We start from the raw sequence: 85,985 nt of genomic DNA, 5'->3' as shown, positions 1-85,985 counted from the left end.
GATTTGAAGCCGTCCGTGCCTTGCAGGTACGCCTGCACCACTTTGATCTTGAATTGCTCTTCGTACTTCGCCATGTAAAAACCCCCGAAGGTTGGATCAATGTCCAACTTTCGGGGGTCAGTTCAGTAGGGAGCGTTTTTTTTGGGCGAAGCGGCCAGGCTGCGGGCAGCGTCGGGCGCGGTCTCGCGCATGACATGCTCGCGTCGCGCGCGCCACGGTATTATCGGGGATCCGTTTGTTTGTCCTTTCCAGCCGAGTCCACCGATGCCCGCTGCCCAATTGCGTTTTGGCCTGGCCGCCAATCGTTTGCACCATGAAACCCCCGACGCTGCCCTGTTCACCTGGCTGCGTGCGTGTTCGTCCACCATCCGCGAGCTGGGCGTGCAGTTGCACACGGTGGGGCGCACCCATGATGCGATCGTGCGCGAAGGCATGCTGCAGGGTTATCCCGGTCTGATCCGTTACCCGTACGGCCGCGAGGGCGGTCTGATGAAGCTGGTGGCGCGCGTGACCGAAGGTCGTGACGGCCAGGCGCCGTTTGATGGCGCGATCTACCTGATCGATCCCGTTGACCCGTCGTCGATTTTTCCCGAAGCGCTGGCGCTCAAGCGGCAGTGCATTACGCACGGCCGTCCGTTCATTTCGACGCTGGCGGGTGCCATCGAATGGATGGAGGTCGAACGCATACACGCCGGGCTGGCGCCGGATGCGTCCGCGTCGCGCCATTTCAATTTCTCGGGTCAGACGCTGGCGATGATCGCCCACGACGCGCTCAAGGACGAGATGGTGGCGTTTGCCAGCGAGCATTTCGATGTGCTGTCGCGCTTTGCCCGGCGCGTGGCCACCGGCACGACCGGCGGCCGGCTGAATGAGCTGGCGTGGTCACGCGGCTGGCCCAAGGACTCGCCGTGGGTGCATCGCTACCTGAGCGGTCCCCTGGGCGGCGATGCGCAGATTGCGGAGCTGGTGCTTGAGCACCAATGCCAGCGCGTCATCTTCTTTGAAGACCCCCACGTCGCACGCCAGCACGAGGCCGATATCCAGCTGCTGGAACGGGCGGTGCGCGTCGTCACCGAGTCCGCCACCTGCGCCACGTCGCCCACGGTCGCGCGCCGCTGGGCGCAAGCGGTCGAAAAGCGGATCGTCTGAGCGCTACGCGCGCGCCGCGGCAGGCCCCGCGTCGGTGATGATGCGGGCGACGCGGTCCGCGACGGCTGCCGCCGCCAGCGACAGCGGCAGCACGTCGGAACGGCACAGGAATACCGGGCGGGTCAGACGGGGCCGGCTGATCCGCCGCAATTGCACGAGGCCGCGCTCGGCCTCCTGGCGTACGGCTTCAAACGACAGGATCGTATGGGCGACCCCGACCTGCGCCAGCTCGATCAGCTGCGGGATGGCGTTGGCTTCGGCAATGACGCGGAATTCAACCTGTTCGCGCTGCTGATATTGATCCAGTAAGCGTCGCAGGCTGTGCGGATTGCCCGGCAGCACCAAAGGCAACGCGGACAGGGCGCGCAGGCTGATGGTCGGCAGCGCAGCCAGCTCTGCTGATGCGCGTTTGCCGTGTTTGCCGCGTTTTGCCAGGGGCGGTGATACGACCACCAGCTCCTCGTCGATCAGATGCTGGAAACGCAGATCGACGGACGCTTCATCGCTGAATGTCAGTCCCAGATCGGCATGGCCCGAGCTCACGAAGCCGGGGATGTAGCCCGTGCTGGACTCGATGATCTTCAAGTAGACGCCCGGCCAGTGGGCGAGGCTGAACCGCAGTAGCGGCACCGTCAGCAGCTTGGCCATGGACATCGACATGGCCAGCGACACCGTGCCACGCGGCGCGTTGAGGTCTTCACGCACATCGGCACGCGCCGCGTCGATGCGGCCGAGGATTTCACGCGCATGCGCCAACAGGCGCGTGCCCGCCGCGGTGGGCGTGACGCCGCGGGCGCTGCGTTGCAGCAGGACGACGCCCAGGTCTTCTTCAAGATTGCGGATCTGCAAACTGAGCGCAGGCTGGGCCACATGCAGCGCCGTGGCGGCGCGGCTGATCGAACCCGTTGACACCACCGCGACAAAGCATTGCATCGCGCGTATGGACATGGACATGAAGGATCCCAAAAAACGGCGGGCCATCATTTTTTTGTTATGGCCCGCATATTTAAACGGTACTTCTAATATAGCAATCCGCTTCCGATAATGGGCGTCATCCAAGAAGAACCACAGGAGACATCATGACGCTCAACAAACTGTTTGCCGCCTGCCTCGCTTGTTCGGCGCTGTCCGCGCCCGCGTTTGCGGAAGCGTGGCCCTCCAAGCCCATCACGCTGGTGGTGCCGTTTTCAGCGGGCGGGCCAACGGATTTCATCGCGCGTCTGGTGGCCGAGCCGCTGGCGCGTGAACTGGGCCAGCAGGTCATCGTGCAGAACAAGCCGGGCGCGAGCGGAAACGTGGGCTACCAGAGCGTGCTCAATGGTCCGGCCGATGGCTACACGCTGATGCACAACACGGTGGCCATGCAGGCCATCAATCCGCTGATGTATCCCAGCGCCAAGATGCATCCGCTGAAGGATTATGTGCCGGTCGGCACGACGGGCGCGATGCCGAACCTGCTGGTGGTGAACCCCGAGCGCACGCCCGTCAACACGCTGGCCGAGCTGGTCGAGCGCGGGCGCAGCGCGCCGCACGGCCTGAGCTACGCGACGTTCGGTCCTGGCAGCTCGCCGCACGTGTACGGCGCGTCGCTGCAGAAGCTGGCCAATTTTCAGGCTGTGGGTGTGGCCTACAAGGGCAGCGCCAATGCCGTGACCGATGTGATCGGCGGGCAGGTCGACTTTCTGTTCGACAGCATGTCCACCAGCATCGGGCAGGTGCAAGGCGGCCGGTTGAAGGCGCTGGCCATTACGTCCGCCGAACGATCGCCGTTGCTGCCGAACGTGCCCACCTTGAAGGAAGCGGGCTACCCCAGTCTGGATTTGAAGTTCTGGTTCGCGTTGCAGACGCCCGCCGGCACGCCAGACGACGTCGTGCAGAAGCTGCGCGCCGCGGTCGCCAAGGTGGTGGGCAGCGACGCGTACCGCAAAGCGATGCAGGAGCGCGGGGCCGAGGCCTTTCAGGTGGCGCCGGCCAAGCTGGATGACTTCTTCAAGCAGGAAACCGCGCAGTGGACGCAGGCCGCGAACACCATTGGGCTGAAGGCGGAACAGTGAACACGGCAGGCGGGCATCGCATGACTCCATTGAAGAACATCACGGTCCTGGACCTGAGCAAGGTGCTTGCGGGGCCGCTGTGCGGGCAGTATCTGGGCGAGCTTGGCGCGCGCGTGATCAAGGTCGAACCGGTGGGCACCGGCGACGATACGCGGGCGTGGTTGCCGCAGGATGCGGGCCAATCCGCGACCTTTCTGGCCGTCAATCACAACAAGCGCAGCCTGGCGGTGGACTTGAAGTCCGAGGCGGGGCGGGCGGTGGTGCATCGCCTGGCCGCGCAGGCCGACGTCGTGCTGCAGGGATTTGGCGGCAAGACCGCCGCGCGGCTGGGCGTGGATTACGAGACGCTGGCTGGCATCAACCCGCGCCTCGTGTATTGCGAGATCTCGGGCTATGGCCGTGAAGGCCCGATGGGCGAGGAGCCCGGCTACGACGTCATGCTGCAAGCCTTCAGCGGCATGATCAGCACGATGGGCGATCCGGGCGGCAATTTTGCGCGTGCCAGCTTTTCGCCCGTGGATCTGGGCACCGGTTCGTTTGCGCTGAGCGGGATTCTGGCGGCGCTGCTGGAGCGCGGCCAGACGGGCAAGGGGCAGTATCTGGACGTGTCGCTGCTGGATACGTCGTTGGGCCTGATGTCCTACATGGCGCAGAACTATTGGCGCACGGGCAAGGTGCCCCGCCGTATGGGCACCGGGCATCCGGCCATGTGTCCTTACCAGGCCTTTCGCGCATCCGATGGCGATCTGATGCTGGGGGTGGGCAACGACGCGCAGTGGCGGCGTTTCTGCGCGGCGGCGGGGCTGCAGGATTATGTGGATGCGCCGGCGTTTGCGACCAATGCCGAACGTGTCCGCAACTTTGATGCGACGGTTGCCCTGGTGCAGTCGTGCATCGAGACGCGCACGGTGGCGCAATGGCTCGACTTGCTCAAGCCGGCGGGCATTGCCTGTTCCGCCATTCACACGTTGGACCAGGCGCTGGCGCATCCGCAGGTCGCGACGCGTGAGTTGATCGTGACGAGCCAGCATCCGGTCCTGGGCGAGGTGCGCAACGTAGGCCTGCCCGTGCGATTCGGACGGCAGCCGCGCGTCGCTGCGCGGCCCGCGCCGATGCTGGGCGAGCACAGCCGCGAGATCCTTGCGGAACTGGGCTTTGACGCATCGGAGGTCGCAGCGATGCTGGCAACCGGCAGCGTGCAGCAACACACCGGCCACGGAGATGCAAAATGAGTCCTTTGCTTTATGAAGTCCGCGACAGCATTGCGGAAATTCATCTGTGCCATGCGCCCGTCAACGCGCTGGACGTGGGCGTGCTGGACGCGCTGATCGGCGCGCTGGACGAGGCAGATGCGGATCCGTCCGTGCGCGCGGTGCTGCTGGCGAGCGGTCTGCCGGGCCGATTTTGCGCGGGGCTGGATATGAAGCAGCTGCTGCAAAGCACGCCCGCGCGCGTGCGCGAGTTGTTGACGCGGCTCTACATCAAGCTGTATGACGCGCAGTTCAATCTGACCAAGCCGTCGATATCCGTCGTGTCGGGCGCGGTGCGCGGCGGCGGCATGACGGTCGCGATTTCCAGCGACATGATTGTGGCGGCCGACACCGCGACATTCGGTTATCCGGAGATCGACGTGGGTGTGCTGCCCGCCATTCATTACGTGCATCTGCCGGCCATCGTGGGCAAGCACCGGGCGTTCGATCTGCTGTTCACCGGCCGCACCTTCGACGCGCACGAGGCGCACGCGATGGGTTTGGCGACGCGCGTGGCGCCGGAGGCCGAGCTGCTGGATCAAGCGCGCGCGCTGGCGCGGTCGCTGGCCGCCAAGCCCCCGGAAGTCCTGGCGATGGGACGGCGCGCATTCGTGTACAGCAACGACAACGAGTACCGGCGCCGGGTCGCGACGGCGGTGGAGGTGTTCTGCAACGCCGCTGCCACGCCGGAGGCGCACGAAGGCTTGAGCGCCTTCGTGCAGAAGCGCGCGCCCGACTGGGCCAGCGTCGCCGAGGCGCGCTAGCGCTACTGGCCGGTGAAACGGGGAGGGCGCTTTTCGCGGAACGCCGCGACGCCCTCCGCGAAGTCCGCCCGCGCGGCCGACTGCAGAAAGCGTGCGGTCTCTTCGGCAAGCTGCGTTTCCAGCGGCGCGTGCGCGGCACTGCGCAGCAATGCCTTGGCGCCTGCAATGCCGTGCGGTGCGTGGCGGGCGAAATCCTGCGCATAAGCCTGCGCCGCAGCCGCCAGTTCACCGGCCGGCGCGGTGCGCGTGATGATGCCCCACTCCTGCGCCTCGTCAGCGGTGAACGCGTCGTGCCGCAACAGAAGATCAAGCGCGCGCTTGGGACCGGCGGCGCGGATGAGGCCATGCGTCATGCCGGCATCGGGCGTGGCGCCGAGCTTCAGGTAGGCCGTCATGAAGCGTGCGCCGGCTTCGGCGATGGCCAGATCGCAAGCCAGCACCAGCGACAGGCCCGCGCCCGCTGCCACGCCGTGCACCTGCGCGAGCCAGACCTTGTCCATGCGCGGAATGCGCGCGACGAAATCATTGAGTGGCGTGAAGAGATCCGACAGCGTGGCGCGCACCGTTGCCGTGTCGCCCGTGAACATGCTGATGTCGCCGCCCGCGCAGAAGGCCTTGCCCACGCCGCGCAACAGCACGACCTTCACGGCGTCGCGCGTTTCGAGCCACTGCGCGGCCCGCAGCAGGTCGCGGGCCATGGCGACATCGATGGCGTTGAGCGCGTCCGCCCGGTTCAGCGTCAGAGTGGCGAGGGCGCCGTCGGTCTCCAGCAACAGCGTCTGGAACTCCGGTAGTTCCTGGGTCATGGCGAGTCTCCGTTGTCGGGTAAATACCAACTGTCGATCAAAAAACCGCGATGCTATGGTCTGAACCGAGCGCTTGCTTGGTTGGGGTTCGAGCTCGCTTAGCGTAACGCATAGAACGATTTTCCGGCGCTGTACTGGCGAAGGTAAAGACAGGTTCGTTGCATCACCTGCCTCGCAGGGTCGCCAGGTTCACCGTCGTAAAAAATGCCCGCCTCAGGCGGCAAAAAACTTCGCATCAAAAGCGGGGAGACGAATGGTGGATCAGTCCGACAGGCCTGCGTTGCTGGAGGCCGAGGGGGTGACGCTGGCGTTCGGCGGGGTGAAGGCGCTCACCAATGTGGGCTTTCGCGTCGCGCCCGGCTCCATCACCACGGTCATCGGCCCGAACGGCGCCGGCAAGACCTCGCTGTTCAACACGATCTCCGGGTTCTACAAACCGGCCGCCGGACGCATCCGCTTCGAGGGCCGCGACATCACGCGCGTGCATGCGCCGGAACGCGCCAGGCTTGGGCTGGCGCGCAGCTTCCAGAACATTGCGTTGTTCCGCGGCATGACGGTGCTGGACAACATCAAGCTGGGCCGCCACGCGCATCTGCGCACCAACGTGCTGGATGCGCTGTTCTACCTGGGCCGCGCGCGCCGCGAGGAAATGGCGCTGCGGGCGGACATCGAAGAACGCATCATCGACTTCCTGGAGATCGACCATATCCGCCACGCGCCGGTCGCGGCGCTGTCGTATGGGCTGCAAAAGCGGGTGGAGCTGGCGCGGGCGCTGGCGATGCAGCCGAAGGTGCTGATGCTGGACGAGCCGGTTGCCGGCATGAACCGCGAAGAGACGGACGACATGGCGCGCTTTATCCTGGATGCGCGCTCTGAATGGGGCGTGACCGTGCTGATGGTGGAGCACGACATGGGCATGGTGATGGACCTGTCGGATCACGTCGTGGTGCTGAACTTTGGGCAGGTGATCGCCCATGGCTCGCCGGCAGAGGTGCAGGCCAATCCCGAGGTCATCAAGGCGTATCTGGGCGCGGGCGACGTGGGCGATCTGCGCCGGCGGTTGCGGGAGGCGGCCTGATGGACTGGCTGTTCCTGCTGGAGGTGTCGCTGGCCGGGCTGGGCAGCGGCGGCCTGTATGCCCTGGCCGCGCTGGCGTTCGTGATCGTGTACAAGGCGACCCGCGTGGTCAACATCGCCATCGGCGAGTTCCTGATGCTGGGCGCCTACGTGTTCTATGCGTTTGCGACGGGCATGGAGTGGCCGATCTGGCTGGCCATCGTCGGCGCGGTCGTCGTGTCCGGCGCGCTGGGCGCCGTTGTCGAGCGCTTGACGATACGGCCGATGCTGGGCGAATCGCCGATCTCCGTCTTCATGATCACTGTGGGCCTCGCGTCGATTCTGGTCGGCGCGGTCGAACTCATCTGGACGGCCGATCAGCGGCGCCTGCCGGAGTTCATGCCGCGCGCGCCCGTCATGGTGGGCGAGGCGTTCGTGGCGCCCAAAGTGTTCTACGGCTTCTGGGTGGCGGTGGTGCTGGCGCTGCTGGTGCTGGTGGTGTTCCGCTACTGGCGCGGCGGCGTGGCCCTGCGCGCGACCGCGTCGGATCAGGGCGCGGCGTATGCGATGGGCATCAACGTGCCGCGCGTGTTTTCGCTGGCGTGGGTGACGGCGGGCGCCATTGCCGCGGTGTCAGGCGTGATCGTGGGCGCGATCGGCGGCATTTCGTCGTCGATGGGCGTGTTCGGGCTGTCGGTGCTGGTGGTCGTGATCGTGGGCGGTTTGGACAGCGTTGCCGGCGCGCTGGTTGGCGGCATCTTCATCGGCCTGCTGGAAGCGTGGGCCGGCGCGTATCTGGGGGGCGAGTACAAGCTGCTGGCCACGTTCGTTGTGCTGGTGGTCGTGCTGATGGCCAGGCCCTATGGCTTGTTCGGCACCCGTGAAATCGAGAGGCTTTGATCCATGCGCATCGCGACCGCCAAGCAGACTTACCTGGCCGACGAGGCGCTTGTCGACACGCGCACGCAGCGCGTGTGGCTTGCGCTGCTGGCGGCCTCGCTGGTGCTGTTTCCCTTTGTGGCGAACGCCTATTGGCTGTATCTGGCGTGCCTGGTCGCCATCAACATCGCCAGCGCGACGGGGCTGAACATCCTGACCGGCTACACCGGGCTGGTCAGCCTGGGGCAGGCGGCTTTCATGGGCCTGGGCGCGTACACCGTGGGGGTGATGGAGCTGCACCTGAGCACGCCGGTTCTCGTCAACCTGCTGGCCGGCGGCATCGTGGCAATGCTGGGCGGGCTGCTGGTCGGCATACCCTCGTTGCGGGTGAAAGGACTGTACCTGGCGATTTCCACGATCGCCGCGTCCTTCATCGCGCATTTCATCTTTGCAAACTGGCAATTCACCGGCGGCACAAGCGGCCTGCAGGTGCCGCCGGCGCGCGTCCTGGGCATGGACCTGGACACCTCGTTCAAGATCTACTGGCTGATCGTGCCGGTGACCGTGCTGATGGTGCTGGGCGCGGCCAATCTGTTCCGCACGCGCATCGGCCGGGCGTTCATCGCGATCCGCGACCGCGACATTTCCGCCGAGGTGCTGGGCATCCGGCTCTTGCGCTACAAGCTGCTGTCCTTCGGACTGTCTTCGTTCTACGCCGGCGTGGCGGGCGGTTTGTGGGCGTACTTTTTCCGCGTGGTCACGCCCGAGAGCTTTCCGCTCATCATGTCGATCTTCTTTCTGGCGGCCATCATCGTGGGCGGCATGGGCTCGATTCTGGGATCCATCCTGGGCGCCATCTTCATGACGATGGTGCCCGAGTTCCTGAAGCTGGTTGTCGGCTGGCTGCCGGTGGGCGGCGACGCACTGCGGCTGATATCGCCGGTGCGCACCATTGTTTTCGGCCTGCTGATCGTGGGCTTCCTGATCTTCGAGCCGCACGGGCTCGCGGAAATCTGGCGGCGCGTGCGCCGATTCTTTCACCTATGGCCATTTCGCACGTAGCGCGATGCGTGCGGCGTGACGGCGGCCACCTATAAGACCCAGGAGACAAACCATGAAGCGCATCCGGATAGGCAGCGGTTTATCGAGATTGTTGGCCCCATTGGGCCTGGCGGCGGCACTGACGGCGGCGCCCGCCGCGCAGGCGGCCGAGGATCTGGTGCTGGGCGGCTCGATCCCGCTGAGCGGCGTGTTCGCCTTTGCGGGGCAGGGCATCCACGCCGGGATCACGGATTACGTGAAGATCATCAACGACCAGGGCGGCATCAAGGGCCGCAAGCTGCGTTACGTGCCGGAGGACACCGCGTACAAGGTGGACGCGTCAGTGGCGGCGTTCAAGAAGATCACCAGCCAGAACAAGGTCAATTTCTATTACGGCGATTCGACGGGCTTTTCCAAGACCATCAACGCCGAGCTGAACCGAACGGGCGACATCCTGATGACGGGCGCGTCGTTTGCGACCGAACTGAATGACCCGGCCAAGTATCCCGCCCAGTTCATGCTGGGGCCGGATTACACCGAGATGTTCGGCATCCTGCTGCGCTACATCGCCAAGGAGCAGCCGGGCGCCAAGGTGGCGTTCGTGTATTCGGACACGGAGTTCGGCCGCGACCCGATCGCCAGTTCGCGTGCGGTGGCCGAGAAACTGGGCCTGAAGGTGGCGACCGAAATCATGACGCCGCCAGGCAGCGTGGACGTGTCGACAGAAGTCATCAAGCTGCGCCGCGCGGATCCGGACTTCACCATCTTCCATGGCTACGTGCTGGCGCCGATCCCCGAGTTCGTGGGGCAGGGCAAGCGCATGGGGCTGAAGACGCGCTACATGGGCACATTCTGGACGATGGACAACTCGACCGTGATGCAGATGGGCGAGGATGCCGAGGGCTTCATGGGTGTGATGCCGTACCGCTACTACTACGATCAGGCGGCCGACGCGCCGATGCTCAAGAAGATCCGCGAGATGCGGCCCCAGTACCAGAGCACGGGCTACATGCAGGGGTTCCTGGCAGCCATGCTGTTTTCCGAGGTCGCCAAGCGCACGCTGGACGCCGGCAAGGAACTGACCGCGGCCAACATGAAGGCGTCGCTGGATGGCATCAAGGACTTCGATACGGGCGGGCTGATCGGCGTGCCGATCACCATCAAGGGCAACTCGATACCCGTGGGCCGGATCTATCGCGCGGACGTCAAGCAGAAGCAGATGGTGCCGGCGTCCGACTGGATCGTGCTCAAGTGAGGCTGCCGTGAATCCGGGGCATGACGCGCGGGGGCCAGAGGTGCGAGCGGGCGTGACCACTACGGCGCCGCCCAAGGCGGTGCTCGACATCAACAACATCGAGGTCGTCTACAACAAGGCGGTGCAGGTGCTGCGCGGCTTGTCCCTGTCGGTGCCGGCCGGCAGCATCGTGGCGCTTCTGGGCAGCAACGGGGCCGGCAAATCGACCACGCTCAAGGCCGTGTCGGGACTGCTGGACCTGGAGGACGGCGAGCTGGTGCGGGGCCATATCGTGTTCGGCGGCGGCGATACGGCGGGCATCAAGCCGCAGAACCTGGTGCGATCGGGCCTGGCGCACGTGATGGAAGGCCGGCGCGTGTTCGAGGACCTGACGGTGGAAGAGAACCTGGTGGCGGCGACGTATGCGCTGACCGGACGGAAGGCGGCACGCGCGGACTTCGATCTGGTCTACGGTTATTTCCCGCGGCTGTTCGAGCGGCGGCGCGGGCTAGCCGGTTACCTGTCCGGCGGCGAGCAGCAGATGCTGGCGATCGGTCGCGCGCTGATCGCCCAGCCCACGCTGATGCTGCTGGACGAGCCGTCGCTGGGACTGTCGCCGATGCTGGTCGAAAGCATCTTTTCGATCATCGCGCGCATCAATAGCGAACAGGGGGTGTCGATGCTGCTGGTGGAGCAGAACGCGTCCGTGGCGCTGGCAGTGGCGCATTACGGCTACATCATGGAGACCGGCAAGGTGGTGATCGACGGTTCCGCGGACAAGCTGGCGGCGGACCCCGACGTGCGCGAATTCTATCTGGGCATCGGCGGCTCGGGCGAGGCTCGGGGCTTTCGCGACATCAAGCACTACAAGCGCCGCAAGCGCTGGCTGTCATGAAGGACGCGCATACCGATCCGGGCGGCTGGCCGCCGTTGACGCTGCCGCAGATGCTGCGCGAGCAGGCGCGCCGGCAGCCGTCCGCCGTCGCGATCCGGCAGAAGGACTTCGGCATCTGGAAGCCCATGACGTGGGATCAGTACTGGCAGCGCGCCTGCCGCGTCGGCCTGGGACTGCGCGCGCTGGGGCTTAGCGTGGGCGGGCGGGTTGCTATCGTCTCGGACAACCGGGTGGAATGGCTGCTGACGCAGATGGGCGCCTGCGCGGCCGGCGGTGTGGCGGTCGGGGTCTATTCCACCAGCCCGGCCGAGGAAATGGGCTACGTGCTGGCGCATGCGGATGTGGAACTGGTGGTGTGCGAAGACCAGGAGCAGACGGACAAGGTGCTGCAGGTGGCGGACAGGCTGCCGCATCTGCGCCGCATTGTGGTGATCGAAACGAAGGGCCTGCGATCGTATGCCGACGCGGATCGGGCGCGCATTGTGACCTTTGCCGAGGTCGAGGCCGATGGCGGCCAGCGCGAGGCGGTGGAACTGACCGCGCTGAACACGATGCTGGACGGACAGCAACTGGACGACACCGGGTTGATGATCTACACGTCCGGTTCGACCGGCAAACCGAAGGGCGCGATGCTGAGCTATCGCAACATGCGCGGCGTGGCGCCCGGCATTGCCGATCGCCTGTCGATGGATGCGTCCAGCGTGCACCTGTCGTACCTGCCGCTGTGTCACGTCGCCGAGCAGATGTTGTCCACGTTCGTGCCCATCTATTTGGGTTCGCAGGTGAATTTTGGCGAGTCGCTGCGCACCGTGCAGGAAGACCTGCGCGAAGTCGCGCCGACGATTTTTCTGGGTGTGCCGCGCATCTGGGAAAAGCTGCACGCCGCAATATCGATCAAGATGCAGGAGGCCGGACCGGTGCAGCGGTGGCTGTACGCCCGTGCGCTGGCGCAGTGCGCGCCGTTCCTGGAAAAGTCCCCCGCGCAGTACCAGCTGGGCGAACGGCTGACGCACTGGCTGTGGTATTGGCTGGTGCTGCGCGCCTTGCAGAACTTCATCGGGCTGCGGCGCGTGCGGGTGGCGATGACGGGCGCCGCGCCGATCCCGCCGGACGTCGTGCGCTACTTTCGGACGCTGGGCGTGCCGCTGGTCGAGGTGTACGGCCTGACGGAGTCGACCGGGATGATCTTTGGCCAGCATCCGGACCGCGTGAAAGTGGGCACGGTGGGCGAGCCGATCCTCGGCGTGGAATGGCGCATCGGTGAGGCCGCTGAACTCCTGGTGCGCGGCGACATGGTGTTCCAGGGTTATTACAAGAACCCTGAAGCGACGGCCGACACCGTGCGCGACGGCTGGTTGCACACGGGCGATGTCGTGGCCGAGGAGGCCGGGCGCGTGCGCATCGTGGACCGGCTCAAGGACATCATGATCACCGCGGGCGGCAAAAACCTGACGCCGTCCGAAATCGAGAACGCGGTCAAGGGCAGCCCGTACGTCAAGGAGTGCATCGTCATCGCCGACGGCAGGAAGTACGTGTCTGCGCTGATCCAGCTGGAGTTCGACACGGTCGGCAAATGGGCCGAATCGCGGCGCATCGCATTCACGCATTTCCGGTCGCTGGCCGAATGCCCGCAAGTGCGCGAGCTGGTGCAGCAGGAGGTCGCGCGGGCCAACGCCGGGTTGGCGCCGGTGTCGCAGATCAAGCGTTTTCATCTGTTGACCAAGGAACTGGACCACGACGACGGCGAGGTGACGGCGACGATGAAGGTGCGGCGCGCTAGCATCTACCGCGCGTACGCCAACGAAATTGAAACGCTCTACGTTGAGGAGACGACGGCATGAACCAAGCCGTGATCCTGGAAGCCGTGCGCACGCCGTTCGGGCGGCGCGGCGGATGGTGGGCGCAGACGCGGCCGGACGCGCTGCTGGCCGAGACCGTGCAGGGACTGCTGGCGCGCGCGGCGCTGCCCGGCGACAAGGTCGAGGACCTGATCGCCGGCTGCGTCAGCCAGGCGGGTGAGCAGGGCGCAAACATCGGGCGGCTGGCGGCCATGTTGGCCGGGCTGCCGGAGAGCGTGCCGGGCGTGGCGCTCAACCGTATGTGCGGGTCCAGCCAGCAGGCCGTGCATTTCGGTGCGCAGGCCATCGCTGCGGGCGACATGCGCTACGTGGTCGCGGGCGGCGTCGAGAGTATGAGCCGCGTGCCCATGTTCCTGGACGTGACGCTGGGCCAGACGGAATTCCGGGGCTTTGAATCGCTGAACCCGGCGCTGCTGGCGCGATATCCGCTGATCCATCAGATCGAGAGCGCGGAGCGCATTGCCAGCCATTGGGGGCTGTCGCAGGCCGAGATGGATCAGTGGGCGCGGGAGAGCCACGCGCGGGCCTGGGCGGCGGCCAGCGCCGGACTTCATGCGGAGTTGCTGCCCGGCACACCGGCGTTGCGCGACGAGGGCATCCGCGAGACCACGGACGCGGCCCGCATGGCGGCCATGGCGCCGGCGTTGCGGCCGCCGGGCCAGGGCGGCGTCACCGCGGCCAATGCGAGCCAGCTCGCCGACGGCGCGGCGGCGGTGCTGCTGGCTGACAAGGATACGGCCCTGGCCGACGGCTTGCGGCCGCGGGCGCGATTCCTGGCGCGGGTGGTGGTGGGGTCGGATCCCGTGATGCAGCTGACGGGTGTGATCCCGGCGGCGCGGCAGGCGCTGTCGCGCGCGGGCCTGGCGCTGGAGGACATCGACTGGATCGAGATCAACGAGGCCTTTGCGAGCGTGGTGCTGGCCTGGCAGCGCGACATGGGCGCGGACCTGGCGCGTGTGAACCCGTGGGGCGGCGCGATCGCGCATGGCCATCCGCTGGGCGCCACGGGCGCGGGCCTGATGGCCAAGATGCTGGCGGGACTGGAGGCGACCGAAGGCGAGCTGGGCATGCAGCTCATGTGCATCGGCCACGGCATGGCGACCGCGACCATCATCCAGAGGGTTTGAGGCGCCATGGACAAGACCGGGACCGCCGCGCCGCGGGATGATGGCGCGGAGACCGAGCGGCGGCGGGAACTGGTCCTGGCCGCCGGCCGGCTCTTCAGCAAGCATGGCTACGAGCGCACGACGGTGCGCGAACTGGCCAAGGCCGTGGGGCTGCAATCGGGCAGCCTGTTCCATCACTTTCGTAGCAAGGAGGAGATCCTGGTCGCCGTCATGAACAACGGCATCCAGGAAGTGATCGACCTCGGCGGCAAGGCGCTGGCCAGCTATGTTGAGCCGGAGGACCGCCTGGCGGCGCTATTCCGCGTGCACATGTGGAGCATGCTGCACGGCGCGGGCGGGGACGCGATGAACGCACTGGTGTACGAATGGCGCAGCCTGTCCGCGCCCAGTCAGGCGGCCGTGAAGGGGCTGAGCGATCGCTACGAGGCGATGTGGCAGTCGGTGGTCGCGGGGGCGGTGGAGGCGGGATTGCTGCAGGGGGACGCACGCGTCATCAAGCGATGCGTGCTGGGCGCAATGAACTTGACGGTGCAGTGGTACAAGCCGGGCGGCCGGCTGGCGCCCGCCGCGTTCATCGACGCCATGCTGCAGGCGTCATTGCCGGCGTTGCCGGCGGGTGCGGGCAGGTGGCCGGTAGACCCTAACCCCGCCGTTTGAGGAATGCGCCGACGGCGCACGCCACCGACAAGGCCAGCAGCGAGGCCGCAACCGGCAGCAGGAAATCGGCTTCGCCGTGATAGCCGCCGCCGGTGACGCCGCCTGCCACGCCGCCCATCCAGAGCAAGGCGGTCAGAATGGCCGCGATCAGCGAGATGGCGGTGGCGACGCACAGGACGATGAATACCGGCCGCCGCGCGGGGATGGTCCGGTAGGGCGCGCCCGGCTGGATGCGGCGGGGTTGCTTGATCCAGTAGGCCAGCCCCGCCACGACCAGCAGCAGCATCAGGATCTTGAAGATCATGATGCGCTCCGGGGATCAGTCTTCACGGCGCAGGTGCGGGAAGAGGATGACGTCGCGGATGCTGGGGCTGTCGGTCAGCAGCATGACCAGGCGGTCGATGCCGATACCGCAACCGCCCGTCGGGGGCATGCCGTATTCCAGGGCGCGGATGTAGTCCGCGTCATAGAACATGGCTTCCTCGTCGCCGGCGTCCTTGGCTTCGACCTGCGAGCGGAAGCGTTCGGCCTGGTCTTCGGGGTCGTTCAACTCCGAGAAGCCGTTGGCGATTTCGCGGCCGGTCATGAAGAGTTCGAAGCGCTCGGTGATGCCTTCGCGGGTATCGGAGGCGCGCGCCAGCGGCGAGACTTCGACCGGGTAGTCGATGATGTAGGTGGGGTTCCAGAGCTTGGCTTCGGCGGTCTCTTCGAACAGCGCCAGTTGCAGCGCGCCCAGCCCGGCGCGCGACAGCACGGGGCCGTCGGCGTCCGCGCCCAGCTTCTTCAGTTCGGCGCGCACGAACGCCGGGTCATCCAGCTGGGCCTGCGTGTAGCCGTCGGCGTACTTGAGGATGGCTTCGCAGATGGTCAGGCGGTCGAAGGGCTTGGACAGGTCAAGCTCGCGTTCCTGGTAGGTCAGGACGGCGCTGCCGCTGGCCGAGATGGCGGCCTGGCGGATCAGTTCTTCGGTGAAGTCCATGAGCCAGCGGTAGTCCGCGAAGGCTGCGTAGAACTCCATCATCGTGAATTCGGGGTTGTGACGCGGGCTGACGCCTTCGTTGCGGAAGTTGCGGTTGACTTCGAACACGCGTTCAAAGCCGCCGACGATCAGGCGCTTGAGGTAGAGCTCGGGCGCGATGCGCAGGAACATTTCCATGTCCAGCGCATTGTGGTGCGTGACGAAGGGCTTGGCCGCCGCGCCGCCCGGGATCGGGTGCAGCATGGGCGTTTCGACTTCGAGGAAGCCCGCGTTCAGCATGAACTGGCGGATGCTGCCCACGGCCTTGCTGCGCGCTTCAAACGTGCGGCGCGTGGCGTCGGTCATGATGAGGTCGACATAGCGCTGGCGGTAGCGCAGTTCCTGGTCGGCAACGCCGTGGAACTTGTCGGGCAGGGGGCGCAGCGACTTGGACAGGAGGCGCGCGGACGCGGCGTGCACCGACAGTTCACCCTTGTTGGTCTTGAAGACCGACCCTTCGATCGCGATGATGTCGCCGATGTCCCATTGCTTGAACGCGGCGTAGACGTCTTCGCCGAGCGTGCCGCGGTCCAGGTAGATCTGGATGCGGCCGGTGCTGTCCTGCAGCGTGGCGAAGCTGGCCTTGCCCATGACGCGCTTGAGCATCATGCGGCCGGCGACCTTGACGGTGACGGCGGCGGCGGCCAGGGCTTCCTGCTCCTCGCCGTCGTACTTGTCATGCAAGGCCGCGGCGCGGGCGTCCGGGACGAAATCGTTGGGGTACGCGACCCCGGTTTCGCGCAGTTTGGCCAGCTTGGCGCGCCGTTCGGCGATCAAGCGGTTTTCATCCTGGGCGGGAGCCGGAGTGGTCGAGTGGTCGGTCATGGTCGGGGGATCAGTCGTAATTGCGGATGTCGTCGATTTCGGTCGTGCCGAAATCTTCGCGATCCAGGTAGGCGAGGATGCGGGAGGCTACGTTGGCGGGCGAGGACAGCTTGCCGGTGGCATGGAAGTCCTGGAACTTGGCCAGCGCGGGGAAGCTTTCGACGGAGCTGGCACGGATGGCGGCCTGCATGTCGGTGTCGACGATGCCGGGGGCCAGCGCGACGATGCGCGCGCCGTCGGCGCCTTGTTCCTGCTTGACGACGCGGGCGTGCATGTCGAGCGCGGCCTTGGTGGCGCAGTACACGCCCCATCCCGCGTTCGGGTTGCGGCCCGCGCCGGAGGAGATGTTCAGCACGCGGCGGTCGGCCTTGATGTCGGCCACGGCAGCGAGGAAGCGCGCCGTGAGCAGCATGACGGCGGTGACGTTCAGGTTGAAGGCGGCGGTGATGGCCGCGCCGTCGGTGAGTTCGTCGGTGCGCGCCACGGGATGCACCGTGCCCGCGTTGTTGATCAGGAGATAGCGCTTGGCGTCGCGCGGGAGCGCGGCGCAGATGCGTTCAGCCGCGGATTCGGCCGCTTTCAGGTCCGAGAGGTCCACGGACAGTTGTTCCAGCTGCACATCCTGCGAGCGCGCGTGGGCGGCGAGCTCGGGGTCTTCGCGGCGCGCCAGCGTGATGAGGCGGGTGCCGGGTTTGACCAGGCCGCGCGCCATGGCGGCGCCGATGCCGCGCGAAGCGCCGGTGAGAATTGCAATGGTGTCGGACATTCGTGGACCTCTGGGTGCGTGAAAGCGGGAAGAATCGCGGAACTTAGACGTTTTGCTTCAGGCTGGCCTGGATGAAGGGATCCAGGTCGCCGTCCAGCACCTTCTGCGTGTTGGAGATTTCGACGTTCGTGCGCAGGTCCTTGATGCGGCTTTGGTCCAGCACGTACGAACGGATCTGATGGCCCCAGCCCACGTCGGTCTTGGAGTCTTCCAGCTTCTGCTGCTCGGCCATGCGGTTGCGCATTTCCAGTTCGTAGAGCTTGGACTTCAGCATCTGCATGGCTTCGGCGCGGTTGCGGTGCTGCGAACGGTCGTTCTGGCACTGCACGACGATGCCGGTGGGGATGTGCGTCAGACGCACGGCCGAGTCGGTCTTGTTGATGTGCTGGCCGCCCGCGCCCGAGGCGCGGTAGGTGTCGACGCGCAGGTCGGCGGGGTTCACTTCGACTTCGAAGGAATCGTCGACTTCCGGGTACACGAAAACGCTGGCGAACGACGTGTGGCGGCCGCCCGAGGAGTCGAAGGGGCTCTTGCGGACCAGGCGGTGCACGCCGGTTTCGGTGCGCAGGTAGCCGAAGGCGTAGTCGCCTTCGATCTTGATCGTGGCCGACTTGATGCCCGCGACTTCACCGTCGGATTCTTCAAGGATCTCGGCCTTGAAGCCCTTGCGTTCAGCGTACTTGAGGTACTGGCGCAGCAGCATCGACGCCCAGTCCTGCGCTTCCGTGCCGCCCGCGCCCGCCTGGATGTCCAGGAAGCAGTTCAGGGGATCGGCCGGATTGGAGAACATGCGGCGGAATTCCAGGGCTTCGAGCTTTTCCTGGAAGGCGTTGGCGTCCAGTTCGATCGCTTCGAGGGTGTCGCCGTCATCGTCGGCGGCGGCCATTTCGAAGAGTTCCTGGGAATCGGCCACGCCGGCGCCCAGGCTCGTCAGTGTTTCCACCACGTCCTCGAGCGATTTCTTTTCACGGCCCAGGTCCTGGGCGTGCTTGGGGTCGTTCCAGACGGCCGGGTCTTCGAGCTCGGCGTTTACGACCTGGAGGCGTTCAGCTTTGGCATCGTAGTCAAAGATACCTCCGTAGAGCCTGTTCGCGCTCCGCGTAGTCGGCGAGGCGGGCTGCGAGCTGGTTCTGACGTTCGGCTTCCATGATTGATCCTGTGATGACTTTTGTGCGAAACCTGGCATTTTACCGTGGTTGGACCGACTGCGCGGGCGCACGGCGGCAGACGGGGGACGGGCCTGATTTCGGCCGCCCGGCGGCGCGGTTCCAAGTTGTTCAGTTTTTTGTCAACCCGACGGCTCTAGCCTTGGCGGGTGGCTGCGATGTCCCCGTTTGGGACCGCCGACCCCGAAAACGCCGGCCCCGCGCCGGCCTATCCCGCCAGAGGAATGGAGACAGAGATGGAAAACACGATGACCCCCGGGGTCTCGCCGGCGCTTGACGCCAGCGAAGAGGACCGGATCTACCGCAAGGTGGGCTGGCGGCTGGTGCCGCTGTTGGTGGTCTGCTATGTGGTGGCGTACCTGGACCGCGTCAACGTGGGGTTCGCCAAGCTGCAGATGTTGCAGGAATTGCAGTTCAGCGAGACGGTGTACGGGCTGGGCGCCGGGATATTCTTCATCGGCTATTTCATCTTCGAGATTCCCAGCAACATCATCCTGCACAAGGTGGGGGCGCGGATCTGGATCGCCCGGATCATGATCACGTGGGGCATTATTTCGGCCTGCATGATGTTCGTGACCAGCGTGCATATGTTCTATCTGCTGCGCTTTCTGCTGGGCGCGGCCGAGGCCGGGTTCTTTCCCGGCATCATCCTGTATCTCACCTATTGGTATCCGGCTGCCCGGCGCGGCCGCATCACCACGTTCTTCATGACCGCGGTGCCCATGTCCGGCCTGATCGGCGGCCCGATTTCGGGATGGATCATGGCGACCTTCCACGGTGACCACGGCCTGTCGGGCTGGCAATGGCTGTTCCTGCTGGAGGGGATTCCGTCGGTGGTGATCGGCGTGCTGGTGCTGATCTATCTGGACGACCGCATCAACAAGGCCAAGTGGCTGACGGCCAATGAAAAGGCCGTGCTGATCCGCAATATCGCGGCCGAGGAACAGCAGAAGGAGGATCCGCCGATCCGCGCCGCGCTGACCAAGCCACGCGTGTGGGCGATGGCGCTGATCTATTTTTCGTTCGTGATGGGCCTGTACGGCGTCGGGTTCTGGATGCCGAGCCTCATCAAGAACACCGGGGTGCAGAGCCCGCTGGCGATTGGCCTGCTGACGGCGGTGCCCAACCTGTTCGCCGTGATCGGCATGATCCTGATCTCGCGCAATTCCGACCGGCAGCGCGAGCGCCGCTGGCACGTGGCCTTGCCTGCGCTGTTCGGCGCGGTGGGGCTGTTCCTGTCGGCGGTGTGGAGCGGTAATACCGTGCTGGCGATTCTGGCGCTGACGGTGGCCAATATCGGCATCTGCACGGTGCTGCCGCTGTTCTGGAGCCTGCCGACGGCGCTCCTGGGCGGCACGGCCGCCGCCGCGGGGATTGCGCTGATCAATTCGGTGGGGAACCTGGCCGGCTTTGTCAGCCCGTATCTGGTGGGCTGGCTGAAGGATATGACCGGGACGACGAACACCGGGCTGTACATGCTGGCCGGCTGCCTGGTGGTGGGTGCGCTGGTGGCGCTGGCGCAGCCGGCGAAGCTGGTGAATAAGTAACGTTGCGGGTGGACGGTGTCTGGTGGGTGTCAGACACCGTTGCGCATTATCCGGCGTGTTCGATCACCAGCTGCACCGACACCATCCCGTTCCACACGTTCTGTTCCAGGCGGTACGCCGCCTGGATGTGTTCCGGCAGGGATTGGTCGTGGCCGAACCAGATGGCGTCGAAGCGTTGGTGGCCGCGTTCCAGCGACAGTTTCAGGTGCTTTTCGCCGACCAGACGCTGGTTGCGAACTACGAATTCGTCCAGGAACAGGGGGGCGGCAAAGCCCGCGCCCCAGACCTGCTGCTGCAGCATGCCGGCCACGTCGGCGTTGGCGTAGCCCGTTTCCAGCGAGCCGTCGGTTTCGATGACGGGCTCGAAGGAATCGCGTCCGGTCAGCTCGCGCACGGCGGCGTCGAAGGCGGGGGCGAAGGCAGGGAAATCGGACTTGCCCAGCGTCAGGCCGGCCGCCATCGCGTGGCCGCCGAACTTGCGGATCAGGTTGGGATGGCGCTTGGACACGAGGTCCAGCGCATCGCGCAGGTGCACGTCCGGGATCGATCGGCCGGAGCCGCGAATCTCGTCGTCGCCGGCCGGCGCGAAGGCGAGGGTGGGGCGCCAGAATTTCTCTTTCAGGCGTGAGGCGACCAGCCCCACGACGCCCTGGTGCCAGCCCGGGTCGAACACGCAGACGGTGGCGCCGGCGGTGGCATCGGGCGCTTCCATGGCGGCCAGCGCCTGCTCGCGCATCTCGGCTTCGATCGTGCGGCGTTCGCGGTTGATGTTGTCCAGCTCGCGCGCCATCTCCAGCGCCTGTGCCTCGTCGTCGGTGGTCAGGCAGGCGATGCCCAGGCTCATGTCGGCCAAGCGGCCCGCGGCGTTGATGCGCGGTCCGAGCGCAAAGCCCAGGTCGAAGCCATTGGCGCTGCGCGGTTCGCGGCCGGCGACGGCAAAGAGCGCGCGCAGCCCGGGTTGCAGACGGCCGCTGCGCATGCGCTGCAGGCCCTGCGTGACCAGGAGGCGATTGTTGGCGTCCAGTTTGACGACGTCGGCCACCGTGCCCAGCGCAACCAGGTCGGACAGCGCGTCCAGGCGCGGTCCGCCGTCCGGCGCGTAGACGCCGCGGCGGCGCAGTTCGGCGCGAAGCGCCAGCATCATGTAGAAGATGACGCCCACGCCGGCCAGGTTCTTGGACGGAAAGCCGCAGCCGGGCTGGTTGGGGTTCACGATGGCCAGCGCGTCCGGCAGGGTGTCGCCGGGCAGGTGGTGGTCGGTGATGACCACGCCGATGCCGGCGTCATTGGCCGCGGCCACGCCGTCGACGCTGGCGATGCCGTTGTCGACCGTGATGATGATGTCGGGCTTGCCCGCGCGGTGGCGGCAGGCCAGTTCGACCACGGCCGGGGAAAGGCCGTACCCGGTCTCGAAACGATTAGGCACCAGGAAGTCGACGTCGGCGCCCATCGCGGACAGCGCGCGCAGGCCGACGGCGCAGGCGGTGGCGCCGTCGCAATCGTAGTCGGCCACGATCAGCAGCTTTTTGCCGGCCTGGATGGCGTCGGCCAGGACGGCGGCCGCGTGGGCCGAATGGGTCAATCCAGCCGGCGGCAGCAAGGACGGCCAGGCGAGGCGGGTCTGGTCCGGATGCGTCACGCCGCGCGCGGCCCACAGACGGGCCAGCAGGGGGTGAATGCCGGAGGATTCGAGGACGTGGCAGGCGGCCAGATCGGCCGGACGGATGGTTAAGCGGGGTGAGACCACCAGGCGCTCCAGTTCTTCTTGGGCGCGGGCAGCAAGCCAAGCAGGCCCCCGCGCGGTTTCAGGTCAAGGGCGACTTTGCGGTCATCGCCCAGCAGCAGCAGTTGCACCGGCGTGGCGGGCAGGCCTTTGGCGGCGGCCAGCGGACGCAGATGCTGCGTATCGAGTTCGGTCAGCGCGTCGAGCCACGCGGCCCAGTCGCCGGCGCGTTGCGGCGCGTCCAGTTGCGTCAAGACTTGCGCCGGGCCGGCGGGCGCCGCCGTCCAGGGCGTGCCGCCGCCATACAGCCACAGCGCGTTGACGGGCGGCAGGCCGCGGGCGGCCCGGACGTCGTTGACCGGGTGTTCGTGCCACGCCATCTGGATTTCGTTCAGCAGGCGCCGCCACGGGCGCGTTTCGGCATCCTGGCGCCACCAGTCGTTCAGGCGCTTTCCGGCTACGGCCAACGGACTGGCGGTCTGGGGGCGCAGGTCCGCCGGCAGGCGCAGGCGCCAGCGCTGCGGCGACAGCGGCTCGACCGAGAATCCGGTGCCTTCGAAGATAGGGCGCGCAGTGTCGAGCAGGGCGGCCGTTTCCGATTCGGTCAGGTCCATCGAATCCGGATCCAGCAGCGACGCCTGATCCGCGCCCAGCGCGAGATGGACCAGTTCGCATAGCCAGACGGGTTCGTCAGCCTGTGTGTGGGATTGTTGCCCGGCCAGCAGCGGGCCGAGCCCGGCGCTTTGCAGCAGGCCAGGTTCGGGCGCATACCCGGCGCGCTCCAGCTGCCACGATTCGAAGGCGGTGCAACCGTGGGCGCGCAGGTCGTAGGCCTGGGGACGAGCGGTCGCAGCCTGTAGCCAGCCGTGCAGGGTGGGCGCGCGCTCGGGCATAAGCTTGGCCAGCTCGGCGGCGACGGGAAGGGCGGGCAAGGCGCCCGGAATGACGATCAGCATGGCGGCGATTGTAGTCCGCGCCGGGATGGGGAACTTAGCGTCGCGGCCAACTGCCATACGTTGTCACGCCTGGTCTAGGATCCGCACATCCGCGGGGCGATTTACGGGCGGTTAATGCAATAATGCGCACGTGCTGAAAATACCCTACGAACTATGGATCGGCGCCCGCTATGCGGGGCTTGCCCGGATCCGCCAGCGACGCGGCCGCCGCGATCGCTTCATCTCCTTCATCGCCGCCAGTTCCATGGCGGGCATCGCGCTGGGCGTCGCCGCCCTGATCGTGGTGCTGTCCGTGATGAACGGGTTCCAGAAAGAAGTGCGCGACCGCATGTTGTCGGTGCTGCCGCACATCGAACTCTATCTTCCCGGCGCATCCCCCGAACGGGTGCTTGAGCAGTGGCAGCAGTTCGCCACCGCCGCCGAGCGCAATCCCGAAGTCAAGGCCGGCGCGCCCTTCGTGGCGGCGCAGGGCATGCTGGTCCGGGGGCAGGCGCTGCGCGGTGTGCAGGTGCGGGGCATCGACCCTGCCACCGAGGGCAACGTGTCGGACCTGCCGCGCCAGATGGTGTCGGGCAAGCTGACCGACCTGAAACCCGGCGGCTTCGGCGTCGTGCTGGGCAACGAGCTGGCCGACGGCATGGGCGTCAAAGTCGGCGACACGTTGCTGATGATGGCGCCGCAGGGCTCGATCAGCCCGGCCGGGTTTGCCCCGCGCATGCGCCAGTTCACCGTGGTGGGCGTGTTCTCGTCGGGCCACTACGAATACGATTCTTCGCTGGCGTTCGTGGACAACGAAGATGCGGCGCGCGTCTTCCGCGAAAGCGGCACCGCCGGCGTGCGTCTGCGCATTGCCGACATGCAAAAAGCCCCCGAAGTGGCGGCCGAACTGCGCAACGTCCTGCCGCCGTATGTCATGGCCAGCGACTGGTCGCGCAACAACCGCACGTGGTTCGCCGCGGTCCAGACCGAAAAGCGCATGATGTTCCTGATTCTGGCGCTGATCGTGGCCGTGGCGGCGTTCAACCTGCTGTCCTCGCTGGTCATGGCCGTCAAGGACAAGCAATCCGACATCGCCATCCTGCGCACGCTGGGCGCGGGTCCCGGCGAAGTGGCCCGCATCTTCCTGGTGCAAGGCGCGCTGATCGGCGTGATCGGCACCTTGCTGGGCGTGGCCGGCGGCATTGCCATTGCGTACAACGTGGACGTGATCGTGCCGTTCATCGAACGCATGCTGGGCGTGCATTTCCTGCCGCGCGAAATCTACTTCATCAGCGCGCTGCCGTCCGATCCGCAAGTGGGCGACATCGTCACCATCGGCGTGACCTCGCTGGTGCTGTCGCTGCTGGCGACCTTGTATCCGAGCTGGCGCGCCTCGCGCCTGCAACCCGCACAGGTGCTGCGCCATGATTGATACCCCGACGCAGAAACCGCAGGCCGGCACGACGCCGGCGCTGCAGGCCGAAAACATCGTCAAGGTCTACGACGAAGGCCCCGCCCGGATCGAAGTGCTCAGCAATGTCAGCCTGTCCGTCGCGCGCGGCGAGATGGTCGCCATCGTGGGCGCGTCGGGGTCCGGCAAAAGCACCTTGCTGCACATTCTGGGGCTGCTCGACGTCCCGACCAGCGGCTCGGTATCGGTTGATGGCCAGGTGGGCATCGGGCTGTCCGAGTCCAAGAAAAGCGCGGTGCGCAACCGCAGCCTGGGCTTCGTCTACCAGTTCCACCACCTGCTGGCCGAGTTTTCGGCGCTGGACAACGTGGCGATGCCGCTGATCGTGCGCCGCGAGAACCGCGACAAAGCCCGCGAGGCGGCACGAGAAGTGCTCGGATTGGTCGGCCTTTCCGCCCGGGAAGGGCACTTTCCCGGCCAATTGTCCGGCGGCGAACGGCAGCGCGTGGCGCTGGCGCGCGCGCTGGTGACTCGGCCGGTGTGCGTGCTGGCGGACGAGCCTACGGGCAACCTGGACCGGCACACTGCCCACAACATGTTCGAACTGCTGACGCGGGTGAACCAGGAGTCGGGCACGGCATTTGCGATCGTCACCCACGATCCCGAGCTTGCCGCCCGCGCCGACCGTCAGTTGCTGATGGAAAACGGCCGCCTGGTGTCAGGCTAGCCCGGTCCGCAGCGAAAGCCGTCAGCGCGGGTCCGCGCGACGGCCGCGGGGCGGATAATCCGCATAAGGAGGACACGCCCATGCTCATCGACACCCATTGCCATCTGGACGCCGCTGAATTCGATGCCGATCGCACCGAGGTCGCGGACCACGCCGCCCATGCGGACGTCCAGGCCATCGTGATCCCTGCCATCGAGCGGGCCAACTTCGCGGTCGTACGCGACCTGGCCGCCAGCATCGCCGGCGGCGCGTATGCGCTGGGCATCCACCCGCTGTACGTCGCGCGCGCCGACGACGGCGATCTGGACGTGCTGCGACAGACCATCAAGGAATCCCTGGGCGATCCGCGCTTTGTCGCCATCGGCGAAATCGGGCTGGACTTCTTCGTGCCGGAGATCGCGTCCGGCCCGCCGCGCGAACGCCAGGAACGGTTCTACGCTGCGCAACTGGACATGGCCGTCGAGTTTGGCCTGCCCGTGCTGCTACACGTGCGTAAATCCCAGGACATCTTGCTGAAGTACCTGCGCCGCCATCCGCGCATCGGCGGCATCGCGCACGCGTTCAATGGCAGCGCGCAGCAGGCGCAGGCCTTCATCGACCATGGCTTTGCGCTGGGAATGGGCGGCGCGATGACGTTCGAGCGGGCGCTGCAGATTCGCCGCCACGCGGTGGATGTCGGGCTGGAGCATCTGGTGCTGGAGACCGACGCGCCGGACATTCCGCCCGCCTGGCTGCATGAACCCGATCGGCGCAATCGTCCCGGCGAACTGGCGCGCATTGCGCAGGTGCTGGCGGATCTGCGCGGCATCACGCCGGCGCAGGTGGCGCACGCCACCACCGCGAACGCGATGCGGGTGTTGCCGAGGTTGCCGGCAGCGATACTGGCCGACGCGGATTGACCAGTCGGAATTCGTGGCATTGAGTTCGGGTTATGGGAACACCGTCATCACGTTCTGATGCGGCACGCCGTTCGTGGCGTCACCCCGCAGCAGGGCGCGCCGCGGTGGCCGATAGCAGCGGCAGGTCCATGCGCACGCTCAAGCCATGCGGGGCGACGTTGCGGGCCGATATCGATCCTTTGTGCGCGGCGATCGCGGCCTGCGCGATGGAAAGACCCAGTCCCGCGCCGCCGCCTGGCGTGTTGGCGGCGCTGGCAGAGCCCGCGCGATAGAACGGTTCAAATAGCGACGCCAGCTCCTGCGTGGCGACACCCGGGCCGCGGTCTTCGATCTCCAGGCTGGCTTCGCTGGCGCTGGTCAGAAGCCGCACACGGATGACGCTGTGCGCAGGCGCAAAGCGCAGGGCGTTGCGCAGCACGTTTTCGATGGCGCTGGCCAGGCTGGCGCGGTCGCCGGCGATGAGGATCGGCGCGGGCGTGTCCCAATCGATCTGCAGATGCCGCCCCTCGGCCTCATAGCGCGCATCATCCACGACGCCGGCCACCACGTCCGACAGGTCCAGCGGATCGGTCGGCACGGGCAACGCACCCACGCGGGCAAGCCGCAGCGTGTTGCCCACCAGGGCGTCCAGCCGCTCGCATTCGCGTTCGATGCGGTCAAGCTGCAGATCCCGGCGTTCGTCGTTGCGCCGCGCCAGTTCGGAAGCCAGGCGCAGGCGCGCAAGCGGTGACCGGAGTTCATGCGCCACGTTGTGCAGCAGTTGTTCGCGCGTATCGACCAGCGCTTTCAGACGCACGGCCATCGCGTTGAAGTCGCGCGCCAGCAGGCCAAGTTCGTCCTGGCGCGTGGCGAGCTTCGGCGGTGTTTGTGTATCCAGTTGCCCAGCCGCCAAGGCGTGCGTAGTCTCGCGCAATTGCGCCAGCGGCGCGGTGATGTGGCGCGTCAATGCCCAGCAGAAGGGCGCAGTCACCGCCAGCGCGAACAGCAGCAGCGCCAGCGCAACGGGCGACAGCGCCAGCACCTCCCAGCGCGACGAGTCGAACGGCAGGAACAGCATCAGCAGTTCCGAGCCGTCCGGCAGGACCAGGATCTGCGGCTCCCACCACGACACGCGTTCACCTGCGGGATCCGCCGGCACATAGTCGGACTGCGGCGACCGGTCAGGCGCGGCGCGGTACGCCACCAGCCAGTCATACAGACGCGTGGGCAGGCGCCGGCCCAGGATGTCCTGGTCCTGCGGGTCCATGACATAGATCTTCAGCGCCGAGTAGTTGTCGTCCATGGCGCGGACCCAACGTTCCAGGCCTTCCGCGCCCTGCGTGCGCGCAACCTGCGCGGCGTCGCGCGTGAGGTTGCCGGGATTCAGGCCATCCAGCGAATTGAAGCGGTACCAGGCCACCGACGCCGTCAGCACCATGCCGCAGACCAGGATGACCGCCATGGCGCCCCAGAACGTCAGGAACGCGCGCCAGAAGAGCGAACGGGCGGGCAGCAACGTCATCACGCAGCGCCCGCCAGCACGTAGCCCAAGCCGCGCAGATTGCGGATGGACAGCGTGTCGGCGTGTTGATCCAGGCGCAGCTTCTTGCGCAGGCTGCTGATGTGCGTGTCGATGCTGCGGTCGTAGCGGTCGGGGGCTCGGCCCAGCGCGTACAGGCCGATCTGGTCGCGCGCGATCACCTGGCCGGGCGTGCGCATCAGGATTTCCAGGATGCGCTGTTCGGCGCCGGTCAGCATCACTTCGTCGGCGCCCATGCGCGCGCGGCCGGTGGCCGGGTCCAGCGACAGGGCGCCCAGGCTCAGCGAAGGACTGGCAGGGACGGGCGTTTCTTCAAAGCGGCGCAGCACGGCCGTGACGCGGGCCTTGAGTTCACGCGGGCTGAAGGGCTTGGCCAGGTAATCGTCGGCGCCGAACTCCAGACCCAGCACGCGGTCGGTCTCGCCGCCGTGCGCGGTGAACATGATGACCGGGCGGCGAGAGCGCTGGCGATAGTGCTTGAGCAGGTCCAGCCCATTGCCGTCGGGCAGCATCAGATCAAGCAGCACCAGGTCGAAATCGTCCTGCGCCAGCAAGGACAAGCCTTGCGAGCCGGTATGCGCCAGCGTCAGCTGGCATTGATGGGGTTCCAGGTATTCGCGCAGCATCTGCGCCAGCTCGACGTCGTCGTCGATCAGCAGGATGCGGCGCGCCACCGCTGAATGAGTGAAAGGCATGCGTGTTGGGCGTCGAGCATCCGGCAGTTTGGCCGAACGCTGCGCGCCGGAGTGTCAAGAAATGCAAAGAAGATAAAAGTTGCGGAAAGCGTGTTGCGGCGTGCTGCAAGCCCCAATTCTAATATGAGAATGGTTTTCATTAATAAGTGGGAGCCGGGTAGTGCGGCGCGTGGGGCGCAGTGCAAACCGGGGACGGGAGAAGTTGGAATCATGAGCAGGAAAGATCTGGCCGCCGGCCAGCGCATCGCCGCGTCGCGCACGCAACTGGCCGCCGCCTTGTGCGCCGCGGGTTTTGGCCTGGGGCCGTCCGCCGTCTGGGCGCAGGCCGCGGACGCCACCACGACGATGGACACGGTGGTCGTTACGGCCAGCGGTTTCGAGCAACGCGTCCAGGATGCGCCGGCCTCGATCAGCGTCATCACGCGTGAAGATCTGGACAAGAAGTTCTACCGCGACTTGAACGACGCGCTGGTGGAAGTGCCGGGTGTCATCGTCACGGGCGGTGGCGATCGCCAGGACATCAGCCTGCGCGGCATGGGGCCGAAGTACACGCTGATCCTGATCGACGGCAAGCGCCAGAGCTCGCGCGAAACCCGCACCAACTCGGACTCCACGGGCGTGGAGGGCGGCTGGACGCCGCCGCTGTCGGCCATCGAGCGCATTGAGGTGGTGCGCGGTCCGATGTCGTCGCTGTACGGGTCTGACGCCATGGGCGGGGTGATCAACATCATCACGCGCAAAGTCCCCGACGAATGGCACGGCGAAATCCGCATGGATACGACGATCCAGGAGAGCAGCAAGTCAGGCGACATCTACCAGGGCAACTTCTACTTGGCCGGCCCGATCAAGAACGACCTGCTGGGCCTGCAGATCTACGGCCAGGCCACGCAGCGCGACGAAGACAACATCTATAACGGCTACCGCAAGCGCAACGCCGAAAGCGTGACCGCCAAGCTGGCGCTTACGCCCAACCGCGATCACGACATCGTGCTGGAAGCGACCACGATGCGCCAGAAGTTCCAGGACACCCTGGGCAAGACGGTCGAGCCGCTGCCGCCTGGCACGGCCTGCCCGCGCACGGGCTGCCCCGCGTCGTCCGAAACCGATTACCGCAGCAGCAAGTGGGCGTTGTCGCACACCGGCCGCTGGGGTTGGGGCGTGTCCGACAGCTATGTGCAGCAGGAAGAGTTCGACAACCGCTCTCGCCAGATGAAGATCAAGAATCTGGACCTGCAGACCAGCTGGTCGCTGCCGCTGGGTTCGCACATGCTGACGCTGGGCGGCAGCTATTTGAACCAGCGCCTGCATGACCAGAACGGCAACCAGTTGGAGGGCGGCCCCAACAAGGTGGAACGGTATCAATGGGCCTTGTTTGCCGAAGACGAATGGCGCCTGACCGAAAGCTTTGCCGTCACGACCGGCCTGCGCATGGACGAGGACGAGAATTTCGGCAGCCACTTCAGCCCCCGCCTGTACGGCGTGTGGCACATGGCCGAACGCTGGACCCTGAAGGGCGGCGTGTCCACCGGCTTCCGTGCGCCGGACCTGCGCCAGACCGTGGCCGGCTGGGGCCAGACCAGCCGCGGCGGGAACATGTACGGCAACCCGGACCTGACGCCCGAAAAGTCGGTGACGCAGGAAATCGGCCTGCTGTATGACGACGGCGAAGGCATGAGCGCCGGCGTCACGCTGTTCAACAACGACTTCAAGGACAAGATCACCCGCGTGGCTTGCCCCTTGTCGCAGTGCACGGACGGTCCCAATCAATTCGGTTCGGACCCCACCACGTACATGAACGTGGACAAGGCCGTGTCGCGCGGCGTGGAAGCCAGCCTGAAGCTGCCGCTGGCCGCCGACTGGTCGATGACCAGCAGCTATACGTTCACGAAGTCCGAGCAGGAGTCCGGCCAGTACAAGGGCGAGCCGCTGAATCAGTTGCCCAAGCATCTGTTCACGACCACGGTCAATTGGCAGCCGTCCGACGCGCTGCAGGCGTGGGCGCGCGTGAACTTCCGCGGCCGCGAAAGCCAGCCCACCACGGGCCCGTCGTCGGACGCGCTGGTCGCGCCGTCCTACACGTTCGTGGACCTGGGCGGTTCGTACGCCGTCAACAAGACCGTGTCGGTGTATGCCGGCATCTACAACCTGTTCGACAAGCAGGTCGCCTACGACGACTTCGGCTATGTCGAAGACGGCCGCCGTTACTGGCTGGGCGTGGGCGTGAAGTTCTGAATTATGACGGGGCGCCGTTGGCGCCCCAATACAGAGAGGTTTGCATGAACAATGGAAAACAGGCGGGCGCCGCCCGCCGCTGGGCAACCCGGGCCGGCGTGGCGCTGGCACTGAGCGCCGCGGCCGCCGTGAGCGCCGCGCAGTCCACCACGCCGGTCAAGCACGCACGCGGCGAAACCGCCGTGCCGGCCAATCCGTCCAAGACGATCGTGCTGGATCTGGCCGTGCTGGACACCCTGCACACGCTCGGCGTGGACCCCATCGGCGTGCCCAGCGCCGCCAAGCTGCCGCCGCAGCTCAGCCAGTTCGCCGACAAGCGGTATCTGAAGGCGGGCACGATGTTCGAGCCCAACTACGAAGTCATCCACGCCGCTGCGCCGCAAGTCATCTTCGTGGCCGGCCGCTCCGCGCCCAAGTACGACGAGCTGTCCAAGATTGCGCCGACCGTGGATTTGACGGTAGACGCCAAGGATCTGGTCGGCAGCGTCCGGCGCAACACCGAAACGCTGGCCGCGCTGTACGGCAAAGAAGGCGTGGCCAAGGAGAAGCTGGCCGCGCTGGACGCGTCCATCGCGTCGCTGAAAGGCAAGGCCGCCAACGCCGGCACCGCGTTGATCGTGCTGACGACCGGAGGCAAGATGAGCGCCTACGGCCCGGGCTCGCGCTTTGGCGTGATCCACGACGCCTTCGGCGTGAAGCCCGCAGCGACGGGCCTGAACGTGTCCAACCACGGCCAGGCGATTTCGTTCGAGTTCATTGCCCAGACCGATCCGGACTGGCTGTTCGTGATCGACCGCGACGCCGCCATCGGCCGTGAAGGCGTGTCGGCGCAGCGCATGCTGGACAACGAACTGGTGCGTCCCACCAAGGCGTGGAAGAACCAGCGCGTGGTCTACCTGAACGGCTTCAACTGGTATCTGCTCGGCAGCGCGGGCCTGACGGCCATGCACCAGAACGTGGATCAGATCGCCGCGGCGTTGTCGCAAGGAAAGTAAGCAGCATGCAAGACGGGAAGGGCTGCCGGTGAACTGGCGGCGCGCAATCAGCGGGTGGGGTGGTCTGACGGCCGTGGTGGTGGTGTTGCTGCTGTTGTGCGTGGCCAGCATCAGCCTGGGCGCGGGCCAGATGCATTGGGCCGCGCTATGGAACGGCGGCGAAGAGGGCGAGCGCGCGTGGCGGTTGCTGCTGGTCAGCCGCGTCCCGCGCACCCTTGCCCTGCTGCTGGCAGGCACGGCGCTGGCCGTCGCCGGTCTCATCATGCAGATGCTGGTGCGCAACCGGTTTGTTGAGCCCACGACGGCCGGCACCGTCGAATCCGCCACTCTCGGCATCCTGGTCGTCACCTTGCTGGCGCCCGATACGTCCGTGATCGGCAAGATGCTGACGGCTACGGGTTTTGCGCTGGCGGGCACCTTGCTGTTTCTGGCGCTATTGCGCCGCGTGCCGCTGCGCACGCCATTCATCGTGCCGCTGATCGGATTGATCCTGAGCGGCGTGATCCAGGCGGTCACCACCTTCATGGCTTACCGCTTCGACCTGTTGCAGTCCCTGCATGCGTGGACCACCGGCGACTTCTCCGGCGTGCTGCGCGGCAGGTATGAACTGCTGTGGATCGGCTTTGCGCTGGCGTGCGCCGCGTATGCCGCCGCCGACCGTTATACGGTGGCGGGCATGGGCCGCGAGTTCGCGTCCAACCTGGGACTGAACCATGCGCGGCTGACGCTGGTCGGCCTGTTGATCGTTTCCGCCATCTCGGCTGTCGTTGTCGTAACGGCAGGCAGCATTCCGTTCCTGGGCCTCATCGTGCCCAATGCCGTCAGCCTGGTGCTGGGCGACAACATGCGACGCGCCATTCCTTGGGTGGCATTGCTGGGCGGCGTGTTCGTGCTGGCCTGCGACATCATCGGCCGGCTGGTCATCCACCCTTACGAGATTCCCATCGGCACCGTGGTGGGCGTGCTGGGCAGCATCCTGTTCCTGTGGCTGCTGCGCACGCGGAGGAACCGCCTTGGCTGAAATCGCCTCGACTTCCCGCATAGCTCCGCGCCCGCCGCAGACATGGCGTCTTACCGCGCTGGGCGCCGGTGCGCTGCTCTGCATCGTTGCCTTCATGACGCTGGGCGCAAATGGCCAGTGGTCGTTCGTCATTCCCTTTCGCGGCGGCAAGCTGCTGGCCATGCTGCTGGTGGCGTATGCGGTGGCGGTGTCGTCCGTGCTGTTTCAGACCATCACGCATAACCGCATCCTTACGCCCGCCATCATGGGCTTCGACGCCCTATACCTGCTGATCCAGGCCGTGGTGGTGTTCGGCTTCGGGCAGGCGGCGGCGACTGCCAATCATCCAGTCGCCGCATTCCTGCTGGAAGTGTGCGCGATGACGGCGTTCGCGTGCCTGCTGTTCCGCTGGCTGTTCTCCGACGCTGTGCGCAGCCTGCATTTGATGATGCTGGTGGGCATCATCTTCGGACTGCTGTTTCGCAGCCTGTCCAGCTTCGTGGTGCGGCTGATCGATCCGAATGAATTCCTGGTGCTGCAGGACCGCATGTTCGCCAGTTTCAATTCGGTGCGCGTGGAGTTGCTGCCAATCGCTTTCGGGGCGGTCTGCGCCGCGTCGCTTTTCGTCTGGCGCATGCGACGGCGCTACGACGTGCTGGCGCTGGGGCGCGATATGGCATTGAACCTGGGCGTGAACTATCGCCGCACGCTGATGGTGACCCTGGCGGCGATCGCGGTGCTGGTGTCCGTCTCGACGGCGCTGGTCGGTCCCGTGACGTTCTTTGGTCTGCTGGTCAGCAACCTGGCGTACCAAGCCATGGGATCGGACAGGCATCGGTACACGGTGCCGGCCGCGACGCTGCTCAGCGTCATCTTCCTGGTGGGCGGCCAGACGCTGTTGGAGCGCGTGCTGGGGCTGAACACCACGGTCAGCGTGGTGATTGAATTCGTGGGCGGCGTGATGTTTCTCGTCCTGATCTTGCGCAGGGGGCGCCGATGATAGAAATCCAGAACGTCAGCAAGCAGTACGGCGACAGCGTCGTGATCGACGATGTCAGCCTGGACCTGCCGGCCGGCGGCGTCACCGCCATCATCGGGCCGAACGGGGCGGGCAAGTCGACATTGCTGTCCATGGTGAGCCGGCTGCTGCCGATGAGCGCGGGCCGCGTGCTGGTGGAAGGCCTGGACGTCACGCGCGCCGACAGCCGGGAACTGGCGCGGCGCCTGGCCATCCTGCGCCAGGATAACCACCTGCCGCTGCGGCTGACGGTGAAAGACCTGGTGGCGTTTGGCCGCTACCCGCACACGGGCGGGCGGCTGACGATGGATGACAAGGTCCACATCGATCAGGCCATTGCGTACCTGAACCTGGAGCCGCTCGCGGACCGCTATCTGGACGAGATGTCCGGCGGCCAGCGCCAGCGCGCGTTCGTGGCGATGGTGCTGTGCCAGGACACGCGCTACGTGCTGCTGGACGAGCCCTTGAACAGCCTGGACATGAAGCATGCCGTCGCCATGATGGGCACCTTGCGGCGCGCGGCTGATGAACTGGGCAAGACGGTGGTGCTGGTGCTGCACGACATCAACTTTGCGTCCAGCTACGCGGACCGCATCGTGGCAATGCGGCAGGGGCGGATCGCCCGGCACGGCACGCCGGCGGAATTGATCCGGCCCGACGTGCTGAGCGATCTGTACGAACTGCCGATCGACGTGCATGAGATCGGCGGCAAGCGCATCTGCGTGTACTACCGCTGAGGCGGGGCGCCCCACTGCAGGGCGCCCGCCGGATCGAACCGCTTACTGCGTCAGATCGATCGCGTAACGCGACAGCTGCGTCACGGGATCGGGCGTGGCGTCAAACACCGACACGTTGGTCACGTCATGCGCCGTGGCCATCGCCAGCGTGCCCGGCACCGACGAAAACACCACCGGTCCGGCCAGCGAACTGACCTGCGCGAAACGCCAGCTGCGGTCCAGGCCGTAGGTGGCCAGGTCGAGCGTGGGGTTCTTCTTGATGTAGCTGATCAACACGTCGCGGCTGGCGTCCGGCGCCTGCAGCACGATGTCGCCCTTGCCACCGGCCAGACCGGGGAAGTCGCCGCCACCGCTGGCGCGGTAGTTGTTGGTCACCACCAGGAATTGCGCATTCAGATCCAGCGGTGCGCCGTTGTACGTCAGCGCCGTGATGCGCGAGCCCTTCGGCTTGGTCACGTCGATTTCATACTGCAGCGCATTGCCGGCCGCATACAGCACGTCGAAGTTGAACGTCGGAAAGCCGGTGTCGATCAGATCCTGCGGCGCGACCTGTGCGGGGTCGATCTGCTTGAACTGCTCGGCCGTCTTTTCCAGCCATTGGCGCACGATGTCGCCGCTGACCCGCACGACTTGCAGCGTGTTGGGGTACAGGTACAGGTCGGCCGCGTTGTTGATCGCGACGTTGCCTTGCTTCACATACGTGAAGTCGCCGGGACCGTTGCGCCCGCCCTTGAACGGCGCGGCGGCCGACAGGATCGGCAGACCGGCGTACGACGGGCTGTTTTTCGCGATGTAGTCCGTCAGGTAATCGATCTGCGCCATGTTCACGATCTGCAGCGCGGACACGTCGCCGGCCAACGCGTAGTACGTGGCCATGTCGAACTGGCTCTGGCCGATCGGCGTCTTCACGTAGTCGATCGTCGCGGCGTGCTCGGCTTGAACCAGCTGCTGTGCGGCCGCGTCGGGCGCCACGTAGGTCGCCGGCGTGGATCCGCTTTGCGCGGTCAGGCGCGTGGAGATGCGCTGCACCTGCGTCGCCTCCTTCTGCACCTTCCAGCCCTGGTCATACGCGAGCTTCAGCGTGATCTGGCCGAGGTTGTTGCCCCACTGGCCGGCCTGCACTGTCGGCACGCCATTGATCAGGCCCTTTGCCAGCTCGACACCGGGTTGCCCCGCGAACTGCGATTTCTCGTTCGTGTCGGGGAACAGCAGATGCTGGTGGCCCGTGATGAGCGCGTCGATGCCGGGCACCTGGCTGAGATACCCCGCGCCGTTCTCCATGTCGGGGCTGTAGGGCGTGGCCAGGTCGATGCCGCCGTGCGCCAGCGCCACCACCAGGTCCGCGCCCGCGGCCTTCATTTCCGGCACGTAGCGCGCCGCGGTCTCCTTCCAGCCCGTGACTTCCACGTGGCCTTCCAGATTCGCCTTGTCCCACTGCATGATGGGCGGCGGGGCGAAGCCGATCACGCCCACCTTGAGCGGCACGTCGATGGACTTGCCCGCGCTGTCGGTGGCGGTGAAGGTCTTTTCCAGCAGTACATAAGGTGTGAAGATCGGCTGCTTGGAGGCCGCCGAGACGACGTTGGCCGACACGAACGGGAACGCCGGCGCCGCGCAATCCTTGGCGCCCGCCGGGTTGGTCTGCGCCGTGCCCTTGGTGATGCCGGCCAGCCCGAAGTCCACATTGGTGATCTGCGATAAATAGGGCAGGCCGTAGTTGAACTCGTGATTGCCCATCGTGGCCGCGTCGTACGACAGCAGCTTCATCTGCTTGTAGATCGCGATCATGTCGGAACACTGCACCGGCGACACCAGCGCCTGGTAGTCCGACAGCGCCGTGCCCTGCACCGTGTCGCCGTTGTCCAGCAGCAGCGTATTCGGATACTGCTTGCGCGCATTGGCGATCAGCGTGGCCGTGCGGTCCATGCCGTAGCTCTTGTCTTCGGCAAGCTTGTAGTAGTCGTAACCCAGCACATTGGCGTGCAGGTCGGTCGTGCCCAGGATCGCGAGGTCCAGCGTCGTGCCTTGGGGCACGCTGGCCTGCGGCGGGGTCTCGGGCGCGGTGGTGTCGTCGTCATCGTCATCGCCGCCGCAGGCGGACAGGCCGGCCACCAGCGCAAAGCTGGCGGTCACTGCAAAGATCTTGCGTAGGTTTGGCTTCACCGTCTTTCCTCCGTGTTGAAGGGAGGAATTTTGGGGACGGTGTGTGACCTACCCGTGACATGCACGGGGTCAAATCAACGAAGCGGGGATTCGCGAGTCAGGCAATCCGCGTCCAGCGCCGCCAGCGCATCCAGGAACCGCCAGGCGAAAGAACCCGGCCCGTCGGCGTGCACCGCGGCGCGGTCGCCCGCGATGCCAAAGCACGACAGGGCGGCCACCGCCGCCACATAGGGATCGTCCTTCGATACGGCGGCAAAGGCCCCGACCACGGCGCTGAGCGCGCAGCCGGTGGCCGTCACGCGGGGCATCAGCGGCGAACCGCCCGCAATGCGCACCGCGCGCGTGCCGTCCGTGACGTAATCGACTTCGCCGGTGACCGCCACCACGGTCTTGCGGCGCGCGGCGATGTCGTAGGCTGACTGCTCGGCCTGCGCCACGGCGTCGCGGGCGTCCACGCCCTTGCCGGCGCTGTGGCCGCCGGCCAAGGCGATGATCTCGGATGCGTTGCCCCGGATGATGGCGGGTTCAAGGTCCAGCAGTTGTTGGATGGCATCGCGGCGAAAGGCGGTGGCGTGATGCGCCACGGGATCCAGGATCCAGGGGGTGCCGGCTTCTGCCGCGGCTTTCGCGGTCAACAGCATGCTGCGCAGCCAAGGCGAAGACAGCGTGCCGATGTTGATGACCACCGCGCCGGCAAAGCGGGCGAACTCGGGCGCCTCTTCCTCGGCATGCACCATGGCAGGCGACGCGCCGATGGCGAGCACCGCATTGGCCGCGTAGTTCATGGAGACGAAATTGGTCAGGCACTGCACCAGCGGCGCGTCGCGGCGGACGGCGGTGACAAGGTCCTGAGACTGGTGGGCGAGGGAATGCAGGTCGGGATGCGTCATGCCGGGCGGTCCTGGGGCGTGGGACGCGCATGCGGAGGCACACGCACCATCCCTACGCCAGCGTTATCTGGATCAGGTTCGACGGGTCGCCGTGCATCGCCTGCCATGGTGATGGCAGGCCAACGGATTCTCAGCTTCTTGGCGAAGCTCCCCGGGTGGATGGCGTATGTTCCCGGCGGAACCGGGGAGGTGTCAAGCGGCCAATTCGTGGCGGATCGCTTTGCATACTCAATTTGAGGTATTGGCGGGTGCTATGCCTGGTTCACAATCATTGACCCGCGTCTGATCGCCTTGATGAACGCACACGCGACGGTATCGGCGGGGCGCCATGACTCCCTATGCAAGCAGGTGACCGCCATGCTGAGTGCAGAACAACTCCAACGCATTTTTCCCAACTGCAAAGCCCCCGCTGCGTGGGCCGACGCATTGGCTCCCGCATTTCAGAAATACGAAATCGAAACGCCGGATCGCATCGCCAGCTTTCTGGCACAAACGGGGTATGAGTCGGGCCAGTACAACCGGATCGAGGAAAACCTCAATTACTCAACTGCCGCGCGGTTGACCAAGGTGTGGCCAAAGCGATTTCCCGATGAGGCGTCGGCCATACCGTATGTGAACAATCCGCAAGGACTGGCGAATCTGGTGTATGCGAACCGGATGGGCAATGGCGATGCGCAAAGCAACGACGGCTTCCGGTATCGGGGCAGGGGCATCATCCAGCTGACGGGGCGCAGCAATTACGACTCGGCCGGCGACGCCATGGGTGTCAATTTGCTTGAAACGCCCGAGTTACTGTCCGATCCGAGATGGGCTGCGCTGAGCGCCGGGTGGTATTGGCAGTCTCGCGGGCTGAATGAGTTGGCGGACGACCGTACGCATGACGATGACCTGGAGGATTTCGCCAGGATCACACGGCGGATCAATGGCGGGCTGGTGGGTCTGAAGGATCGTTTTGCGTTGTTCAAGCAGGTTTATGCCGAGCTGATGCGGTGAAGGCGCAGGTCCGCGTCGGAGCTTCGGATAGCCTTGTTCGGCGGCAGTCGGCACATCCGGAATCGTCAGATCGCGAGTGGCCAGCGTGACTAGGGTTTGCGAACGCATTGAAGAAACTGCACGTCATGCGCCGGCGCATTATTAGTCCGGCATGCTTACGCAGCCGAAGCCATGCAATACAACGCCCGCCCGGCGCAGGGTGCGACGGGCGGGCGGTTTCAATACCACGCGTATTGCAGCTTGAAGTGCTTACGTCGCGGCGCGGAAACGATTGCGCAGATCACGGATCTGGTCGTGGTTGCGCAGCACGCCCTGATATTGGCGTTCGACAACCGCGCGCACGTTGTCAGGCAGCGTTTCCTTGAGCGCCTTTTCGTAGTCCGCCTTGGCCACGTCCTCGCCTTTCTCGCATTCCTCGAGCAGCGTCAGGTCGGTGCGGCTGGATACCGCCGCCTTGATGTTGGTCCAGCCACGATGCATGGCGCCGGCCACCGTGCCGCTGTCCTCGGGCTCGCCGCCCAGTTGGGTCACCAGGGTTTGCAACTCCGTGGCGCCGGCCGCGCAGTCGCGCGAACGGTTGCGGAACAGCTCCTGCATCTCGGGCGCCTTGGCGTCTTCAGCGGCCGCGGCAAAGCCCTTTTCGCCGTTCTTCGACGTCTCGATCAGATTGTTCAGCACCTTGATTACATGTTCAGCCATGTTGGTCTCCTTGGTTTGGAAGGAACAGGCGGCGCAGGCCGCCTGGGAATTGGAGACTCAGCAAGTGGCGTGCCTGGGTGGGGTTGCGGATCAATCAGCGGGGTAAGGGTCTCGGCGCAGGCCTTGCGGTCAGCCGGGGTGGACAAACGCGTTCACTGCGCGATCAGCTGCGTTTCTGTCCCCCTAAGCTGTGGGCTTTCGGGAGGCCGACATCAACGGGCGATCAGTCTGTCTGGCATTCGTGGCGGGCGCTGCGTGGGTGCAGATTCTGCCTGCCCTGCCGCCGGCGTACGCGATGTGGATCCTCGCATGCGGTTGTGCAGGGGCGCTCTGGTTCACGTCGGGGGCGACGCGTCCCCTCGCGGCGACCGGGGCAGCGGTGATGGCGGGGTTGTTGGCGGGCGTGCTGAATGCCGCGCTGCAAGCACAGCATCGCCTTGACGATGCGCTGGCGGACGTTCACCAAAACGAGGTGTCGCGTCTAGTCTTGCGCGTGGTGGCGTTGCCGGACGGCGACGCGCAGCGTCAGCGCTTTCTGGCCGAACTGGCTGAGCCGGCACGATCGGGCATCCCGAATCGGATCCAGGTCACCTGGCAGGCGGGCGCCGGCGCCAACCAACGTGTGCCGCAGGTGCTGCCGGGGCAGGTCTGGCGGATGGCGCTGGTGCTGCGCAGACCGCATGGCCTGCTCAACCCGGCCGGACCCGACACGGAAGGGCGCATGTTTGCCAGCGGCGTGCGGGCAACCGGCACCGTGCGTGGACAACCTGTGTTGCTGGACGACCGGCCATGGGCGTCGCCCGGCATCGCAATTGAACGTGCGCGGCATCACGTGCGCGAAGGCATGCGTGCGGCGCTGGGCGCACATCGTTATGCGCCGGTGCTGATTGCATTGGCGATTGGCGATCAGGCTGGTGTGTCGCGCGACGACTGGCGGATATTCAACCGCAGCGGCATCACGCATCTCGTGTCGATCAGCGGCATGCATGTGACATCGATTGCGGGCATTGGCGGTCTGCTTGCGTCGGCGCTGTGGCGACGCTTGCGCTGGCGGGGAGTGGGAATGGCGGAGCGCATGCCGGCCCGCATCGCCGGCGGGGCGGTGGCCGCGTTGGTTGCGCTGTTGTATTGCCTGCTTGCGGGGTGGGGCGTGCCGGCGCGCCGCACGTTCTTCATGTTGCTAGTGGTGCTTGCGGCGGCGTTGTCTCGGCTGCCGTTGTCGGGCGATCGTGTGCTGGCGTGTGCAGCGGCAGCCGTCGTGGCGCTGGACCCGTGGGCGCCAATGGCAGCGGGCTTCTGGTTGTCGTTCGGCGCGGTGGCGGTGCTCTTGCGCATCGCAGCCGCGCCGATTGATGTCGACGCCGGCTGGCGCGCGCGCTGCGCGACGCGGCTGGGGCAGGCCGTGCGCGTGCAATTGCTGGTGACGATTGGGCTGATGCCGTTGCTGGCATATCTGGTGCATCAGGTGTCGCTGGGCTCGCCTTTGGCCAATGCCGTGGCCATACCCGTTGTGACCTTTATCGTGACGCCGCTGGCGTTGCTGTGCGCGGCGCTGTCGTGCCTGCCGGGTGCCGAGACGTTGGCGGCGTGGGCAGGGCAGGCAGGACTGCACACTTTCGACCTCACCATGGTGCCTGTGGCATGGGTGGGCAACGCAAGCTGGGCCAGCGTGCCGGTTGCGGCGGCTGGTTGGATGTGGCTGCTGCTGGCGGTCGCGGGCATGGCGTGGGCGTTGCAGGCACGCGGGTGGCCGGGGCGTCATCTGGGATGGGTCTGCATGTTGCCGTTGCTGTTCTGGCGGCCGGACAAGCCCGAACCCGGCTACTGGCGCATGAGCGCGATGGACGTGGGGCAGGGCAGCGCGATCCTGGTGGAGACGGCCAGCCAGTCGTTGTTGTTTGACGCCGGGCCGCGCAGCTATGGCGGCAGCGATGCGGGCGAACGGGTGGTCGCGCCATTCCTGCAGTCCCGGGGGATCGGACGGCTGGATGTGCTGGTGCTGTCGCACGCGGATATGGATCATGTTGGCGGCACGCGTGCGGTGCTGGCGGCGGTGCCGGTAGCGCGAAGTTATACGTCTTTCGATCTGCCGGCCTACGCGCGGCGGGACGCCCGCATGTGGCCGGACGTGGGCAACGCGCAGCCGGTCTTGCCCGATGAGATGGTGCGGTGCGAACGGGGAGGGAGCTGGGAGGCCGATGGGGTGATATTCACCTTCCTGCATCCGGGGCCGTCAGAACGCACAGGAAAGGCGGATGACCGCAATGCCGACAGTTGCGTGCTGCGCGTGGACGGCAAGGAGCATTCGCTGTTGCTGACGGGAGATGTTGGTGTGGCGCAGGAGCGGGCGCTGGTCGAACAGGGCCTCGCGGATGCCGACGTCGTCCTGGCGCCGCATCACGGTTCGTCGTCATCGTCCAGCCGTGAATTGGTGGCGGCGGCGCAGGCCAAACACGTCATCGCGCAGGCCGGGCACCTGAATCGGTTCAAGCATCCGGCGCGGGCGGTGGAGTTGCGGTGGATGCGCGCTGGCGGAAGGTTCTGGCGCAGCGACAAGGACGGGGCAGTGATGGCGGAAGCGACGCCGCGGGGGTTGACCGTGTGGGGCCAGCGGGAATCGGCGAAGCGGTACTGGTACGGCAGGTAGATATCGCATGCAAAGGTCGTCAGGGCATTCGCCATGCACCGAGTGCGCCGCGACGCGGCAGGTTGCGGGGCTCCCGTTTGACCGGGTTCCGCGGAAAGCGGGATCTTTCGCCAGCGAGCATAACGCGCTGGCAAGCGCCTAGCCGTTGCCCGCCGCCAACGCATCAAACAACCGATCTCCACCCATCTGTCCGCCCTTGAGCATCAGCTCCACGCCGTCGGTCACCGGATCGTCACTGCGCGCCACGCTGACGGTCACGCCGGGCGCCAGCACGCATCGGAACGCCAGTCCCCACAATCCCAAGGCGAGCGCCGCCTGGCTTGAGGTATCGCCCCCGGCGATGCCGATGCGGTTCAGCCGATGGCCATCTTTGGCGCTGGCGCGCACGATGTCCGCGGCCAGCTTGGCAGTGCCACGGGCGGTGGCGGCGGTTTGGTCAGCGTTGACCGTGCCGGTGGGCCTGTCGGTGTGCACGAGCACGTTGCGGCCTGCGGCCAGCGTGGCGGCGGCCAGAGCGACCTGTTGTGCGGCGTAGTCCGCATCGGAAAGCAAGCGCTCGACCTGCAGCGGTTGGCGCGTATAGCTTTCGCAAGCGGCGATCTGCCGGGCGGTGACCGGCGACAGGCTGCCCGCGACGACGAGCACTGGGCCGTTTGCGGGGCCAAGTGGGGTTGCCGGGGCGGCGCCTGAATGCTCAGCAGACCGTGCACGGGCCAGCGCCTGCTGAACACTGCTCGGGCCGACGGCCAACAGAGGGGCACGTGATGCGGCGCGTTGAATCAGGCGTCCGATCACGGCGAGCTGCGATTCATCCACCAGATCGAGGAGCAGCGGACCGTTTGCGCTTTCGGTGACCTCGTCAATCCATGCATCGAACGCCGTCGAGCTTGAAGCTGAATCCGCAGCCGAATTTCCAACCGAACCCGCAACTGAATTTGCAGCCCAATTCGCACCCAGCACCGAAGGATAAGCAACATGCGGCACCGACCGCACGCCCTCCAACCCCTGCGCCTCCAAATGCCGTCGCAAATCCGCCTCGTGCATCGGCGTGACAGGATGCACGCTCATCACGGGATGGCGATCGATGCGATGAATCTCCGGCGCAGACCCCGCGCGCGCAAAGAGGTTTCCAAAACTGCAATACCGGCCAATGCTGGGCTGCCCGCCAACGATCGGCACGATGGGGTTCGCAAAATGCCGGCGCAGCTCCCGCACTGCCACCCCGATGCTGCCAATATGCGGCGAACTGTCGAACGTCGAACAGCACTTGTAATGCAGCACGCGCGCGCCGGTGCTTGCCATGAACGCGCCAACCGCGCGCAGTTCCTCGACCATCTCCGCCGGGGCCATCCCACGCGCGGCGCCCGCGATGCCGATGGCATCCAATGGCCCGGCACGTTCCAGTTGCGAAGAAGAAGGCACGCCCAAAAACAGCAGGCTGCGCAGGCCCGCCCGGGCGACCTCGGCGAGCGTGTCAGTGGCGCCGGTGAAGTCGTCGCCATACCAGCACACCTGCGGCGCGGTGCCGCCAATCATGCGCGGCTTCCAAAAAACTCCAGCGCGCGCTGCAGCTCAGGCGCGTTGCGGGCGTAGTCTTCCAGCTGCTGGTTGTCCCGCACGGCGTGCCACGCCTGACGAATGCTTTGCACCCCTGCCGCCGGACCATCCGGATGCGCCAGAATGCCCCCGCCCGACATGAACAGCAGATCGTCGCTGCGCACGGCCGTCCAGGTCGCGGGCACCGTACCGGCCCACTGACCGGACGAGAAAGCAGGCATGACGGCGTCGTCGATCCCAGGGGTCAACGACGCCAGGCAATCGCGCGCCGAGTCGACGACTTCGCTGTCCTCCTGCGAAAACTTGCCTTGCAGACCATGCACGTGCATGTGGTCCACACCGGCCAGCCGCCACAGCGTCTGATACGCCTGGAATCCCATGCCCAGCAGCGGATGGCGCGATAGCGCGCCGAACCCATTGCGATGACCATGCAGCGCCAGCGGCGTGCTGCGGCGCAAAGTCTGGATGGCGGAATAGCCGCACCAGTTCAGGCTGGCCATGACGCAGGTGCCGCCTTCGCGTTCGATCAGTTCGGCGTGGCGGCGCATGGCGTCGGTTTCGTCGGTGATGTTGAACGCGACCATCACGTTGCGGCCGGTGCGTTCGCGGTGCGCGCGCACTACGGCCATCACGGCGGCGACGCGCTGGGCGAGCGGGGCGTGGGCCGGGTTGGCGCACACCTCGTCGTCTTTGATGAAGTCCACGCCGGCCGCGCAAAGCTGCGCCACCAGGTGCGCGGTCTGCTCGGGCGAGAGGCCGACGTTTGGCTTGATGATGGTGCCGACCAGCGGACCCTTGTCCACGCCGGTCAGCGCGCGGGTGCCGGCGATGCCGACCTGGGGCAGGTCGAATTGCGCGCGGTAGTTGGCGGGCAGCTCCATGCTTTCGAGCCGCAGGCCGGTGACTTCGCCCAGGTCGTACAGATTGCCGCCGACCGTGGCGGCCAGCGTGGGCAGGTTGGCGCCCACGTTGGCGACCGGAAATGCGATGCGAATCCGCGCGCGCTGGAATTTGCCGGGCATGCCGCCCGGCTGGCGCGCGAGATATGCATTGGGCAGGCTGGGCGTGTCGACCGTTTCCAGCGTTTCGATGGATTCGATCCGGGCGCGGGCGCGGGCGCGCAGTTCGTCCGTTTCGCCCTGCACGCGCGTGAAGGTGCCGCAGGACTGCTCGCCGGCCATGACCTCCGCAACCTTGGCGGGGTCGACGGGGGTCTCAATCAGGTAGGTGGCGGTAAACGATTGGGAATTCATGGTGGCGTGTGCGGCAGGGGTGTATCAGAGGCGGCTCAGGTCGGGGAAGGCGCGGACGGGGTCCTTGCCGTCCCAGTTCACCGAGCTTTCGCGGATCAGGCCGAAGAGGCGGCCTTTGGGGCCGGCCACTTCGGAGAGCTCGATGACGGTGCCGGGGTGGTATTCGGTGTCGAAGTAGATGAAGCGGCCTTTTTCGCCGACTTCACCGCTCATCTTGGGCTTGAAGCCTTGCGCCAACAGGCGTTCCAGGTCAGCGTCGTAGCTTTCGGTCCAGTAGGCGACGTGCTGCAGGCCGGTGCGGCCGGCTTGCAGGAAGTCTCGGTACATGGAGGGCACGTCGTTGCGGGTCTGGATCAGTTCGACCTGCACATAGCCGGAGTTGGCCAGGGCGACGGAGTTGTGCGGTTCATAGCCCTTGCCGTCGTATTGGTAATTGACGATGGGCACGCGCGGGTTGTAGTACCAGGGACCCACGCCGAGCTTGGTGCTCCAGTAGTCCATGGCGGCTTCGATGTCGTGCACGACATAACCGAGTTGGCGGATCTCGCCCAGGAAACGACTCATGTTGGATCTTTATAAAAGGGTGGCTGAGAGACGGGAAGGGCGCGGCCCGCAAGCGGCCGCGCCGCGTCACAGGAAACCGATGGAGAACCAGGGGAAGGCGGCGACGACGATCAGGCCGATCAGCAGCGCGCCGATATAGCCCCAGATCGGGCGGATGCCTTCGTTGGGATCGACGCGGCTGATGGCGCAGGCGCCGTAGTAGCCGACACCGAAGGGCGGTGCGAACAGGCCGATGCCCATGGCGAAGATCACGACCATCGCGTAATGGACTTCATGCACGCCGGCCTGCACCGCGATCGGGAACAGCAGCGGACCGAACAGCACGATGGCGGGGATGCCTTCCAGCACGCTGCCCAGGATGATGAAGGCCACGATGGAGACGGCCAGGAAGCCGTAGCTGCCGCCGGGCATGCCCGCCATCAGCTTGGCCAGATCGCCCGAGAAGCCCGATTGCGTCAACGCCCACGCCATCGCGGTGGCGCAGCCCACGATCAGCATGATGGCGCCGGACAGGGAGGCAGTCTCGATCAGCATGGGCTTGACACGCGCCCAGTCGAAGCAGCGGTAGATCACAAGGCCCACGACGACGGAATACACGATGCCGATGGTGGAGACCTCGGTGGCGGTGGCCACGCCTTCGACGACGGCGGCGCGGATCACGAACGGCAGGGCCACGGCGGGCAGCGCGATCATGAAGAAGCGGCCGATCTCTTTGAACGTGAAGCGCTGGACGAGGCTCAGATCTTCCTTGCGGTAGCGCCACCAGACGACGCCGCACAGGGCCAGGCCCAGCACGACGGCGGGCAGCAGGCCGCCCGTAAACAGCGCGGCGATCGACACGCCCGTCACCGAACCGATGGTGATGAGCACGATGGACGGCGGAATCGTCTCGGTCTGCGCGCCGGTGGCGGACAGCAAGGCGACCAGATCGCCAGGCTTGGCGCCGCGCTTTTTCATTTCGGGGAACAGCACGGGCGCGATGGCCGCCATGTCGGCGATCTTCGAGCCCGAGATACCGGAAACCAGGTACATGGCGCCGATCAGCACGTAGGACAGTCCGCCGCGCACGTGGCCGAGCAGGCTGGCCAGAAACTGGATCATGGCGCGCGCCATGCCTGTCATTTCGATCAGCGAGCCCAGGAAGATGAACAGCGGCACCGCGAGCAGCATCAGGTGCGACATGCCTTCGTCCAGCCGGCCCACCATGACGACCATCGGCGTGTTGGTGGTCAGCGCCAGGTACGAGAAGGTGGCCAGCGCGAACGAGAAGGCGATCGGCACGCCCGAAAACACGGTGGCGGCGACGATGCCTACGAAGAAGATCACCAGGTTCAGCTTGCCCAGTCCGGAGAACAGGGGCTGCGCGAGCCAGAACAGGCCGACGACAGCAGCAACGCCCGCCAGCGCCATCGCCACCTGCGGTAGCGGCTGCGTGCGCAAGAGGCGCAGCAGCGCAATGACGCCCATCAGGCCCATGCCAACCGGAATCGCCGAGGCACGCCACGCATTGCTCAGTTCCAGCGCCGGCGTGATGATGAAGTGTTCTTCATGCGCGTACTCGATGGCGGGCGCCAGGATCAGCACCAGGAACGCCAGCGACGCCGCAAGCGCTGCGGTTTCAAGCTGCGCGCGACGCGCCGGGCTGACGTTGTTCACCAGCGCCGTCATGCGCATGTGCTCGCCGCGCCGCAACGCCACGACGGCGCCCAGCATGGACAGCCAGAGGAACAGGATTGACGCCAGTTCGTCGGACCAGACCAGCGGGCTGTGGAACGCGTAGCGCGCCACCACGCCCGCAAACAGGACGAGGATCTCGACCAGCACGATGGCTGCGGCAACGTGTTCGACCACGGTGCCCAACACGCTGTCGAGCGCGCCGGCCGCCCGGCGCAGGGGATTGGCCGGCAGCGCGGGCGCCGCGGCGTGGGGAGCGGACAGGGAGGACATGGCGCGCGACCTCAGGCCAGCTTGCCGACGGACTGCTCCAGGAGGCCCCAGGCCTCATTGCCGAACCGGCCTTGCCATTCCTTGTAGAAGCCCGCGGTGCGCAGTTGTTCGCGGAAGCTGTCGGCGGACGGCTGGTTGAACACCAGGCCCTTGGATTCCAGGTCTGCCTGCACCGAGGCGTTGAGCTTCTTGATGTCTTCGCGCTGGGCCAGGCCGGCTTCGTTGATGCCGCGCGCCACAACCGTCTTCAGGTCGGCGGGCAGGCCTTCCCACATGCGGCCGTTGGCGATGAACCAGTAGCCGTCCCAGATGTGCTTGGTCAGCGAGCAGTACTTCTGCACTTCGTACAGTTTGGCGACCTGGATGATGGGCAGGGGGTTTTCTTGCGCGTCCACCACCTTGGTCTGCAGCGACGAGTAGACCTCGCTGAACTGCAGGCTGGCAGGCGCGGCGCCCAGGCCCTTGAACATGGAGATCGGCAGCGAGCTCACCGGCACGCGGATCTTCAGGCCGTCCATGTCGGCGGCCGTATTGACCGGACCCTTGCTGCTGGTGGTCTGGCGGAAACCGTTGTCCCACATCTTTTCAAAGGCGTAGAGCTTGCGCTGCGCGATGGCGGCGCGCACGTGGGCGCCCAGCGCGCCGTCCATGGCGTTCCAGACCTGGTCGTAGTCCTTGAATGCGAAACCGACGGCGTTGATGGCGGCCACCGGCACCAGCGTGGCGATCACCAGGGCGGACGGCGTGAAGAAGTCGATGCCGCCCGAGCGCACCTGGGCGAGCATGTCGGTGTCGCCGCCCAACTGATTGTTCGGGAAGATCTTGATGTCGACGCGGCCGTTGCTTTCCTTGAGGATGCGTTCGGCCGCTTCCTGGGCGCGGATGTTCAGCGGATGGGTCACCGGCAGGTTGTTGCCGTACTTGAGCGAGTAATCGGCGGCGCGGGCGATCAGCGGAAAGCCGGTGCCGGCGACGGCGAGGGCGGGAACCGCGCAAAGGCGGCGCAGGGCACTGCGGCGAGTAAGCAGCTTCATGGTTGTCTCCGTTGTCTTGCTTATGATGTTTTTTGATGTGCCACAAAACCGCCTTAGCCCTGCGGCACTGTGGACAATAGTGAATAGGCGCTATCATCGTCAAATCTTATTCATGATGGTTTTTGATGTGAATAGAAGTGCCTCCTCTCGTGGACTCGCCAAGCTGGCGGACGTGGCTGCCCGCGCGGGCGTGTCGACGGCCACGGCCGATCGCGTGCTCAATCGCCGGCCCGGCGTGCGCCCGGCCACGGCGCAAAAGGTCTTCAAGGCCGCCATCGAACTGGATTACCTGCCGGACGAAGAGGCGTACGCGGCCCCCGCGCCCGAGCCGATGCGGCTGGTGTTCCTGCTGCCGCGCGGCAGCAATCGCTATCTGCGCATGCTGGGCGATACCGTCAACTTTGCGCACGAGCACTTTGCGCCGTTAAATGCCAAGTGCCATGTCGAGTACGTGGAAAGCTTCAATCCCGATGCGCTGGCGCAGGCGCTGGCCAAACATGGCAAGCGGGCCGACGGAATTGCGTTCATGGCGCTGGAGCACCCCGTGGTGCGCGAAGCCGTGAACTCGCTGGCGCAGCAGGGCGTGCCGACGGTGACGCTGATCTCCGACATCGCCAACAGTGCGCGCACGGCTTACGTGGGGTTGGACAATCGGGCCGCCGGGCGCACGGCCGGCTATCTGATCGCGCGCTTTATCGGGATGCGCGCGGCGCATGTGGCGCTGATCGCGGGGTCGCGGCATTACCGCGCCCATGAAGAGCGGGAAAGCGGATTTCTGCAGCTCTACGCCGAACAATTCCAAGCCATGCAGGTGGTGGACTTGCGCGAAGGCTATGACGACGCGCAGCGCAACTACGAACAGACGCGGCAGTTGCTGGAGCAGTATCCGCAGCTTGCCGGGATTTACAACATCGGCGGCGCGTCAGATGGTGTGGCCCGCGCGCTGAAAGAAGCAGGGCAGCAGCACCGGGTTGTTTTCATCGGGCATGGACTGACGCCCGACACGCGTTCGCTGCTGATCGACGGCACGATGGACGCCGTGATCACGCAAAGCCCGATGGAAGCGCTGATGAGCTGCGTGCGCATTTTCAGCAATCTGCGGGATAAGCGCAGCGCGATGAATGGGGTGGAATTGGCGCGCAGCCAGGTGATATTCCGGGAGAACCTGCCGTAGGGGTGGGGGCGGGCGTATTATTTCGGCTATGGGCTCGCACCCAGTGCGGCAGCGGCGGGGCACGCCGCTGCCTACTTCAACGGATGGTTCCTCTACAACGGTTGCCCGGCGCTTGCCGGCGGACGGCCGTGAAGGCGCTGCGCCATGGACCACACAGCCGACCGCCAGGCCGATCCCGCCGCTTGCGAGGCGGGGGCTGCCGCGCGATCACCGGCGGGTGATCACGATTTCCATGTACTCGCTGGGCACCACGACCGCCGAATCGCCGGAGCGGTTGAAGCGTTCGATCTGCGCGGTGATATCGGCGGTCAGCGCCGTCTGCGCCGCGGGTTCCAGCGCGCCGAAGGCCTTGAGCAGCGGGCCGTAGTAGGTCTTGAAGACCTGCATCCAGTGCTCGGGCGAGCGGTAGCGGAACACGAAATGGCGCGGTTCGCACTGAATCGACGCGGCTTGCGATCCGAACATCTCTTCGATGCGCGCCTTGGTTCCCCACAGCGCGGGCGACTTGACGCCGGCGGGCGGGGGCAGGTGCTTGCCGATGGTCTTGAAGATCTGGCCGATGAAGCCGTCGGGTGTCCAGTTGGCCAGGCCGATCTTGCCGCCGTGCTTGCACACGCGCATCAGTTCGGACGCGGCCTTGTCCTGGTCTGCCGTGAACATCACCCCGAAGGTCGACATGACGACATCGAACGCGGCGTCGGGGAAGGGCAGCGCCTCGGCGTCGGCCTCCTGGAATTCGATCTTCAGGCGTTCCGCGGCGGCGCGTTCGCGGCCGCGGCTGAGCAGCGCGGGCACGTAGTCGGTCGACGTGACGTCGCACCAGCGGCGGGCGGCGGCCAGCGTGGCATTGCCGTTGCCGGCGGCAACGTCCAGCACCTTCTGCCCGGCGCGGACATCAAGGGCTTCGCAAAGCTGTTCTCCTACGATCTGCAGCGTGGTGCCGACGACGGCGTAGTCCCCGGAGGACCAGGTGCCCTGCTGGCGGGTCTTCAAGGCGGCCAGGTCGGGCTGTGCGGTTTCGCGCACGTCACTGGTGGCAAGGGAGGAAATGGACATGGTGAGTCTCCGTTATTGCGTGGGGTGCGCGACGGCATCCATTGCCAGCGCGCCGGGGTAGTGCAACCAGCGCCGCGAAGGAATTCGCGTGCCGTGCGCCCCGGAAACAACGATAAAAACCAGGCGTGGAGGCGAGCGTGGTAGCGGGCGTGGAATCTGCCGTGGATTCGACCGGCGCGGGCATCCACGTGCGCATGCTGGGACCGCTGGCGATCAGCCGCGGGGGCACTCCGCTCGCGTTGCCGCCGTCGCGCAAGCTGCGGGCGCTGATCGCCTACCTGGCGCTGGCCCCGAACGCCGTGATGCGGGCTCACCTGTGCGAATTGCTGTGGGATATACCGAACGATCCGCGCGGCGAGCTGCGCTGGTGCTTGAGCAAGGCGCGCGGCCTGCTGGATGAGCCGGGCCGCCGCCGGGTCGAGACGGTGCAGGACGCGGTGCGCCTCGACCTGTCCGATTGCCGCGTGGATGTCCTGGACATCGGCGCGGCGATGCAGGACGGCATCGACAAGGCGGGTCCCGACAGGCTGCGCGCCCTGTTGGCGCTGTTCCAGGGCGATTTCCTGGAAGGGCTTGAGATCGGCCGCAGTCCGTTCTTCCATAGTTGGCAGACTGCGCAGCGGCGGCGCCTGCGGGCTTGCCATGCGGCCGTGCTGGCGCACCAGGCCGCAAGCCTGCCGGCGGGCGCGGAAGAACGCTTCGCCTGCCTGGACAAGTGGCTGCAATTGGCGCCGTTCGATGCGCAGGCGCATGAACTGATGCTGGACGCGCTGGGCCTGCGCGGGCAGTGGCGCGAGGGCGAGGAACATCTGGCTGCGGCCGTGCGCGCGTTTGAGGCCGAGGGGCTGGATGGGCGGCCGCTGCGCGAGGCGTGGCGTGACGTGCGCGCCCGGCGGGCGGGCGGCGTGCAGACGTTGGGGCAGGGCTTGGATCAAGCGCTGGATCCGGCTTTTGCGGTGGCGCCGCGGCCTGGAGCGGCGGGGGCGACGATCACGGCCGAGACAGGCGCGCAGATCACGGCCGACCCGCCGTTCCAGCCGACGCCTGAAGCGGCTCTGCTTTCCCGCCTTTCCGAGCTCCCGCCGGACCGGCGCGGACGGGCATCCATCGCGGTCATGCCGTTCGTGGACCGGTCCGCGCAGGCCGGTGTACGGGGCGGATTGGCGGACGGCCTGGCCTTTGACGTTATCGCGCGGCTGGCAAAGCTGCGCAGCCTGTTCGTCATTGCGCAGGGCACCGTGTTTGCGCTGGATCAGCGCAGCGTCGGACCGGAGGAAGCGGGCCGCACGCTCAACGTGGATTATGTCGTCAGCGGCTCGCTGCGGCGCCACGGTCAGCGCCTTGCCGTGGACGTGCAACTGGTCGATTCACGCACGGCGCGTATCGTCTGGGCCGATGTCCTGGATCACCCGTTCGATGACGCCTTGCTGGCGCTGGACGAGATCGGCAACCGGATCGTGGCGTCCGTCGACATCGAGATCGAGGCGGCCGAGCGCAACCGCGCGATCCTGACGCCGCCCAATTCGCTGGACGCGTGGCAGGCGCATCACCGCGGCCTGTGGCATATGTACCGGTTCAACCGTACCGACAATGAGCAGGCCCGGCATTTCTTCGAGATGGCGGTGCGGCTGGATCCGACGTTTTCGCGGGCCTATGCGGGCTTGTCGTTCACGCATTGGCAGACCGCGTTCCAGCGTTGGGACGAGCAGGGCGATGCCATCGACCGGGCGTTCGAAACCGCCGGCCAGAGCCTGATCGCCGATGACCGCGATCCGGCGGCGCATTGGGCGATGGGGCGGGCGCTGTGGCTGCGCGGCAGCCAGGATCAGTCGGTCAGTGAACTGCGGATCGCCGTGGACCTCAGCCCGAACTTCGCGCTGGGCCATTACACGCTGGGCTTTGTCGACTGCCAGATGGGCGATGCGCAAGCCGCCATCGGCGCATCCGATCACTCGCGCCACTTGAGCCCTTTCGATCCGCTGCTGTTTGGCATGCTGGCCGTGCGCGCACTGGCGCTGGTGCGGCTGGGCCGGATCGAGGAGGCGGCCGGATGGGCGATCAAGGCCGCCGCGCGCCCCAACGCGCACGTGCACATCCTGGCGATTGCCGCCTGCTGCCTGTCGCTGGCCGGCCGAACTGACGAGGCGCTGGGGTTTCTGCCCGCCATCCGCAAGGCGCAGGCGACCTACCGGGTCGACGACTTCCTGGCGTCGTTCCGGCTGGAGCCCGACACGCAGGCGCTGTTCCGCGAGGGCGCGCGGCGGATCGGAATCGGATAGTGCAGCATTCGCCACGCTTCGCCAGATTCCGCTTGCTAGGTAGCTGCCTAGGCAGCTAATATCCCGTCATTGATTTCGACGGCGGCGCGCCGGGCCCATCATGAGCAACGCAACTCCTTCTGTGCTGGACGAACTGTGCACCGGCGAACTGGGATTCCTGGTGACCTCGGTGCGCAACGGCATTCTGGACGCACTGGACCGCGATCTGGCCCCGTTGCAGATCACCGTGCAGCAGTACGTCGTGCTCAATTGCATCGTCAAGGGGCGGGGACGCACGCTTAGCGACTTCTGCCGGGTGCTTTCCTATGACTCGGGCGCCATGACCCGATTGCTGGATCGGATCGTGGCCAAGGGCTTCATTCGCCGGGTCGAAAACGAAGCCGACCGCCGCAGTTCGCTGATTGAGCTGACCGAACAGGGCAAGGCGGCTTTTCCGCAGGCGCGCCAAGCCACCGAAGTGGCGTTTCGCCGGCTGCTGGACGGCTTTTCCGAGGCAGAGGCGCAAGTGCTGCACAAGCTGCTATCCCGGATCCTGATCAACGCGCGGCCGGCGTAATTTGCCGGGCGCTTTTTTTTACCTATTTATCTGCCTAGGCATATACAGCCTGGGCTGTGAACCATGTCCCACCCCAAGCCTTCCGTCCCGCTGCTCCTCGTCATCGGCGCGCTGACGTTCATTGACTTCCTGCAGAACGGCATGGCCACCTTTGGCGCAGCGCCCATCATGGGAGAAATCGGCGCCAGCCCCGAGGAATACACCCACATCGCGCTCATCTACGCCTGCGTGGCCGTGATGATGATCGCGTTGCAGGGCTGGCTTACGCATCGGCTGGGCTTGCGCGCCTACCTGCTGGCGTCGCTGGCCGCCGCCGGCATGGGCGCGGCGGTCTGCGCGCTGGCGCAGGACCCGGCGCAATTCCTGTTGGGGCGCGTGTTGATGGCGCTGGGCTGCGCAGCGATGCTTACCTCGTCCCGGCTGACCGTCAACCTGATTCCGCCCAGCCCCGCGCGCTTCCTGGGCATCAAGGCCTTGGCGACCGGCCTGTGCCTGGGGACCGCGCTGGCGCCCTGGCTCGCCGCGATGGCAGTCGAGCACGATGGCTGGCCGTTGATGTTCTGGCTGATCGCGGCGTTGTCGGTGCTGGCGATGGCGCCCGTCTTGCTGGCCATGCCGGGACGCGAGGCGGGATCGGTCCTGGCCGGCAACGTGCGCCTGCTGCCGATCGCCGCGCTGGGCGCGGGCAGCTTCCTGGTGCTGCATGCGTTGCAGCGCGCGTATTACGACTTCTTCAGCCACGGCAGCCTCCTGGCGCTGTCGGCGGCGGCGGGGGTAGCCGCACTGGGTTACTTCGTGTGGTCGGAAACGCGCAACGGCGCGCCGCTGCTCCGGCTGGGCGGCATGAACGAAGCACGGTTCCTCTGCGGACTGGCGCTCTTCACGGTCTGCTATGTGATGCTCGGCGCCAATGGCTACCTGGTGCCGGTGATGCTGCAGCGTGCGCTGGGGCAGGCCTGGGTCACCGCGGGCAAATTCTTTGCGTTGGGATTGGGGGCGGGCGTGCTGACCTGGGCCGTGATGTCGCAATTGCTGCCGCGCTGGCCCTCGCCGCGCAAGTTCTTCGTGACCGGCTTCCTGGCGCTGGCGGCGTTCGGGGTGTGGATGTCGCGCCTGACGCCCACGGCCAACATGTGGACCGACGTGTTTCCCGCGCTGGCCTGCTACGGCATGTTCATCATGACCCTCATGCCCACGACCGCGATGCAGACCTTTACGGGCCTGACGGGCGACCCGGCAGTGTTCGCTCATGCGCAGCAGGTCAAGAACATGCTGGCGCAGGTCGGCCAGGCGCTGGGGATCATGCTGGCCACCATCGGCCAGCAGTGGTTCACGTCGCGGCACTACACGGTGCTGCGGGAAAGCATTGCGACGGGCAATGCGCAGTTCGAGGCGGCGAAGGCGCAGCTGACCGCCTATTTCACCGCGGCGGCGGGGCCGGCACAGGCGCAGCAGCTTGCCACGGCCCAGATCGCGCAACTGCTGGACCAGCAGTCGGTGCTGCTGGCCAGCCTGGATCATTTCCGAATCGTGGCGGGCGTGGCGCTGGTGGCGGCCGTCGTCAGCCTGGTCCAGCGCGTGTTCCGCTAGGGGCAGGGTTCAGTTGCCGCCCAGCTGCGCGATGATCTGCCGCGCCACGTCTGCCAGCGACAGGCCGCCGTCCATCGCCGCGCGTTGCAGGCGTTCGTGCGCCGCCTGCTCGGTCAAACCGTATCGGCTGATCAACAGCAGCTTGGCGCGGTCGACGCGCTTTCTGTCGTCCAGCGCGCCACGCACACTGGTCAGCGCATCGTCGGCCTGCTGCATGCGCAGCGTCTGCTCGCGCATCATGTCCAGAATCGACCGTTCCAGCTCGCCGCCCACGCCGTCCTCGGGCGGCACGTCCAGGATGCGGCTCTGCACGCTGAACACCATGCTGGGGACGCGGCCGCTGGCATGATCGGTGTAGCGGCTGAGCAGGAGGCGGCGGTCGTCCAGTTCCTGGCGGGTGTCGGCGATGCGCCGGGCGCATTGCTGCGCCAGTTCCTGCGCCAATTGGGTTTCAACGTTGCGCATGGCGTCGATGCGCGCCGTACACAGGTCAAACCACAACTCGGCCAGGCCGCTGTCGACGCGCTGCGCGTCCGACGTGTGCTGCGCCATGTCGCGCATGCGTTGCACGGGTTGCGCCTGCTGCTGGACCTGGTCCCACGCCTGCAGTGGCGCGCCCTGCACATACTGCGTGTAGACGCCGAAGCTGCGGGCCTGGTTGGCCGCGAGGCCCAGCATGCGCGCCTTGCGGGCGTCGTCGAACCAGCCGGCCGTAAAGCCCATGACGCCGCAGGCGCGCTCCTGGCCGCTCAGTTCCTTGCCTTGCATGAAATTCAGCAGCGCCACCAAGAGGCGCGTGACATCCGGATCGAGTGAAGAGTCGGCGGCTTCGAAGACCACTGCAAGCAGGCTGCCGATCACCTGGGTGAATCGGGTATCGGCGTCTTCCACCGCCACGCGCCGGTCGCGGACCTCGCGGCGCAAGGCCGGCAGCTCGTCCAGCCGGAAGAGGGCGTAGGCGATGCAATTGAGCAGGCGTGCCCGGCCGCTGCCGGCCGCGGGGTCGGATTCCAGTCCATCAAGGAATGTGCGTACGCCGGCTTCCACGGCCTGCGCGTCGTTCGACAGGCCGGCCAGCACCGGCTGCAGCCGGTCCGCGGCGCTGCACAGGGTCAGGTTGGAGTAGCCGCGCTCCTTTTGCAGCGCGTGCACCAGCGCACTGATGCGCAGCACCAGGTCGCAGGTGGCGGCCAGGACTTCCAGTCCTTGAAGTTCGCTGCGGCGGGCGGCGAGCAGGAAGCGCAGCGGCGGCGGCATGTGGCGTTCGGCCATCGGTATCTCTGTGCGGGGTGAGGCGCGTCTTCGCGGAAATCAGGCCGTCCGGCGTTGCGGCGCAAGCACGCCGCCCGCGTCGTCCAGCACGCCGAACATCCGGCAGGCGGCGACTTCGCCGATGACCAGCACGGCAGGGCTGCGCAACCGGAAGGTCTGGGCATCGGACGCCATGCTGGCCAGCGTCGACGGACAGACCCGCTGGCCGGGAAGCGACGCGCGCTCGATCATCGCTACCGGCGTGTCCGGCGCCATGCCGGCAGCCAGCAACTGGGCGGTCATGTCGTGCACCTTTGCCACGCCCATGTAGACCACCAGCGTCGTGCCGCTGCGTGCCAAGCCGGACCAGTCGGGCGTTGCGCCGTCCTGCGAATGCGCGGTGATGAGTGTAACGCCCTGGGCCATGCCACGCTGCGTCAGCGGGATCCCGGCCGACGTTGCCGCGGCCAGCCCGGCGGTGATGCCGTTCACGATTTCGCAGGCCACGCCGTGGTCGCTGAGCCACTGCGCTTCCTCGCCGCCGCGGCCAAAGATGCAGGGATCGCCACCCTTGAGCCGCGCCACGCGCAGGCCCTGGCGGGCGTAGCGCAGCATCAGGCGCTGGATGAAGTCCTGCGGCGTGGAGCGGCAGCCCCCGCGCTTGCCCACGCGCACGATGCGGGCGTTGGGGCAGTGCTGCAGAATCTCGGGGTTGACCAGGTCGTCGACCAGGACCACGTCGGCCCGGGCAAGCGCCTTGACGGCTTTCAAGGTCAGCAGCTCGGGATCGCCGGGGCCGGCGCCGATCAGGGACACGGTGGGATTCGTGGCGGGCATGGTCGTCTCGTTTCAGGAGGTCAGGGCCTGGACCACGATCACGATAGCCAGGATCAGGCAGAGGCCTTTCCAGAAAGCCACCGGATTGCGTTCCAAGAGGGGCAGGCGTTCGCCGCCGCGCACGTCGGGCGGATTGCGCAGCGCGTGCGTGAATTCGGACAGCTCGGGCGTGCGGTGCTGCGGGTCGGGATGCAGGGCCCGGCTGAGCACGCTGTCGATCCACGCCGGGATTTCGCGTTCCCGGTCCAGCACCGACACGTAGGTCAGCCGTAGTTGCGCGGCGCGGCTGCGCGATCGCGCCACATCGGCGCCGTACGGCAGGCGGCCGGACAGCATCTGGTACAGGATCGCGGCCAGCGAATAGATGTCGGACCGCGCCGTGCCGGCTTCGCCGAGGAAGTACTCGGGCGCCGCATATTGGGCGGTGCCCAGCACCGGCATGGCGTCGTCGCCATCGGCGCCCAGTTCCTGGATGCCGGCCGTGCGGGCCGAGCCCAGATCGATGATCTTTGCCGTGCCGTCGGGCGTGATCAGGATGTTGTCCGGCCGCAGATCCTGATGCACGATCTCCAGCCGGTGAAACGCCTGGAGGCCGCGTGCGATCTGCTCGATGATGGCGATTGCCGGTTCCAGCGCCGGACGCGGATTGGCCGCCATCCATTGCGTCAGCGTGCGGCCTTCGATGTATTCGCTCACGGTGTAGAGCGAGCGGCGCTGCCGCGTGCGCGGCCAGGCGCGCACGACGTGGCGGCTGTCGATGCGGCGCGCCAGCCATTCCTCGGTCAAGAGGCGTTCCAGATAGGCGGGGTCGTGCCGCAGGTCCAAGGACGGGATCTTGATGACGACGGTGTCGCCGCTGTCGAGGTCTTCGGCCAGGTAAACGTGGCTGCGGCTGCTGGCGCGCAGCTCGTCCGTGATGCGAAAGCCTTCGAACGTCTGACCCACGTCCAGCAACGGCGGACAGGGCAGGCTGCCGGAATACTGCGCCATCTCAGCGGCCTGGCGCGCGGGCAGGGCGTCGACGCGCACGATTTGCATGGTCAGGTTGTCGTCGCTGCCGCGGGCAAGCGCCAGTGCGACCAATGCGCGCGCGGCGGCGTCCAGATCGCTGGCGTTCGCGGCCACGGCCTCGCGCAGATCGTCGTCGCCGACATGCTCGTACACGCCATCGGTCGCCAGCAGGAACACGTCGCCCGGTTCCACGGCCTGGGTGTGATAGTCGATTTCCAGATGCGGCGCCAGGCCCAGCGCGCGGCCCAGGTAACTTTTGTCGTGCGCGACCCAGACGCGGTGATCCTCGGTCAGCTGCTCGATCGCGCCATCCCGCAGGCGATAGATGCGCGCGTCGCCGATATGCAGGATGTGCGCGGTGGCGCCCTTGAGCACCATCACGGTCAGCGTGCAGACGTAGCCGCTGTCCTGGTCCTGCCCATGGCGCTGGCGGCTTTGCGAATGCAACCAGGCGTTGGCCGCGCTGAGCACCTTCTGGGCCGACTTCTTCACGGACCAGGTCTCGGGCGTGCAGTAATAGTCTTCCAGAAAGCTGGCCACCGCCGTCTCGCTGGCGATGTGACTGACGTTGCTGCTGCTGATGCCGTCGGCCAGCGCGATGGCGATGCCCTTGGCGCCCAGCAGCGGCTCGCCCGGCACGCACAGCCCGTGGAAGTCCTGGTTGACGGACTTGACGCCGGGATCGGTGTGCTGGCCCACCGCCACTTTCAGCGAGGCGGCGGGCGCGCCGGGAGAGTAGTCGTCCATGCTGAAGCGATCAGTTGAAGCGGCGCTTGGGCGCGGTCTTCATGTGCGTGGTGTAGAGCGTCAGGCCCGTCAGCGAGATGCCGCCGATCAGGTTGCCCAGCACCACCGGGATTTCGTTCCAGATCATGTAGTCCATGATCGAGAAGTTGCCGCCCATGATCATGGCCGACGGGAACAGGAACATGTTGACGATGGAGTGCTCGAAGCCCATCGCGAAGAACAGCATGACGGGCATCCACATGGCGATGACCTTGCCGCTGACGGTGGTCGAGATCATGGCGCCCACGACGCCCAGCGACACCATCCAGTTGCACAGCACGCCGCGGATGAAGATGGTCAGCATGCCGCCTGCACCGTATTCCTTGTAGCCCAGCGTGCGGTCTTCGCCGATGTGCGAGATGACCTGGCCGACCTTGTTGGGCGGCACCGAAAAGCCGTACGTGAAGACGATGGCCATCAGCACGGCGACGGTCAGCGCGCCCAGGAAGTTGCCCACGAAGACCTTGCCCCAGTGCTTGAGGATGCCGCCCATCGTGACGCCGGGCCGCTTGTCAAAGAGCGCCAGCGGGGTCAGTACGAATACGCCCGTCAGAAGGTCGAAGCCCATCAGGTACAGGATGCAGAACCCGACGGGAAAGAGCGCGGCGCCCAGGATGGGCGAGCCGGTCTGCACCGTGACGGTGACGGCGAAGACCGCGGCAATCGCGAGGATGGCGCCGGCCATGAAGGCGCGGATCAGGACGTCGCGGGTTGCCATGTAGAGCTTCGATTCGCCGGCATCCACCATCTTGGTGACGAACTCGGAAGGAGCGAGGTAGGACATGATGTTTCCTGTTGCTGTGCTGATGTGATGAATACGTTTGCGGCGGCCGTCAGGCGATTTCGACCGCGTCGCCGTTCAAGCGCACCTGCCAGGTCTGCAGGCGCTGCTCGGGAAATTGCACGCAGCTGCCGTCCGCCAGCCGGAAGTGCTGCTTGTAGAGCGGGGACGCCACCACCAGGTCGCCGGCCAGCTGGCCCACGATTCCACGGCCGATGACGTTGGCGCCGGACTTCGGGTCGCGGTTCGACACGGCGTACAAGGTCTGACCCTCGGCGTCGGGCAGGTAGAACAGCGCGACTTGCGCGCCGTCGACCAGGGCGACGACGCCGGAGTTGGCGACGAGGTCCTGGCGGTTGCACGCGTGGCGCCAGGCGGGGTGGGTGTTGGGCAGGGCGGCCATCAGACGATCTCCTCGGCAATCGGGATGACGCGCTGGACGGCGCGCGCCGGGGCCGGACGGGGCTGGCCGCGTTCCTGAACGAACTGGATGTCGGGGTCGCCCTGGCTGTCGTTGACGAAGGTGCGAAAGCGCTTGAGCTTTTCAGGGTCGCTGAGGGCGTTGGCCCATTCGCATTCGTAGCGGTCCACCACCAGTTGCATCTGCGCTTCAAGCTCGGCGCCCAGGCCCAGGCTGTCGTCGATCACGACCGCCTTCAGATAGTCCAGGCCGCCTTCCAGCGACTCGCGCCACACCGACGTGCGCTGCAGCTTGTCAGCCGTGCGGATGTAGAACATCAAGAGGCGGTCGATGTAGCGGATGAGGGTGGCGTCGTCCAGGTCGGTGGCAAAGAGCTCGGCATGGCGCGGACGCATGCCGCCGTTGCCGCACACGTACAGGTTCCAGCCGTTCTCGGTGGCGATGACGCCGATGTCCTTGCTTTGCGCTTCGGCGCATTCGCGGGTGCAGCCGGACACGGCGAACTTCAGCTTGTGCGGGGCGCGCAGGCCTTTGTAGCGGTGCTCGATGTCCAGCGCCATCTTCACGCTGTCCTGCACGCCGAAGCGGCACCAGGTGCTGCCGACGCAGGACTTCACGGTGCGGGTGGACTTGCCGTAGGCGTGGCCCGTCTCGAAGCCGGCGGCGATGAGTTCCGACCAGATGCCGGGCAGCTCGTGCAGTTGCGCGCCGAACAGGTCGATGCGCTGGCCGCCCGTCACCTTGACGTACAGGTTGTATTTCTTGGCGACCATGCCGACGGCGATCAGGCCGTCCGGCGTGACTTCGCCGGCCGGCATGCGCGGCACCACCGAATAGGTGCCGTTCTTCTGCATGTTGGCCATGAAGGTGTCGTTGGTGTCCTGCAGCGGCACCAGGTGCGGGTCCTGGATGGGCCGGTTCCAGCAGGACGCGAGGATCGAGCCGATGGCGGGCTTGCAGATCTCGCAGCCGACGTGGCCACGGCCGTGGCTGGCCAGGATTTCTTCGAAGGTCTCGGCGCCGCTCACGCGCACGATCGCGTACAGCTCCTGGCGGGTGTAGCCAAAGTGCTCGCACAGGCTCTTGTCCACCACGACGCCGCGGCTGGCCAGTTCGTGTTCGACCACCTGCTTGAGCAGGCCCGCGCAGCCGCCGCAGCCCGAGGCCGCCTTGGTGCAGGCCTTGACGCCCGCCAGGTCCGTACAGCCGCCGTCGATGGCGTCGCAGACGGCGCCCTTGCTGACGTTGTGGCAGGAGCAGATCGTGGCGGTGGCGGGCAGGGCGTCCACGCCCAGCAGCGGCGCGGCCTGGCCTTGCGGCAGGATCAGGCTGGACGGATCGGCGGGCGGTGCGATGCCGTTCTGGGTGTATTGCAGCAGCGTGTCGTAGTAGCTGTTGTCGCCCACCAGCACCGCGCCCAGGACACGCTTGCCGTCCTCGGAGATCACCAGGCGGCGGTAGCTGGAGCCGGCCTCATCGATGAAACGGTAGCTGCGCGAGCCGGGCGTGGCCCCGTGCGCGTCGCCAATCGACCCCACGTCCACGCCCAACAGCTTGAGCTTCGTGGACATGTCGGCGCCCGAAAACGCCTGTTCCGGCGCGCCGCACAGTTCGGCCGCCACGATGCGGGCCATCTGGTAGCCGGGGGCAACCAGACCGAACACCGTGCCGTTCCACGACGCGCATTCGCCGATGGCGTAGATGTGTTCGTCGCTGCTGCGGCAGCGGTCGTCGATGGCGACACCGCCGCGCTCGGCCAGCGCCAGCCCGGCCTTGCGCGCCAGGAACACCTGCGGACGGATCCCGGCCGAGAACACGATCAGGTCGGTTTCCAGCGGGGCGCCTTCGGCAAAGCGCATGCGGTAGCGGTATTGCGTGCCCGGCTTGATGTCCTGCGTGGCGCGCGACAGGTGCACGCCCACGCCCAGCGCCTCGATGCGCGCCTTCAGCGCCGCGCCGCCGGCCTCGTCCAATTGCACCGGCATCAGGCGCGGCGCGAATTCGACCACGTGCGCTTCCAGATTCAGCGACTTGAGCGCATTGGCGGCTTCCAGCCCCAACAGCCCGCCGCCGACAACCACGCCGCGCCGCGCGCCGCTGGCGGCTTCGCGGATCAGGTCCAGGTCGTCGATGCTGCGATACACCAGGCGCGAATTGCCCTCGGCGCCCGCGATGGGCGGCACGAAGGGATAGGAGCCCGTCGCCAGCACCAGCTTGTCATAGGCGAAGCGGCCATTGGCGGTGATGACTTCCCGGGCGTGGCTGTCGATGTCCAGCACGGGCTCGCCCAGGCGCAGCGTCACGCCGTCCTGCTCATACAGCGAGGCCTCGCCCAGCGCCATCGACTCGGCGTCGCGCCCGTTCAGGTACTCGGACAGATGGACGCGGTCATAGGCGCGGCGGGTTTCTTCGCCAAAGATGGTGATGCGATAGCGCTCGAGGGCGCCGCGGGCGATCAATTGCTCGACGCAATGATGGCCCACCATGCCGTTGCCGATGACAATCAGCGTCTGCAAGGAATCGGAGGTGGCCGCTGCATTCATGGGATTTCCCCAGGCTTGGATTTTCGGTTTCAAAAGACAAACGGCGCCCTGGACCTTTCGGTCGGGGCGCCATTGCCGGTACTGCTCACGTTGTCTTGCCGGGTTTGCACCCGCACATAGGCAATTAAGCAAAGTCCATGCCAGGTATGTCGAGGCGCGATGTGTCGGGGGAAATTCCCTTGCGATTCATAGGGAAGGAGGGCGTTGCGAAGGCGCGATGAGGGGCAGCGGCCGATCTGCGCGGATCCGCGCGCATGCTTCGTATCGGTGCATATCCGTGTGCGCCCTGCACCCGTTTGGCGCAGCGCAGCATGGATGGCTGTTGGGACGTGCGGCGGCCGACAGCCGAATCAGGCGAATGCCGCCTGCACCGCGGCAAAGGCGGCCGCGACGAGCGGATTGTCGCGCCGCGCCGCCTGGGTGATGAAGGACAGCTCTGCCTGGATCGACAGGCCTTTCACGAGCTGCAGGCCGCTGGATTGCGATTCGCGCAGCGCGATGGCGTCTCGCGCGAGGGACAGGCCCACGCCCGAGCGCACCAGATCCAGCATCGAAGCCTCCTGATCGACCTCGGCCACCGCGTGCGGCGTAATGCCCAGGGCGTCGAACTTGTCGGACAGCAGGCGGTGGTGGACTGAATCCGGCGGGGTCCAGATCCACGGCAACGCGGCGATTTCCGCCCAGCCCCGTCCCGCGACCTGCGCGCTCCAGCTTTTTGGGGCGACGACGTAATAGGAAAAGGAAGCAAGCGGTTGGGCGTGCAGGCCGGAGGGCTGGCTGCCGTCCCGGGCGTGTGGCCCCAGAAAGAACCCCACGTCCAATTCTCCGGCGCGCACTTGCCGGCCGACCGATCCGGACATGCCGTGCCGCAGGGTGGGGCGGATCTTCGGGTAATGCTCGACCAGATACTGCAGCGTGGCGCCCAGCCGCAGGAATTCCGGGTCCAGGATCGTCCCGATGCGCAGTTCGCCCTGCACCGTATCGCGCAACGCGCCGATGGCGCGCTGAAAGTCATCCAGCGCGTCCAACACCCGCTGCGCCGACGGCAACAGCGCCCGTCCATCCGCGTTAGGCGCCAACCCCTGCGCCGTCCGCGCAAACAGCGTCAGGTCCAGCGATTCCTGAAAATTTTTGAGATGCAGGCTGAGCGCAGGCTGTGTCAAATGCAGATGCTCGGCCGCGCGCGTCAAATTACCTTCGCGCGCGACGGCGGCAAACGTGCGGATGTGCTTCAGGTCCATGGATGCTCCCGGAAATCGCGTTGGAGGGTGTCGGACACCTCATTTCGTCCTACAAAACCGGTGGTGTCAGACACCTCATTCAGTCCTACAAAATCAGGGGTGTCTGACACCCACCCGCACCCGACCAAGCGTGGAAACTGCCGAGCATTATTAGAGACGCTAATAATCCCCTTTTCAACATTTCATTGGACAGCCGCCCCGTCCTGCGCCAGAGTCTTGCCAGATTCCCGGCGCGCGTCCAACGTCGTAGCCGGGGCGGCTCACCGTGGCGGCGTTCGATTTGGACCCGCGACTTGATAAGAAGAGCTTATGGAGACATACGACTACATCATCGTAGGCGCGGGTTCGGCCGGCTGCGTGCTGGCCAACCGCCTGAGCCGCGACCCTGCCCTGCAGGTGCTGCTGCTGGAAGCCGGCGGGCGCGACAACTATCACTGGATTCATATCCCCGTCGGTTACCTGCACTGCATCGGCAACCCGCGCACGGACTGGATGTACCGGACGGCCGAAGAGCCGGGGCTGGGCGGGCGCTCGCTCATCTATCCGCGTGGCCGCGTGCTGGGCGGATGTTCGTCCATCAACGGCATGATCTACATGCGTGGCCAGAAGCAGGACTACGAGGACTGGGCCGCGCTGTCGGGCGACGCGGCCTGGAGCTGGGATCAGGTGTTGCCGGTCTTCAAGCGCAGCGAGGACTATCACCGGGGCGCTGATGAATTCCACGGCGCGGGCGGCGAATGGCGCGTGGAGTCGCAGCGCCTGCGCTGGGACATCCTGGAAGCCTTCGCTTCGGCGGCCGAACAGGAAGGCATCCCGCGCGTGCAGGATTTCAACCGCGGCGACAATTTCGGCAGCGGCTATTTCGAGGTCAACCAGCGCAGCGGCTGGCGCTGGAATACGTCCAAGGCGTTTCTGCGGCCGGTGCGCAAGCGCCCGAACCTGCATGTGATGACGGGCGCGCTGGCCGAACAGCTTGAATTCGATGAAAAGCACTGCGTCGGCGTGCGCGTCAACCAGAACGGCCGCGCGACGTCGTTGCGCGCGCGGCGCGAAGTGGTGCTGGCGGCCGGCGCGGTGAACTCGCCGCACCTCCTGGAAGTCTCCGGCATCGGCGAGCCCGCGCGCCTGCGCGAAGCCGGCATCACGCTGCGCCACGCCTTGCCCGGCGTGGGCGAGAACCTGCAGGACCATCTGCAATTGCGCGTCATCATCAAGGTGAACGGCGTCAAGACGCTGAACCGTATCGCGTCCACGTGGCTGGGCAGGGCGGGCATCGGGCTGGAGTATCTGGTGAGCCGCAGCGGTCCGATGAGCATGGCGCCGTCGCAATTGGGCCTGTTCGCCAAATCCGATCCCGGCCAGGACCGCGCCAACGTCGAATTCCACGTGCAGCCGCTGTCGTTGGGGGCGTTCGGCGAACCCCTGCATGGTTTCGACGCCTTCACCGCCAGTGTCTGCAACCTGCGCCCCACGTCGCGCGGCAGCGTGCACGCGCAAGGACCGGCGGGGCAGAAGGGCAGCGAAGCCCCCCTCATCCGCCCCAACTACCTGAGCACCGACGACGACCTGCGCGTGGCTACCAATTCCATTCGCCTGGTGCGCCGCATTGCCGCCGCGCCCGCCTTGCAGCGATACCGGCCGGACGAATGGCTGCCGGGACCGGCATTCCAGACCGAAGAAGAATTGCGCCAGGCGGCGGGCAAGATCGGCACCACCATCTTCCACCCGGTGGGTACCTGCGCGATGGGCCGGGACGCCGACAGCGGCGCGGTGGTGGACGCGCGGCTGCGCGTGCATGGGCTGCAAGGCCTGCGCATCGCCGACGCGTCGATCATGCCGCGCATCACCTCGGGCAACACCAATTCGCCGACGATCATGATTGCGGAGCGCGCGGCGGACATGATCCGGGAAGAGGCGGGGGCGGCGCGATAGCCCTCCGCCAATGACAACAAGCCGCCCGGTCAGGGGGCGGCTTGCCTGGGCACGCGCGAATACGGCGGGTTTAACGCAGCGACCGGTACGTCTCCTGACGCTGCGGATGCGTCAGAATCACCTGCCAAAGCTGCCCTTCGCGCGACCGGAAAAAGCCCGCGCAGCACATCAGGTAGTACTTCCACATCCGGTAGAAGCGGGTGCCGTAGCGCGACTCCAGCGTGGGCCAGGCCTGCTCGAAGCGGTCCCACCATGCCATCAGCGTGCGGTCGTAGTCCGCCCCGAAGTTGTGCCAGTCCTCGACGATGAACCGGCCTTCGACGGCCGTCGCGATTTCGCGCGCCGACGGCAGCTTGCCGTTGGGAAACACGTAGCGGTCGATCCACGGATCGGTGCTCTGGCTGGTGGCCGCGATACCGATGGTGTGCAGCAGGAAAATGCCTTCGGGCGCCATCAGCCGCTGCACGTTGGTGAAGTACGTGTCGTAATTCTTCGGCCCGACGTGCTCGAACATCCCGACCGACACCACCTTGTCGAAGCGGCCTTGCAGATCGCGGTAGTCCTGCAGCAGCAGCTCCACGGGCAGGCCTTTGACGCGTTCCTGCGCCAGGGCCAGTTGCTCCTTGGATACGGTCACGCCCGTGACCTTGACGCCGTAGCGCTCCGCCGCGAACTTGGCCAGTCCGCCCCAGCCGCAGCCGATGTCCAAGAGCGTCTCGCCTTCCTTCAATTGCAGCTTGCGGCAGATCATGTCCAGCTTGGCGACCTGTGCCTCCTCCAGCGTCTGGGCGTGTTCCCAATACGCGCAGGAGTAGATCATCCGGCTGTCCAGCATCGCCTCGAACACGTCGTTGCCGGCGTCGTAATGCTGCTCACCGACTTCAAACGCCCGATGCTTGGACTGAAGATTGAACAGCTTGTGGCGCAGGTGCTCGGCAATCAGCTTGATGCGCGCCACGCCCAGCGCCGCCGATCCCATGTCGGCACGCAGCAGGCGGGTGAAGAGCTCGTCCAATTGGTCGCAGTCCCACTCGCCGTCCATGTACGACTCGCCCAGCCCCAACGACCAGCTGGCGAACACCCGCTCGTACATATGCTTGTCATGCACCTGCATGTCCCAGGGCCGCGAACCGTTGATCTGCACGTCGGCACGCGCCATCAGGTCCTGCAGGATTTTCGGGGGGGCGGGGGGAGGGGAAATGACGCTGGGTTGACCGGCAGGCTGCTCGGTCAGCGGGGTGATGGGACTGCTTTGCTGCATACGGACTCCATATCAATTTTGGGATGACTGATCTGGCAATGCCTGAAGCTTTTTACTGTGCGCCTTGAAAGTTATGCAACTCCAATTTAATGATTGCATCGGGCCCATAGCCAACGGCAATGCGCGGCGGGCCGGGCGAAAAGCAGGCGAAGGACGGGCGCTCGGAGAATGCAAGGATCGTAGCCACGACCGCCGGGATAGTCCAGAGCAGGCCGCACCGGCGTTGCATAACCGATAAGATAGCGGCCAAAGTGGCGCAGCCGTGCCGGCGCGCGCCGATCGTGGAGCCTATCGAAGTGGATGCCAGCCTGGAACCCCGTTTGGAATTCGTCACGTGCGCCAGCCCGGCGGGCCTGCACCGCATGGCCTATTGGGAATGGGGCGATCCCGCCAATGACCGCGTGCTGCTCTGCGTGCACGGCCTGACCCGCAGCGGGCGCGACTTTGATGCGCTGGCGCGCCGGCTGGCGGGCGCGTACCGCGTGGTCTGCCCCGACGTGGTCGGCCGCGGCCGGTCGGATTGGCTGGTCAATCCGGCGTTCTACACCGTGCCCCAGTACGTGTCCGACATGGTGACGCTCATCGCGCGCCTTCGCCCGGCCAGCCTGTCGTGGGTCGGCACGTCGATGGGCGGGTTGATCGGCATGGCGTTGTCAGGCGCCGCCGCGTTCGCCAAGGCCATGCTGGCAATGCGCCCGCATGCCGGCATGCTGCCGCCTGACCAGGGGCTGCGCCTGGACAAACTGGTGCTCAACGACGTGGGCCCGCGTCTGGAAAACGGCGCCCTGTCGCGCATCGGCCAGTACGTGGGCGCGCCTGGTGAATTCGCCACCTTCGAAGAGGCCGTGGCGACGATGCGCGCCAATTCGGAAACCTTCGGTCCGCATACCGACGCCCAATGGGCAGAACTGGCCAAATACCTGTACCCGCAGCAGGGCGACAAGTGGGTTAAGCACTACGACCTGGCAATCGCGCAGGCGCTGGCGGCCCAGACGCCCGAAGAACTGGCGGCGGGCGAGCAGATCCTGTGGCGGTCGTATGACGCGCTGGACTGCCCGATCCTGATTGTGCGCGGCGAACTGTCCGACCTGTTGACGCGCGCCACCGTCGAAGAAATGCGCCAGCGCAATCCGCGTGCACAGGCGCTTGAGGTGCCGGGCGTGGGACACGCGCCCACGCTGATCGCGGACGATCAGGTCAATCCAGTGGCGGATTTTCTGCTGTCCTGACCGGACGGGCGGCAATGTGGGGACGGCACCGCGCTAGGCGTGCCGCCGGGCCTTCTCTACAATAGCCGGATGAAATCGCCCACCCTGAACATCGACCTGCATTGCCATTCCACCGTTTCGGACGGCGCGCTCGCGCCCCGGGACGTGGCGCAGCGGGCGTTCGCCAATGGCGTCGATGTCTGGGCACTGACCGATCACGACGAGGTGGGCGGCATCGCCGAAGCTTCCGCTGCAGCAGAAGAGCTGGGCATGCGCTTTGCCACCGGCGTCGAAGTCTCCGTCACGTGGGCCGGCCTGACCGTGCATATCGTCGGCCTGCGCTTTGATCCCACCAACGCGGCGCTGGTCGAAGGCCTGCGCAAGACCCGCTCGGGACGCGCGGCCCGCGCCAAGCGCATCGGCGACCGCCTGGCAGACATGGGCATGCCCGGCGCCTACGAAGGCGCGCTGCCGTTTGCCGGCAACCCCGAACTGATCAGCCGCACGCACTTTGCGCGATACCTGGTGCAAGCCGGTTATTGCCCCGACGTGCAAACCGTTTTCAACAAGCATCTGGGCGACGACTGCCCCGGCCATGTGCCCATGCAATGGGCCACGCTGGCCGACGCCGTGGGCTGGATCCGCGGCGCGGGCGGCCAGGCCGTCATCGCCCACCCGGGCCGCTACAAGTACACGCCCCTGCAGTTTGCCGCGCTGTTCGACGAATTCCTGCAATTGGGTGGCGTGGGCATCGAGGTCAACACGGGCAGCCACACCGTGGAAGAAGCCCGCCAGTACGCCGAGGTGGCGCGCCGCTACGGCTTTTTGGCCTCGCGCGGGTCGGACTTCCACAGTCCCAAGGAAAGCCGGATGGACCTGGGCCAACTGCCGCCGCTGCCATCCGACCTGAAGCCGGTCTGGCACGACTGGTTCTGACGCGGGCGGCCTGCGCCGCTCATTCCGAAAGCTTCGACAGTGATCGCGCCATCGCGATGCAACCGCCATGAATAAAGCCTTTGTTAAAGAGTCCGACCACGAGGACGACGACGATCTGCCGCAGGCCCAAGCGTTGCCGGCCGGCACCAAGAACTACATGACGCCCGAGGGTTACGAGCGCCTGCGTGGCGAACTGACCCAGCTTATGAACGTGGAACGTCCGGCCGTCGTGCAGGTGGTGTCGTGGGCCGCGTCCAACGGCGACCGCTCGGAAAACGGCGACTACCTTTACGGCAAGAAGCGCCTGCGCGAGATCGACCGCCGCATGCGGTTCCTGACCAAGCGGCTGGATATTGCCGAAGTCGTGGACCCCAAGGCCCAACCCAACCGCGACCAGGCGTTCTTTGGCGCCACGGTCGTCTACGTGGACAAGGCCGGCGAGGAACACACCGTCACCATCGTCGGCGTGGACGAGGCCGAACCCCTGGCCGGCAAGATCAGCTGGATCTCGCCGGTGGCGCGCGCGCTGATCAAGGCGCGGGAAGGCGACACGGTGGTGCTGCGCACGCCGGCCGGCATCGATGAGCTGGATATTCTGGAAGTCAGCTATCCGGAATAGGGAAGTCAGACGCCCAAAAAGATAACGGGCGCCGGTTGTGGCCGGCGCCCGTTTGGTGGGCGGGATTCTAGCGTCCCTGCCTCGGTTGGCGGCTTGCGCCGCCGGTTCCCCTGGGGCTTGCTGCGAAACTTTCGCGGTTTGCTTCTTGCCGTTTACTTCTTGCGTTCTGCGATCGACTTTTCGGCCTTGTTGACCAGGTCCTCGCCGATCTGCTTCTTCCACTTTTCATAGACCGGCTTGGTGGCCTTCACGAACGCGTCGTGATCGGCCTGCGACAGCGTCGTCACGGTGACGCCGTGGCCGGCGATTTCCTTGAGCAGCGACGGGTCTTCGGGCGTGACGCCCTTGCGCGCGATCACGATCTGCTGCTTGCCGGCGTCCAGCGCGGCCTGGCGCACGATGTCGCGGTCCTTTTCCGACCAGGAATTCCAGACTTCGCGGTTGACCACGAAGATCAGCGGATCGGCCACGTAGTTCCACAACGTCAGGTACTTCTGACCCACGGTGTAGAGCTTGGAGCCCGTGTAGATCGACAGCGGATTCTCCTGGCCGTCGACCGCGCCGCTGGCCAGCGCGGGTTGCGCGTCCGCCCAGCTCATCTGCGTGGGATTGGCGCCCAGTGCGGTGAACGTGTCGATGTACAGCGGCGACCCGACGACGCGCAGCTTCATGCCCTTCATGTCCTCGGGCCGCTTGATCTCACGCTTGGAGTTGCTGACCTGGCGGTAGCCGTTTTCGCCCCAGGCCAGCGGCACCACGCCGGCCTTTTCGATGAGCTTGAACATGTCCTTGCCCACGTCGCCTTGCACCAGCGCGTCGATGGCGGCGTAGTCGGGCATCAGGAAGGGCAGGGAGAACAGGTTCAGCTGCTTGACCTGCGGCGACCAGTTGATGGTCGAGCCCACGGCCATGTCGATCACGCCCTGGCGGATCGCCGTGAACTCGCGGGTCTGGTCGCCCTGTACCAGCGAGGTGCCGGGGTAGACCTTGATGTTGATGCGGCCTTCGGTGCGCTCGCGCACCAGGTTCGACCAGATCTCGGCGCCCTGGCCCCACGGGAACGTGGTGCCCACGACGATGGAGAGCTTGTACTCGGGCTTGTAGTTCTGCGCATGCACGGGCGCCATGCCCACCACGGCTGCCGCGCACAGCGCGGCGCCGATCAGGTTGCGGAATTTCATGTTGCGTCTCCTCTCTCTGCGAGTCTTTCTGTTGTTGTCATCCATGGCCGGGAACCCTTGCCGGGCCGGCCCCGTCCAGCCTCTCTCAATAACCCAGCTTGCGCGGCAGCCACAGCGCCAGTTCGGGAAACACCAGCACCGCGACCAGCACCATGAACATCGCGCCCAGCAGCCACACCACCCAGCGCACGGTCGATTCCATCGGCACGCGCGCGATGCGGCACGACACCATCAGGTTCACGGCCAGCGGCGGGGTGAACTGGCCCAGCGCCACCTTCAAGGTCAGGATCACGCCAAACCACACCGGATCCCAGCCGTAGGCATTGGCGATCGGCATGAGCAGCGGCACAAAAATCAGAAAGATGGAGATGCCGTCCAGGAACATGCCCACGGTCATCAGCAGCAGGATCAGCAGCGCCAGCACGCCCCATTCGCCCAGGCCGGAATTGACGATGGCATGCGTGATCGGGTCGATCACGCTCAGCGTCGACAGGGCCCACGCAAAGATCCCGGCCAGCGTCACCACCAGCATGATCACGGCGGACAGCTCGGCGGCTTCGCGCAGGATTTTGTAGAGGTCGCGGAACTTGATGGTGCGGTGGATGAAGCCGCCCACGAACAGGCCATAGAACACCGCGACGACGGCGGCCTCGGTCGGCGTGAACCAGCCCATCCGCATGCCGCCCAGGATCAGCACGGGGGCCGCCAGCCCCCAGGACGCTTCGCGCAGGCTCTTCCAGAACGGCGGGCGGGGCAGGTGCGCTTCCAGCGCGCCCATCTTGTACTTGCGGCTCAGCCACACGGCAGGAATAATCAGCGCAAAGCCAGCCAGGATGCCCGGGATCATGCCGGCCGCAAACAGCGCGGGCACCGATGCGCCCGGCACCAGCACGGAATAGATGATGAAGGCCACGGACGGCGGGATCAGGATATCGGTGGCGGCGCCGGCGGCCACCACGGACGCCGAGAACGATCCCGGATAGCCGGCGCGCGACATCGCGGTGATCATCACCGCGCCCACGGCCGCGGCGCAGGCCGGTCCCGAGCCCGAGATGCCGCCCAGAAACATGGCCACCGCAATCGACACCAGCGGCAGCATGCCCGGACCGCGTCCGACGATGGCAATCGCAAAGTCCACCAGCCGCTTGGCCACGCCCGAGCGGTCGAAGATGGAACCCACCAGCACGAACATCGGAATCGCCAGCAGCGGGTACTTCGCCAGCCCGGCATAGAAGTTTTGCGGCACCGTCAGCAGGCCATACCAGGGCGTGTCCAGGTTGGTCAGCACGATCGCCACCGTGCCGCCGATGCCCAGCGCGACCCCGACGGGCACGCCGATGATCATCAGGACGATGAAGACGGTAAAGAGAATGGCGGCGATCATCGCTGGGCTTCCTGGCCCGGCGCGCGCACGAGGCGGCGCAGCGTGCCGAGCGTGCGCAGCGAAATCGCGGCGGCCATCACCGGCAGCCAGATCGAATACCACCAGGTCGGCACGCCGATGGCCGGCGAGGTTTCCTCGTAGATGTATTCGTCGTAAACCAGTTTGACCGACAGCACGGTCAGCAGCACGAAGAATCCCAGCACGCAGCCGTTCGAGATCAGCGCCATGATGCGCTGGCGGCGCGGCGAGCCCGAGTCCGCCAGGATCTCGATGCGAATGTGATGATTGCGCACGAACGCCACACTGCCGCCCGCCATCGTCAGCACGATCAAGAGGAACACGGAAATCTCTTCCGTCCAGGCGAACGACTGATCGGTGAAGTAGCGCACCAGCACATTCAGGAAAGTGATGATGGCCAACGTCGCCAGCAGGATCACGGCCAGCCAGTCCTCGACGGCCAGCGGCACCTTCACGGCGGGATGTGCTTCTACGGGGATGATCGGTTCTACGGGCTCGGCGGGGGCTTCGGGGCGGGACATGTGAGGCAGCGGCCAGCGGGCGCCGAAAGGCGCTTTTCTTGTTGGAAGGGTCGCTGCATCCTACCGTTGCGCTGCCGGGCCAGGTCTTCGTGTTTTCCCGCAATGCGGGGTCGAAGCAACATGCTGCGCCGCATCAACGTGGCGGGGCGGGAACGCCGCTGGGAGGGCAAAGGGCCGCCTTCCGTCCCGTAGCACCGACGATATTGCTTTGCACCATGCCAGTGCGCGGTGTGCGGAATTCTTTTGTAACAATGATCAAATCGGACCGCTGGAACCCGCCGCGAACTTCGGCTCCGGGAAAACCCCTTAAACGGGTAAAATCCCTGCTTTGCACCCCTCTTTATACGGCGCCCGCATCGTGTCCCTAGTTCAGCATCTGCCTGGTTCCTCCGTCCTGTCCTCCTTTCGACGTGATCGCCTTCTGGCGCAATTGAAGGAAGCCGGCCTGCCGGTGGCCGACATATCCGCCCGCTACGAGCACTTCGTCAGCACCGACGCCGCCCTGACGGCCGAACAGCAGCAGCAACTGTCGCAACTGCTCGACTACGGTACGCCCGCCACGGGTGACGCGCCCGCCAAGAGCGTCTCGCTGCTGGTCATCCCGCGCCTCGGCACGATCTCCCCCTGGGCCAGCAAGGCCACCGACATCGCCCACAACTGCGGCCTGTCGTCGGTGCATCGCATTGAACGCGGCGTGCGCTATGTCATTACGCCCGAACGCGGCCTGCTCGGCGCCAAGTCGCTCGACGAAGCCATGCTGGCGCGCGCGGCCGACTGCCTGCACGACCGCATGACCGAAACCGTGGTGGACGCCAGCTTCGACGGCCAAGCGCTGTTCCAGCCGCTGGCCGGCAAGCCCATGCGCACGGTCGACGTCCAGACGCGCGGCGCCGATGCGCTGGTCGAAGCCAACACCACGCTGGGCCTGGCCCTGTCCGACGACGAGATCGAATACCTGGCCAAGTCCTTCACCGATCTGGGCCGCGATCCCACCGATGTCGAGCTGATGATGTTCGCGCAGGCCAACAGCGAACACTGCCGCCACAAGATCTTCAACGCCGAATGGGTCATCGACGGCCAGTCGCAGCCCAACACGCTGTTCGGCATGATCCGCGCCACGCACAAGGCGCAGCCGCAAGGCACCGTCGTCGCCTACTCGGACAACGCCGCCATCATGGAAGGCGGCCCCGCGCAGCGCTTCCAGGCCGGCGTGCCGGGCCTGGCAGGCCAGGGCGCCGACAGTGCCAAGTACATCCGCCGCGACACCACCGTGCACACGCTCATGAAGGTGGAAACGCACAATCACCCGACCGCCATCGCCCCGTTCCCCGGTGCGTCCACCGGCAACGGCGGCGAAATCCGCGACGAAGGCGCCACCGGCCGCGGCTCCAAGCCCAAGGCGGGCCTCACGGGCTTCACCGTGTCGCACCTGCGCTTTGACGACGCGCTGCAACCCTGGGAAGCCGACCACCACGGTCTGCCCGATCGCATCGCTTCGCCGCTGTCCATCATGATCGACGGCCCCATCGGCGGCGCCGCGTTCAACAACGAATTCGGCCGTCCCAACCTGCTGGGTTATTTCCGCTCGTTCGAGCAGACCGCCGGCGGCACGCGCTGGGGCTATCACAAGCCCATCATGATCGCGGGCGGCCTGGGCAGCATCGACGCCGGCCTCACGCACAAGGATGTGATTCCCCCCGGCGCGCTGCTGATCCAATTGGGCGGCCCGGGCTTCCGCATCGGCATGGGCGGCGGCGCCGCCTCCAGCATCAGCATGGGCAGCAACTCGGCTGAACTGGACTTCGACTCGGTCCAGCGCGGCAACCCCGAAATCGAACGTCGCGCGCAAGAGGTCATCGACCGCTGCTGGCAACAGGCCGAAAACAACCCCATCATCGCGATCCACGACGTGGGCGCGGGCGGCCTGTCCAACGCATTCCCCGAACTGGTCAACGACGCCGGCCGCGGCGCCATCTTCGACCTGAAGCGCGTGCCTCTCGAAGAATCGGGCCTGTCGCCCGCCGAAATCTGGAGCAACGAATCGCAGGAACGCTACGTTCTGTCGATCCTGCCGCAAGACCTCGAACGCTTTGACGCCATCGCCCGCCGCGAACGCTGCCCGTACGCGGTGGTGGGCGTGGCCACCGAAGAGCGCCAGCTGCGCGTGGTGGACGGCGAAGGCCTGCCCGGCCTGGACACGATCCGCCCGCAAGGCGACGCCGAAGTGCGCCCCGTGGACGTGCCCATCGACGTCATCCTGGGCAAGCCGCCGCGCATGACGCGCGACGTCACCCGCCTGCCCGGCGTGTCCGAGCCGCTGGATCTGGCCGGCATCGACCTGACCGAAGCCGCCTACCGCGTGCTGCGCCACCCCACCGTGGCCAACAAGTCCTTTCTCATCACCATCGGCGACCGCACCGTTGGCGGTCTGTCCAGCCGCGACCAGATGGTCGGTCCGTGGCAGGTGCCTGTCGCCGACTGCGCCGTCACGCTGGCCGACTACGAAGGCTTCCGCGGCGAAGCCATGTCGATGGGCGAACGCACCCCCATCGCCATGCTGGACGCCCCGGCTTCGGGCCGCATGGCCGTGGCCGAAGCCCTGACCAACCTGGCGGCGGCCGACGTCGCGCGCCTTGAAGACATCAAGCTGTCGGCCAACTGGATGGCCGCCTGCGGCGTGGCCGGGCAAGACGCCGCGCTGTACGACACCGTGTCCGCCGTCAGCGAACTGTGCCAGGCCACGGGCCTGTCTATCCCGGTCGGCAAGGACTCCCTGTCCATGAAGACCTCCTGGGAACAGGACGGCGAGCAGCGCCAGGTCGTGGCGCCCGTGTCGCTGATCATCACGGCGTTCGCACCCGTTGCTGATGTCCGCGCCAGCCTGACCCCGCAACTGCGCACCGACGCCGGCGACAGCGTCCTGATCCTGATCGACTTGGGCCGCGGCCGTCACCGCATGGGCGGCTCGATCCTGGCGCAGACCTACAACCAGGTCGGCCAGACCGTGCCGGACATCGACGCGCCGCAAGACCTGCGCGCCTTCTTCGTCACCATCCGCACGCTGGCCGAAGCCGGCACCATCCTGTCCTATCACGACCGTTCCGATGGCGGCCTGTTCGCCACGCTGGTCGAAATGGCCTTCGCTGGCCGTACCGGCATCTCGGTCAACCTGGACATGCTGACCTTCGATCCGCAGTCGGCCGATTGGGGCGACTACAAGATCCGTCCGGAACAGGTCGCCGTGCAGCGCGACGAACTGACGCTGAAGGCCCTGTTCTCGGAAGAAGCGGGCGCCGTCATCCAGGTGCCGGCTTCGCAGCGCGACGCCGTCATGCAGGTCCTGCGCGGCGCCGGCCTGTCGGCCCACTCGCACGTCATCGGCGGCCTGAACGGCGCCGACGAAGTCGAGTTCTACCGCGACGGCCGCAAGGTCTGGGGCCAGCCGCGCGCCGATCTGGGCCGCGCGTGGTCTGAAGTCTCGCACCGCATCATGGCGCGCCGCGACAACCCCGCGTGCGCCCAGGCTGAACTGGACGTCTGGAACGACACCAAGGATCCGGGCATGAGCCCGACCGTGGCCTTCGACCCGCAAGAGGACGTGGCCGCGCCGTTCATCAATACCGGCAAGCGTCCGCGCGTGGCCATCCTGCGCGAGCAGGGCTGCAACAGCCAGGTCGAAATGGCCTGGGCCTTCGATACCTCGGGCTTCGAGGCCATCGACGTCCACATGACCGACCTTCTGTCCGGTCGCCTGGACCTGGCCCAGATGCAGGGCCTGGTCGCCGTCGGCGGCTTCAGCTACGGCGACGTGCTGGGCGCCGGCGAAGGCTGGGCGCGCACCATCCGCTTCAACAGCAAGCTGTCGGATCAGTTCGCCGCGTACTTCGCGCGTCCCGACACCTTCGCGCTGGGCGTGTGCAACGGCTGCCAGATGATGGCCGCGCTGGCGCCCATGATCCCGGGCGCCGAGCACTGGCCGCGCTTCACGCGCAACCAGTCCGAAAAGTACGAAGCCCGTCTGTCGATGGTGGAAATCGCCAAGTCGCCATCGATCTTCTTTGCCGGCATGGAAGGCGCCCGCGTGCCGGTCGCCGTGGCTCATGGCGAAGGCTTTGCCGACTTCTCGCAGCAGGGCGACGCCAGCCGCGTGCTGGCCGGCGCGCGCTTCATCGACAACTATGGGCAAGCCACCGAAGCCTATCCGTTCAACCCGAACGGCAGCCCGGGCGGCCTGACCTCGGTCACCACGGCCGACGGCCGCTTCACGGTGATGATGCCGCACCCGGAACGCGTGACCCGCAACGTCATGATGTCGTGGGCGCCCGAGAAGTGGGGCAATGCGGACTCGGGCGGTGCGTTCAGCCCGTGGATGCGCATCTTCCGCAACGCGCGCGCCTGGCTGAAGTAAGCGTTTCGGGCTAAGCCCCGAACCCCTGGCCACCGAAACCGCCGCGGCTCGTCCGCGGCGGTTTTGCGTTGACGGCCTTGCTGCGGCGGCGATGATCCCGCTGCCGAAGGGGGGGGCTCTGGCGGCAGGCGCACAAGCCGCCCGCCACGCGGTCCGCTCAACGCATGTAACCCGGTGAAATATTTAACTTTTCATTGCATTGCGCCGTTAAGGGGAAAGCGTTACGCAACCCCCGGAGTGGCTTTCAATGTTCAAGAATTTAAGTATCCGCGCAATCCTGACGACCGCCTTGGCCGTCTTCTTTGCACTCTTTCTGGTGACTGGCATCGCGGTCTACCAGCAACTGACCTCCAACCGCACCTCGATCGAGGTGATGCTGGACACCAACCTGGTCCGCGCCAATTCGCTGGACGACGCGGCGTCGGACCTGCTGCGCGCCCGTGTGGTGCTGCTGGCGGCGCATAGCGCGCTGCTCGAAGGCAAGAGCCTGGACACGACGGCCAGCAACATGCAGCGCATGGACAGCTACGTCACCAAGGCCACCGGTCAGATCGAAGCCGCGCGCAAGCTGCCGGAAACGTCGCCGCAGGGCAAGCCTCTGTTCGAGGCGGCGCTGGCCGCCTACGACGTCTACGTGCGCGAGGCCATCGGCCCGATGATCGCCGCCATTCGCGCCGGCGACGCCAAGGAGGCCGGCCGCATCAATCAGGAAAAGGTCAGCCCGCTGGGCACCAAGTTCACCCAGGCCAACCAGCAATATGTGGACTTCGCCGACGAAGTCGGCCAGCGCGTGGCGCGCGATTCCGCCGCGCGCATCAATACCGCGATCGTCTTCCTGATCTGTCTGCTGGTCGTGGTGGCCGCGCTGGTCGTGGGCCTGTATGTGGTCTTCGGCCGCGCCGTCTTCCGTCCGTTGCATGAAGCCGGGCGCCTGTTCGACCGCATCGCCAGCGGCGACCTGACCAACCGCATCGAGCAGCGCGGCAACAACGAGATCGGCGTCCTGTACGGCGCCGTCAAGCGCATGCAGGACAGCCTGGCGCGCACGGTGTCGGCCGTCCGCCTGGGCGTGGAAGAGATCCACACCGGCTCGCGCGAAATCGCCGCCGGCAACATCGACCTGTCCTCGCGCACCGAGCAGCAGGCCGCGTCGCTGGAAGAAACCGCCGCCAGCATGGACGAACTGTCCTCCACCGTGAAGAACAATGCCGACAGCTCGCGCAGCGCGGCGCAACTGGCGATGGCGGCATCGGAAGTCGCCACGCGCGGCGGCCAGGCGGTCGGCGACGTGGTCGGCACGATGCGCGGCATTGCCGACAGCTCGCATCGCATCTCCGACATCGTCGGCGTGATCGACGGCATTGCCTTCCAGACCAACATCCTGGCGCTGAACGCCGCGGTCGAAGCCGCGCGCGCGGGCGAGCAGGGCAAGGGTTTCGCCGTGGTGGCCAGCGAAGTGCGCGCGCTGGCGCAGCGCAGCGCAGCCGCCGCCAAGGAGATCAAGGGCCTGATCGACGACTCCGTGCAGAAGGTCTCGGTGGGTTCGGACCAGGTGGAGGCCGCCGGCGCCACCATGCAGGAGATCGTGACGTCGGTGCGCCGCGTGGCGGACATCATCAACGAGATCTCCAGTGCGTCCGAGGAGCAGTCGCAGGGCATCGAGCAGGTGAACCAGGCCGTGTCGCAGATGGACAGCGTGACGCAGCAGAACGCGGCGCTGGTCGAAGAGGCCGCGGCCTCGGCGGCATCGCTGGAAACGCAGGCCCAGCGCCTGCGCGACGCGGTTGCGGTGTTCAAGCTGCAATCCGGCCGGGTGATCGACGCTGAAGCTCCCGCGCTGGACAACCGCGGCGCTGAGCCGGCGCTCATCGGCGCCTGATTCCGCCCGCCAAAGTTACGCGCCAATAAAAAGCCGGCCCCGAAGGCCGGCTTGCATGTACCACGCAAGGCCCCGACGCAACGCGCCGGGGCCTTCTGCATTACTGGTCGAGCTGGATCTTGGCGTCGTTGGCGACGTTCTTCCACTTCTTCACGTCGCTGGCGATCACTTGCTGGAAGGCGTCCGACGAACCGGCCACCACGGTGCCGCCCAGGCTGGCCATCTTGGCCTTCACTTCGGGCGTGTTCAGCGCCTTGACCGAGGCGTCGTGCAGCTTGGTCTTCACGGCTTCCGGCAGGTTCTTCGGGGCCAGCAGGCCGTTCCACGCGTTGGCTTCATAGCGCGTCAGGCCGGCTTCCTTGAAGGTCGGCGTGTCGGGCAGTTCCGGCGAACGCACGTCGGCGGCGATGGCGATCGGTCGGATCTGGCCGCTCTTGATGTAGGGCAGCGAGGCCGGCACCGGTTCCCAGATCATCGACACCTGGCCGCTGATCACGTCGGTGAAGGCGGGGCCCGCGCCGCGGTAGGCGATGTGCATCAGGTGCGAACCCGTCATCGACTTCATCAGTTCCATCGCCAGGTTACCCAGGCCGCCCGCGCCGGACGATGCGTACGTGTACTTGTCCGGGTTGGCCTTCGACTGCGCGATCAGCGCGTTCAGGTCGGCGGCGGGGAAGTCCTTGGTGACGCTCAGCACGCCGGGCACGGTGACCAGTTGCGTGATGGCCGTGAAGTCCTGCGACGCATCGTACGTCAGGTTCTTGTAGACGGCGGGGTTCGTGCCGTGGGTGCTGGAGGAGGCCAGCAGGATGGTGTAGCCGTCGGGTGCGGCGTCGGCGACGTAGCGCGTGCCGATCGAACCGCCTGCGCCAGCCTTGTTCTCGACCACCACCGTGACGCCGAGTTCGGTGCCCAGTTGCGCGGCGAAGACGCGGCCGATGATGTCGGCGGTGCCGCCCGGGGCGAACGGCACGATCATGCGGATGGGCTTGCTCGGGTAGTCGGACTGCTGGGCCGAAGCGCCGGCCGCCAGCGTGGCGCCGGTCAGGAGCGCCAGGGCGATGGTGGTTTTCTTCAGGGTCATCTGTATCTCCACGAGAAGGTTAGTCGAGGCTGCGATCGAGCCAATCGACGATCAATCCGGCAATGTGGTCGCTGTTGCGATCCAGCATGCAGAAGTGCGAGTTGCCGGCGATGCCGGCAGCGGGCAGGTCCAGCACGTCGGCGCGTTGTCCGGCCGCGCGCAGGGCGTTCCAATAGGCGTCCGTCTGGGCGCGATAGCGCTGCCAGGTGTCGTCCGCGGTGAAGTGATCGCCCCAGACCAGCAGTTGCGGGGGCAACTGACAGGAGGCCTGGGCCGGGGTGCCGGTGGGTTCGACGGCCACGACGGCGCGCACGGTCGCGGCATATTCCTGCGCCAGCTGCGTGACAAAGCCGCCGCCCTGGCTGTGGCCGACCAGAATGCAAGGGCCCACGAAGTCGAGCAGCGCGCGATAGGCGTCCAGCGCCATGTCGCCGTGCGTCAGCCAGCGCGGGACGAACTGTTTGGAAAAGGTGTCGAACGCCTCGACGGGAAACTGCTGTCCCGGATACGCCTGGCGCGGTTCGCCAGCCGGCGCATAGCCCGAGGCCGGGCCGATGCGGAACAGCCGCCACGCTTCTTCCTTGGATCGGAAGATGGGGGCCGAATCGTAGACTTCAGGAAACATCGCCCACGAGGCGCGGCCGCGTTCCGGCGCGTCGGACACGAAGACGTCGTAGCCGGCCTGCAGCAGGCGCCACAACCAGCCGTCGCGGCCATCCGGCGTGCTTTCCCATTGCGCGCCGGTCATGCCGCCGCCATGCCATAGCAGGACGGGGTAAGGCCGCGTCGGCTGCGCAAGGCGGTACTCCTGGACATACAACTGGCCGACGCTGTAGCCGCCGTTCATGTCGATGAGCCGGGGCGACGCATTGCCGACCACCTTTTGCTGCTGCATCGGCAGTCCGCCGGCCACGACTTCGACGCCGCCCAGGTAATGGCTGCGGATGGACTTGAGCTGGACAGGGATGTCGGACATAGGGTTTTCCAGAAGTGGATGCGGGGATATTAGTTGCAAGGTGTTTCTGTCTTGTGCAAAATGCGCACTCGTTGTGCCGGAAAGGCACAGCCGATGAGCCGCTGGCCAACACGCATCCAGCCCCGGACAGACATGGGGCGGGGCAGGAGAAGACGCATGGACATCAAATGGCTGGAAGACTTCGTCGCGCTGTCGAAGTCGCGCAACCTGTTTCAGGCCGCGGAGTCGCGCAACGTGACGCACCCGGCGTTTGGGCGCCGCATCAAGGCGCTTGAGGATTGGGCGGGTGTGCCGCTGGTCGAACGCGGCCACCAGGTGTCCACGCTGAACGCCGCGGGCCGTAGCGTGCTGGCCGCCGCCATCGACGTGCTGGACATCCTGCACGAGACGCGCGAAGCGCTGCAGAAGCCCGAACAGGAACGCGCCCGCAAGATCACCATCGCATCAGGCAAGACGCTGGCGCACTCGGTGTTGCCGGGGCTGATGGCCGGCGTGCAGCGCAGCCTGCCCGCGTTTCAGTTGAAGGTGATCACCACGACGCTGAATTACGGCGTGGATATGCTGGGGGATGGCGAGGTCGATTTCCTTTTGTGCCATGCCCACGAACCGCTGTACGCCAAGATCGACAATCCCAATTACCGTTGCCGGCGCGTGGGCGCCGACAAGCTGGTGGCCGTGAGCGCGCCCGTGGCGCCCGGCGGCCGTCACCCCCGGTTCGCGGTGCCCAAGCTGGCGTCCGACCCGCCCGTGCCTTTCCTGGCCTACGCCGACAGCATGTCGCTGGGCCGCATCCTGCACGACAAGCTGCGTGGCCTGTGCGAGGTGCCCCTGCTGCAAACCACCTACGAGTCCGACCTGGCCGACGCGCTGCACGCCATGGCGCGCCAGGGTTTCGGCCTGGCCTGGCTGCCGCACACGCTCGTCGAACCCGACCTGCGTGACGGCCGGCTGGTCCGCGCCGACGGCGCCCGCAACGACATCCATATGGAAATCCGCCTGTACCAGTCGGTCGGCAACACCAAGCCCCTGGCCCGCGAGGTGTGGAGCCGCATCGAGGCTTACGCAGCCAAATAACGCCGTTTGCCCGCGCAGGCATAAAATAGCGGTTTGCCCCTTTCCCGCACACAGGAAGCCAGCGCCATGAACGCACGCATCCCCGAAGACGCATTGCCGCCCACCCTTGATCCCAAAGCCCTCCAGGACTTCGTGGACGACAAGTGGGACAACGAGATCATTCCCGCGCTGACCGACTACATCGCCATTCCCGCCAAGAGTCCGGCCTTTGACGCCGACTGGGAAAAGAACGCGTTCATCGAGCGCGTGGTGCGCGATGCAGCGCAGTGGGTCGAAGCGCAGAAGGTCTCCGGCCTGAAGCTGGAAGTGGTGCGCCTGCCGGGCCGCACGCCCGTCATCTTCTTTGACGCGCCCGCCACCCGCAGCGACAACGGCGACACCGTGTTGCTCTACGGCCACCTGGACAAGCAACCTGAATTCTCGGGCTGGCGCGCCGGACTCGGTCCGTGGACGCCCAAGTACGAAGACGGCAAGCTTTACGGCCGCGGCGGCGCCGACGACGGCTACGCCGTATACGCTTCGCTGACCGCCATCATGGCGCTGGACAAGCAAGGCATCCCGCGTCCGCGCTGCGTCGGCATCGTCGAGACCTGTGAAGAATCCGGCAGCTACGACCTGCTGCCGTACGTCGACGCGCTGCGCGATCGCCTGGGCAACGTGGCCCTGGTGGTGTGCCTGGATTCCGGCGCCGGCAACTACGACCAGCTCTGGATGACCACGTCGCTGCGCGGCATGGTGTCCGGCACGCTGGAAGTCCAGGTCCTGGACGAAGGCGTCCATTCCGGCGACTCCAGCGGCGTCGTGCCTTCCTCGTTCCGCATTCTGCGCCACCTGCTGGACCGCCTGGAAGACAGTGGCACCGGCCGTCTGCTGCCGCAAAGCCTGCACTGCGAAATCCCCGCCGAACGCATCGAACAGGTCAGCGCCACCGCGCGCATCCTGGGCGACGAAGTGTGGCGCCGTTTCCCCTGGAGCTGCGGCGCCGACGGCGGCTTCGTGCTGCCCATGACCACTGAACCCGAACAGGCGCTGCTGAACCGCACGTGGCGCCCCACGTTGTCCGTGACCGGCGCCGAAGGCCTGCCGCCGCTGTCCAGCGCTGGCAACGTGCTGCGCCCGCGCACCGCCTTCAAGCTGTCGCTGCGCCTGCCGCCGCTGGTGGACGCGGTGGCCGCCTCGCAGGAAATCAAGGAACTGCTCGAAGCCGACGCGCCCTATAACGCCAAGGTCATCTTCAAGGCCAACGAAGGCGCCGCCACCGGCTGGAATGCGCCCGCCACCGTGCCGTGGCTGACGCAGGCCCTGGACGCCGCTTCGCAGCAGTACTACGGCGCACCTTGCGGCTACATCGGCCAGGGCGGCACGATTCCGCTGATGAGCATCCTGCAAAAGGGCTTCCCGCAGGCGCAGTTCATGGTGTGCGGCGTGCTGGGTCCCAAGTCCAACGCGCACGGCCCCAACGAATTCCTGCACGTGCCGTACGGCAAGAAGCTCACCGCCGCCGTGGCTCAGACCATGGCCGCCATGCCGGCCGCTTGACCTGCACGCGTGCCACGCAGAGCGCGGGGCCTTCGGCCTTGCGCTCTTTCTATTTCCAGGACTGATTCCATGATTTCCACTTCCGACGCCTATGCCAATGTGGTCGCAGAAACCCGCCACTGGCTGAACCAGGCGGTGATCGGCCTGAACCTCTGTCCCTTCGCCAAGGCGGTGCAGGTCAAGGACCAGATCCGCTTTGCCGTCAGCGACGCCACCGACGCCGAGGGCGTGCTGACCGACCTGCAGGACGAGCTGGCGCTGCTGGCTGAAACCGATCCCGACAAGATCGACACCACGCTGCTCATCATCCCCGATGCGTTGGACGACTTCATGGAGTTCAACGACTTCGAAGACCTGTCCGACCGTCTGCTCAAGCGCATGCGTCTGGTGGGCGAGTTGCAGGTGGCCACCTTCCACCCGCAATTCCAGTTCGCCGACACGCAGCCGGACGATATCGAGAACTACACCAACCGCTCGCCGTATCCCATCCTGCATCTATTGCGTGAAGACAGCATCGACCGCGCGGTGGAGTCGTTCCCGGATGCCGCCGAGATCTACGAGAAGAACATCGACACGATGAACAAGCTCGGGCTGGAAGGGTGGAAAAAGCTGATGACGAAGGCCTGATCGGCGGGCCTTGATCGGGCCTTGATCGGGCCTTGATTGGGCCTTGATCGGGCCGCGACTCGGCCCACATCAAGTCCCCGCATCGGGTTCGGCATCGGGTCCCGCATCGGGCCCCGTATCGCGCCCATCACCCAGGCTGTTACCGGGATATCCCTAGATAGCCCGTCGGTTGTATTGCATACAACATACGATCATTGTGACCGTCGCCGATCGGCGGCGGCCTGTACGTCCTTCCCCTTTTCATTGTCTTGCCTCGCGGCCCACGTCGGCCGCGCGTTGGCCTTTGCCTTTGTCTGGAGAGCCGTATGCGATTCACCCGCCGTCATGCCCTGGGCGCGCTCGCCGCCTTGCCGTTGATCTCGCGCCCGGCCTGGGCCCAGCAGAACGCCTTTCCGACGCGTCCCGTGCGTCTGCTGGTGGGCTTTGCGCCCGGCGGGCTGACCGACATTGCCGCGCGCGCGCTGGCCGACCGCATGGGCAAGACCCTCAAGCAGAACGTCGTCGTTGAAAACCGCCCGGGCGGGCAGGCCATCATCGCCACCGTCGCGGTGGCGCGGGCCGAGCCCGACGGCTACACGCTGGGGTTTGCCGGCACCAACGGCATGATTCTCAACCCCTTGCTCTACAACAACCTGCCGTACCAGCCATCGGACTTCAAGCAATTGGGATCCATGGGCAAATCGCCCATGCTGCTGATCGTGCATCCCGACCTGGGCGTGAACACCGTGCAGGAGTTCATTGACCTGGCCAAGAAAAAGCCCAACGACATCACCTGCGCGCATGCCGGCCGCGGCGTCATCAATCATCTGGCGCTGCTGCATTTCCAGTCGAAGACCGGCACGCAATTCCAGGACGTGCCCTACAAGGGCAGCGGTCCGGCGCTGCTGGACCTGATGGCGGGCACCGTGCAAAGCACGTTCGACTTTCCGACCTCGGCGCTGCCCAACATCAAGTCCGGCAAACTGAAAGTGCTGGCCGTCACCGCGGACAAGCGGCTGTCCAGCCTGCCCGATGTGCCCACGATGAAGGAAGCGGGCGTCGACGACTTCGAGCTCTACACCCGCATGATGATCTCGGGCCCCGCCGCCATGCCCGCCGACGTCGTGAAGACGCTGGAGCACGCCGTGCGCGAAGGCACGCGCGATCCCAGCCTGGTCCAGCAATTCGCGGAGCAGGGCGTGGCCGTGGAGTTCACGTCGTCCGCCGATCTGGACAAGGTCATTGCCGACGAATCCGCCATGTGGGCGCAGGTCATCAAGGCCAACGGCGTGCCCAAGACCGACCTGAAGGCATAAGGCCGCGACGGCAAGGAGACGACAGTGACACAGCCCCGTATCACCGTAACGCCCGAACGCGCGCTGATCGACGTCGAGCGCGACATCCGCATCGAAGGCTTTCCGGCTTATGCCTTTATCACCGTCACGGCCAGCATGCACATGTGCGGCGCGGCGTGGCGCTCGGAGGCCGTGTTCGTGGCCGGTCACGACGGACGTCTGGACTTGCGGCGCGATAGCCCGGTGTCCGGCTCGTACGGCGAACCGTCGGCCATGGGCATCGTCTGGTCCATGGTGTGCCAGGACATGGACCGCGTGGTGTTTCCGCCCGACAGCACGGATGCGCTGACCGTGCACCTTCACGCCACGAATGGCGCCCTGTCGGCAGAGGCCACTTTGGTGCAGGACTTCCTGGCGGACGGTGTCACGCACCGATCCGTGCGCGAAGAGGTGGACGGCATGTCGCTGTCCGGCGAACTATTCGTGCCGGCCGGACCCGGCCCGCATCCCGTCGTGGTCTACATGAACGGCTCGTCGGGTGGCGTCAACGCGCCCCGCGCCGCGCTGTTTGCCGCTCGCGGCTATCAATGCCTGGCGTTGGCGATCTTCAACTACGACGGCCGTCCGAAGTACTTGAACGACATGCCGCTCGAATACTTCGAAGCCGCCCTGAAATGGGTCCGCAAATCGCTGCAGCCGCGTGACGGCTTCGTGGCGGTGTCGGGCATCAGCCGGGGCGGCGAGACATCGTTGCTTGTTGCCTCGCATTTCCCCGACCTGGTCAGCGCGGTCGTCGCGTACGTGCCG

Annotated in this window: 70 protein-coding genes and 1 riboswitch (1 of these 71 cut by a window edge); of the genes, 38 read left to right on the top strand and 32 right to left on the bottom strand. The window is 66.3% G+C overall.

The features are described from left to right. Positions 1-264: 264 nt before the first annotated feature. Positions 265-1,149 (top strand): methylglyoxal synthase, encoded by an 885-nt coding sequence (locus tag KW836_RS18310; RefSeq protein WP_175138348.1) that lies wholly within the window; start codon positions 265-267, stop codon positions 1,147-1,149. 3 nt (positions 1,150-1,152) lie between these two features. On the opposite strand, the gene KW836_RS18305 is transcribed toward KW836_RS18310, so the two are convergent. Further along, positions 1,153-2,103, bottom strand: coding sequence for a LysR family transcriptional regulator (locus KW836_RS18305; RefSeq protein WP_370633045.1), 951 nt, complete (start codon positions 2,101-2,103; stop codon positions 1,153-1,155). A 125-nt stretch (positions 2,104-2,228) separates the two neighbouring features. On the opposite strand from KW836_RS18305, the gene KW836_RS18300 reads away from it, so the two are divergent. The 3 genes from KW836_RS18300 to KW836_RS18290 are packed head-to-tail and all read left to right on the top strand — an operon-like array spanning position 2,229 to position 5,217. Beyond that, positions 2,229-3,203: a tripartite tricarboxylate transporter substrate binding protein gene (locus KW836_RS18300; protein ID WP_175183807.1), complete on the top strand. Its 975-nt coding sequence runs from the start codon at positions 2,229-2,231 to the stop codon at positions 3,201-3,203. A 20-nt stretch (positions 3,204-3,223) separates the two neighbouring features. Next, positions 3,224-4,435 (top strand): CaiB/BaiF CoA-transferase family protein, encoded by a 1,212-nt coding sequence (locus KW836_RS18295; RefSeq protein WP_175183806.1) that lies wholly within the window; start codon positions 3,224-3,226, stop codon positions 4,433-4,435. Next, complete coding sequence (locus tag KW836_RS18290) at positions 4,432-5,217, top strand: enoyl-CoA hydratase/isomerase family protein (protein ID WP_218344253.1); 786 nt, start codon at positions 4,432-4,434, stop codon at positions 5,215-5,217. The genes KW836_RS18295 and KW836_RS18290 overlap by 4 nt, the downstream gene beginning before the upstream one ends. A 2-nt stretch (positions 5,218-5,219) precedes the next feature. Here KW836_RS18290 and KW836_RS18285 read toward each other — a convergent pair whose 3' ends face one another. Further along, entirely contained in the window at positions 5,220-6,023 is an 804-nt protein-coding gene (locus KW836_RS18285; RefSeq protein WP_175183804.1) for an enoyl-CoA hydratase/isomerase family protein, read from the bottom strand. A gap of 253 nt (positions 6,024-6,276) precedes the next feature. Here KW836_RS18285 and KW836_RS18280 point away from each other — a divergent pair, with 253 nt between their 5' ends. The 8 genes from KW836_RS18280 to KW836_RS18245 are packed head-to-tail and all read left to right on the top strand — an operon-like array spanning position 6,277 to position 14,771. Further along, complete coding sequence (locus KW836_RS18280) at positions 6,277-7,101, top strand: ABC transporter ATP-binding protein (RefSeq protein WP_218344252.1); 825 nt, start codon at positions 6,277-6,279, stop codon at positions 7,099-7,101. After that, positions 7,101-7,979, top strand: a complete 879-nt coding sequence (locus KW836_RS18275) for a branched-chain amino acid ABC transporter permease (RefSeq protein ID WP_175123392.1) — start codon at positions 7,101-7,103, stop codon at positions 7,977-7,979. The genes KW836_RS18280 and KW836_RS18275 overlap by 1 nt, the downstream gene beginning before the upstream one ends. A gap of 3 nt (positions 7,980-7,982) precedes the next feature. Further along, positions 7,983-9,020, top strand: a complete 1,038-nt coding sequence (locus KW836_RS18270) for a branched-chain amino acid ABC transporter permease (RefSeq protein ID WP_218344251.1) — start codon at positions 7,983-7,985, stop codon at positions 9,018-9,020. A 52-nt stretch (positions 9,021-9,072) separates the two neighbouring features. Then, positions 9,073-10,254: an ABC transporter substrate-binding protein gene (locus tag KW836_RS18265; protein WP_175138341.1), complete on the top strand. Its 1,182-nt coding sequence runs from the start codon at positions 9,073-9,075 to the stop codon at positions 10,252-10,254. Positions 10,255-10,306: 52 nt separating this feature from the next. Next, entirely contained in the window at positions 10,307-11,128 is an 822-nt protein-coding gene (locus KW836_RS18260) for an ABC transporter ATP-binding protein (protein ID WP_175123390.1), read from the top strand. Further along, a complete protein-coding gene (locus KW836_RS18255) occupies positions 11,125-12,969 on the top strand; it encodes a long-chain fatty acid--CoA ligase (protein WP_175183801.1) in 1,845 nt (614 codons plus the stop codon). The genes KW836_RS18260 and KW836_RS18255 overlap by 4 nt, the downstream gene beginning before the upstream one ends. Then, positions 12,966-14,114 (top strand): thiolase family protein, encoded by a 1,149-nt coding sequence (locus KW836_RS18250; RefSeq protein WP_218344250.1) that lies wholly within the window; start codon positions 12,966-12,968, stop codon positions 14,112-14,114. The genes KW836_RS18255 and KW836_RS18250 overlap by 4 nt, the downstream gene beginning before the upstream one ends. 6 nt (positions 14,115-14,120) lie before the next feature. Beyond that, positions 14,121-14,771 (top strand): TetR/AcrR family transcriptional regulator, encoded by a 651-nt coding sequence (locus tag KW836_RS18245; protein WP_218344249.1) that lies wholly within the window; start codon positions 14,121-14,123, stop codon positions 14,769-14,771. Here the strand turns inward: KW836_RS18245 and KW836_RS18240 are convergent. The 4 genes from KW836_RS18240 to prfB all read right to left on the bottom strand — a co-directional run bounded on the left by KW836_RS18240 (position 14,755) and on the right by prfB (position 18,528). Next, on the bottom strand, positions 14,755-15,075 hold the full coding sequence (locus tag KW836_RS18240) for a preprotein translocase subunit TatB (protein ID WP_218344248.1): 321 nt from the start codon (positions 15,073-15,075) through the stop codon (positions 14,755-14,757). The two genes, KW836_RS18245 and KW836_RS18240, sit on opposite strands and share 17 nt — an antisense overlap. 15 nt (positions 15,076-15,090) lie before the next feature. Continuing rightward, positions 15,091-16,614 carry a lysine--tRNA ligase gene (gene lysS / locus KW836_RS18235; protein WP_175123385.1) on the bottom strand — a complete coding sequence of 508 codons (1,524 nt, stop codon included), beginning with the start codon at positions 16,612-16,614 and terminating at the stop codon, positions 15,091-15,093. A 10-nt stretch (positions 16,615-16,624) separates the two neighbouring features. Beyond that, positions 16,625-17,380, bottom strand: a complete 756-nt coding sequence (locus tag KW836_RS18230; protein WP_218344247.1) for an SDR family oxidoreductase — start codon at positions 17,378-17,380, stop codon at positions 16,625-16,627. 43 nt (positions 17,381-17,423) lie between these two features. Continuing rightward, positions 17,424-18,528 (bottom strand): peptide chain release factor 2 gene (gene prfB / locus KW836_RS18225; RefSeq protein ID WP_175138336.1). Its coding sequence is split into 2 segments (ribosomal slippage): positions 17,424-18,446 and positions 18,448-18,528, totalling 1,104 coding nucleotides; the frame shifts between segments, so codons are not numbered across the junction. Positions 18,529-18,782: 254 nt separating this feature from the next. Between prfB and KW836_RS18220 the strand changes: the two genes are divergently transcribed. After that, positions 18,783-20,093 (top strand): MFS transporter, encoded by a 1,311-nt coding sequence (locus KW836_RS18220; protein ID WP_218344246.1) that lies wholly within the window; start codon positions 18,783-18,785, stop codon positions 20,091-20,093. Between the two features lie 46 nt (positions 20,094-20,139). On the opposite strand, the gene recJ is transcribed toward KW836_RS18220, so the two are convergent. Together recJ and KW836_RS18210 are read right to left on the bottom strand one after the other, a co-directional pair. Further along, complete coding sequence (recJ, locus tag KW836_RS18215) at positions 20,140-21,840, bottom strand: single-stranded-DNA-specific exonuclease RecJ (RefSeq protein ID WP_175183798.1); 1,701 nt, start codon at positions 21,838-21,840, stop codon at positions 20,140-20,142. Beyond that, a complete protein-coding gene (locus tag KW836_RS18210) occupies positions 21,822-22,772 on the bottom strand; it encodes a hypothetical protein (protein ID WP_218344245.1) in 951 nt (316 codons plus the stop codon). The genes recJ and KW836_RS18210 overlap by 19 nt, the downstream gene beginning before the upstream one ends. Positions 22,773-22,902: 130 nt before the next feature. Here KW836_RS18210 and KW836_RS18205 point away from each other — a divergent pair, with 130 nt between their 5' ends. The 3 genes from KW836_RS18205 (at position 22,903) to KW836_RS18195 (ending at position 25,788) form a co-directional block, all read left to right on the top strand. Then, a complete protein-coding gene (locus tag KW836_RS18205) occupies positions 22,903-24,183 on the top strand; it encodes a lipoprotein-releasing ABC transporter permease subunit (protein WP_056318935.1) in 1,281 nt (426 codons plus the stop codon). After that, positions 24,176-24,889, top strand: coding sequence for an ABC transporter ATP-binding protein (locus tag KW836_RS18200; RefSeq protein WP_056562341.1), 714 nt, complete (start codon positions 24,176-24,178; stop codon positions 24,887-24,889). The genes KW836_RS18205 and KW836_RS18200 overlap by 8 nt, the downstream gene beginning before the upstream one ends. An 80-nt stretch (positions 24,890-24,969) precedes the next feature. Next, on the top strand, positions 24,970-25,788 hold the full coding sequence (locus KW836_RS18195; RefSeq protein WP_218344244.1) for a TatD family hydrolase: 819 nt from the start codon (positions 24,970-24,972) through the stop codon (positions 25,786-25,788). A gap of 79 nt (positions 25,789-25,867) precedes the next feature. Here the strand turns inward: KW836_RS18195 and KW836_RS18190 are convergent, their stop codons facing one another. Together KW836_RS18190 and KW836_RS18185 are read right to left on the bottom strand one after the other, a co-directional pair. Then, the gene (locus KW836_RS18190; RefSeq protein ID WP_218344243.1) at positions 25,868-27,289 is read right to left on the bottom strand and encodes an ATP-binding protein; all 1,422 of its coding nucleotides are present in this window, start codon (positions 27,287-27,289) and stop codon (positions 25,868-25,870) included. After that, positions 27,289-28,002, bottom strand: a complete 714-nt coding sequence (locus tag KW836_RS18185; RefSeq protein ID WP_175138330.1) for a response regulator transcription factor — start codon at positions 28,000-28,002, stop codon at positions 27,289-27,291. Before KW836_RS18185 ends, KW836_RS18190 begins: the two co-directional genes overlap by 1 nt. A gap of 210 nt (positions 28,003-28,212) precedes the next feature. On the opposite strand from KW836_RS18185, the gene KW836_RS18180 reads away from it, so the two are divergent. The 5 genes from KW836_RS18180 to KW836_RS18160 all read left to right on the top strand — a co-directional run bounded on the left by KW836_RS18180 (position 28,213) and on the right by KW836_RS18160 (position 33,984). After that, positions 28,213-30,234 (top strand): ligand-gated channel protein, encoded by a 2,022-nt coding sequence (locus tag KW836_RS18180; RefSeq protein WP_218344242.1) that lies wholly within the window; start codon positions 28,213-28,215, stop codon positions 30,232-30,234. Between the two features lie 44 nt (positions 30,235-30,278). Next, complete coding sequence (locus KW836_RS18175; protein ID WP_218344241.1) at positions 30,279-31,229, top strand: siderophore ABC transporter substrate-binding protein; 951 nt, start codon at positions 30,279-30,281, stop codon at positions 31,227-31,229. Between the two features lie 28 nt (positions 31,230-31,257). After that, positions 31,258-32,250, top strand: a complete 993-nt coding sequence (locus tag KW836_RS18170; protein WP_218344240.1) for an iron chelate uptake ABC transporter family permease subunit — start codon at positions 31,258-31,260, stop codon at positions 32,248-32,250. Between the two features lie 94 nt (positions 32,251-32,344). After that, positions 32,345-33,229 (top strand): iron chelate uptake ABC transporter family permease subunit, encoded by an 885-nt coding sequence (locus KW836_RS18165; protein ID WP_239216558.1) that lies wholly within the window; start codon positions 32,345-32,347, stop codon positions 33,227-33,229. Continuing rightward, the gene (locus KW836_RS18160) at positions 33,226-33,984 is read left to right on the top strand and encodes an ABC transporter ATP-binding protein (RefSeq protein WP_175138326.1); all 759 of its coding nucleotides are present in this window, start codon (positions 33,226-33,228) and stop codon (positions 33,982-33,984) included. The genes KW836_RS18165 and KW836_RS18160 overlap by 4 nt, the downstream gene beginning before the upstream one ends. A gap of 42 nt (positions 33,985-34,026) precedes the next feature. Here KW836_RS18160 and KW836_RS18155 read toward each other — a convergent pair whose 3' ends face one another. Further along, positions 34,027-36,147, bottom strand: a complete 2,121-nt coding sequence (locus tag KW836_RS18155; protein WP_218344239.1) for a 5'-nucleotidase C-terminal domain-containing protein — start codon at positions 36,145-36,147, stop codon at positions 34,027-34,029. 74 nt (positions 36,148-36,221) lie between these two features. Further along, positions 36,222-37,037: a hydroxyethylthiazole kinase gene (gene thiM / locus KW836_RS18150; RefSeq protein ID WP_218344238.1), complete on the bottom strand. Its 816-nt coding sequence runs from the start codon at positions 37,035-37,037 to the stop codon at positions 36,222-36,224. A gap of 31 nt (positions 37,038-37,068) precedes the next feature. Continuing rightward, a riboswitch (TPP riboswitch) is annotated at positions 37,069-37,201 on the bottom strand. A gap of 193 nt (positions 37,202-37,394) precedes the next feature. Between thiM and KW836_RS18145 the strand changes: the two genes are divergently transcribed. After that, a complete protein-coding gene (locus KW836_RS18145; RefSeq protein ID WP_218344237.1) occupies positions 37,395-38,030 on the top strand; it encodes a glycoside hydrolase family 19 protein in 636 nt (211 codons plus the stop codon). A 249-nt stretch (positions 38,031-38,279) separates the two neighbouring features. Here the strand turns inward: KW836_RS18145 and KW836_RS18140 are convergent, their stop codons facing one another. Further along, complete coding sequence (locus KW836_RS18140) at positions 38,280-38,729, bottom strand: PA2169 family four-helix-bundle protein (protein ID WP_175138322.1); 450 nt, start codon at positions 38,727-38,729, stop codon at positions 38,280-38,282. A gap of 232 nt (positions 38,730-38,961) precedes the next feature. Here KW836_RS18140 and KW836_RS18135 point away from each other — a divergent pair, with 232 nt between their 5' ends. Next, positions 38,962-41,376, top strand: a complete 2,415-nt coding sequence (locus tag KW836_RS18135) for a DNA internalization-related competence protein ComEC/Rec2 (RefSeq protein ID WP_218344320.1) — start codon at positions 38,962-38,964, stop codon at positions 41,374-41,376. A 138-nt stretch (positions 41,377-41,514) separates the two neighbouring features. On the opposite strand, the gene KW836_RS18130 is transcribed toward KW836_RS18135, so the two are convergent. From KW836_RS18130 to KW836_RS18110, 5 genes are all read right to left on the bottom strand, one after another. After that, positions 41,515-42,912, bottom strand: a complete 1,398-nt coding sequence (locus KW836_RS18130; protein ID WP_218344236.1) for a four-carbon acid sugar kinase family protein — start codon at positions 42,910-42,912, stop codon at positions 41,515-41,517. Continuing rightward, positions 42,909-44,186 carry a ribulose-bisphosphate carboxylase large subunit family protein gene (locus KW836_RS18125; protein ID WP_218344235.1) on the bottom strand — a complete coding sequence of 426 codons (1,278 nt, stop codon included), beginning with the start codon at positions 44,184-44,186 and terminating at the stop codon, positions 42,909-42,911. Before KW836_RS18125 ends, KW836_RS18130 begins: the two co-directional genes overlap by 4 nt. A gap of 24 nt (positions 44,187-44,210) precedes the next feature. Next, positions 44,211-44,750, bottom strand: coding sequence for a VOC family protein (locus KW836_RS18120; RefSeq protein ID WP_218344234.1), 540 nt, complete (start codon positions 44,748-44,750; stop codon positions 44,211-44,213). 66 nt (positions 44,751-44,816) lie between these two features. Then, positions 44,817-46,697, bottom strand: coding sequence for a TRAP transporter large permease subunit (locus tag KW836_RS18115; RefSeq protein WP_175121126.1), 1,881 nt, complete (start codon positions 46,695-46,697; stop codon positions 44,817-44,819). Between the two features lie 11 nt (positions 46,698-46,708). Next, on the bottom strand, positions 46,709-47,731 hold the full coding sequence (locus KW836_RS18110; RefSeq protein WP_105239374.1) for a TRAP transporter substrate-binding protein: 1,023 nt from the start codon (positions 47,729-47,731) through the stop codon (positions 46,709-46,711). Between the two features lie 112 nt (positions 47,732-47,843). Between KW836_RS18110 and KW836_RS18105 the strand changes: the two genes are divergently transcribed. Beyond that, a complete protein-coding gene (locus tag KW836_RS18105) occupies positions 47,844-48,905 on the top strand; it encodes a LacI family DNA-binding transcriptional regulator (RefSeq protein ID WP_218344233.1) in 1,062 nt (353 codons plus the stop codon). Between the two features lie 207 nt (positions 48,906-49,112). Here KW836_RS18105 and KW836_RS18100 read toward each other — a convergent pair whose 3' ends face one another. Further along, positions 49,113-49,961 (bottom strand): class I SAM-dependent methyltransferase, encoded by an 849-nt coding sequence (locus KW836_RS18100; protein WP_218344232.1) that lies wholly within the window; start codon positions 49,959-49,961, stop codon positions 49,113-49,115. A gap of 161 nt (positions 49,962-50,122) precedes the next feature. Between KW836_RS18100 and KW836_RS18095 the strand changes: the two genes are divergently transcribed. From KW836_RS18095 to KW836_RS18085, 3 genes are all read left to right on the top strand, one after another. Beyond that, positions 50,123-52,240 carry a transcriptional regulator gene (locus tag KW836_RS18095; protein WP_370633040.1) on the top strand — a complete coding sequence of 706 codons (2,118 nt, stop codon included), beginning with the start codon at positions 50,123-50,125 and terminating at the stop codon, positions 52,238-52,240. Positions 52,241-52,340: 100 nt separating this feature from the next. After that, positions 52,341-52,796 (top strand): MarR family winged helix-turn-helix transcriptional regulator, encoded by a 456-nt coding sequence (locus KW836_RS18090; protein WP_218344230.1) that lies wholly within the window; start codon positions 52,341-52,343, stop codon positions 52,794-52,796. 63 nt (positions 52,797-52,859) lie between these two features. After that, positions 52,860-54,386, top strand: a complete 1,527-nt coding sequence (locus tag KW836_RS18085; RefSeq protein WP_218344229.1) for an MFS transporter — start codon at positions 52,860-52,862, stop codon at positions 54,384-54,386. Positions 54,387-54,395: 9 nt separating this feature from the next. Here the strand turns inward: KW836_RS18085 and KW836_RS18080 are convergent, their stop codons facing one another. The 7 genes from KW836_RS18080 to KW836_RS18050 form a co-directional block, all read right to left on the bottom strand. Then, the gene (locus KW836_RS18080) at positions 54,396-55,658 is read right to left on the bottom strand and encodes a nitrate- and nitrite sensing domain-containing protein (RefSeq protein WP_218344228.1); all 1,263 of its coding nucleotides are present in this window, start codon (positions 55,656-55,658) and stop codon (positions 54,396-54,398) included. 39 nt (positions 55,659-55,697) lie between these two features. Continuing rightward, entirely contained in the window at positions 55,698-56,474 is a 777-nt protein-coding gene (cobA, locus tag KW836_RS18075) for a uroporphyrinogen-III C-methyltransferase (protein WP_175121133.1), read from the bottom strand. Positions 56,475-56,486: 12 nt separating this feature from the next. Further along, on the bottom strand, positions 56,487-58,232 hold the full coding sequence (locus KW836_RS18070) for a bifunctional protein-serine/threonine kinase/phosphatase (RefSeq protein ID WP_218344227.1): 1,746 nt from the start codon (positions 58,230-58,232) through the stop codon (positions 56,487-56,489). Between the two features lie 10 nt (positions 58,233-58,242). Then, on the bottom strand, positions 58,243-59,055 hold the full coding sequence (locus tag KW836_RS18065; protein ID WP_056562246.1) for a formate/nitrite transporter family protein: 813 nt from the start codon (positions 59,053-59,055) through the stop codon (positions 58,243-58,245). 49 nt (positions 59,056-59,104) lie between these two features. Then, the gene (gene nirD, locus KW836_RS18060) at positions 59,105-59,455 is read right to left on the bottom strand and encodes a nitrite reductase small subunit NirD (protein WP_175138311.1); all 351 of its coding nucleotides are present in this window, start codon (positions 59,453-59,455) and stop codon (positions 59,105-59,107) included. After that, on the bottom strand, positions 59,455-62,016 hold the full coding sequence (gene nirB / locus KW836_RS18055) for a nitrite reductase large subunit NirB (protein ID WP_218344226.1): 2,562 nt from the start codon (positions 62,014-62,016) through the stop codon (positions 59,455-59,457). Before nirB ends, nirD begins: the two co-directional genes overlap by 1 nt. 350 nt (positions 62,017-62,366) lie before the next feature. After that, positions 62,367-63,257 (bottom strand): LysR family transcriptional regulator, encoded by an 891-nt coding sequence (locus KW836_RS18050; protein ID WP_218344225.1) that lies wholly within the window; start codon positions 63,255-63,257, stop codon positions 62,367-62,369. A gap of 309 nt (positions 63,258-63,566) precedes the next feature. On the opposite strand from KW836_RS18050, the gene KW836_RS18045 reads away from it, so the two are divergent. After that, positions 63,567-65,189: a GMC family oxidoreductase gene (locus tag KW836_RS18045; protein ID WP_218344224.1), complete on the top strand. Its 1,623-nt coding sequence runs from the start codon at positions 63,567-63,569 to the stop codon at positions 65,187-65,189. A gap of 70 nt (positions 65,190-65,259) precedes the next feature. Here the strand turns inward: KW836_RS18045 and cfa are convergent, their stop codons facing one another. Then, a complete protein-coding gene (gene cfa, locus KW836_RS18040; RefSeq protein WP_218344223.1) occupies positions 65,260-66,450 on the bottom strand; it encodes a cyclopropane fatty acyl phospholipid synthase in 1,191 nt (396 codons plus the stop codon). A gap of 296 nt (positions 66,451-66,746) precedes the next feature. On the opposite strand from cfa, the gene KW836_RS18035 reads away from it, so the two are divergent. The 3 genes from KW836_RS18035 to greB all read left to right on the top strand — a co-directional run bounded on the left by KW836_RS18035 (position 66,747) and on the right by greB (position 69,213). Beyond that, on the top strand, positions 66,747-67,679 hold the full coding sequence (locus tag KW836_RS18035) for an alpha/beta fold hydrolase (RefSeq protein ID WP_218344319.1): 933 nt from the start codon (positions 66,747-66,749) through the stop codon (positions 67,677-67,679). Between the two features lie 69 nt (positions 67,680-67,748). After that, entirely contained in the window at positions 67,749-68,594 is an 846-nt protein-coding gene (locus KW836_RS18030; protein ID WP_175121140.1) for a 3',5'-nucleoside bisphosphate phosphatase, read from the top strand. Positions 68,595-68,661: 67 nt separating this feature from the next. Beyond that, the gene (greB, locus tag KW836_RS18025; RefSeq protein ID WP_056319052.1) at positions 68,662-69,213 is read left to right on the top strand and encodes a transcription elongation factor GreB; all 552 of its coding nucleotides are present in this window, start codon (positions 68,662-68,664) and stop codon (positions 69,211-69,213) included. A 152-nt stretch (positions 69,214-69,365) separates the two neighbouring features. On the opposite strand, the gene KW836_RS18020 is transcribed toward greB, so the two are convergent. From KW836_RS18020 to KW836_RS18010, 3 genes are all read right to left on the bottom strand, one after another. After that, the gene (locus KW836_RS18020) at positions 69,366-70,394 is read right to left on the bottom strand and encodes a DctP family TRAP transporter solute-binding subunit (RefSeq protein WP_218344222.1); all 1,029 of its coding nucleotides are present in this window, start codon (positions 70,392-70,394) and stop codon (positions 69,366-69,368) included. A gap of 85 nt (positions 70,395-70,479) precedes the next feature. Then, complete coding sequence (locus KW836_RS18015; protein WP_056562218.1) at positions 70,480-71,778, bottom strand: TRAP transporter large permease; 1,299 nt, start codon at positions 71,776-71,778, stop codon at positions 70,480-70,482. Further along, the gene (locus tag KW836_RS18010; RefSeq protein ID WP_218344221.1) at positions 71,775-72,317 is read right to left on the bottom strand and encodes a TRAP transporter small permease; all 543 of its coding nucleotides are present in this window, start codon (positions 72,315-72,317) and stop codon (positions 71,775-71,777) included. Before KW836_RS18010 ends, KW836_RS18015 begins: the two co-directional genes overlap by 4 nt. Positions 72,318-72,675: 358 nt before the next feature. Here KW836_RS18010 and purL point away from each other — a divergent pair, with 358 nt between their 5' ends. Both purL and KW836_RS18000 read left to right on the top strand, forming a co-directional pair. Beyond that, a complete protein-coding gene (gene purL / locus KW836_RS18005; RefSeq protein ID WP_175136178.1) occupies positions 72,676-76,725 on the top strand; it encodes a phosphoribosylformylglycinamidine synthase in 4,050 nt (1,349 codons plus the stop codon). A 247-nt stretch (positions 76,726-76,972) separates the two neighbouring features. Beyond that, positions 76,973-78,604, top strand: a complete 1,632-nt coding sequence (locus tag KW836_RS18000) for a methyl-accepting chemotaxis protein (protein ID WP_175121145.1) — start codon at positions 76,973-76,975, stop codon at positions 78,602-78,604. A 100-nt stretch (positions 78,605-78,704) separates the two neighbouring features. Here KW836_RS18000 and KW836_RS17995 read toward each other — a convergent pair whose 3' ends face one another. Further along, positions 78,705-79,688, bottom strand: a complete 984-nt coding sequence (locus KW836_RS17995; protein WP_175121146.1) for a tripartite tricarboxylate transporter substrate binding protein — start codon at positions 79,686-79,688, stop codon at positions 78,705-78,707. Between the two features lie 19 nt (positions 79,689-79,707). Beyond that, positions 79,708-80,664, bottom strand: coding sequence for an alpha/beta fold hydrolase (locus tag KW836_RS17990; protein ID WP_218344220.1), 957 nt, complete (start codon positions 80,662-80,664; stop codon positions 79,708-79,710). Positions 80,665-80,820: 156 nt separating this feature from the next. Here KW836_RS17990 and KW836_RS17985 point away from each other — a divergent pair, with 156 nt between their 5' ends. The 5 genes from KW836_RS17985 to KW836_RS17965 all read left to right on the top strand — a co-directional run. Next, positions 80,821-81,738 (top strand): LysR family transcriptional regulator, encoded by a 918-nt coding sequence (locus KW836_RS17985; RefSeq protein WP_175136180.1) that lies wholly within the window; start codon positions 80,821-80,823, stop codon positions 81,736-81,738. Between the two features lie 66 nt (positions 81,739-81,804). Further along, positions 81,805-83,277 (top strand): M20 family metallopeptidase, encoded by a 1,473-nt coding sequence (locus KW836_RS17980; RefSeq protein ID WP_062841085.1) that lies wholly within the window; start codon positions 81,805-81,807, stop codon positions 83,275-83,277. Between the two features lie 69 nt (positions 83,278-83,346). Next, positions 83,347-83,904 carry a DUF1415 domain-containing protein gene (locus KW836_RS17975; protein WP_175121149.1) on the top strand — a complete coding sequence of 186 codons (558 nt, stop codon included), beginning with the start codon at positions 83,347-83,349 and terminating at the stop codon, positions 83,902-83,904. 305 nt (positions 83,905-84,209) lie between these two features. Beyond that, positions 84,210-85,199 carry a tripartite tricarboxylate transporter substrate binding protein gene (locus tag KW836_RS17970; RefSeq protein ID WP_175136183.1) on the top strand — a complete coding sequence of 330 codons (990 nt, stop codon included), beginning with the start codon at positions 84,210-84,212 and terminating at the stop codon, positions 85,197-85,199. A 24-nt stretch (positions 85,200-85,223) separates the two neighbouring features. Next, positions 85,224-85,985, top strand: the 5' portion of a protein-coding gene (locus KW836_RS17965; protein WP_218344219.1) for an acyl-CoA thioesterase/bile acid-CoA:amino acid N-acyltransferase family protein. 534 nt of this gene lie beyond the right edge of the window; 762 of the gene's 1,296 nt are visible here — the first part of the coding sequence; the start codon lies at positions 85,224-85,226; its stop codon lies beyond the right edge, outside the window.

It is taken from the genome of Achromobacter sp. ACM05, from assembly GCF_019218915.1.
Taxonomy (GTDB): domain Bacteria; phylum Pseudomonadota; class Gammaproteobacteria; order Burkholderiales; family Burkholderiaceae_B; genus Achromobacter; species Achromobacter animicus.
This window is presented reverse-complemented; position numbering and strand designations above follow the sequence as displayed.

Bases quoted from the DNA above. Each gene is read 5' to 3' on its own strand.
- KW836_RS18120 (WP_218344234.1), bottom strand. From the start codon at position 44,750: ATGAGTCGTTTCCTGGGCGAGATCCGCCAACTCGGTTATGTCGTGCAC.
- KW836_RS18010 (WP_218344221.1), bottom strand. From the start codon at position 72,317: ATGTCCCGCCCCGAAGCCCCCGCCGAGCCCGTAGAACCGATCATCCCC.
- nirD (WP_175138311.1), bottom strand. From the start codon at position 59,455: ATGGCCGCCCTGCCCAACACCCACCCCGCCTGGCGCCACGCGTGCAAC.
- nirB (WP_218344226.1), bottom strand. From the start codon at position 62,016: ATGAATGCAGCGGCCACCTCCGATTCCTTGCAGACGCTGATTGTCATC.
- KW836_RS18145 (WP_218344237.1), top strand. From the start codon at position 37,395: ATGCTGAGTGCAGAACAACTCCAACGCATTTTTCCCAACTGCAAAGCC.
- KW836_RS18310 (WP_175138348.1), top strand. From the start codon at position 265: ATGCCCGCTGCCCAATTGCGTTTTGGCCTGGCCGCCAATCGTTTGCAC.
- KW836_RS17970 (WP_175136183.1), top strand. From the start codon at position 84,210: ATGCGATTCACCCGCCGTCATGCCCTGGGCGCGCTCGCCGCCTTGCCG.
- KW836_RS18285 (WP_175183804.1), bottom strand. From the start codon at position 6,023: ATGACCCAGGAACTACCGGAGTTCCAGACGCTGTTGCTGGAGACCGAC.
- KW836_RS17990 (WP_218344220.1), bottom strand. From the start codon at position 80,664: ATGTCCGACATCCCTGTCCAGCTCAAGTCCATCCGCAGCCATTACCTG.
- KW836_RS18015 (WP_056562218.1), bottom strand. From the start codon at position 71,778: ATGATCGCCGCCATTCTCTTTACCGTCTTCATCGTCCTGATGATCATC.
- KW836_RS18200 (WP_056562341.1), top strand. From the start codon at position 24,176: ATGATTGATACCCCGACGCAGAAACCGCAGGCCGGCACGACGCCGGCG.
- KW836_RS18140 (WP_175138322.1), bottom strand. From the start codon at position 38,729: ATGGCTGAACATGTAATCAAGGTGCTGAACAATCTGATCGAGACGTCG.
- KW836_RS18255 (WP_175183801.1), top strand. From the start codon at position 11,125: ATGAAGGACGCGCATACCGATCCGGGCGGCTGGCCGCCGTTGACGCTG.
- KW836_RS18305 (WP_370633045.1), bottom strand. From the start codon at position 2,103: ATGTCCATGTCCATACGCGCGATGCAATGCTTTGTCGCGGTGGTGTCA.
- KW836_RS18185 (WP_175138330.1), bottom strand. From the start codon at position 28,002: ATGCCTTTCACTCATTCAGCGGTGGCGCGCCGCATCCTGCTGATCGAC.
- greB (WP_056319052.1), top strand. From the start codon at position 68,662: ATGAATAAAGCCTTTGTTAAAGAGTCCGACCACGAGGACGACGACGAT.
- KW836_RS18030 (WP_175121140.1), top strand. From the start codon at position 67,749: ATGAAATCGCCCACCCTGAACATCGACCTGCATTGCCATTCCACCGTT.
- KW836_RS18290 (WP_218344253.1), top strand. From the start codon at position 4,432: ATGAGTCCTTTGCTTTATGAAGTCCGCGACAGCATTGCGGAAATTCAT.
- KW836_RS18180 (WP_218344242.1), top strand. From the start codon at position 28,213: ATGAGCAGGAAAGATCTGGCCGCCGGCCAGCGCATCGCCGCGTCGCGC.
- KW836_RS18020 (WP_218344222.1), bottom strand. From the start codon at position 70,394: ATGAAATTCCGCAACCTGATCGGCGCCGCGCTGTGCGCGGCAGCCGTG.
- lysS (WP_175123385.1), bottom strand. From the start codon at position 16,614: ATGACCGACCACTCGACCACTCCGGCTCCCGCCCAGGATGAAAACCGC.
- KW836_RS18275 (WP_175123392.1), top strand. From the start codon at position 7,101: ATGGACTGGCTGTTCCTGCTGGAGGTGTCGCTGGCCGGGCTGGGCAGC.
- cfa (WP_218344223.1), bottom strand. From the start codon at position 66,450: ATGCAGCAAAGCAGTCCCATCACCCCGCTGACCGAGCAGCCTGCCGGT.
- KW836_RS18195 (WP_218344244.1), top strand. From the start codon at position 24,970: ATGCTCATCGACACCCATTGCCATCTGGACGCCGCTGAATTCGATGCC.
- KW836_RS18210 (WP_218344245.1), bottom strand. From the start codon at position 22,772: ATGCTGATCGTCATTCCGGGCGCCTTGCCCGCCCTTCCCGTCGCCGCC.
- KW836_RS18080 (WP_218344228.1), bottom strand. From the start codon at position 55,658: ATGGCCGAACGCCACATGCCGCCGCCGCTGCGCTTCCTGCTCGCCGCC.
- KW836_RS18100 (WP_218344232.1), bottom strand. From the start codon at position 49,961: ATGTCCATTTCCTCCCTTGCCACCAGTGACGTGCGCGAAACCGCACAG.
- KW836_RS18190 (WP_218344243.1), bottom strand. From the start codon at position 27,289: ATGACGTTGCTGCCCGCCCGTTCGCTCTTCTGGCGCGCGTTCCTGACG.
- KW836_RS18085 (WP_218344229.1), top strand. From the start codon at position 52,860: ATGTCCCACCCCAAGCCTTCCGTCCCGCTGCTCCTCGTCATCGGCGCG.
- KW836_RS18110 (WP_105239374.1), bottom strand. From the start codon at position 47,731: ATGAAGCTGCTTACTCGCCGCAGTGCCCTGCGCCGCCTTTGCGCGGTT.
- KW836_RS18245 (WP_218344249.1), top strand. From the start codon at position 14,121: ATGGACAAGACCGGGACCGCCGCGCCGCGGGATGATGGCGCGGAGACC.
- cobA (WP_175121133.1), bottom strand. From the start codon at position 56,474: ATGCCCGCCACGAATCCCACCGTGTCCCTGATCGGCGCCGGCCCCGGC.
- KW836_RS18105 (WP_218344233.1), top strand. From the start codon at position 47,844: ATGATGGTTTTTGATGTGAATAGAAGTGCCTCCTCTCGTGGACTCGCC.
- KW836_RS18270 (WP_218344251.1), top strand. From the start codon at position 7,983: ATGCGCATCGCGACCGCCAAGCAGACTTACCTGGCCGACGAGGCGCTT.
- KW836_RS18265 (WP_175138341.1), top strand. From the start codon at position 9,073: ATGAAGCGCATCCGGATAGGCAGCGGTTTATCGAGATTGTTGGCCCCA.
- KW836_RS18300 (WP_175183807.1), top strand. From the start codon at position 2,229: ATGACGCTCAACAAACTGTTTGCCGCCTGCCTCGCTTGTTCGGCGCTG.
- KW836_RS18070 (WP_218344227.1), bottom strand. From the start codon at position 58,232: ATGGACGACTACTCTCCCGGCGCGCCCGCCGCCTCGCTGAAAGTGGCG.
- KW836_RS17985 (WP_175136180.1), top strand. From the start codon at position 80,821: ATGGACATCAAATGGCTGGAAGACTTCGTCGCGCTGTCGAAGTCGCGC.
- KW836_RS18050 (WP_218344225.1), bottom strand. From the start codon at position 63,257: ATGGACCTGAAGCACATCCGCACGTTTGCCGCCGTCGCGCGCGAAGGT.
- KW836_RS18065 (WP_056562246.1), bottom strand. From the start codon at position 59,055: ATGTCCTACCTCGCTCCTTCCGAGTTCGTCACCAAGATGGTGGATGCC.
- KW836_RS18160 (WP_175138326.1), top strand. From the start codon at position 33,226: ATGATAGAAATCCAGAACGTCAGCAAGCAGTACGGCGACAGCGTCGTG.
- KW836_RS17975 (WP_175121149.1), top strand. From the start codon at position 83,347: ATGATTTCCACTTCCGACGCCTATGCCAATGTGGTCGCAGAAACCCGC.
- KW836_RS18220 (WP_218344246.1), top strand. From the start codon at position 18,783: ATGGAAAACACGATGACCCCCGGGGTCTCGCCGGCGCTTGACGCCAGC.
- KW836_RS18165 (WP_239216558.1), top strand. From the start codon at position 32,345: ATGACGCTGGGCGCAAATGGCCAGTGGTCGTTCGTCATTCCCTTTCGC.
- KW836_RS18115 (WP_175121126.1), bottom strand. From the start codon at position 46,697: ATGTCCTCCCTGTCCGCTCCCCACGCCGCGGCGCCCGCGCTGCCGGCC.
- KW836_RS18130 (WP_218344236.1), bottom strand. From the start codon at position 42,912: ATGATTGGCGGCACCGCGCCGCAGGTGTGCTGGTATGGCGACGACTTC.
- KW836_RS17980 (WP_062841085.1), top strand. From the start codon at position 81,805: ATGAACGCACGCATCCCCGAAGACGCATTGCCGCCCACCCTTGATCCC.
- KW836_RS18295 (WP_175183806.1), top strand. From the start codon at position 3,224: ATGACTCCATTGAAGAACATCACGGTCCTGGACCTGAGCAAGGTGCTT.
- KW836_RS18240 (WP_218344248.1), bottom strand. From the start codon at position 15,075: ATGATCTTCAAGATCCTGATGCTGCTGCTGGTCGTGGCGGGGCTGGCC.
- KW836_RS18250 (WP_218344250.1), top strand. From the start codon at position 12,966: ATGAACCAAGCCGTGATCCTGGAAGCCGTGCGCACGCCGTTCGGGCGG.
- KW836_RS18125 (WP_218344235.1), bottom strand. From the start codon at position 44,186: ATGAATTCCCAATCGTTTACCGCCACCTACCTGATTGAGACCCCCGTC.
- KW836_RS18175 (WP_218344241.1), top strand. From the start codon at position 30,279: ATGAACAATGGAAAACAGGCGGGCGCCGCCCGCCGCTGGGCAACCCGG.
- KW836_RS18000 (WP_175121145.1), top strand. From the start codon at position 76,973: ATGTTCAAGAATTTAAGTATCCGCGCAATCCTGACGACCGCCTTGGCC.
- KW836_RS18090 (WP_218344230.1), top strand. From the start codon at position 52,341: ATGAGCAACGCAACTCCTTCTGTGCTGGACGAACTGTGCACCGGCGAA.
- KW836_RS17995 (WP_175121146.1), bottom strand. From the start codon at position 79,688: ATGACCCTGAAGAAAACCACCATCGCCCTGGCGCTCCTGACCGGCGCC.
- thiM (WP_218344238.1), bottom strand. From the start codon at position 37,037: ATGACGCATCCCGACCTGCATTCCCTCGCCCACCAGTCTCAGGACCTT.
- KW836_RS18045 (WP_218344224.1), top strand. From the start codon at position 63,567: ATGGAGACATACGACTACATCATCGTAGGCGCGGGTTCGGCCGGCTGC.
- KW836_RS18230 (WP_218344247.1), bottom strand. From the start codon at position 17,380: ATGTCCGACACCATTGCAATTCTCACCGGCGCTTCGCGCGGCATCGGC.
- KW836_RS18280 (WP_218344252.1), top strand. From the start codon at position 6,277: ATGGTGGATCAGTCCGACAGGCCTGCGTTGCTGGAGGCCGAGGGGGTG.